This window comes from Bacillus sp. AMCV2 (assembly GCF_056033925.1).
This window is the reverse complement of the sequence record NZ_JBVYIB010000002.1, coordinates 453,358-568,700: the sequence shown is the minus strand read 5'-3', so window position 1 is coordinate 568,700 and position 115,343 is coordinate 453,358. Positions and strand designations below refer to the sequence as shown.

At 41.5% G+C, this 115,343-nt stretch carries 123 protein-coding genes, 7 tRNA genes, 7 pseudogenes and 1 riboswitch (2 of these 138 only partly in view); of the genes and pseudogenes, 26 read left to right on the top strand and 111 right to left on the bottom strand.

Annotation, left to right across the window (positions count from 1 at the left end; translation table 11 throughout):
• Positions 1–507 carry the 5' portion of an MFS transporter gene (locus AC0OMA_RS03030; protein WP_474222417.1) on the bottom strand. Its footprint begins 792 nt before the window's first position, so 507 of the gene's 1,299 nt are visible here — the first part of the coding sequence; it begins with the start codon at positions 505–507; the stop codon falls past the left edge of the window.
• Positions 508–616: 109 nt separating this feature from the next.
• Positions 617–2,005 (bottom strand): aminotransferase-like domain-containing protein, encoded by a 1,389-nt coding sequence (locus AC0OMA_RS03025; RefSeq protein WP_322840198.1) that lies wholly within the window; start codon positions 2,003–2,005, stop codon positions 617–619.
• Positions 2,006–2,232: 227 nt separating this feature from the next.
• On the opposite strand from AC0OMA_RS03025, the gene AC0OMA_RS03020 reads away from it, so the two are divergent.
• Entirely contained in the window at positions 2,233–3,105 is an 873-nt protein-coding gene (locus AC0OMA_RS03020) for an AraC family transcriptional regulator (RefSeq protein ID WP_100506825.1), read from the top strand.
• A 151-nt stretch (positions 3,106–3,256) separates the two neighbouring features.
• Here the strand turns inward: AC0OMA_RS03020 and AC0OMA_RS03015 are convergent, their stop codons facing one another.
• The gene (locus AC0OMA_RS03015) at positions 3,257–4,216 is read right to left on the bottom strand and encodes a DMT family transporter (protein ID WP_474221889.1); all 960 of its coding nucleotides are present in this window, start codon (positions 4,214–4,216) and stop codon (positions 3,257–3,259) included.
• 113 nt (positions 4,217–4,329) lie between these two features.
• Between AC0OMA_RS03015 and AC0OMA_RS03010 the strand changes: the two genes are divergently transcribed.
• Together AC0OMA_RS03010 and AC0OMA_RS03005 are read left to right on the top strand one after the other, a co-directional pair.
• Positions 4,330–5,217: an AraC family transcriptional regulator gene (locus tag AC0OMA_RS03010; RefSeq protein WP_474221888.1), complete on the top strand. Its 888-nt coding sequence runs from the start codon at positions 4,330–4,332 to the stop codon at positions 5,215–5,217.
• A 625-nt stretch (positions 5,218–5,842) separates the two neighbouring features.
• Complete coding sequence (locus AC0OMA_RS03005) at positions 5,843–6,304, top strand: CarD family transcriptional regulator (RefSeq protein WP_029317377.1); 462 nt, start codon at positions 5,843–5,845, stop codon at positions 6,302–6,304.
• A gap of 689 nt (positions 6,305–6,993) precedes the next feature.
• Here AC0OMA_RS03005 and cspC read toward each other — a convergent pair.
• Together cspC and AC0OMA_RS02995 are read right to left on the bottom strand one after the other, a co-directional pair.
• Complete coding sequence (cspC, locus tag AC0OMA_RS03000; protein ID WP_003234247.1) at positions 6,994–7,194, bottom strand: cold shock protein CspC; 201 nt, start codon at positions 7,192–7,194, stop codon at positions 6,994–6,996.
• Positions 7,195–7,631: 437 nt separating this feature from the next.
• A pseudogene (locus AC0OMA_RS02995) lies at positions 7,632–7,742 on the bottom strand (molecular chaperone TorD family protein); the annotation flags it as partial.
• A 170-nt stretch (positions 7,743–7,912) separates the two neighbouring features.
• Between AC0OMA_RS02995 and desA the strand changes: the two are divergent.
• Positions 7,913–8,941: a Delta(5) desaturase DesA gene (gene desA / locus AC0OMA_RS02990; protein WP_181218305.1), complete on the top strand. Its 1,029-nt coding sequence runs from the start codon at positions 7,913–7,915 to the stop codon at positions 8,939–8,941.
• Positions 8,942–9,368: 427 nt separating this feature from the next.
• Here desA and AC0OMA_RS02985 read toward each other — a convergent pair whose 3' ends face one another.
• The 10 genes and pseudogenes from AC0OMA_RS02985 to AC0OMA_RS02940 form a co-directional block, all read right to left on the bottom strand.
• Entirely contained in the window at positions 9,369–9,941 is a 573-nt protein-coding gene (locus tag AC0OMA_RS02985; protein WP_181218303.1) for a class D sortase, read from the bottom strand.
• Positions 9,942–9,947: 6 nt separating this feature from the next.
• Positions 9,948–14,513, bottom strand: a complete 4,566-nt coding sequence (locus AC0OMA_RS02980) for an isopeptide-forming domain-containing fimbrial protein (protein ID WP_474221886.1) — start codon at positions 14,511–14,513, stop codon at positions 9,948–9,950.
• A 744-nt stretch (positions 14,514–15,257) separates the two neighbouring features.
• Positions 15,258–15,782: an NAD(P)H-dependent oxidoreductase gene (locus AC0OMA_RS02975; protein WP_045206853.1), complete on the bottom strand. Its 525-nt coding sequence runs from the start codon at positions 15,780–15,782 to the stop codon at positions 15,258–15,260.
• 198 nt (positions 15,783–15,980) lie between these two features.
• Positions 15,981–16,093: pseudogene (locus tag AC0OMA_RS02970) on the bottom strand (phosphatase RapI inhibitor PhrI).
• Positions 16,056–16,461, bottom strand: a pseudogene (locus AC0OMA_RS02965) (tetratricopeptide repeat protein); the annotation flags it as partial. The pseudogenes AC0OMA_RS02965 and AC0OMA_RS02970, both read right to left, overlap by 38 nt.
• Positions 16,462–16,779: 318 nt before the next feature.
• On the bottom strand, positions 16,780–17,160 hold the full coding sequence (locus AC0OMA_RS02960) for a DUF4467 domain-containing protein (protein ID WP_121643697.1): 381 nt from the start codon (positions 17,158–17,160) through the stop codon (positions 16,780–16,782).
• A 63-nt stretch (positions 17,161–17,223) separates the two neighbouring features.
• Positions 17,224–17,727, bottom strand: coding sequence for a hypothetical protein (locus tag AC0OMA_RS02955; RefSeq protein WP_474221885.1), 504 nt, complete (start codon positions 17,725–17,727; stop codon positions 17,224–17,226).
• A 14-nt stretch (positions 17,728–17,741) separates the two neighbouring features.
• Positions 17,742–18,745: pseudogene (locus AC0OMA_RS02950) on the bottom strand (bifunctional lytic transglycosylase/C40 family peptidase).
• Between the two features lie 104 nt (positions 18,746–18,849).
• Positions 18,850–19,152 carry a tyrosine-type recombinase/integrase gene (locus AC0OMA_RS02945; RefSeq protein ID WP_322840240.1) on the bottom strand — a complete coding sequence of 101 codons (303 nt, stop codon included), beginning with the start codon at positions 19,150–19,152 and terminating at the stop codon, positions 18,850–18,852.
• A complete protein-coding gene (locus AC0OMA_RS02940) occupies positions 19,153–19,332 on the bottom strand; it encodes an Arm DNA-binding domain-containing protein (protein WP_252494307.1) in 180 nt (59 codons plus the stop codon).
• Between the two features lie 28 nt (positions 19,333–19,360).
• Between AC0OMA_RS02940 and AC0OMA_RS02935 the strand changes: the two are divergent.
• From AC0OMA_RS02935 to AC0OMA_RS02925, 3 genes and pseudogenes are all read left to right on the top strand, one after another.
• Positions 19,361–19,459: pseudogene (locus AC0OMA_RS02935) on the top strand (Replication initiation factor); the annotation flags it as partial.
• Between the two features lie 423 nt (positions 19,460–19,882).
• Positions 19,883–20,347, top strand: a complete 465-nt coding sequence (locus AC0OMA_RS02930) for a GNAT family N-acetyltransferase (RefSeq protein ID WP_181218300.1) — start codon at positions 19,883–19,885, stop codon at positions 20,345–20,347.
• Positions 20,348–20,621: 274 nt separating this feature from the next.
• Positions 20,622–21,179, top strand: a pseudogene (locus tag AC0OMA_RS02925) (site-specific integrase); the annotation flags it as partial.
• A 362-nt stretch (positions 21,180–21,541) separates the two neighbouring features.
• Here the strand turns inward: AC0OMA_RS02925 and speB are convergent.
• Together speB and AC0OMA_RS02915 are read right to left on the bottom strand one after the other, a co-directional pair.
• Complete coding sequence (gene speB, locus AC0OMA_RS02920) at positions 21,542–22,447, bottom strand: agmatinase (RefSeq protein WP_474221884.1); 906 nt, start codon at positions 22,445–22,447, stop codon at positions 21,542–21,544.
• A gap of 77 nt (positions 22,448–22,524) precedes the next feature.
• Positions 22,525–23,364 (bottom strand): MerR family transcriptional regulator, encoded by an 840-nt coding sequence (locus AC0OMA_RS02915; RefSeq protein WP_474221883.1) that lies wholly within the window; start codon positions 23,362–23,364, stop codon positions 22,525–22,527.
• 147 nt (positions 23,365–23,511) lie between these two features.
• Here AC0OMA_RS02915 and AC0OMA_RS02910 point away from each other — a divergent pair, with 147 nt between their 5' ends.
• Both AC0OMA_RS02910 and AC0OMA_RS02905 read left to right on the top strand, forming a co-directional pair.
• The gene (locus AC0OMA_RS02910) at positions 23,512–23,856 is read left to right on the top strand and encodes a DMT family transporter (protein WP_333513996.1); all 345 of its coding nucleotides are present in this window, start codon (positions 23,512–23,514) and stop codon (positions 23,854–23,856) included.
• Positions 23,856–24,170, top strand: a complete 315-nt coding sequence (locus tag AC0OMA_RS02905) for a DMT family transporter (RefSeq protein WP_333513997.1) — start codon at positions 23,856–23,858, stop codon at positions 24,168–24,170. The genes AC0OMA_RS02910 and AC0OMA_RS02905 overlap by 1 nt, the downstream gene beginning before the upstream one ends.
• Before the next feature lie 75 nt (positions 24,171–24,245).
• Here AC0OMA_RS02905 and speE read toward each other — a convergent pair whose 3' ends face one another.
• The 25 genes from speE to xis form a co-directional block, all read right to left on the bottom strand.
• Positions 24,246–25,076, bottom strand: a complete 831-nt coding sequence (gene speE, locus AC0OMA_RS02900) for a polyamine aminopropyltransferase (protein WP_326229860.1) — start codon at positions 25,074–25,076, stop codon at positions 24,246–24,248.
• Positions 25,077–25,354: 278 nt separating this feature from the next.
• Positions 25,355–26,041 (bottom strand): hypothetical protein, encoded by a 687-nt coding sequence (locus tag AC0OMA_RS02895; RefSeq protein ID WP_474221882.1) that lies wholly within the window; start codon positions 26,039–26,041, stop codon positions 25,355–25,357.
• 84 nt (positions 26,042–26,125) lie between these two features.
• The gene (gene phrI, locus AC0OMA_RS02890; protein ID WP_474221881.1) at positions 26,126–26,245 is read right to left on the bottom strand and encodes a phosphatase RapI inhibitor PhrI; all 120 of its coding nucleotides are present in this window, start codon (positions 26,243–26,245) and stop codon (positions 26,126–26,128) included.
• Entirely contained in the window at positions 26,202–27,377 is a 1,176-nt protein-coding gene (rapI, locus tag AC0OMA_RS02885) for a response regulator aspartate phosphatase RapI (protein ID WP_474221879.1), read from the bottom strand. The genes phrI and rapI overlap by 44 nt, the downstream gene beginning before the upstream one ends.
• A 214-nt stretch (positions 27,378–27,591) precedes the next feature.
• The gene (locus AC0OMA_RS02880) at positions 27,592–27,972 is read right to left on the bottom strand and encodes a DUF4467 domain-containing protein (protein ID WP_474222416.1); all 381 of its coding nucleotides are present in this window, start codon (positions 27,970–27,972) and stop codon (positions 27,592–27,594) included.
• A gap of 62 nt (positions 27,973–28,034) precedes the next feature.
• Positions 28,035–28,541, bottom strand: a complete 507-nt coding sequence (locus AC0OMA_RS02875) for a hypothetical protein (RefSeq protein WP_031600193.1) — start codon at positions 28,539–28,541, stop codon at positions 28,035–28,037.
• A 14-nt stretch (positions 28,542–28,555) separates the two neighbouring features.
• On the bottom strand, positions 28,556–29,545 hold the full coding sequence (locus AC0OMA_RS02870) for a bifunctional lytic transglycosylase/C40 family peptidase (protein ID WP_474221878.1): 990 nt from the start codon (positions 29,543–29,545) through the stop codon (positions 28,556–28,558).
• Entirely contained in the window at positions 29,542–31,989 is a 2,448-nt protein-coding gene (gene conG, locus AC0OMA_RS02865; RefSeq protein WP_474221877.1) for a transposon conjugation system subunit ConG, read from the bottom strand. Before conG ends, AC0OMA_RS02870 begins: the two co-directional genes overlap by 4 nt.
• 3 nt (positions 31,990–31,992) lie before the next feature.
• Positions 31,993–32,319 (bottom strand): YddF family protein, encoded by a 327-nt coding sequence (locus AC0OMA_RS02860; protein WP_041904620.1) that lies wholly within the window; start codon positions 32,317–32,319, stop codon positions 31,993–31,995.
• A gap of 17 nt (positions 32,320–32,336) precedes the next feature.
• The gene (gene conE, locus AC0OMA_RS02855; protein WP_474221876.1) at positions 32,337–34,832 is read right to left on the bottom strand and encodes a VirB4-like ATPase ConE; all 2,496 of its coding nucleotides are present in this window, start codon (positions 34,830–34,832) and stop codon (positions 32,337–32,339) included.
• On the bottom strand, positions 34,720–35,244 hold the full coding sequence (locus tag AC0OMA_RS02850) for a conjugal transfer protein (RefSeq protein ID WP_413599832.1): 525 nt from the start codon (positions 35,242–35,244) through the stop codon (positions 34,720–34,722). Before AC0OMA_RS02850 ends, conE begins: the two co-directional genes overlap by 113 nt.
• A gap of 12 nt (positions 35,245–35,256) precedes the next feature.
• Positions 35,257–35,505, bottom strand: coding sequence for a transposon conjugation system subunit ConC (conC, locus tag AC0OMA_RS02845; protein WP_003240418.1), 249 nt, complete (start codon positions 35,503–35,505; stop codon positions 35,257–35,259).
• Positions 35,506–35,516: 11 nt separating this feature from the next.
• Complete coding sequence (locus tag AC0OMA_RS02840; RefSeq protein WP_474221875.1) at positions 35,517–36,581, bottom strand: conjugal transfer protein; 1,065 nt, start codon at positions 36,579–36,581, stop codon at positions 35,517–35,519.
• A 27-nt stretch (positions 36,582–36,608) separates the two neighbouring features.
• The gene (locus AC0OMA_RS02835; RefSeq protein WP_003328171.1) at positions 36,609–36,758 is read right to left on the bottom strand and encodes a hypothetical protein; all 150 of its coding nucleotides are present in this window, start codon (positions 36,756–36,758) and stop codon (positions 36,609–36,611) included.
• 115 nt (positions 36,759–36,873) lie between these two features.
• Entirely contained in the window at positions 36,874–37,050 is a 177-nt protein-coding gene (locus AC0OMA_RS02830; protein WP_221776881.1) for a hypothetical protein, read from the bottom strand.
• A 72-nt stretch (positions 37,051–37,122) separates the two neighbouring features.
• Positions 37,123–37,404, bottom strand: a complete 282-nt coding sequence (locus AC0OMA_RS02825; RefSeq protein ID WP_474221873.1) for a hypothetical protein — start codon at positions 37,402–37,404, stop codon at positions 37,123–37,125.
• A gap of 12 nt (positions 37,405–37,416) precedes the next feature.
• On the bottom strand, positions 37,417–37,734 hold the full coding sequence (locus AC0OMA_RS02820) for a hypothetical protein (RefSeq protein ID WP_413599830.1): 318 nt from the start codon (positions 37,732–37,734) through the stop codon (positions 37,417–37,419).
• Between the two features lie 11 nt (positions 37,735–37,745).
• Complete coding sequence (locus AC0OMA_RS02815) at positions 37,746–38,012, bottom strand: hypothetical protein (RefSeq protein WP_080624164.1); 267 nt, start codon at positions 38,010–38,012, stop codon at positions 37,746–37,748.
• A 265-nt stretch (positions 38,013–38,277) separates the two neighbouring features.
• Positions 38,278–39,336: a DNA relaxase NicK gene (gene nicK, locus AC0OMA_RS02810; protein ID WP_474221872.1), complete on the bottom strand. Its 1,059-nt coding sequence runs from the start codon at positions 39,334–39,336 to the stop codon at positions 38,278–38,280.
• Positions 39,329–40,780, bottom strand: coding sequence for an ATP-binding protein (locus AC0OMA_RS02805; protein ID WP_474221871.1), 1,452 nt, complete (start codon positions 40,778–40,780; stop codon positions 39,329–39,331). The genes nicK and AC0OMA_RS02805 overlap by 8 nt, the downstream gene beginning before the upstream one ends.
• Before the next feature lie 35 nt (positions 40,781–40,815).
• The gene (helP, locus tag AC0OMA_RS02800; RefSeq protein WP_119900046.1) at positions 40,816–41,196 is read right to left on the bottom strand and encodes a helicase processivity factor HelP; all 381 of its coding nucleotides are present in this window, start codon (positions 41,194–41,196) and stop codon (positions 40,816–40,818) included.
• Between the two features lie 47 nt (positions 41,197–41,243).
• Positions 41,244–41,360 (bottom strand): hypothetical protein, encoded by a 117-nt coding sequence (locus tag AC0OMA_RS02795; RefSeq protein WP_142394250.1) that lies wholly within the window; start codon positions 41,358–41,360, stop codon positions 41,244–41,246.
• Between the two features lie 205 nt (positions 41,361–41,565).
• Positions 41,566–41,826, bottom strand: a complete 261-nt coding sequence (locus tag AC0OMA_RS02790; RefSeq protein WP_474221869.1) for a hypothetical protein — start codon at positions 41,824–41,826, stop codon at positions 41,566–41,568.
• Between the two features lie 53 nt (positions 41,827–41,879).
• On the bottom strand, positions 41,880–42,140 hold the full coding sequence (locus AC0OMA_RS02785; protein ID WP_268441060.1) for a hypothetical protein: 261 nt from the start codon (positions 42,138–42,140) through the stop codon (positions 41,880–41,882).
• A complete protein-coding gene (gene xis / locus AC0OMA_RS02780; protein WP_474221867.1) occupies positions 42,137–42,331 on the bottom strand; it encodes an ICEBs1 excisionase in 195 nt (64 codons plus the stop codon). The genes AC0OMA_RS02785 and xis overlap by 4 nt, the downstream gene beginning before the upstream one ends.
• A 273-nt stretch (positions 42,332–42,604) precedes the next feature.
• On the opposite strand from xis, the gene immR reads away from it, so the two are divergent.
• From immR to AC0OMA_RS02765, 3 genes are read left to right on the top strand one after another with little or no spacing between them, the layout of a single operon-like run.
• Complete coding sequence (immR, locus tag AC0OMA_RS02775; RefSeq protein ID WP_003240393.1) at positions 42,605–42,988, top strand: helix-turn-helix transcriptional regulator ImmR; 384 nt, start codon at positions 42,605–42,607, stop codon at positions 42,986–42,988.
• Positions 42,985–43,494 carry a metallopeptidase ImmA gene (gene immA / locus AC0OMA_RS02770; RefSeq protein WP_009966616.1) on the top strand — a complete coding sequence of 170 codons (510 nt, stop codon included), beginning with the start codon at positions 42,985–42,987 and terminating at the stop codon, positions 43,492–43,494. Before immR ends, immA begins: the two co-directional genes overlap by 4 nt.
• A 12-nt stretch (positions 43,495–43,506) precedes the next feature.
• Positions 43,507–44,613, top strand: a complete 1,107-nt coding sequence (locus tag AC0OMA_RS02765) for a tyrosine-type recombinase/integrase (protein WP_474221866.1) — start codon at positions 43,507–43,509, stop codon at positions 44,611–44,613.
• Positions 44,614–44,698: 85 nt separating this feature from the next.
• Here the strand turns inward: AC0OMA_RS02765 and AC0OMA_RS02760 are convergent.
• The 8 genes from AC0OMA_RS02760 to AC0OMA_RS02725 all read right to left on the bottom strand — a co-directional run bounded on the left by AC0OMA_RS02760 (position 44,699) and on the right by AC0OMA_RS02725 (position 45,991).
• Positions 44,699–44,782: transfer RNA gene (locus AC0OMA_RS02760), tRNA-Leu, on the bottom strand.
• An 81-nt stretch (positions 44,783–44,863) separates the two neighbouring features.
• Positions 44,864–44,945: transfer RNA gene (locus AC0OMA_RS02755), tRNA-Leu, on the bottom strand.
• A gap of 11 nt (positions 44,946–44,956) precedes the next feature.
• Positions 44,957–45,032 (bottom strand) — tRNA-Lys (locus tag AC0OMA_RS02750).
• A gap of 27 nt (positions 45,033–45,059) precedes the next feature.
• A tRNA-Gln gene (locus AC0OMA_RS02745) sits at positions 45,060–45,134 on the bottom strand.
• Between the two features lie 11 nt (positions 45,135–45,145).
• Positions 45,146–45,217, bottom strand: a tRNA-Glu gene (locus AC0OMA_RS02740).
• A gap of 29 nt (positions 45,218–45,246) precedes the next feature.
• Positions 45,247–45,337 (bottom strand) — tRNA-Ser (locus AC0OMA_RS02735).
• A 4-nt stretch (positions 45,338–45,341) separates the two neighbouring features.
• Positions 45,342–45,416 (bottom strand) — tRNA-Asn (locus AC0OMA_RS02730).
• Between the two features lie 122 nt (positions 45,417–45,538).
• On the bottom strand, positions 45,539–45,991 hold the full coding sequence (locus tag AC0OMA_RS02725; RefSeq protein ID WP_047182126.1) for a SprT family protein: 453 nt from the start codon (positions 45,989–45,991) through the stop codon (positions 45,539–45,541).
• 103 nt (positions 45,992–46,094) lie between these two features.
• Here AC0OMA_RS02725 and cmpA point away from each other — a divergent pair, with 103 nt between their 5' ends.
• Complete coding sequence (gene cmpA / locus AC0OMA_RS02720) at positions 46,095–46,208, top strand: cortex morphogenetic protein CmpA (RefSeq protein ID WP_003225207.1); 114 nt, start codon at positions 46,095–46,097, stop codon at positions 46,206–46,208.
• A 9-nt stretch (positions 46,209–46,217) separates the two neighbouring features.
• Here cmpA and AC0OMA_RS02715 read toward each other — a convergent pair whose 3' ends face one another.
• The 14 genes from AC0OMA_RS02715 to acpS all read right to left on the bottom strand — a co-directional run bounded on the left by AC0OMA_RS02715 (position 46,218) and on the right by acpS (position 57,026).
• Entirely contained in the window at positions 46,218–48,377 is a 2,160-nt protein-coding gene (locus AC0OMA_RS02715; RefSeq protein ID WP_015252761.1) for a Tex family protein, read from the bottom strand.
• Between the two features lie 108 nt (positions 48,378–48,485).
• The gene (gene rsbX / locus AC0OMA_RS02710; RefSeq protein WP_015382836.1) at positions 48,486–49,085 is read right to left on the bottom strand and encodes a phosphoserine phosphatase RsbX; all 600 of its coding nucleotides are present in this window, start codon (positions 49,083–49,085) and stop codon (positions 48,486–48,488) included.
• Positions 49,085–49,873 (bottom strand): RNA polymerase sigma factor SigB, encoded by a 789-nt coding sequence (sigB, locus tag AC0OMA_RS02705; protein ID WP_181218298.1) that lies wholly within the window; start codon positions 49,871–49,873, stop codon positions 49,085–49,087. The genes rsbX and sigB overlap by 1 nt, the downstream gene beginning before the upstream one ends.
• Complete coding sequence (rsbW, locus tag AC0OMA_RS02700; protein WP_003234299.1) at positions 49,839–50,321, bottom strand: anti-sigma B factor RsbW; 483 nt, start codon at positions 50,319–50,321, stop codon at positions 49,839–49,841. Before rsbW ends, sigB begins: the two co-directional genes overlap by 35 nt.
• Complete coding sequence (gene rsbV, locus AC0OMA_RS02695) at positions 50,318–50,647, bottom strand: anti-sigma factor antagonist RsbV (RefSeq protein ID WP_003234298.1); 330 nt, start codon at positions 50,645–50,647, stop codon at positions 50,318–50,320. The genes rsbW and rsbV overlap by 4 nt, the downstream gene beginning before the upstream one ends.
• A gap of 61 nt (positions 50,648–50,708) precedes the next feature.
• Complete coding sequence (gene rsbU / locus AC0OMA_RS02690) at positions 50,709–51,716, bottom strand: phosphoserine phosphatase RsbU (protein ID WP_003234295.1); 1,008 nt, start codon at positions 51,714–51,716, stop codon at positions 50,709–50,711.
• Between the two features lie 11 nt (positions 51,717–51,727).
• Positions 51,728–52,129 carry a serine/threonine-protein kinase RsbT gene (rsbT, locus tag AC0OMA_RS02685; RefSeq protein ID WP_003246640.1) on the bottom strand — a complete coding sequence of 134 codons (402 nt, stop codon included), beginning with the start codon at positions 52,127–52,129 and terminating at the stop codon, positions 51,728–51,730.
• Between the two features lie 3 nt (positions 52,130–52,132).
• Entirely contained in the window at positions 52,133–52,498 is a 366-nt protein-coding gene (gene rsbS / locus AC0OMA_RS02680; protein ID WP_003225190.1) for an RsbT antagonist protein RsbS, read from the bottom strand.
• A gap of 4 nt (positions 52,499–52,502) precedes the next feature.
• Positions 52,503–53,327, bottom strand: coding sequence for an RsbT co-antagonist protein RsbRA (gene rsbRA, locus AC0OMA_RS02675; protein WP_009966610.1), 825 nt, complete (start codon positions 53,325–53,327; stop codon positions 52,503–52,505).
• 115 nt (positions 53,328–53,442) lie between these two features.
• Positions 53,443–53,793, bottom strand: coding sequence for a type II toxin-antitoxin system endoribonuclease NdoA (gene ndoA, locus AC0OMA_RS02670; protein ID WP_003156187.1), 351 nt, complete (start codon positions 53,791–53,793; stop codon positions 53,443–53,445).
• A 4-nt stretch (positions 53,794–53,797) separates the two neighbouring features.
• Positions 53,798–54,079: a type II toxin-antitoxin system antitoxin EndoAI gene (gene endB / locus AC0OMA_RS02665; RefSeq protein ID WP_003225183.1), complete on the bottom strand. Its 282-nt coding sequence runs from the start codon at positions 54,077–54,079 to the stop codon at positions 53,798–53,800.
• A 115-nt stretch (positions 54,080–54,194) separates the two neighbouring features.
• The gene (alr, locus tag AC0OMA_RS02660; RefSeq protein ID WP_015252766.1) at positions 54,195–55,364 is read right to left on the bottom strand and encodes an alanine racemase; all 1,170 of its coding nucleotides are present in this window, start codon (positions 55,362–55,364) and stop codon (positions 54,195–54,197) included.
• Positions 55,365–55,478: 114 nt separating this feature from the next.
• A complete protein-coding gene (locus AC0OMA_RS02655) occupies positions 55,479–56,495 on the bottom strand; it encodes a LolA family protein (protein WP_080030712.1) in 1,017 nt (338 codons plus the stop codon).
• A gap of 165 nt (positions 56,496–56,660) precedes the next feature.
• The gene (gene acpS, locus AC0OMA_RS02650) at positions 56,661–57,026 is read right to left on the bottom strand and encodes a holo-ACP synthase (protein WP_015252768.1); all 366 of its coding nucleotides are present in this window, start codon (positions 57,024–57,026) and stop codon (positions 56,661–56,663) included.
• Positions 57,027–57,120: 94 nt separating this feature from the next.
• Between acpS and AC0OMA_RS02645 the strand changes: the two genes are divergently transcribed.
• Positions 57,121–57,720 (top strand): rhomboid family intramembrane serine protease, encoded by a 600-nt coding sequence (locus tag AC0OMA_RS02645; RefSeq protein WP_015482831.1) that lies wholly within the window; start codon positions 57,121–57,123, stop codon positions 57,718–57,720.
• 196 nt (positions 57,721–57,916) lie between these two features.
• Here AC0OMA_RS02645 and AC0OMA_RS02640 read toward each other — a convergent pair whose 3' ends face one another.
• The 5 genes from AC0OMA_RS02640 to AC0OMA_RS02620 all read right to left on the bottom strand — a co-directional run bounded on the left by AC0OMA_RS02640 (position 57,917) and on the right by AC0OMA_RS02620 (position 64,454).
• On the bottom strand, positions 57,917–59,398 hold the full coding sequence (locus AC0OMA_RS02640; protein WP_041517665.1) for a PH domain-containing protein: 1,482 nt from the start codon (positions 59,396–59,398) through the stop codon (positions 57,917–57,919).
• A complete protein-coding gene (locus tag AC0OMA_RS02635) occupies positions 59,388–59,867 on the bottom strand; it encodes a PH domain-containing protein (RefSeq protein ID WP_015382829.1) in 480 nt (159 codons plus the stop codon). The genes AC0OMA_RS02640 and AC0OMA_RS02635 overlap by 11 nt, the downstream gene beginning before the upstream one ends.
• 172 nt (positions 59,868–60,039) lie before the next feature.
• On the bottom strand, positions 60,040–61,524 hold the full coding sequence (gene cshA / locus AC0OMA_RS02630) for a degradosome RNA helicase CshA (protein WP_003246685.1): 1,485 nt from the start codon (positions 61,522–61,524) through the stop codon (positions 60,040–60,042).
• 399 nt (positions 61,525–61,923) lie between these two features.
• Positions 61,924–63,297: a UDP-N-acetylmuramoyl-tripeptide--D-alanyl-D-alanine ligase gene (locus tag AC0OMA_RS02625; RefSeq protein ID WP_181218289.1), complete on the bottom strand. Its 1,374-nt coding sequence runs from the start codon at positions 63,295–63,297 to the stop codon at positions 61,924–61,926.
• Positions 63,298–63,368: 71 nt separating this feature from the next.
• Positions 63,369–64,454, bottom strand: coding sequence for a D-alanine--D-alanine ligase (locus AC0OMA_RS02620; RefSeq protein ID WP_474221865.1), 1,086 nt, complete (start codon positions 64,452–64,454; stop codon positions 63,369–63,371).
• Positions 64,455–64,607: 153 nt separating this feature from the next.
• Between AC0OMA_RS02620 and AC0OMA_RS02615 the strand changes: the two genes are divergently transcribed.
• Positions 64,608–64,928 carry a thioredoxin family protein gene (locus tag AC0OMA_RS02615; RefSeq protein ID WP_003234326.1) on the top strand — a complete coding sequence of 107 codons (321 nt, stop codon included), beginning with the start codon at positions 64,608–64,610 and terminating at the stop codon, positions 64,926–64,928.
• A 14-nt stretch (positions 64,929–64,942) separates the two neighbouring features.
• On the opposite strand, the gene AC0OMA_RS02610 is transcribed toward AC0OMA_RS02615, so the two are convergent.
• Positions 64,943–65,815 carry a cation diffusion facilitator family transporter gene (locus tag AC0OMA_RS02610; protein ID WP_014475869.1) on the bottom strand — a complete coding sequence of 291 codons (873 nt, stop codon included), beginning with the start codon at positions 65,813–65,815 and terminating at the stop codon, positions 64,943–64,945.
• A 246-nt stretch (positions 65,816–66,061) separates the two neighbouring features.
• Here AC0OMA_RS02610 and AC0OMA_RS02605 point away from each other — a divergent pair, with 246 nt between their 5' ends.
• A complete protein-coding gene (locus AC0OMA_RS02605) occupies positions 66,062–66,226 on the top strand; it encodes a Fur-regulated basic protein FbpA (RefSeq protein WP_003225157.1) in 165 nt (54 codons plus the stop codon).
• Positions 66,180–66,359: a Fur-regulated basic protein FbpB gene (fbpB, locus tag AC0OMA_RS02600; RefSeq protein ID WP_080344154.1), complete on the top strand. Its 180-nt coding sequence runs from the start codon at positions 66,180–66,182 to the stop codon at positions 66,357–66,359. The genes AC0OMA_RS02605 and fbpB overlap by 47 nt, the downstream gene beginning before the upstream one ends.
• Before the next feature lie 23 nt (positions 66,360–66,382).
• Here the strand turns inward: fbpB and AC0OMA_RS02595 are convergent.
• The 9 genes and pseudogenes from AC0OMA_RS02595 to dctS form a co-directional block, all read right to left on the bottom strand.
• Positions 66,383–67,529, bottom strand: a pseudogene (locus AC0OMA_RS02595) (acyl-CoA dehydrogenase family protein).
• 127 nt (positions 67,530–67,656) lie between these two features.
• Positions 67,657–67,992, bottom strand: coding sequence for a hypothetical protein (locus tag AC0OMA_RS02590; protein ID WP_003225151.1), 336 nt, complete (start codon positions 67,990–67,992; stop codon positions 67,657–67,659).
• A gap of 94 nt (positions 67,993–68,086) precedes the next feature.
• The gene (locus AC0OMA_RS02585; protein WP_015482826.1) at positions 68,087–68,854 is read right to left on the bottom strand and encodes an ABC transporter permease; all 768 of its coding nucleotides are present in this window, start codon (positions 68,852–68,854) and stop codon (positions 68,087–68,089) included.
• On the bottom strand, positions 68,847–69,773 hold the full coding sequence (locus AC0OMA_RS02580; RefSeq protein ID WP_181218283.1) for an ABC transporter ATP-binding protein: 927 nt from the start codon (positions 69,771–69,773) through the stop codon (positions 68,847–68,849). Before AC0OMA_RS02580 ends, AC0OMA_RS02585 begins: the two co-directional genes overlap by 8 nt.
• Positions 69,766–69,930 carry a hypothetical protein gene (locus AC0OMA_RS02575; protein WP_014475863.1) on the bottom strand — a complete coding sequence of 55 codons (165 nt, stop codon included), beginning with the start codon at positions 69,928–69,930 and terminating at the stop codon, positions 69,766–69,768. The genes AC0OMA_RS02580 and AC0OMA_RS02575 overlap by 8 nt, the downstream gene beginning before the upstream one ends.
• 119 nt (positions 69,931–70,049) lie before the next feature.
• On the bottom strand, positions 70,050–71,102 hold the full coding sequence (locus tag AC0OMA_RS02570; protein WP_003246523.1) for an AI-2E family transporter: 1,053 nt from the start codon (positions 71,100–71,102) through the stop codon (positions 70,050–70,052).
• Positions 71,103–71,250: 148 nt separating this feature from the next.
• A complete protein-coding gene (gene dctP / locus AC0OMA_RS02565) occupies positions 71,251–72,516 on the bottom strand; it encodes a C4-dicarboxylate transporter DctP (protein WP_014475862.1) in 1,266 nt (421 codons plus the stop codon).
• 120 nt (positions 72,517–72,636) lie between these two features.
• Positions 72,637–73,317 (bottom strand): two-component system response regulator DctR, encoded by a 681-nt coding sequence (dctR, locus tag AC0OMA_RS02560; protein ID WP_015382819.1) that lies wholly within the window; start codon positions 73,315–73,317, stop codon positions 72,637–72,639.
• Positions 73,307–74,914 (bottom strand): two-component system sensor histidine kinase DctS, encoded by a 1,608-nt coding sequence (gene dctS / locus AC0OMA_RS02555; RefSeq protein WP_181218281.1) that lies wholly within the window; start codon positions 74,912–74,914, stop codon positions 73,307–73,309. Before dctS ends, dctR begins: the two co-directional genes overlap by 11 nt.
• Positions 74,915–74,983: 69 nt before the next feature.
• On the opposite strand from dctS, the gene dctB reads away from it, so the two are divergent.
• Positions 74,984–76,036, top strand: a complete 1,053-nt coding sequence (dctB, locus tag AC0OMA_RS02550) for a C4-dicarboxylate TRAP transporter substrate-binding protein DctB (RefSeq protein ID WP_063336089.1) — start codon at positions 74,984–74,986, stop codon at positions 76,034–76,036.
• A gap of 84 nt (positions 76,037–76,120) precedes the next feature.
• Positions 76,121–76,942 carry a manganese catalase gene (locus tag AC0OMA_RS02545; protein ID WP_015382816.1) on the top strand — a complete coding sequence of 274 codons (822 nt, stop codon included), beginning with the start codon at positions 76,121–76,123 and terminating at the stop codon, positions 76,940–76,942.
• Positions 76,943–76,978: 36 nt separating this feature from the next.
• Here AC0OMA_RS02545 and AC0OMA_RS02540 read toward each other — a convergent pair whose 3' ends face one another.
• The 4 genes from AC0OMA_RS02540 to AC0OMA_RS02525 all read right to left on the bottom strand — a co-directional run bounded on the left by AC0OMA_RS02540 (position 76,979) and on the right by AC0OMA_RS02525 (position 79,123).
• Positions 76,979–77,338 (bottom strand): YdbC family protein, encoded by a 360-nt coding sequence (locus tag AC0OMA_RS02540; RefSeq protein WP_015382815.1) that lies wholly within the window; start codon positions 77,336–77,338, stop codon positions 76,979–76,981.
• 2 nt (positions 77,339–77,340) lie between these two features.
• On the bottom strand, positions 77,341–77,673 hold the full coding sequence (locus AC0OMA_RS02535) for a cupin domain-containing protein (protein WP_015482823.1): 333 nt from the start codon (positions 77,671–77,673) through the stop codon (positions 77,341–77,343).
• A gap of 131 nt (positions 77,674–77,804) precedes the next feature.
• The gene (gene gsiB, locus AC0OMA_RS02530; RefSeq protein ID WP_015382813.1) at positions 77,805–78,176 is read right to left on the bottom strand and encodes a glucose starvation-inducible protein GsiB; all 372 of its coding nucleotides are present in this window, start codon (positions 78,174–78,176) and stop codon (positions 77,805–77,807) included.
• A gap of 128 nt (positions 78,177–78,304) precedes the next feature.
• Complete coding sequence (locus AC0OMA_RS02525) at positions 78,305–79,123, bottom strand: EcsC family protein (RefSeq protein ID WP_474221864.1); 819 nt, start codon at positions 79,121–79,123, stop codon at positions 78,305–78,307.
• 117 nt (positions 79,124–79,240) lie between these two features.
• Here AC0OMA_RS02525 and AC0OMA_RS02520 point away from each other — a divergent pair, with 117 nt between their 5' ends.
• The 4 genes from AC0OMA_RS02520 (at position 79,241) to AC0OMA_RS02505 (ending at position 81,905) form a co-directional block, all read left to right on the top strand.
• The gene (locus AC0OMA_RS02520; protein ID WP_474221863.1) at positions 79,241–79,693 is read left to right on the top strand and encodes a DUF2188 domain-containing protein; all 453 of its coding nucleotides are present in this window, start codon (positions 79,241–79,243) and stop codon (positions 79,691–79,693) included.
• 77 nt (positions 79,694–79,770) lie between these two features.
• Positions 79,771–80,028 carry a GlsB/YeaQ/YmgE family stress response membrane protein gene (locus AC0OMA_RS02515; RefSeq protein WP_003246519.1) on the top strand — a complete coding sequence of 86 codons (258 nt, stop codon included), beginning with the start codon at positions 79,771–79,773 and terminating at the stop codon, positions 80,026–80,028.
• A 229-nt stretch (positions 80,029–80,257) separates the two neighbouring features.
• Positions 80,258–81,535: an Nramp family divalent metal transporter gene (locus AC0OMA_RS02510; RefSeq protein WP_474221862.1), complete on the top strand. Its 1,278-nt coding sequence runs from the start codon at positions 80,258–80,260 to the stop codon at positions 81,533–81,535.
• Between the two features lie 103 nt (positions 81,536–81,638).
• On the top strand, positions 81,639–81,905 hold the full coding sequence (locus AC0OMA_RS02505; RefSeq protein ID WP_009966591.1) for a hypothetical protein: 267 nt from the start codon (positions 81,639–81,641) through the stop codon (positions 81,903–81,905).
• A 415-nt stretch (positions 81,906–82,320) separates the two neighbouring features.
• On the opposite strand, the gene AC0OMA_RS02500 is transcribed toward AC0OMA_RS02505, so the two are convergent.
• The 13 genes from AC0OMA_RS02500 to lrpC form a co-directional block, all read right to left on the bottom strand.
• A complete protein-coding gene (locus AC0OMA_RS02500) occupies positions 82,321–83,283 on the bottom strand; it encodes a hypothetical protein (protein WP_063336086.1) in 963 nt (320 codons plus the stop codon).
• Positions 83,284–83,291: 8 nt separating this feature from the next.
• Positions 83,292–83,885: a DUF5819 family protein gene (locus AC0OMA_RS02495; RefSeq protein ID WP_014478874.1), complete on the bottom strand. Its 594-nt coding sequence runs from the start codon at positions 83,883–83,885 to the stop codon at positions 83,292–83,294.
• 44 nt (positions 83,886–83,929) lie between these two features.
• Positions 83,930–84,295, bottom strand: coding sequence for a hypothetical protein (locus tag AC0OMA_RS02490; protein ID WP_014478873.1), 366 nt, complete (start codon positions 84,293–84,295; stop codon positions 83,930–83,932).
• A gap of 234 nt (positions 84,296–84,529) precedes the next feature.
• A complete protein-coding gene (locus AC0OMA_RS02485; protein WP_021481718.1) occupies positions 84,530–86,254 on the bottom strand; it encodes a pyruvate oxidase in 1,725 nt (574 codons plus the stop codon).
• Positions 86,255–86,317: 63 nt separating this feature from the next.
• Positions 86,318–86,770 carry an 8-oxo-dGTP diphosphatase MutT gene (gene mutT, locus AC0OMA_RS02480; protein ID WP_181218272.1) on the bottom strand — a complete coding sequence of 151 codons (453 nt, stop codon included), beginning with the start codon at positions 86,768–86,770 and terminating at the stop codon, positions 86,318–86,320.
• A gap of 58 nt (positions 86,771–86,828) precedes the next feature.
• A complete protein-coding gene (kimA, locus tag AC0OMA_RS02475) occupies positions 86,829–88,652 on the bottom strand; it encodes a potassium transporter KimA (RefSeq protein ID WP_181218265.1) in 1,824 nt (607 codons plus the stop codon).
• A gap of 192 nt (positions 88,653–88,844) precedes the next feature.
• Positions 88,845–88,988: riboswitch (cyclic di-AMP (ydaO/yuaA leader) on the bottom strand.
• A 135-nt stretch (positions 88,989–89,123) separates the two neighbouring features.
• A complete protein-coding gene (locus AC0OMA_RS02470) occupies positions 89,124–91,235 on the bottom strand; it encodes a cellulose biosynthesis cyclic di-GMP-binding regulatory protein BcsB (RefSeq protein WP_174616548.1) in 2,112 nt (703 codons plus the stop codon).
• A gap of 5 nt (positions 91,236–91,240) precedes the next feature.
• Entirely contained in the window at positions 91,241–92,503 is a 1,263-nt protein-coding gene (locus AC0OMA_RS02465) for a glycosyltransferase family 2 protein (RefSeq protein WP_014475851.1), read from the bottom strand.
• Positions 92,496–94,205, bottom strand: coding sequence for a DUF2334 domain-containing protein (locus tag AC0OMA_RS02460; protein ID WP_322840167.1), 1,710 nt, complete (start codon positions 94,203–94,205; stop codon positions 92,496–92,498). The genes AC0OMA_RS02465 and AC0OMA_RS02460 overlap by 8 nt, the downstream gene beginning before the upstream one ends.
• A gap of 10 nt (positions 94,206–94,215) precedes the next feature.
• Positions 94,216–95,067, bottom strand: a complete 852-nt coding sequence (gene epsK, locus AC0OMA_RS02455; RefSeq protein ID WP_015382803.1) for a cyclic-di-GMP receptor EpsK — start codon at positions 95,065–95,067, stop codon at positions 94,216–94,218.
• Entirely contained in the window at positions 95,048–96,136 is a 1,089-nt protein-coding gene (locus AC0OMA_RS02450) for a glycosyl hydrolase family 8 (RefSeq protein ID WP_015482816.1), read from the bottom strand. Before AC0OMA_RS02450 ends, epsK begins: the two co-directional genes overlap by 20 nt.
• 203 nt (positions 96,137–96,339) lie before the next feature.
• Complete coding sequence (locus AC0OMA_RS02445) at positions 96,340–98,523, bottom strand: DNA topoisomerase III (protein ID WP_047182112.1); 2,184 nt, start codon at positions 98,521–98,523, stop codon at positions 96,340–96,342.
• A gap of 64 nt (positions 98,524–98,587) precedes the next feature.
• Positions 98,588–99,022 (bottom strand): transcriptional regulator LrpC, encoded by a 435-nt coding sequence (gene lrpC / locus AC0OMA_RS02440; protein WP_003246585.1) that lies wholly within the window; start codon positions 99,020–99,022, stop codon positions 98,588–98,590.
• Between the two features lie 184 nt (positions 99,023–99,206).
• Here lrpC and AC0OMA_RS02435 point away from each other — a divergent pair, with 184 nt between their 5' ends.
• Complete coding sequence (locus AC0OMA_RS02435; protein ID WP_015252794.1) at positions 99,207–99,497, top strand: DUF3817 domain-containing protein; 291 nt, start codon at positions 99,207–99,209, stop codon at positions 99,495–99,497.
• Positions 99,498–99,541: 44 nt separating this feature from the next.
• On the opposite strand, the gene amj is transcribed toward AC0OMA_RS02435, so the two are convergent.
• The 5 genes from amj to AC0OMA_RS02410 all read right to left on the bottom strand — a co-directional run bounded on the left by amj (position 99,542) and on the right by AC0OMA_RS02410 (position 103,375).
• Positions 99,542–100,351, bottom strand: a complete 810-nt coding sequence (gene amj / locus AC0OMA_RS02430) for a lipid II flippase Amj (protein WP_003234394.1) — start codon at positions 100,349–100,351, stop codon at positions 99,542–99,544.
• 505 nt (positions 100,352–100,856) lie between these two features.
• Positions 100,857–101,279, bottom strand: coding sequence for a pyridoxamine 5'-phosphate oxidase family protein (locus tag AC0OMA_RS02425; protein WP_003234396.1), 423 nt, complete (start codon positions 101,277–101,279; stop codon positions 100,857–100,859).
• A 77-nt stretch (positions 101,280–101,356) separates the two neighbouring features.
• Positions 101,357–101,908, bottom strand: a complete 552-nt coding sequence (locus AC0OMA_RS02420) for a GNAT family N-acetyltransferase (RefSeq protein WP_063336078.1) — start codon at positions 101,906–101,908, stop codon at positions 101,357–101,359.
• A gap of 88 nt (positions 101,909–101,996) precedes the next feature.
• A complete protein-coding gene (gene lyxE, locus AC0OMA_RS02415) occupies positions 101,997–102,500 on the bottom strand; it encodes a D-lyxose ketol-isomerase (RefSeq protein WP_003234400.1) in 504 nt (167 codons plus the stop codon).
• Positions 102,501–102,514: 14 nt separating this feature from the next.
• Positions 102,515–103,375, bottom strand: coding sequence for an SDR family oxidoreductase (locus AC0OMA_RS02410; RefSeq protein WP_015382797.1), 861 nt, complete (start codon positions 103,373–103,375; stop codon positions 102,515–102,517).
• Between the two features lie 155 nt (positions 103,376–103,530).
• On the opposite strand from AC0OMA_RS02410, the gene AC0OMA_RS02405 reads away from it, so the two are divergent.
• Entirely contained in the window at positions 103,531–104,127 is a 597-nt protein-coding gene (locus AC0OMA_RS02405) for a class I SAM-dependent methyltransferase (protein ID WP_015482815.1), read from the top strand.
• Between the two features lie 19 nt (positions 104,128–104,146).
• Here AC0OMA_RS02405 and AC0OMA_RS02400 read toward each other — a convergent pair whose 3' ends face one another.
• The 4 genes from AC0OMA_RS02400 to pbpC all read right to left on the bottom strand — a co-directional run bounded on the left by AC0OMA_RS02400 (position 104,147) and on the right by pbpC (position 111,149).
• Complete coding sequence (locus AC0OMA_RS02400; RefSeq protein ID WP_015382796.1) at positions 104,147–105,658, bottom strand: class I adenylate-forming enzyme family protein; 1,512 nt, start codon at positions 105,656–105,658, stop codon at positions 104,147–104,149.
• Between the two features lie 211 nt (positions 105,659–105,869).
• A complete protein-coding gene (mtlR, locus tag AC0OMA_RS02395; protein WP_015382795.1) occupies positions 105,870–107,954 on the bottom strand; it encodes a mannitol operon transcriptional activator MtlR in 2,085 nt (694 codons plus the stop codon).
• 185 nt (positions 107,955–108,139) lie between these two features.
• On the bottom strand, positions 108,140–109,042 hold the full coding sequence (locus AC0OMA_RS02390; RefSeq protein ID WP_015382794.1) for an aldo/keto reductase: 903 nt from the start codon (positions 109,040–109,042) through the stop codon (positions 108,140–108,142).
• A gap of 100 nt (positions 109,043–109,142) precedes the next feature.
• Complete coding sequence (gene pbpC, locus AC0OMA_RS02385; RefSeq protein WP_474221861.1) at positions 109,143–111,149, bottom strand: penicillin-binding protein 3; 2,007 nt, start codon at positions 111,147–111,149, stop codon at positions 109,143–109,145.
• A gap of 150 nt (positions 111,150–111,299) precedes the next feature.
• On the opposite strand from pbpC, the gene AC0OMA_RS02380 reads away from it, so the two are divergent.
• Positions 111,300–111,587, top strand: coding sequence for an antibiotic biosynthesis monooxygenase family protein (locus AC0OMA_RS02380; RefSeq protein ID WP_063336072.1), 288 nt, complete (start codon positions 111,300–111,302; stop codon positions 111,585–111,587).
• Positions 111,588–111,592: 5 nt separating this feature from the next.
• Here the strand turns inward: AC0OMA_RS02380 and AC0OMA_RS02375 are convergent, their stop codons facing one another.
• From AC0OMA_RS02375 to AC0OMA_RS02350, 6 genes are all read right to left on the bottom strand, one after another.
• A complete protein-coding gene (locus tag AC0OMA_RS02375) occupies positions 111,593–111,838 on the bottom strand; it encodes a YczI family protein (RefSeq protein WP_003240256.1) in 246 nt (81 codons plus the stop codon).
• A gap of 184 nt (positions 111,839–112,022) precedes the next feature.
• On the bottom strand, positions 112,023–112,652 hold the full coding sequence (gene lipC / locus AC0OMA_RS02370; RefSeq protein WP_063336071.1) for a spore germination lipase LipC: 630 nt from the start codon (positions 112,650–112,652) through the stop codon (positions 112,023–112,025).
• Positions 112,653–112,715: 63 nt separating this feature from the next.
• Positions 112,716–113,468, bottom strand: a complete 753-nt coding sequence (locus AC0OMA_RS02365; RefSeq protein ID WP_015482811.1) for an IclR family transcriptional regulator — start codon at positions 113,466–113,468, stop codon at positions 112,716–112,718.
• A gap of 15 nt (positions 113,469–113,483) precedes the next feature.
• Positions 113,484–114,491 (bottom strand): 5-oxoprolinase subunit PxpC, encoded by a 1,008-nt coding sequence (gene pxpC / locus AC0OMA_RS02360; RefSeq protein WP_174616561.1) that lies wholly within the window; start codon positions 114,489–114,491, stop codon positions 113,484–113,486.
• A 2-nt stretch (positions 114,492–114,493) separates the two neighbouring features.
• Positions 114,494–115,216: a 5-oxoprolinase subunit PxpB gene (pxpB, locus tag AC0OMA_RS02355; protein ID WP_029317303.1), complete on the bottom strand. Its 723-nt coding sequence runs from the start codon at positions 115,214–115,216 to the stop codon at positions 114,494–114,496.
• Between the two features lie 44 nt (positions 115,217–115,260).
• On the bottom strand, positions 115,261–115,343 hold the 3' end of the coding sequence (locus AC0OMA_RS02350; protein WP_080262675.1) for a putative hydro-lyase. Its footprint extends 691 nt past the window's final position; the window shows 83 of its 774 coding nt (coding positions 692–774); the start codon falls outside the window, past its right edge — the gene reads right to left on this strand; its stop codon occupies positions 115,261–115,263.

The window sequence follows — 115,343 nt, the reverse complement described above, 5'->3', positions numbered from 1 at the left end:
AGTAAAAACCATGGTTATACTAACAGCAGTCGCTCGCTGCTTATGATTTGCTAAGTCTGTACCTGCATAACGGGCCTGTAAATTAGTGGCTGTACCTGCACCGTAAATAAGCAACGAAATAAATAACAAGAAAATACTATTTATGATTGCTGCCATAATAACGCCTATTGCTCCAAGTCCTCCAATCATAAAGCCAGCTGAAAGACCTGTTCGACGGCCATAACGTTGAGAAAGTCTTCCAACAATTAATGCAGATCCTGCTGATCCTAAAGTAAACAAAGCAGAAGGAAGACCAGCAAACGCATCAGTGCCAAGCATTTGTTGTGCAATAAGCGCACCGACAGTCACTCCTGCCGCCAGCCCCGCACCGCCAAAAATTTGTGAGATACTCACAACGAATAGTGTACGCTTGTATAACGATTTTTGTTTATCTGGTGAACTGATGTAGCTTTGTAATGAAGCAGTTTGAACATCTATTGCTTTTACGCTGTCCTTGTCTAACATCATCTGACCTTCCTTTCTAAAAGCCAATTTTGTATAAACCTCCCTCTAGATGTGGATCATCATAACACGCACAAAAAAGCCATACAATGTCATAATTGTATGGCGAACAATATTAGGTAAGATCGTCTAGCAAACGTCTCAGGATCATTAAACCTTGTTCAAGCTCTTCAAGTGTTTTTGGTGCACAGACAGAAACCCTTACAGCCCTTTCTGGACAACTATTTCCTACAACAAAGCGTTCAGCCGCATACACTTGCACGCCATGTCGAGCAGCCAACTCTTCAAATTGAGCGCCAGTCATTTTACCCGGTAACATCAACCAACGAAAAATGCCTGTTTCAACACCTAAACATGTATATCCCGCAAAATATCGGTTTACGATTTGATTTCTGCGAATGGTTTGTTCACGATGACTCTCAATTAAGACTTCAAATTGATTTGATACAATCGTGCGTGCAGTAAGTTCAGCTAATAGCGGGGAAACGGTTATATTTAAATTATAAAGCGCCTTTGATATTGGCTCCTTATATTGTCTCGGCACTGCTACATAAGCCAAACGCAGGCCTGGCGCTAACGATTTTGATAAACTTGCAATATGAATAACCTGTTGCGGTGCGAATGAGGCGAGTGCCGGAAGCGGATTTTTGTTGAGAAGATGGTACGATGCATCCTCAATAACAAATAGATTATATTTCTTTGCAATGTCTGCAACCATTCTTCGATTCTCAACAGACATAAAGGAAGTCGTCGGATTATGATAATCCGGGATTAAATACAAACCTTTAATATTTTCGTTTTTACACGCATATTCAAGTGACTCCGGACTCATTTCATCGTTCTCTGATTTTATCGGTACGATTTGCACACTAAGCAATGATGCAACAGTTTTTAATCCAGGGTACGTATGATGGTCAACACCGATGCGGTCTCCAGGCTTACAAAGGCTCGCCAAAGTCGCAGCAATCGCATTTTGTCCCCCATTTGCAAATAAAATGTGATCAACAGTTGTTTCAAACCCGCCTCTTTGGATGAGCTTTACAGCTGCATCTTTTTGCCAAAGGCTTTCACCTGCCCGGCCATAGCTAAACCATTTTTCATAATCCTCCTCCTGGACCATGTTTTTTAGTTGGTGTAACAAGGGCTCATATGAAGCATGATCTGGAAGTGTTGCTCCCATTTCAATTAAATGTTTCGGCTTTGTATCCTCAAGTAAATACGAATTCGATAACGCATCATACGATACAAATGTGCCGCTCCCTACAGTCGCACTTAACAATCCCTTTAGCTCACACACTTTAAATGCTTTTGAAATCGTACTCACATTTAAATCTAAATAATCGGCCAATTCTCGCTGTGGAGGAAGTTTTGTTCCAGGTAATAAAACTCCGTTTATAATATCCTGTTCCAATTGCCCTGCAAGTGCTTTATAAATAGGCTTTTCAGCTTTATCAATCGATGGCTTCCAGCTCATCGGATAGTTTTCAAAAGAATTGATAGGCATGATACGCATCCTTTTTCACTCAATTATATGAATGTGCTGCTTATAAGACAATTATAACTTTCTTTTATTGATGCCTTTTTATGAACAGCATGCTTCAATAAAACCTGTACAAATACAAGTGAATCACTTACTTTATTTCATATAAGTCATCCTGCAAAACTGTGCACAGAATGTCGGATAAATACATTTCACTCCTGTTATTCTTTTGGTTAAAGGAGGCCAAATAAATGGATTTGCTTAAAAGTATGAATAGGGCGTTAACGTATATTGAAGAAAACCTCACTAATGATATTGATTTTCAAGAGGCAGCAAAGCTTGCTTTCTGCTCTGAATATCATTTTAAAAGGATGTTTTCCTTCCTTGCAGGTATTTCATTATCGGAATATATTCGTCGCAGACGTCTTACTCTTGCAGCTTTTGAACTGAAAGACAGCAATGTAAAAGTGATTGATATTGCAATAAAGTACGGTTATAACTCACCAGATTCTTTTGCAAGGGCATTCCAAAATTTACATGGCATAAACCCATCAAAAGCCAGACTTAATGGCCATTCCCTTAAAGCTTATCCACGAATGACCTTCCAGCTAACAATTAAAGGAGGAAATGAAATGAACTACCGTATTGAAGAAAAAGAGGCATTTCGCATCGTTGGCATTAAAAAAAGAGTTCCTATTATTTTCAAAGGGATTAATCCGGAAATTGCATCTATGTGGGAAAGTTTAGATGAAAAAGCAATAAATAAACTAAAAGAGCTTTCTAATGTAGCACCATCAGGACTCATTAGTGCATCCACGAATTTTTCTGAAGGTCGGACAGAGGAAAACGGAGAGCTCGATCACTATATTGGCGCAGCCACAACGAAACAGTGTCCAGATAACTTCTCGCGGCTTGAAGTTCCTGCCTCAACATGGGCTGTATTCGAATCAATCGGACCATTTCCGGATACACTGCAAGAAGTATGGGGACGCATTTATTCCGAATGGTTTCCATCGTCAAATTATGAACAAATAGAAGGCCCAGAAATACTGTGGAACGAGCATAAGGATGTAACATCACCATCTTTTAAAAGTGAAATTTGGATACCAATTACAAAAAAGTAATACGTTTTTCGATCAGAGAAGAAGAATTGAAGGTTCTTGAAGAAAAAATACCAAGGGCGTCAAAACCCTTGGTATTTTTGATACTGCCGAGAGGGCTCAAACTCCACCAGTGTTTTTCATTGCCGGACCGTTCATGTAAGCAAAAAAGCCTTTATATATCCCTATTTGCATGATTCCTAATCTTTAATAAAGATTTTTCACTCTGCATAGAAGGCTCTTTATGTAAAGCCAATATTAAAGTTATCCCTATAATACAAATAGCACCAATCCATTGAAAAGAACCAAATGGCGCTTTTAACCAAACGACAGTTGTTACAACAGCGGATAGAGGTTCTAAACTGCCTAATAGGCTTGTTTCTTTGGGAGAAAGGCTTTCCAAGCTTTTTATGAAGAACCAGAACGCAATCATTGTTCCAAATGATATCACAAATAAAATATATGCATACGCCTCAGCAGTTAATCGTTGAAAATCCAGTTGCCATGGCGGATGGATAAAGCTCAATGCAAAACCGCCAATAATCATAGCCCAACCTACAACGACAAGAGAATCAAATTTATTTAATAAACCAACGGCATATAAAGTATAAAAAGCTGCCGCGAATCCTGATAAAACTCCCCATACTACTGCAGCTGCCGGCACTGAAAGTTGAGATATTGAACCATTTGTTAACAAAAAAAAGCAACCCACTAAAGCAAGTACAACAGTAATGATATCTTGTTTGGCAAGAACCGTTTGTTTTCGCAAAAGCGTGTAGATAATGACGATTACTGGGGATAAATATTGCAATAATGTAGCAACGGCAGCATTCCCATGTTGAATTGATGCCATATATGTGTACTGCACAGCTAGCATTCCCAATAGGCCAAAAATAAGAAGCTGGCCAGCCGACGCTTTGTTTTTCCAAACCTCAATAACCTGAGACCGATCCTTTCTGAACAATTGCAGCATTAAAAGCAACATTCCAGCCGTAAGCAAGCGTGTCGTTACAAGCCAATTGACATCAATTTGATATTCTTGAAAAAGTTTTTTGGCTACTGTGCCTCCAATTCCCCAACATGTCGCCCCTGTTATAACATAGAACAATCCCATTCTTCTATTGGAAGTATTCATACATGACTCCTCACTAATAAATATAATAATAGTGTTATGATAAATGCATAACCTCATAAAAAATACTCAAATCGAATGAAAAAATATAAATATATTGAGGTGAGAATGTCTGAATGAAGAATTTCGTGATCGATCAAAATTTAAAAGAATTAACAGAGCACCGAACGGTAGAATTACCGGTTGCCTGTTACGAGACAAGGATCAATCAAAATATAAATGGCTATATTCCGCTTCATTGGCATGATGAAATCCAATTTGTTTTGATACTAAAAGGGATAGCTCTCTTTCAAATAAATGAAGAAAAAATAGAGGTTCACGAAGGGGATGGATTATTTATCAATAGTGGCTGCCTGCACATGGCCGAAGAAAAGGAAGGCTCGGATTGTACGTATATTTGCTTGAATGTGTCACCCCATTTCGTTTTATCTCAGGAACTGTATTCAAGCTATGTTCAGCCCTATATGTTTTCAACCAATTTGCCCTATTTATTTTTGGATGGAAATCAACAGTGGGCAAAAAATATTCTAGATGCTGTTAAAAAAATAAATCAATTGATTCAACAAAAGACATCGCTCTATGAGATTGACATTACCATGCAATTAACGTTAATGTGGAAAAACCTGGTCGTTAATGGTTTTCAATTAGAGTACGATCAAACTGAAATGATAAAAAGTCATCGAATGAAACAAATGTTAAACTGGATTCATCTCCATTATGCTGAAAAAATCACATTAGAGAACATTGCAAAAGCTGGCCAACTGAGCCGTTCTGAGTGCTGCCGTTATTTTAAACGAATGCTGAATAAGACGCCATTACGTTATGTAATGGATTATAGAATTCAAAAAAGCTTATTATTACTGCAACACCCTGAATCCAATGTGACAGAAGTGTCTTATCAAGTTGGATTTAACAGTACCAGTTATTTCATAAGTAAATTTCAACAAGCGATGAATATGACGCCATTATCATACAAAAATATTCATATGAGACATAGTCATTAAAGAGAAAGAAAAAGAAGTGAATTCATAACAAAAAGAAAAGCAAACTATTTTTATATAGTTTGCTTTTCTTTTTGTTCTGGTCTTCATTTATTATCTCTCCTTTCTTTATTTTTCTTCTCACCTCAATACCCATTTGAAGGTTGTCAATTTCCTTGATAATAATGCCAATTTCGGTGGAAAAATGTTCAATATCAGCAAACCTTTTTCTGTCCGCAAGATAAGTGAAAATGCATCATTAAGTAAGTGGGCTGTTATCCATATCAATTTGAGAACGATCCTCAATCATGTGTTTTAAAATATTTTTAGCTGACATTTCACGAATATCGTTCCTTCTTATCTACTCAAATCATTTCTGTGATGTCATTGAGCTCAGTCATGAATTACAAAGGAAATTGAATAACTCATTTTCAATGAAAAACTGATCTATGTTAATTAGTCGAGGTTTCAGGATATACACGGATCAATTGACCTTTCCCCTATTGTTTTGATGTTGTTTTTGCTCGATCTGTTTTTTTAAAAAAAGTTATTGACATCAAAAATTCGATCATGTTATTATTAAAAGTTTGATATTCCACCTCCATATATGGTAATCTTAAGAAGGTTACCATATATGGAGGTGGATGATATGTTTCAAATTGGCGATAACATTGTTTATCCAATGCACGGAGCAGGTATAATTGAAGCCATAGAAGAAAAAGAATTCTTAGAGGAAAAACAACAGTATTATGTCATAAGAATGTCAATCAGTAATATGACAGTTATGATTCCAACGCGTAAAATATTGAGTTCGAATATACGACCAGTTACCGATATACTTGCATTAAAACACATTATGCACATTTTTCAGCATGGAGAATCAGATAGGTTACTGCCATGGAAGCAAAGGTATAAAATAAACACGGACAAAATAAAAACGGGTGAAATACAAGAAGGCGCTGAAGTTGTACGTGATTTAATGCGTATGAAGAAAGAAAAAGCACTTAATGCAAGCGAAAAAAAAATGCTGGATAATGCATATGAATTTTTGATTAGTGAACTGGAAGTAATTAAAGGAATCACTGAAAATCAAATAAAAAGTTTCGGTTAGATAGTGTATTACATCCCGAAAAATATTTCGGAATATTATGATAAAAAACAAATCTTCTCCAACTTATGTTTAGAATATTAACGACCTCTTTTGTTATTCCTACATTCTAATCCATTTTTATTATTTACATTTCTTCTGCGAAGATTGAAGTTTTACCAAAAAACTCAATAAAATAGTCACTTGTTTTTAGTATCCTGATTCACACTGGCACGGACAAGGAGCCGTAAGGATGGAAGAGAGGTAGGGCTTTCATTGTTTTAGGTATCTCTAAGTGATTATTTCCAGGAGAAAAAACAATCGATCTCCTCATTATTTTTAAGAATTTCTTATATCCACTGCCACATTGAATAATAATTGTTTATCTTCTTTTCATAAAAGAGATATGCGAGTTGGTAACATCCAAATGAAACCATTTTTATAATTTATCTAATCTTACTTAAATTAACGAACAGGTTAGTGAAAAAACAAAGAGTTATATTTGAACAAAACATTAAATAATTTATATACATTCCGCATATTGTCAATCCAGTATGTTATACTGTAAACAAACCTTTGAAGTTTTAAATCTTTTTCTATTACCTTGTAGCATCTCCCTACTCGAACGTTGAGTAGGGTTTTTTATTGAGTATGATATAGACATAAAAAAACAGGCCCTATATAAAGAGCCTGTTTGTATAAACGATTGAAGATTAAGCTTTTTGAACGTTAGCAGCTTGAGCTCCACGAGCACCTTGCTCAACGTCAAACGATACTTTTTGACCTTCGTCTAAAGATTTGAATCCGTCACTTTGGATTGCAGAAAAGTGTACGAATACATCGTCTCCATTTTCGCGTTCGATAAAGCCAAAACCTTTTTCTGCATTAAACCATTTAACTGTACCTTGTTCCATTTTTGTTGCCTCCTAGTGTGTAACCACACAGTATATACTATCCTTGCCCAAAGTATCATCAAGACGAAAAGTCAATATTCATACTATCCTTTACACCGAACAAAAATAATTCTTCTTTATTATATCAGGAATCGGAAATAACTGCAAATTATATTTCCGATTTATTCATGGCATTATTTGTTAAACATGTGTATACCAGCGCAGAGTAAGAGGCCTATTAAAAACTTTGGTTTGAAAACACCGTGAAAAGTGAATCACGAGTGTCTTTCTTTGCTTAATAGTACTTCATTAATGAAAAGCTCAGCTGTTTCTTGTTCAAGAGCAAGATAATCTTTTAAAAGCAGGGCTTTTCACTTGTAAAACTTTGTTTCTGCAGACGTTTCCAAACAGTCACTCATGGATATCCCCATTACTTCATTCCTTTTTTCTTCAAACAATCAATGTTCAAGGTCTAAATAAATCGATCCCCATGGGGGAGCATTGAGAGAGTTTGACCCGATAAAGTGCTGGGTATAATCTTCATACGCCTTTTGTATCCCGGCTGACTCTGCTAATAAATGATGTAATTGAACTGGAAATCAGTTTATTATTTCCAATAATTTTACAGATGAATGGGAAGAATACTTATCATATATGGTGTGTATAACGTTGGGCCTTCAAAGGCTATAAAACGTTTTCTACACTTAGAAGATCACCAGGGAAGGGGAAACTTTTGAATATGAAAGAACAAAACCTAAGGACTTTGAGAAAACTGGTTACACCTTATGAAAAATCCGATTTACACAAAAGTATTTGTCAAATCATTAACACATTGGTACCATTTTTCCTGTTATGGTGTTTGGCATATAAGAGCTTGTCGATTTCTTATTTCCTTACATTAGCGATTTCTGTAGTTGCGGCAGGTTTTTTAGTGAGAACCTTCATCATCTTTCATGATTGCTGCCACTATTCCTTTTTTAAGAACAGAAAGGCGAATCGAATCCTTGGAACATTAACAGGAATTCTGACTCTGCATCCTTTTGATCATTGGGCACACGATCATTCTGTCCATCATGCGACAAGCAGCAATCTGGACAAACGCGGTACAGGCGATATTTGGGTACTGACGGTTGAGGAATATAAGGAGGCCTCAACTAAGACAAAAATAATGTACCGATTGTACAGAAATCCGTTTGTTATGTTTATTATTGGGCCGATTTACGTTTTCGGGATTGCCAATCGTTTTAATCGAAAAGGAGCAAAACGCAAAGAACGGATGAATACGTATGTAACGAACCTGGGGATCGTCGCTTTGGCAGCACTTTTATGTTGGGCTATTGGCTGGCAAAACTTCCTGCTGGTTCAGGTGCCGATTTTTATGATATCGGGCACTCTCGGAATTTGGATGTTTTATATTCAGCATACGTTTGAGGATTCTTATTTTGAAGAAGATGAGCATTGGGAATATGTAAAAGCAGCAGTTGAAGGAAGCTCTTTTTATAAACTTCCAAAAGTCATGCAGTGGCTAACAGGCAATATCGGTTTTCATCATGTTCATCATTTAAGCCCGAGAGTCCCAAACTATAAGCTTGAAAAAGTGCATAACAACACTGAACCATTGCAAAACGTTCCGACCATTACACTGGCAACAAGCCTTAAATCGTTAAAGTTCCGCCTATGGGATGAAGAAGGCAAAAAATTTGTTAGTTTTAGCCACTTAAAAAAAGCTTCTAAAAGCCAAGTATCGGCGCGGCTAACAACGGATTAAAATAAACTCCCCATAATCGCAGAATAAAAGTGCAGACTTGCGCAACGATGTTGTGCAGAGGTCAGCACTTTTTTAGTGGACTCCACAATGCGGTACAGCCGTATTTTCCGCAAAAAAATAACACCAAAGATGGTTAAGCCCTTGGTATTATTGGGGTGCGGCCGAGAGAACTTGAACCTTTACGGTTTATTCACCCCACTGGGCCCTCAACATAGTAAATCCTTATCACTGGTTATGAAAGCTTGTTTTCATTACACTCCTTATATTCATTTCCCATCATTTCTATACGTTTACATCAATTATGGTTAAAAAATGGTGAGCCAAAACCAATGAATGTCCTTACTTTTTTCGCCTATTTTGATTAAGAATTTTATTCCTTTCTTATTATAAAAAGGCTGACGAATTATCGTCAGCCTAATCTTTGTTCTCATATCCGTTTTCCATAAATAATATATCGTTTCGGCGCATTACCAATATATGAAAAGGGATAACAAGTTGTAAGAATGAGCTCCTCTTTATTATGCTGCAATGTAATAATAGACTTATCTTTTTGGTCTACAATTTTTGTTTTGTCTATTTCATATGAAAAACTTCCATATGGCAGCTCAACCTTTAATTGATCACCTTTTTTCAGTTCACCCGTTCGGCGGAAGACGGTATCCCGATGACCTGATAGAACAATTTGCCCGTTTTCATCTGGATAATAACTGCCTTTGTAGTGGCCGACTCCTTTTTCCAAATCATCCGCATCGGTTCCCTCTACAATCGGAAGCTCTGCGTCGATCTTTGGAATCTCCAGAATGCCAACTGCCTCTCCGAACTTAGGCTTAAATCCTTCTTTTTCTGAGCCGCCGCTTTTTTTAGAAGGGCTCTTTAGTGCAAGTTTTGCCTCATCTAAAGTTTGTTCTGTCTTATGATTGATGTCCACCACTTTCCAGACTCCGTAACCTGTAAAAACGAGTCCAGCAATAATGATGCATATAGGAAGATATTTCTTCATGCAACATCAGACATTTCTTTTTCTTCTAAAGTACCAGAGTGCAGTTCCTGCTACTAACAATACCAAACCAACAAGGATCAGATTATACGTATTTGTTGCTGTATTTGGAAGCTCATTTCCTGTGTCACTTCCCTGATCTTTAGTTGTAGGCTCAGTTTGGTTTGGCTTTTCTGGATTGCTAGTGTTAGTTGGGTTATTAGGCTTGCTTGGTTTTCCAGGTACCTCTGGTTTGTCAGATACAGGGTCTTTCTGTTGGACTGTAATGTCTGCTTCAGGCTTATCCTGCTTATCAATACTGCTGCCTTCGACAGTTGCCACGTTTTTAATTGTCTTGCCTTCATATCCAGACTCAATTTTCGCTTGGAATGTCACAGTCCGCCACTCAGTGTCAGTGACATCGCCAAAGTTAGCAGTAACCTTGCCTTCCTTGATTGTTGCTTCTCCGCCGTTGCTCGTTTTCAAGCTGCCTTCGACATACTTCAATCCGGCTGGAAGTTCATCTGAAATAACCAGATTTTCCACTTTACCATCGGATACTGTATTACGGGTCTTAATCGTGTAAACAACAGTGTCGCCTACTTCGTATTTCTTTTTGTCTGTGTCAAGGTTTTTCGCTGTCTTTTCTGATTCTAAAACAGGAATTCGCGGATATACCTTCACTTCATGGCTTGGTTTATCAGGAGTTGTGATATTGTCGCCGCTGATGTTTGCAGTGTTGACGATATCTTTACCTGCTTGACCAGACTTCACTTTTGCTTCAAATGTCACAGAGTGCCATTTCGTATCTGTCACATTGCCAAATTCACCTGACACCTTACCGTCATCATCGTCTTGATCATCACTTACTGCAGTACCATCTACTTTCAATGTTCCCGAAACATATTCTAATCCTTCCGGAAGAGAATCCGAGATGACAAGATTTTTAACAAGGCTGTCTTTAACTGTGTTTCGGGTTTGGATTGTGTAAAGAAGCGTGTCGCCCACTTCCGGATGGTCCGCATCTTTATTTCCTTCAGCTTTTTCCTTAATGGAGGCTGTTTTCTTTGATTCTAATTTTGGATCTTTCGGATCGACTTTAATGTCTGTACCCGGTTTATCCGGTGTGTCGATATTGTCACCATCAACAGTTGCCACATTTTTAATCGTCTTTTCCGCATAGCCGGACTCAATTTTCGCTTGGAATGTCACAGTATGCCATTCCGTGTCTGTAACATCACCAAAGTTAGCTGTGATTTTGCCGTCCTTGATTGTTGCTTCTCCGCCGTTGCTCGTTTTCAAGCTGCCTTCGACATACTTCAATCCGGCTGGAAGTTCATCTGAAATAACCAGATTTTCCACTTTACCGTCGGATACTGTATTTCGGGTCTTAATCGTGTAAGCAACAGTGTCGCCTACTTCGTATTTCTTTTTGTCCGTATCAAGGTTCTTCGCTGTCTTTTCAGATTCTAAAACAGGAATTCGCGGATATACCTTCACCTCATGGCTAGGTTTATCAGGAGTCGTGATATTGTCGCTGCTGATGTTTGCAGTGTTGACGATATCTTTACCTGCTTGACCAGACCTCACTTTTACTTCAAATGTCACAGAGTGCCACTTCGTATCTGTTACATTCCCAAACTCACCTGACACCTTACCGTCGGCATAATATCCATGATCGTCGTCTTGATCATCACTTACTTCTGTGCCATCTACTTTCAATGTTCCTGACACATATTCTAATCCTTCCGGAAGAGAATCTGAGATGACAAGATTTTTGACAAGGCTGTCTTCAATCGTGTTTCGGGTTTCGATTGTGTAAAGAAGTGTGTCTCCCACTTCTGGATGGTCCGCATCTTTATTTCCATCAGCTTTTTCCTTAATGGAGGCTGTTTTCTTTGATTCTAGTTTCGGATCCTTAGGATCAATTTTGATACTTGTTTCGGGCTTATCCGGTAAATCGATATTGCCGCCGTCAACGGTTGCCACGTTTTTAATCGTTTTTTCCGCATATCCGGACTCAATTTCCGCTTGGAATGTCACAGTCCGCCACTCAGTGTCAGTGACGTCGCCAAAGTTAGCAGTAACCTTGCCGTCCTTGATTGTTGCTTCCCCGCCGTTGCTTGCTTTTAAACTGCCATCTACATATGATAAACCAGCTGGAAGCTCATCTGAAATCACAAGATTTTCTAAGGTACTTTCCGTTATTTTATTACGTGCCTTAATGGTGTAGACTACAGTGTCGCCTACTTCATATTTTTCTTTAGCCGAGTCAAAATTCTTCGCCGCTTTTTCTGACTCTAAAACAGGATCACGCGGATATACTTTGACCTCGTTACTAGGTTTGTTAGGAATGTCGACATTATCACCGCTGATATTCGCAGTGTTGACAATGTCTTTACCTGCTTGGCCCGTTTTCACTTTCACTTCAAACGTGATATTATGCCATTCCATGTCAGTGACTTCACCGAAATCTCCTATAATTTTGCCGTCTGCGTAGTGACCTTGGTCATCGCCTTCTGAGTCACTTACCGCAGTGCCGTCTACTTTTAATGTTTCTGGGACATACTCGAGCCCTTCTGGAATTGCATCTGAAATGACGAGATTTTTTACTAGACTGTCTTCAGAAATATTTCGAGTCTGAATTTTGTAGAGAAGTGTATCCCCCACCTCAGGATGATCTGCATCAGTATTACCTTCACCTTTTTCCTGAATAGAAGATGTTTTCTTTGACTCTAGTTCAGGATTTCGCGGATACACTTTGACTTCTTGTTTTGGTTTATCCGGAGTAACAATATTGTCCCCTGTCACGCTTGCTGTGTTAACAATATCCTTACCCGATTGCCCCGGCTGCACCTTGGCTTCAAATGTCACAGCATGCCATTTCGTATCGCTTACATTTCCAAATTCGCCTGTAGCTTTTCCGTCGACGTAATGCCCCTGATCATCATCCTTGGTATCACTTACTCCAGTACCATCTACTTTTAATGTTCCTGGAACATATTCCAATCCTTCCGGAAGAGAATCCGAGATCACAAGATTTTTCACAAGACTGTTTTCAACCGTATTTCGAGTCTGAATAGTGTAAAGCAGTGTGTCTCCCACTTCTGGATGATCAGCATCCTTATTTCCTGCTGCTTTTTCTTTCAGATCCGCAGTTTTTTTCGACTCTAGTGATGGAGGGTTATAATTAACGTGAATTGTGATTGTCGTTTCTGTCGTCCCACCATATCCATCATCAACAATAATCGTAAATGAATCGTCACCAGAATAGTCTTTATCAGGTGTATAGGTCCATGTTCCGTCATCATTTACTTTAATCGTCCCATGGCTTGGTTGCTTACCTTCTTTATAGGTTAAACTATCACCATCTGGGTCTGACCCGCTTACTTCTCCGGAGACCGGCGTATTTACCGTTGTAGTCTTTGAATCATCCGGGGCAGTTGGTGGCTTGTTGCCAGCTGGAATTGTACCAGAATCATTTGCACAGCCATTGGATGCCGATATTGTAATGTCTTTAGAATGATCAGCATTTTTCAATATCGCATGAATTTTCCCATCTGCATCAGAAACTAAACTTGTTACAGCTTCTCCGTTAGGTCCAGTTAACTCTCCGCTAGAAGCAGTAAAAGAATCAAGTGGTGCCCCCTGAACCGGATTACCTAGTGGATCAAGCAACGTTACAGTAACATTATATCCCCCTTGCTGATTTGACTGATCAGTCGTTACCTTTACAGTGCTAGGCGCTTGTTTATAATCATTTTGCTGGTTGAGCGTCTCAATAGGGTTGTAGTGATTTACAAAATACCAGTTATAGATATCATGAGTCTCATAATTTGGAGATCCTGTTGACCCAGTAAAACCAGCATAAAAAGGTTTTCCATTAAATACAGTACCAAGATCTATACCATTTACATCTAAAATTTGTTTAGAACTTGCCCTATCCGGTGATGTACCAAGACGAACCTGAACATTCTTAGTTAGGCCATCATAATCGATCCACGTATAATACTGGGTTCCGTTAGATAAAACGTAGTTTGTACCATTAGCTGTATTATATTGATCTAGGTCAGTATACCAGCCAGCTTTGTTAACCGGATCGCCATTTTCTGCTAGTCCGATATAGTTTGCAGAAGGATCGCCATAACCTGTGTTTAGGAATGTGTCATATTTAATAGTAAAACTCGGTTTAATTCCATAAAACGCTAGGCTTCCTCCATTAGTTAGTGAGCTGGTTGTATCACCCTGTATGGTAAAAGTTAACCCGTCACTTGGACCTTTAGGGCCAGGATTACTCATTTTAAACGAAAAGGCTGTGCTAAATGAATAATTGTCTTTTGGACAAATCTCATTTTTATTAATAGCTGCCCCAGCTTGTGTTTCAGATGCTGGTGTTAGCCGTATAAAATCAGTCCCATTAGGAACTTGTGCAGAACCATTTAAATAAAACAATTGATTTGCAGTATCAGTGGAAAACCCATCATATTTCATGGTTAGCCACTTACTATCCGCAGTAACAGCCTTTGCCTTTTTAACTGTGTTAGGCAAAACAGTAAACAGGTTACTTACGATTAATAATATGATTGCTAACAACATGAAGTATTTCCTGAATTGCTGCTTGTAAGACTTAGGTAAAAAAGCTTTCCTCATAACCCCACCCCAAATACCATTTTTAAAAGAAGTTTACATTTACAAAATTGGTTTCTGAATCTGGGCAAAAAGCCCTCTCTCTGAATTTCACTCTCGTTCTTTATATGGTCCCCCTCTCTTTTTTCTAAATATATTAAATAAGTACATCTTTTACAATGTGACAAAATATTCATATATTTGTCATAAAATAAGGTTGAATTACAAAAAACATGAAGTATTTGTCGTAATTTGTAAATGATAAATAGTCCTTTATTGTTTAAATCTGTTCGAAACCGGGCATCAACATCTCAATCTAGAAACATTTGATCACTCTGATGCAAAAACAAAAAAAGATACCAATATAGTTTGGTATCTTCTTTGAGAGTTCGAGTCCCTCAACCTAGTAAAAACATATCATGAGTTACAAAAGCTTTTATTCAAAGCGTCTGTTTATTTTATTTATACTTATTTTCATCATTTTTCATGAATTCTGGGCAGAAATTGGGCACCTATTAGAGACCAAGGAACTCTACATTTCATCAAGAAATATGTACTCATTGCCCTGCTGTAATTAGTTTTAAGCCCTCGCTCTATGCCCCCCCTGCATTCATTATTCGATGTAACTTTGGAAATAACGTTTGATTAAAATCTATCGCAAACCCTTATTTTCACAACACATAATTTGTTTCAGCTTCCTTCGCGAATATCGGTTCAATGCTCAGCTTTAAGATAGTCAACCAATTTCTCCGCACTGTTCTTAACATCTTCTTTTGAAAGGTGAAGTGTCCCATATTGTGTAAACGCAGGAAGAAAACGCATTCCTATATAGTTAGCAGTGACTTGAAACGGTCTGATAAGCTCGCTGATCGTGATATTATATTCTCCGCCTGCTTGATAATCAGATTCCTGTGCGCCTAAGGAGATAGCTAAGAGTAGTTCTTTTCCATGCAATTTAGTCCCTCCAGTTCCATAAGCCCAGCCATGTGTTAACACATCATCTTCCCATTGTTTGAGTAACGCGGGACTGCTATACCAATACATTGGGAACTGAAAAACGATACGCTCATGATCTAACAGGAGCTGCTGCTCTTTTTCTACATCAATGATAAAATTAGGGTATTCACCGTACAGGTCATGAACCGTAATGTCATTCTCTTGCTTTAAACGATTCATCCAGGTTTTGTTGACAACAGACGTTTCCAAATTAGGGTGTATAACGATAACTAATGTTTTCATTTGACTGATTATCCTTTCTTCGCCGAGTAGTTATTATTGCTTTTACGATAATGAATTGATTCTAATTTTAAAATAGTAACTTTATTTACACCTATTTTATCCCTTTTCATGAATTCAGGGCAACTAATTGGGCACCGATTACATTTATAGTCCAAAAAAGCTTAACCTTTTAATAAAGATTAAGCCTTTTTAGTACCCTCATGCGCCTACCCTATCTGCAGCCACTTTGACTTCTGTACTAAGATTACTTTGCAAATAAGTTATTGAAAAAAACTACTTAAAATGACTGCTGCCAATAGAACCAGGCTGATTTTCAAATCAATAATCTCCCCTTTTTTTAATTTTTCGTCTTGCTTCAATACTCATGCGATAATATTCATTAGAGAGCATTAAATTTCCTTGTTTATGATAATAATCAGCGACTTCAATCGAAAAATTTTCAACATCAGCAAACATCTTCCTCGAAGCCAAATATGAAAATGCATTCTCTATTAATTGAGTCTCTCCATGAGAAAAAAATAATCCCTCTAATATTTTGAATTTCGCTGAGTATTCCTTATCATCACTTTTATCGGCAATAAATCGGCCTTTCCTAAAGTTATGTCAAAGCAACATCATAATTTGGTTGTTTTGCTTCAACGTAAGTTAAAGTGAATAAAGTCTTTGTTAGGAAACTATAATCTCTGCTTGCTTCTTGAACATTATTTATTGATGTATACCATTCATTTACTTTTTCTTGACTATGCCGTACGGAATTTTATCTTTATCTAAGAAAACACCCCGCAAGAAAATTCCCATCCTTACATAAATTATTTGAATATTTACATTAATTGTATTATGTACGAACACCCTTTACTTTACAAAGATGAAGTTGCAAAAAGATACATTATATCTACTCCTTTGCGGTTTTTTTGAGGTTATACCAATACTTTTGCGACTTGACGCCACATCACGGCAACCCTTTCATAAACACAAAAAAGAGGAGTAAACACATAGCCTACTCCTCTAACTTAGTTTCTTTACCTTTTGCTTCTTCATAATCTGGTGTTTTCCTTGATAAGCCAAGTCGATCATTTTCTCCATTCCCCGGCATATCAGTCATCTTTTCATATTTATCTCCTAATTTTTCATAATACTTAAATGTTGTTAATTCACGTGAAGAGTTATCCGGCATATAAAATGCAAACTGAATATATTTGCCCCCTTCATAGACTCTAACAATCGCATTCTCTCTTTTAATATTTATCTCTGTGTCATTTCCTTTATGCTCTTTATATTGGCTAATTACATCATCAATCGCATCATCATACTTGCTTCCACCACATGCAGTTAAAACAAACATCATCATCAAACTAAGGAAAATAAAAAGGTTTTTCAAAATAAACATTACCTCTTTTTTTTAATATTTAGTATAAACAAACAAATTGATCTTTTCCACCTTTTATCCATTTCCCTTAACCTGCACATTATCGACTAACCAACCATCCTTTTCTTTCTTCATAGTCGTTTGTACAATTAACACTTGATTCGTAGTGACTGAATTTGCAGTTGTGGCGACTTCCACAATGTTTAAAAACAATTCATGAGACTCATCTAACGGATAATAACTCTCTAGTGATAGTAATTCACTTTGCACGCTGACTGTGTGCTTTTGATCAGAACGAGAAGAGAATGCATAGTCAAATCCTTTTCCAGTTGTATGCTTCTTAACTGTCTCATATCGCTTATCTATGTCCGAGTAATTAAAAAACGCTTCAAAAAATGCCTTGTTTTCCGAAGCGCTGCTTGTTGATTCTATATGGTTCAATTCCTTAATTTTTTCTGTCAAAACTTCATTCTTATCCTTTAACTTTTCAATCTTATACGTTTGCTGTCCATTCGTGAAAAATCCAGTTAACATGACTAATAATAAACAAGCCAAAACCCATGCAATATGTGTTTTCATGTTTTCACTCCTAATTATTTAATGCGTCCAAAAGATACAAGGTGCTCTCTCCAGTAACCTGATTTCAGATCAGAATATTCGATTCCACTGTCATTTGAATTAAACATTCTTCCATTTCCTACATAGATGCCGACGTGAGTAATGGCTTTTCCTTCATATGTGCCGCCAAAGAACACTAAGTCACCCGCAGTCGCTTCTTTTTCACTTATTTTTTTTGTTGCCCCATGTTGTTCTTGTGCTGTTCTAGGAAGAGTGATTCCAGCTTTCGCAAAAGACCACTGAACAAGGCCCGAACAATCAAATCCAGTTTTCGGGTTTGAACCTCCCCAGGCATACGGCTGCCCTTCATATTTCAAAGCTTCTTTCATAACCGTTTCATAGAAATCCATAGAACCATTCACAGGCTTAACATTTTTATCAGAGCCTTTCACATACCTCATGACATGGTCAACATGACATGGTCAACATAACTTGGGGCACCGTAGCTTTTCCAGCCCATTTTAAAAGCTTGTAATCGGCTGAAATCAAGTGCCAATTTCTTTGTGTATTTCCCGCCATTCTTTTTGACATAGTCTATAAATCCGGAACCAAAGTTGTATGCCTGTAAGGTTAAACGAACATCACCGCCAGCCTGTTTAAAAACCTTCTTAAAATGTTTAATGCCGACTTCAATCGAACGTTCTGGGTCAGTTATGGAGTTGGGAGGTAAGCCGATACTTTCGGAACTTTGCATGATATCTAAAGAACGCCCACCACTTTCTTGCATGGTGAGCGCCATAATAATATTCACTTGATCAAAAACACCTTCCTGACGGGCGTACTTCTCAAATACAGCCCTAAATCGTTCGACTTCCGGCGCAATGCCAACCGTCTCATATTCGCCATCCCCGCCGCCTATGAAATCGTCTCCGACTTGATTTTCTCTTGATATCGTCATAACCACTACGATACATAAAACAAAATAGAAGATAAAAGGAGCCGAGAACACCACAGGAAGAACTACCTTTTTACTTATCATTTTGTTCTTTCATCCCTTCTCAGTGTAGAATACTTTAAAAAGCTGCTCTTCACTTTTATCTATTAATTTTATAAATGTTTTAAATTGCTCAGGTGTCCAAAATTTCATTTGTTTTTTAGTATTGAAAGATTAGGTACTCCATCGCATGGATTTGCATTAATAATTTTTTCATTAATTGCGGTATCAAATAACTTTTTTAATATGATCATTATGTTGTTAACAGTTTTGTTAGATAATCCTGTATCAATCAATTGTTTCTGAAAAAGTCTTATTTCTGTATGAGTAAGCTTCTTGATATTACTATTTATAAAGTGAGGAGTAATATGTTTATCAATTGTGTATAACTGAATCTGATAATAGTTAGGTTTGTTGTGAAGTGTGCAATTCTCCAAGTATATATCTTTCACCTAGTTAAAACTTAAGTGTAAGCCAGAATTGTATTTATGTTTGAGTGCAATGTACAATTCTTCTGCCTCTTTTTTTGTTTTTGCCATTCTTATTTTTCTTCTGCGCCTTCCTGTAACTGGATCTACACCGACGCTTATATCTACTTTGTATGAACCGTTCTTCAGCTTTTTAATTGGCATGACTGTCAACTCCTATCCAAATGCCTCGACTTTGCTGTCAGATATGATCGCAGAAGCTGAACTGGCGGAAAAACATGAAAAAATGTTGAATGTGTTTATAGCTGATGTTGCTGATATGGTCGTTTAAAAACAAGCTGCTAAACCTTTATAAACATAAGTGATGCGATTAAACGTATGTGTCATACGGTACCGGAACGAAGTGAGGATAAGGAGTTGACATATTCAGCGCCACCAAAACCCTCTTGGCATTGAACAAACAACCGTTTGTTCCTGCCTACCGGCGAGAGAGTCCCCCGATGATTCGGGGGAATAGGGGGATAGAATATTAGCAATCCAACGGGCTTCCGTTGGTGGGTTTGGGTGAAACCCAAAAGTTTTAAGTAATTATTTCACATTTTGTATGTAATATTTTAACAATGATTTTATGTTTGGAGAGGAAATTTATAAGAATTACTTATGTAATACCATTGGAAAACAAATGTTAACGTATGGGATTTAATGAGGTAGTATTTAGTTAAAATGATTCAGCGTTCATTAAGGGGGGAATTTATTGGAACAAGAAACTAAGTTTAGAATAGCTACTGAACAAGATTTAGATAGAATTGTAGAAATGCTTGCTGATGATGAATTGGGAAGGCTTCGTGAGCGTTATGAACAACCACTTCCGGAAAGTTATACAAAAGCATTTCGAGCTATCACGTCTGACCCTAATAATGAGTTGGTAGTAGCTTTTCAAGACGATGAAGTGATCGGTGTACTTCAAATTACATTTACTCCGTATATTACACACCAAGGTGGATGGAGAGCTACTATTGAAGGAGTTAGAACAGCCTCATCCGTGCGTGGTAAGGGGGTTGGAACTGAACTTATAAAATGGGCAATTCAACGTGCAAAGAAACGTGGTTGTCACTTAATTCAACTTACAACAGATAAGCACAGAGTCGACGCATTACGTTTTTATAAACGATTAGGTTTTAAATCTACGCATGATGGTTTAAAAATGAAATTGGAGTAGTTACTAATCAGCTAACGGATGCTTATCTTCAATAAAGATTTAAAACATGAATAAAGTTAAGGATCCTTGTTTTATGGTCATTTGTCATAATATTACCAATCGAAAAAAACGTTTAAGAACAGTATGAGTGTTAATTCTGCTGTTCTTTTTTGCGTGTGCAAAATTAGATTAAACAGCAATCCAACGGGCTTCCGTTGGTGGGTTTGGGTGAAACCCAAGAACTTAAATCGGAGGGATAAGATGTTTAACATTAATCTGTTGAATCAGGCCCGACTCTGTTGCTTATTTCACGGGAATGAGATGTGGAGAACTGCTCGCTTTGACTTGGAATGATATTGATAGCGTAAGAAAAGAAATAAATGTGTATAAGTCACTATCATTTATTAAAGGTGAATATAAAATCACTCCACCAGAGACCAAAAATTCTAATAGAAGGATCAGTGTTAATACAAAATTACTTGAAATGTTACTGGAGTGGAAAGAGAAACAAAAAGACATATTAGAAAAACTTCAAGTATCATCATCAGATAACACTTTTATTTTTCAATACAAAGAGAGTCCAGCCAATAAAGACATTTTTAGCCGAAAAATCAAAACAATTTGTGCGCGAGGAGAGGTAGAACCGATCCGCCTTCATGATCTGAGACATTCACATGTCGCATTGTTAATTCATCAAAGGGAAGATTACATCACAATATAAGAACGACTAGGACATGCTTCCATCAAAACAACAATCGAGGTTTATGGTCATCTCTTTCCTAATAAACAAAAAGAAACTGCTGATAGCTGGATGAATTATCTAACAAGTGGAGTAAAAAGGAGTAAACCTTAAAATTAAAAGAGAGCATAAAAAAATACCAGGGGTCTACAACCCTTGGTATCATTGATGCGGCCGAGAGGACTTGAACCTCCACGGGTTATTCACCCACTAGGCCCTCAACCTAGTAAAAACCTATCATGGGTTACAAAAGCTTTTAACCAAAGCATCTGTTTATTTTGTTTACACCTATTTTCATCATTTTTTATGAATTCTGGGCACAAATTGGGCACTGTTTTTAGGATAATTAAACCGCTGAATAATTGGTTGTTATGCACTTCCCACGATGAGCTTTTAAGAGTAAACTTTTTAAACATCTTATTATACTTGCTCCTGACCAGAAATCGAAAAACAGCCTTAAGATGTTTTAATTCTATTTATCTTTTAATATTTTGCGCTAGTAAATATATCAAATCAGTGGCAATTGTCGCAGCTGCTAATGATGTGACCTCGCCAGCATCATACATTGGAGAGACTTCCACAAGATCAGCCGCAACGACATTTAACCCAGCTAATTCCTGCAGTAACCGTCTTATATTGTAAGTATCCGGTCCACCAACAACAGGTGTCCCTGTACCGGGTGCAACACTTGGGTCAAGTGAATCTATATCAAACGTTATATAGACAGGCATATTTCCAATAATGCTCTTAATTTTTTGTGCTAACTCTTCTGTAGACATTTCCAAGGCTTCATTTGCGTATATGATATTATAATTTTGATCATTCGGCATATTGGTCCTAATAAACACTTGTACTGATTTCAAAGCATCAACATAACCAATTTCCGCTATATCATTTGCAAATGTACCATGAAATATTTCACCATCATTTCCAGACAGAGAATCTTGATGACTATCAAAATGAAGAAGCGCAATCTTACCATGCTTCTCATAGGCAGCTCGAACCAAACCATAAGGGATAGTATGATCTCCGCCTAATGTTAGTAATTTCGCTCCTGACTTTAATATCTTAGAAGCATGAGAATAAGTTTCGTCAATCATTAATTTTGTAGAATTTTCACCGATATTTGCTCCAACATCGCCGTAATCAATAATGTTCAACTTTTCTTTGACATCATACTTATAAGGATAAAGAAAATTCCCCGCATGCAATGACATCTGACGAATAGATCTTGGTCCAAATCGAGCGCCTGGACGATTTGAAACACCTACATCAAAAGGGACCCCCATAACCGCTATATCTACGTTTGTTACATCTCTTGTTTGTGGAGTTCTCCAAAAAGTCGGAAGGCCTGAGTACGCTAAAAATTGTTTCTTTTCCATTATATAAATCCCTCCTTTGCTAATATGCTGATAGCATAAACTCTTGTGCGACCCAAATGTCAACCATACAACTTTAACTAACGTTTTTTATGTTTCACTACAGGAATTTGAATTTCAAACATAGCTTCATTCGGCTCATCTGTTATTGAAATATCCACTTGAACCATTTGAAGTGCATTCCCAGCAAGTTTGTAATCCTGTTCTTTGATGAAGGCTATCAATTGGGTTAAACTATCCGTTCTATCCCATATTTCTCCGTAGTGTCTTAAACACACAAATTCCCCCTTTGGTATACGAATCACATATTCCTCAGGGATATCTTTTATATGATTGGTTCTAGCAATTAAAGTTGTCGGCGCTGAATAATCATTTTGAAGAAGATCCTCCTCTTCAATTAAAACCCCTAAACGATTACTTGCGACAAGTGGTGCTTTCTCCAGCATCAGATTCTCAATTTCAATAACCCCATAACTTAGTTCTAAATCATTTGATATTTTCGTGTTTTTCGTAATGAAAAACCGTTCTTCTAAGGAATAGATTTTTATCCCCGGGAACACCCCTTCCTCAGATACCCTGTGAAAATTTTCTATCTTTTCATTTATACTTTTTTCTAGATCGATTAATTCTTTTATATTTCTTTGCAATGCTTTATGTTTTTCTTTTAGGATTCTGATTGATTTTTCCGTATTTCTTTCTGTTAAAAAAATTTTGATCTCTTCAAGAGTCATACCAATTTGACGCAATTCTTTTATTGTCCCAAGAACCTCATATTGATAAATCGAATAAAAACGATAACCCGTATTCGGGTCAATATATGCAGGTTTAAATAGCCCAACACGATCATAATGTCTTAACGTTTCAGCAGTTATTCTTCTTAATTTAGCCATCTCACTAATTGATAAAAGCTCTTTTAACAATGTCTTTTCACCTTCTTTTATTGTTCATCATGATATGTTCAGACTTTCTTGACTTTTTTGTTACACAAAGGGTTATGTTAATAACAGTTATCTTGATATAACTTGATCTTAAGTAAATCTTTAATTAAATATCTAAGGAGGATCGTTATGAATCGCAATTGGTTCTATGTATTAGTTGCCGGAATTTTGGAGATCGGCTGGGTGTCTGGGTTAAAACATTCAACAAATTTGATTGAATGGATATTAACGATTGTAGCAATCGTTTTAAGTTTCTGGCTATTAATTATTGCCTCAAATAAATTACCAGTAGGCACTGTATATGCAGTATTTACTGGAATAGGTACGGCTGGTACTGTTACAGCTGAAATGCTCTTATTTGGAGAACCTTTTCAACTCATAAAAATATTATTAATCTTATTGCTTCTGGCAGGAGTAATTGGATTGAAACTCATAACTAAAGACTCAACAGAGCCGGAAGGAGGACATGAATAATGGCTTGGTTGCTTTTAATATTAGCCGGCTTATGTGAAGTTATTGGAGTTTCCGGGATTAATCGCTTTGTCATCCGGAAAGATATTAAATCCATATGTGTCCTCATTGTAGCATTCACATTAAGCTTCTTCTTCCTTTCACAAGCTATGACTAGTATCCCTATGGGTACCGCTTACGCTATCTGGACTGGCATCGGGACAGTTGGAGCCGCATTAGTCGGGATGTTTATATACGGTGAACCTAAAGAATGGCGGAGAATCCTCTTCATCTCAATGATTTTATGTGCGGCTATTGGGTTAAAACTGCTTTCTTAGTCTAAAATTTTCATTTAAAAAAGGCATACTTGTTACAGTATGCCTTTTTTAATCACTGTTTAAGTGTTTTTAGATTTAATCATTACATAAATCACTTACAAACTTAGGCAAAACAAACGCTGCGTTATGAATTTCCTTTGTATAATATTTGCTTCCAGTGTCATAAAATCTATCTTTATCAATATTTAAAGGATCATGCTTTTTTGAGCCCATAGTAAAAGTCCATAAACCACTTGGATAAGTGGGTATATTACAAGTGTATAATTTAGTAATAGGGAAAATCTCTTTTACATCTTTGATAACCGTTTGAATGAGATCACCTTTAAACCATGGATTATCAGATTGAGCAACTAATATGCCATCATCTTTCAATGCTTTTGATATACCGGCATAAAAACCTTTCGTGAATAAATTAGCAGCTGGTCCAACCGGTTCAGTTGAATCGACTAGAATTACATCATATTCATTTTCACTTTCAAGAATATGCATATAACCATCTTCAATTCGCAAATCAAAACGCGTATCAGCTATATTCTCAGCAAACCCTGAAAGATATTTTTTAGAGTACTCAACTACTTTACTGTCTATTTCTACTTGAACTACACTAGTAACTGATGGGTGTTTCAATATTTCACGAATGACACCACCATCCCCTCCTCCGACTACAAGGATTTTTCTTGGATTTGGATGAGTAAATAACGGAACATGTACCATCATTTCGTGATATACAAATTCATCTTTTTCTGTAGTCATCACCATTCCATCAAGTGTGAGCATATTTCCGAATTCTTCTGTTTCAAATATATCAAGCTGTTGAAACTCCGTTTTTTCTGAATGCAGAGTTCTTTTCACTTTAGCTGTTATACCAAAAGAATCTGTTTGTTTTTCAGTAAACCATAAACTCATATGATTCCACCCTTTTCTGTTAAAAATCATTTTTCAGTATAATCTTTTGTGTTACACAAAAGTCAATATTATAAGACTAAAAACATAAAAAAACATACCAGTATTATTTGGTATGTTTTCTTCTTTAGATAGCCCCTCAATCCCTCAACCTAGTAAAAACATATCATGGGTTACAAAAGCCTTTATTCTAAGCATCTATATATTTTATTTACACCTATTTTCATCATTTATCATGAATTATGAGCACAAATTGGGCACCTTACTGAGACCAATTAACACTACATTTCATCAGCATCTAGCGATATACGACTCATTGCCCTCTCATAATGAAAATCTTCCAATTCTCTTTGATATTGTTCCCATTCTTGCTTTGTATACAGGTATCTCTCCGCATCCACTTCCTTCATTACGTTTCTTTCTGTGATATGTTCTTGGAAAAAATCAAGTATATGACTATATAAAAATTTTATCTTCTCAACTAACTCATTAACACTGGGTTCATCTAAAATGATTGAATGATGTGTTATATGATTTCGATAGTCATTAATAAGGGTTATTGCCGTCTCAACATCTTCTGATATATCTATATCAAGTAAAAACTTAATTCTTTTAATTGCTTCGTTCAAATTAATTGTAAACAATTGTTTCTTTTTATTGCCGTTACCTAAATCAACATCAAAAACGTTTCGCTTGTTATTAAATTCAAACGGGTTTTTCTTACCCTTACTTTCATTCTTTAGCTTTTCTTTTGCTTCCATATATAAATTTATATCAGTAAATATTAACGATTCATTTTGCTTTGACAATATGTATTTCAATAAAATTTCTATTCCATGATTAAGAAATATAATTGCATCTTTTAAAAAGTGATAACTGCTTCCCTTATGATACTTCTCAAATTCTACTATGTTAATTTTAGCTTTCTTTAATGAATCTATGCCATTTTCTAATAAAGAGTATTCCATTTCGTTTTCCTTCTTTTCTTATCTTTTTTTATAAAAAAGCTTAATCAAAAAGATTAAGCTTTTTTCTAATTAATTTAGCAACCTCTATGCCCCTACCCTATCTGCAGCCACTTTGATCTCAGTATTATGATCACTTTGCAAATAAGTCATTGAAAATACACTACCTAAAATCACTGCTGCCAATAGAATCCGGCTGATTTTCATCAATAATCTCCCCTTTTTTAATTTTTCGTCTTGCTTCAATACTCATACGATAATATTCATTAGAGAGCATTAAATTTCCTTGTTCATGAAAATAATCAGCGACTTCAATCGAAAAATTTTCAACATCAGCAAACATTTTTCTCGAAGCCAGATATGAAAATGCATTCTTTATTAATTGAGTCTCACCATCAGAAAAAAATAATCCCTCTAATATTTTGAATTTCGCTGAGTATTCCTTATCATCACTTTTATCGGCAATAAATCGCCCTTTCCTAAAGTATATCAAAGCAACATCATAATTTTGTTGTTTTGCTTCTACATAGGTTAGAGTGAATAAAGTCTTTGTTAGGAAACTATGTTTTGATTTTTCAAAAATTTCTAACGCTAAAATTAAATGTTGTGAAGCCTTTTTATATTCTTTCAATTCATCATAACAAATCCCAATATTCATGTGTGACATTGCAATTAAATGCTCTATGTTACTTTCCTTGGCAATTTCCAAAGAATTTAGAAATTGTTCCAAGGCTCTTTCGTATTCTAAAGAATCGATCAGGTTACCTGCAACAATAAATTGACAACGCACAGTTTGTACCGCATACTCTTCATACTCTCTAAATATTTTGAGTGCACGATTTGCATAATTCATGGAGAAATATGTTTGTTTCATATAATAATATACATAGGACACTTTGAAAAAAAACTCTGCTTTTTCTATTTCATCCTCAACTTCCGATAACTTTGATTCAGCTATTCGATAGGCACTTATCGCTGAAGTTAATTCTTTTCGCCTAAACTCATACATACCCTTAAAAAAGTAAAAATAATATTCCAACATGCCAGTTAATTGCCCTTGTTTCTCAATTTCTTTTATAGTCTCATAAGCATTATTGAGATCTTCTATTTCCTTAGATTTCATATAACTCAGCATTATCTCGTGCCTAAAATCTAATAACTGATAATATAACAAGGCATCTTGGTTTTCTTCCATGTTTAGCAATTCTTTCTCTACTTCTATTTTTATAATCTCTGCATGCTCAACTTGATCATCTTTTATTAATGTATACCAATCATTTAACTTTTTTGTGACTATGTCGTACGGAATTTTATCTTTATCTAAGAAAACACCCCGCAAGAAAATTCCCCCATCCTTACATAAATTGTTCGAATATTTACATTAATTGTATTATGTCAGAACACCCTTTATTTTACAAAGATGAATTGTAAAAAGGTACATTATATCTACTCCTTTGCGGTTTTTTTGCGGTTACACCAATACTTTTGCGACTTGACGCCAACATCACGGCAACCCTTTCATAAACACAAAAAAAGAGGAGTAAACACATGGTTTACTCCTCTAACTTAGTTTCTTTACCTTTTGCTTCTTCATAATCTGGTGTTTTCCTTGATAAGCCAAGTCGATCATTTTCTCCATTCCCCGGCATATCAGTCATCTTTTCATATTTATCTCCTAATTTTTCATAATACTTAAATGTTGTTAATTCACGTGAAGAGTTATCCGGCATATAAAATGCAAACTGAATATATTTGCCCCCTTCATAGACTCTAACAATCGCATTCTCTCTTTTAATATTTATCTCTGTGTCATTTCCTTTATGCTCTTTATATTGGCTAATTACATCATCAATCGCATCATCATACTTGCTTCCACCACATGCAGTTAAAACAAACATCATCATCAAACTAAGGAAAATAAAAATGTTTTTCAAAATAAACATTACCTCCTTTTTCAATATTTAGTATAAACAAACAAATTGATCTTTTCCACCTTTTATCCATTTCCCTTAACCTGCACATTATCGACTAACCAACCATCCTTTTCTTTCTTCATAGTCGTTTGTACAATTAACACTTGATTCGTAGTGACTGAATTTGCAGTTGTGGCGACTTCAACAATGTTTAAAAACAATTCATGAGACTCATCTAACGGCTTTGAATAACTCTCTAGTGAAAGTAATTCACTTTGCACGCTGACTGTGTGCTTTTGATCAGAGCGAGAAGGGAATGCATAATCAAACCCTTTTCCAGTTGTGTGCTTCTTAACTGTTTCATATCGTTTATCTATGTCGGAGTAATTAAAAAACGCTTCAAAAAATGCCTTATTTTCCGAAGCGCTACTTGTTGATTCTATATGGTTCAATTCCTTAATTTTTTCGCTCAAAACTTCATTTTTATCTTTTAACTTTTCAATCTTATACGTTTGCTGTCCATTCGTAAAAAATCCAGTCAGCAATATCAATAATAAACAAGCTGAAGCCCATGCAATATGTGTTTTCATGTTTTCACTCCTAGTTATTTAATGCGTCCAAAAGATACAAGGTGATCTCTCCAGTAACCTGATTTCAGATCAGAATATTCGATTCCACTGTCATTTGAATTAAACATTCTGCCATTGCCTACATAGATGCCGACGTGAGTAATGGCTTTTCCTTCGTATGTGCCGCCAAAGAACACTAAGTCACCCGCAGTCGCTTCTTTTTCACTTATTTTCTTTGTTGCCGCATGCTGTTCCTGAGCTGTTCTAGGAAGAGTAATTCCAGCTTTCGCAAAAGACCACTGAACAAGGCCAGAACAATCAAATCCAGTTTTCGGGTTTGAACCTCCCCAGGCATACGGTTGCCCTTCATATTTCAAAGCTTCTTTCATGACCGTTTCATAGAAATCCATAGAGCCATTCACAGGCTTCACATTTTTATCAGAGCCTTTCACATACCTCATGACATGGTCAACATAACTTGGGTCACCGTAGCTTTTCCAGCCCATTTTAAAAGCTTGCAATCGGCTGAAATCAAGTGCTAATTTCTTTGTGTATTTCCCGCCATTCTTTTTGACATAGTCTATAAATCCAGAACCAAAGTTGTATGCCTGTAGGGTTAAACGAACATCACCGCCAGCCTGTTTAAAAACCTTCTTAAAATGTTTAATGCCGACTTCAATCGAACGTTCTGGGTCAGTTATGGAGTTGGGAGGTAAGCCGATACTTTCGGAACTTTGCATGATATCTAAAGAACGCCCACCACTTTCTTGCATGGTGAGCGCCATAATAATATTCACTTGGTCAAAAACGCCTTCTTGACGGGCATATTTCTCAAATACTGCTCTAAATCGTTCCACTTCCGGCGCAATTCCACCTGTTTCATATTCGCCATCCCCGCCGCCTATAAAATCGTCCCCGACTTGATTTTCTCTTGAAATCGTCATAACCACTACGATACATAAAACAAAAAAGAAGATAAAAGGAGCCGAGAATACCAAAGGAAGAACTACCTTTTTACTTATCATCTTGTTCTTTCATCCCTTCTCAGTCGATCTTCTACTTTTGATGAAGAGCGTCTTGCAATTTCATTCAAAGACACTTGGTCAAATGAATTAACGCTTTGTTCAGTCCGTTTAATTGTTTGTGATGAAGGCTGTTTTTCTCTTGATACAGTCTTATTTTCAGCAGGAGCAACAGCCTGTTTTTCATCAACACGAATACCATCTGAATGAACTTTTGCGGGTTCAGATGGTCTGATTTTACGTTCGTTATTGGCAATAGGTTGATTTTCTACTTTTGTAGATTGAGGACTTTCAAAACCGAGCTGCGTTTCAGGTTGATTCATCATGACTTTTTGATCTGATCGTTTGATTTCTGCTGTTTTCTCTTGTGCTACAGGCTCACTATTGGAAACAGAATCATCTTTCTGGACTTCAAAATCTTGTTGCTGATCTGTTTCAAGATTCTGATTTTGTTCGTCATAAACATACGCTTTCTGATCAGTACGTTCTGTATCTTTTTCATTCTCTTGTAAGACAGGCGCACGATTAGAAGTAGATTCTTCTTCATGCTGTAATGATGCATCGTCAGTTTGTTGCTGGTTATTGGGCTGTTTAAGAAGCTGTTCCACATATTCTTTTTGATCTGTTCGTGCTGATTCATCTTTTTTATCCTGCAAGATAGGTGCTCGTTTGGATAAATCCTCATTTCCTTCATTCAAAGCATCTTTCAGCATAGGAGAGTTTATCCCGTCTTTTCTCAATCTGTCTAAATGGGATTGCTGTTTATTTTCTTTTGCATTTGCAAAGGCTTCTTTTTGTTTTTGCTTTTCTTGTTCTTTCGATAGAGTTTGAGGATTGCGTTTTAAGCTTCGACTGTTATGATTAGCTATTCCGTTAGCTGTTTCTTTTTGCGGGGTTCTTGAAATAGCATGAGTATTATCATATCCCATAGCAGCCCCACTCGGTGAATTACCGCCACCACTTGGAGGACCAGTTACGCCATCAGCATTCGAACCGTCTTTTCTTCCCCCAAAATTCTTTGTAAAGTCAGTAAATACGCCGCCTCCGTTACCCCATACTCCACCTATTTTCTTTGCTTGTTCCCAAGCAGGCTGAACAATGTTTTGTCTCATGTTTTCCATCATATTATTATCAACTGAAACAACTTTTCCAGCAGTCACAAACTTGATAATGGCATCCCTCTTGTGAAAACCAATCCACAAAATTGAGGCAAGGACAGCAACATTTAAAAGATACATTCCAAAACCATTTGGCGGTATTAATTTGTCAACGATAAAACAAGTCACGTACACAAACAGAACGATAACCCCTAACATTGCTTTCAGTAGGTAAACACTCCCCAAGCGTCCAAGCGTAACAAATCCCGAATAAGCTAATTGGGGAACATACGCTAAGATGAAAGCAAATGGCACAAAGAATACAATCACTAAAGCGATAATTTGAAGCAAGAAATTAAAGAACGCTAATGCTAAAAATGGTATCCCAATGACAATAGAAGCGACCACAGCGATAAAAGACTCTCCCAGCTGATTAAACACATTTCCAGAAGTCATAGATTCATTTTTATAATCATCAATTTCAGTCTCTTTTATATAATCTTTTTTATCTTTTTCTCCATCCTCTGAAAGCTTATAAGAAAGCAGTTTATCTATACGATTAAGTCCGCCTTTATCTGTATCTTTCTCATTGATTTTCTTTTCGCTTGTTTCATCAAAATTCACAATTAAAAAAGGCTTCATCAAAGCAATGTCAAAGTAAAGATTACGCATAACCGCAATTGTGCCTTCCATTTCTTTTCCTTTTTCAATCGCTGAACTGTCTGCAAAATTGCCTTCATCTTGAACAATGCCAACCAATCCATTTCCCGCAGTTAAAAGCTTTCCTTGCGCTTCTACGGACAAGGCATTCAACGCTTTCATGTAATAACCAGCGTTCGACATCCAAAGCCCACCGATCACCATGACACAAATAAATAGAATACTCCGCCGCATTGCTTCTTTTACGCTACCTCTCACACAGAATAGGTAGACAACATAGGCGCACGTGAAAATAAATAAAGCTTCACCGAAATTCTTTTTCAGTGTCTTATAAACTGTTTTAGAGACGTTTGTAATAGAATTTGCGAACTCGTCAATTGGTTGCAAGTTATACAAAATATCCATTCCCGCATCAACCACACGGACAATGTTTCCTGCAAAAGAAAAAGTGACGTTTGTCAGTCCAACAAACGCCCCCTTGATTAAATCGTCAGATGCTTCATTATTCGCTTGATAGCGTGAGATAGGAAACCTTTTTACCTTCAATTCCACGCCGCCAGCTTTTTCGACTTTTGGCTGTGTCGTTGTGTCTCCATCAGCCGAAATAACAGTGACAGCTGAAGCAACAGTTAGAAACAACAACACGATAGCCGACACAATCAGTATCCTTTTCTTTTTCATTACAGCCACCTCCTAATCTAATCGAGTTAATAAATAAAATTGGTATCTGGCTTTCTCTAAGTCTCTTTGTGTTAGCAGCACGTTTTCGGGATATCGTTCATACAGAGAGAAACAGATTGCTTTTTGATATTTCATATGCCTAAAAGTCTTTCGGTTTTGTTCAATCTTGATGCCTAATAATTTTTGCAGAAACTGTGCCGTTGATTTATGTCCGATAAAACTTTTGTATCGCCCGTCATAATGATTCAGCCATTGTTTCACTTCATCCAATGTGATTTTTTCAGCTTTATAAAAGCCAGGACTTGTGACAACAAGAGAGTTTAAGAAAGCTATTTCCATGTACGATTCAACCCCTTTTACAAATATTTTTCTTCTGCATATGCGACAGCTTTTTTCTCGACTGTTTTTAAAGCGCCTTGCCATTCTTCGAATAGACATTCAATTGAAATTTTGGAGGTACGGCCATAGTAATCTTTAAATAAGCATTGACCTTGAAACATGGATTCCATCATTTTTTTGTTTTCTTTTGTGACCTCCATGTTCATCCATTTCAACACTTCTTCACGCTCATTCGGCTCATCAAAGGCAAAGGCAACACCGAAGTTTCCAGAATCCTCTTCTTTTAAAGCATCTTTTGTGGATTGGGAAATGAAGTATTCCGCATTGTTATATGAGCGACCAATCCGGCGCATTTGTCTTTCTACTTTTTTTCCTTGTTGTGACGTGGTAAATATCCAAGCTTCATCTATAAATTCAACAGTCTGTTCATCTTGATTCATGCCGAATAGTTCGCAAAACTTACCTAGTGCAAACATGACGGCACTAGATTTTAATTGTGATATCGTGTAATTTTCGAGTCGCTCAGCATGATCCGGCAAATCCATATTTTCAACTTCTAAAATGGTGATTCGCTTTTCTAGTGACAATGCAGGATTTGAACCATCATGAATACAAAGTTTCAAAATGGAATCTGACACGACCTCATTTAAATAGTCACCAGCTTTTTGTACAGCTTCTTCGGGATGACTCTGCATCTTCCGAATAATATCAAGTGAGCCGACCTGTTCACCTTTTTGTTTCGCATCAATCACTTCTGACGTAGCACGAAGGAAAGCTGTGTTTATGTCGTCCTTCCCTTTAAAGTCATATACTTGTTCAAAAATGACTTGAACTAGCTCTTTTGCTTTCATAGGAGGGAGGAAGGAGATAGGGTCAAGCGCCCCCCAGTTGTGCGTGCTTTCATGATCTAGCGTGATATAGCTGTATTTCTCTAAATGTGCAATATATAAGGGAAAGTTCTCTCTAATGTACTCATCATTCAAGACTCTTTGAATCCACTTTCTCATTTCCTTTTTAGGGTCTATATACAGAGATTTGATGTTTAACATGCTGATATAGTTAAAGATCAATTTCGCTAGATATGACTTGCCGTTTCCTGTGTCTCCTGTGATTAAGCAGTGAGGAGAACGTGTCTTTGAACCTTTTAACTGCTGATTCGCTAAGAAAGGATGGAATAAGACAAAATCACGGCTGGACATAATGGCACTTTCTAAGTCGGTGTGCTCTTGGAAACGATCAACCCAACCGAGAAAGAATCCGATTTTCGAACCAATATCAGAGTTAACAGCAAACAGACTTTCTGCCACACCGTCTTGCGTTGTTTTTTGAATCCAGTTCTTATCAGTTATGTCTAACTTTTCACCAGGAAGCATTTTATAAAAAAGGTTCAGTTGATCAGCCACTGGAAGCCGACAAGTAATGCCAGCGCCTTTTAAATGCCTTTTGACAATCGTTGCTTTTCCCACACACTCTTTTTTTGTCTTTCCATGAACGACTATCACCGACAGCCAGTTCATCACATGCACATCTTCTTTCTTTATTTCATCTTGTAAATGCCTTATCATTGTGGCACTTGTGACAGTGGAAACATCACTTCGATCGCCTGTGCTTTGTTGTTCTTTTTGTTCTTCTTTCAATTGCTGTCTTTTGAGGTTGAGGGCAGGCTTGGTAATGGACTTTGATTCCGTTTGAATTTTCATCTGAACTTCAACAGGGAAGGGAAGAGACTGCGCTTCATAAAACAAATCACTTTCCGACATATTGTGAAGAAATTCGTCAATCACGACAAAAGCTGAATAGCCTTCATCTTGGTCACTATGCAGATGTAAAACTGATGGGTCAGTGGGGTCTATGATCGTGTTTGTAATAGAGCGAACATCCTTTATCTCACTTTCTTCATTCGTTTGGTGCTTTAACCCACGTACAAAGTGATAACGGTTAATGTATGTCATTTCTGTTTCTGAAAGCCGTTCTCCGCGAACAGAAGCCATGATATTCGCTAGTGTTTCTTCGACTTCCTCATATTTTTCAAAAAAAGAGGTGGAAACATTTTGTTCCCACCCGAGCATTTTCACGACTGTATCAGTCGCTGTATTGAAAAAAGATAGTATATTGTCTTTAAGTTCGACACTAATATTTACAAGACTGCTTTTCAGTTTTACACCTAATATGAAGTCATACTTTGTCAGCCTTCCTAATCGCTGTTCTAACAGTCTTACCGTTTCTTCATTGTAGTAACGTGCCACATCCATTGCATCTGCCGAAATATCTGTTTCTAAATCCTTAAATCGTTTTTCTAATTCATACTCACTTGGATACATCATCAAGTGAAAATCCTCATAAGATGTAATTTCTTCGAAAAGATGCTGCCACTTCTTTTTATACGATTCAACTTTTTCTTTATTTTGCATAGGGATCGAATTGCTTTTTATTCGGTAGTACGCCCACACGTCGCCCGTTCTTGTTAACAGCAAATTCTTGTGTATTGCCTTCATAGGCGTTTTTAGTCTCATTCGAATAATCCACCACCTTCAAAAGTTTTCGAAACTCAATTTGTTTTTCATTACTTAAATCAACCTTTCGGTCATTGCAAAACTTCTTTTGTGGAAGCTTGATAAAGAAGTAATACTTTGCAAAATCAATGAAGTATAAATAGATGTTTTTGCCTTCCGGCTTTATTTTCGTAACAAGCATTGTTAAAAAAATCGGTATTCCAAAAATCACGATGACGAAACTGTTATCAAAAGCGTGAGGAAAAATCATCCTCACGCCGTACCAAAATCCAAAGCAGAGACCAACAAAAATGAAATAGTTAATAGCCGGTATTAACTCAACTGCAAAGGGTAACGAATAATTTTCGGTTAATTGCTGAATCTTTTTCGGCTCTCTCATTGCCTTCCGGTAGTTGAACACCAGACGCCCCATTCAGATGCCCCCTTACAGTTTTTCCATTAGCGCATTGATCCAGCCGGAGAATTCTGGCCAGTGCTTAATAATCCATGTAACCGCACTACCAATACAGCAAACAAAGATAATGCCGCCCATTTTTAATTTCATAAGATTCTTTGCGGCTATGAACATGACCACGATCGTAATGAATTGGATAACAACATCTGATGCCCAACCTTTTACCCCTCCAAGTGTTGGAAGGTCTGCGCCAAGAATAAAGAAATTCATAAAATCCATATTTAAACCTCCTATTGATGATTAAGTTTTTTCACGTAATATTGACCGCTGTTTTCCGTAATCTCTAAACTGAATTTTTCATTTACCGGAATATCATTTTCTTTTTCCTTAAATCGAACAGCACAAAAAACCTCGAAACCTTTTTTCGTCTCGAAGATTTTCATTGACTGAACTTCCCCAAATAACAAGTTTCCTTCCAATGCTTCCGGCTTTTTCATCATATAAACCATTTCTTCTTTCTTTTCAGAAGCGTATTTCTCAAAGAAAGTATGAAGGAAAGATTCGATAGATTCTTTTTTCTCGCCTGCATATTCGTCTCTAGTCTCTTCTTTACTCTCAGAAGCAATATTGCCTTTCAGATCATAAATTTGTGTAAAGTAAGGGACAGCAGACACCGCAAAGGAATCACCTTTATTTGTGACTGGAATATTCAGCAACATTTGTTTTTCAGATTTCTCGTTTGTTTTAACCTTTTCTTTCACCTTCTTTTTCTTCTTTCCGTCTTTAACTTCTTTTTCAACTTCCTTTTCTACAGGGTATAGATTTTCATATGTGACCTTATATTGAAAAAGGCTGTTTTTATCACCTTCTTTCACGTTATATAAGCTGTAACCCTTTAACTCTCGATCACCTTTTAAACCATCCACATTGAAGCGTTCTTCATCTTCAAAATGGTTATCTTCCTGTTTCACCATGTAGCTTTCAAGGCTCTCCATACGTTTTTCAATAGACTCTTGATCGTTTTTCACATTCACATATTCATTGATGAACCCTGACAGAAAGTTTTCAGCAGCAGTCACCGAGATTTTTTGTTTATCGTCATTTGTTGGCTTATTCGCTTCGTCTTTCATGTTATTAAGTTGGGAGCGAGTATTAATTGACAGAAGCACAGCAAGCATAAAGATAAACAGCAAGCCCCCTACACAAGACCACAATGTGACGGCTATCAGCTTTGACCTGTCACGAGGTACTTTTTGTTTGTCTTTTTCCGGTCTTTCAATGCGTTTCAGTTTTTGAAAGGCAGACCGAAAAAAAGACTCTTCTTTTTTATCCGAGCCAATTTCTTTATGGAGCAATTCGATTCACTCTCCTTTCATATATTTCTAAGCACTTTCCTCCTGGTTAACTTTCATGTTTCTTGTCATTTTCAAAATGGCTCTCGCCATTTTTTCATAGTTCGGTTCGTTTAACTCCGTCACAATCACTTCCACTGGCTTACCTTTAATTTCAACGACCTCAACACTCTGTTTCATGAAAGACCTCGCTTTCTTCAAACCTGTTTTGTTTTTTCAAGGAATAATAAAAAGGATGCTACATGTTGTAACATCCTTACTTGTTCATCACATTTGAACTGATGATTATAGATTTTTAATTTGCTTCAAAAGAAGGCTTTTTCCCAATAAGTCTTAATATACTGCTTAGAACAACAATAGATGAAAATACTAATAGAGGTGTACTTATCTGTTGTTCGGTTAATAACTTAATACCAATAATTAAGACTAGCGTTACTATACAAGCTATGTTTATCCATTTCCACCAAGACATTAGTAAAACTCCCTCTAACTTGATTTACATTTCCATCATAAGTATAACATACCCCTTTTTACCACTCCCTTCTTATATAATTTGCTTTGTTTTTTCTAGGAATAATAAAAAGGATGCTACACGATGTAACACCCTTTTTATGCTTTGATTCTCCATATAAACTTTTAAGCTAGTCATTCGACCGTCCGGCAAATATCTTGTCTTGTAAAATGTGTAACGATATTCAGCAAATCCTTTTACTCTTCCTCCTTCTACAACTAACATGCAATCTCTACTTAAACTTCTTACAAAAACTAAAGAGGGAATACCAACATTAAAGCCCAGTCTTTTGAAGTGATTATCAACCGCAGACACTTGATCACCTCGTTATATTCGTCCTCCGTTTTTAAGATGATTTTCTTCGTAATCTTTTCTTATAACATGAGGATCATACATTACAAATTCGACAAGAACTATCCCGTCATCTGATTCCGTTTCATTTTCTTCAAGGACTCTAAAGTGAAAATACAAGTTCGCAACCATGTCCCCGCCGTTATCCTTTCTAACATGAATAATGATCATTTGATCATATCCCGATGAAATTTCATCCCTTAATCTTTCGAGTACGTCATCCAACAAGTGTATATTAAGATGCCTTTCTAATGTGTTTATAAGGGAGGACTCATTTAAAATCCTGTAATCCATGTTTTCACCCCTCAGTGATAGTAGGTTATTCCTTCAAATTCGACGCTCCGTTCATCTGTCTCAAAATCTTCATCCTCCAGTATGTTGAATGTGGCTTGAAGTTTAGCATTCACGTTATCTATAACCGCAAGAGTTTGGACTATGACTCTTTGAGCAACATCACTGTAAAAGACATCTTCCATCATTTTTTCAATTAATTCCTCCGCAATATCCAAACAGCCAAGAGACTCCAAATCACTCTCTAGTCGGGCCTGATTCAACAGATTAATGTTAAACATCTTATCCCTCCGATTTAAGTTCTTGGGTTTCACCCAAACCCACCAACGGAAGCCCGTTGGATTGCTGTTAATCTATCCCCCTATTCCCCCGAATCATCGGGGGACTCCCTCGCCGGTAGGCAGGAACAAACGGTTGTTTGTTCAATGCCAAGAGGGTTTTGGTAGCGCTGAATATGTCAACTCCTTATCCTCACTTCGTTCCGGTACCGTTGACACATACATTTAATCGCATCACCTGTGTTTATAAAGGTTTAGCAGCTTGTTTTTAAACGACCATGTCAGCAACATCAGCTATAAACACATTCAACATTTTTTCATGTTTTTCCGCCAGTTCAGCTTCTGCGATCATATCTGACAGATCAGTTTTCCCTAAGTGCTGATCAGCTTCCAGCACCATTTTCATAGTGGGAGCGCAAGAGTTACGAAGCCAGTTTCTTGATTTTTGATAGAAGTCTTTTTGTGGTTTGACGTACAAAGGAAGTTTTCCAACATCACCTATAAATTCAGACCAAAAAAGGCTCGTTTTCCAATGCTCTCTAGTGATGTTTTCATCAGCATCAACGAACCTTACATAATTATTAATGATTTGCATAGCGATTAAGGTTAAATCCTTTGTTTTCAATAAAGCATCTATAGCCACTTGTGCACGTTCATTTTTAAGCCGCAATTCATAACGATTCCAATCTCCCAGTTCTTCTAACGGAATGTTATACCTTTCTGCTTGTTCATAGTTTTTTTCGTAAAAGCAAAGGTACGCTTCTGACTTTTTAGAACCAAAATATATTGTCGTTCCGCCTGTAATGCCATCAGATAGATCAAAGGAGCCGTTGAAATCGGATTTTCTAAAACGTGAAATACATTCGCCCTTTTGGGCTTTCTTTAATAATTCCGGTATAGAAAAGTACGTCTTTTTATCATCAATCGCCAAATCAAAGCGAGTAAATGAACCGCCTTGTGCCATGCAATCTTGAAAGAAGTCGTACCATGTTTTCTTCCGGCATTCCAAGAAGGATTCAAATTGACGGCAACCTTGACCGGACATTTCTATCAAAACACCTCTGTTATCATCCGGCGCAGAATAAAAGACTTTGATATAGTCCAGTTCGTACGTGCCAACGTAGCCATAGAAACCAGATTGTTTCTCAGTCATAAAGTCTTTGCTAAGGTGAAGAACCTCTTCAATAATTCGGTCAACATCATGAGTTTTAAAAGAGACTCGAATATAGTCAACCATTGATAACAAAGGGCTTTCAACGGTTTCATTTTTTTCTCTTACGATTACTACCCCCCTGTTAGCGTGGGGGGGTTGGTTTAGTTCAGTCATTCGCTACGCTCATTCCTTCCTCGGGCGTCAGTTCGGTCGCTTGCTCGCTTACGCTGCCGCTGGCGACTGCCGTCGCCTGCGCTCCCCGCGCTCCCTCCTTCGCCCTTCGTATTTCTTCTAAAAAGTCATACCCACGTGGCACAAGAGGACTGTAAAATTCAAATACAGTACCGGTTCCCATGTCTGCATATCCTCGGCCAGTCACTTTTTTATTTCCAAAGGCTTTATCACTGTCTCCAAACATCATTCCGTAACCTGTCTCGGACATTCTGCCTACAGTAACACGAAAATTGAACTGATCACGAATACCATCAACCAAATATTTTGCATCTGGACGTTGTGCCGCCATAACAAGAAAATAGCCAGCTTGCCTTCCAAGCATGACTAATTGTTTCATATGGGACAGCGCTTGATTTCTCTCTTTCATGTCGAGTAAATCCATAAAAGCCACATATTCATCAAAGAAAATGAAAACAGGTTTTAATCCGTAATAAGCATAGTTTTCACCTGTCTTATAATTCGGCATGTTTTTCATCTCATCCATTCTCTTCATCATGCCTTCAACTGATTCTCTTAAACACTTAAGGATGCCAATTTTCTTCGAATAAACGTTACCTGGGAACACTTCTTCCAAGTCTGCTAAATCTGCATGTTTCGGATCTAATATTTTAATTTCTGCACCATAGCCAGTACATGCTTTGATAACAGTTAATATATAATAAGTTTTACCGCCACCAGTACCACCAGCTATAAGCATGTGCGGCAACTTATCAAATTGCCATGAAACATGCTTCATTAATTGCATAACACCATCTTTTGCAACAGCTTCATCAATTGAAATACTGTTCTTTTTGACATCGTAAAGAAGCTTGAAGCAGATAAAACCTTCTTCCATTTCTTTATCAACCATGTCACAAAATAAACCGTTCTCCAAATCCTTTCCTAACTCTAGGAAGCGATTCTGAAAACGGCTCATATCCATAGCAATACGGATATAAATGTGATTGTTTTTAACTTGGTAATACATCCTAGGAAAATACGTGATTTTTTCCTTTGTCCCTGTATCATTTGAGAATAGCTTTTTAACCTTCACATTATCTTTTTCATAAAACTTGTTAGACAAAATCATTCTTGCAAGCATTTGCCTGTGCTTTAACCTTTTAAATAGTCCATTAAAAGCTATATAGGCAACATAAACACTTCCAATACCAATAGACAACGAACAAATCAAGCTTTTAACGATCAAAGAAACATTCCATTTAAAGTGATGAATCAATTGAAATACATCAAAGTGAAGAAGGTGATCTCTCCAAAAGATAAACATTGATAACAAAAAAACAGGCACAAATATCATTGCGCCTGCTAAAATTAAGTTATTCCTCATATATGGACGAATTCGTTTTCCTCTATACTTCCAGATCCTTTTCTGTAAGAAATCATTCATACACATCACCCGAAATATGGCTTAAAGAGAGCATTTTACTTTTTATCATTGCCACTAGTAGCCGCCGCAGGTTTCACAGAAGAACCGCCTTTTACAACAATATCATCAGCTTCAAGTTTCCACATCACATTGGCAAAGGTTGAATCCCTTTGACTAGTTGCTATAGCGCTAATTTTCGGGTTTTTCAACTCAATATCTGCAAAAGGAGGAATTTCTTTTGCCCCAGCATACTCAGGAATAGTTACCTCAATTTGACCACCTTGGACCGCACTAGCAATGTTATAAACCCTAGATTCCAGTACGTCAGTACGCTTATTGTTTTCCCGATCATAAACATATCTTTCTTTGTTAAGTCCCATGAATTTCATGTCCCCAAAAGTCATATTGATATCCGGTACAATAAAGTTTAAGTTCATTTTTCATATCCCCATTTCATTTTTTATTATTTATTTTCAAAAGATCGTTAAATTTCGATTTTATATTTTGGATTCGCTCCGGTTCTGTATCCATCTTGGCGCTTATCAGTTGCTAACGGCGTAATGCCCTCATGGCAACCTAGTAGGCTAATTATAGCCATCAAGCTGACTACAGCTATTCCGCACGCTTATTCTAGCCTGCTACAGCATTTAAAGTGATTGCTGTTCATCACTCAAATACTCACGCATGACATTTCAACAAGAATACCGTATAATAAAAGTGTCTAGTTTTTATTTTCCGGCGTTCTTGATGATTATTCGTCAAGGCGCTTTTTTTGTTTATATATAGTTTTCAAAGAACAAACACTCCTAGCGACATAAGTTATACAGATCATCGTTATATAAAGTAAACACCTGATTTTCCTTTCTACTCATTGGTCGAGTAGACCAGATACACCACCAATCCCAGCCTTTTAACAGCTCAGATATTTCATTATTAGCCTTCAAATAATTATCAGCTTCAACAACGAATGTTTCACAAGTGGCATACTCTTTAAAATGATTTAAATCCTTATCAGCCTTTAAAGCTTCAACATCAGTAATGATTGTTGCATTCACTCTTATTTTCATCGCATCCCCCCTTTCAAAGGATTCTTAACGGCTCCCTATAGTGGTATATAACGTCACACTATGGATGATTGCCGAAGCTTTTCAATGTCTTTTCTTCCAATGCCGTAATGCTTACATATCCTGCGATATGAAACGCCTTTTCGCAGTAATTCATTAACATTTTCAATTGTTAAGGGAAGGTTTAAATAATGATTTATGATGACTGAATTCAGAGCAATTTTCATTCGTGCTATCCAATCACCTTCCATTTGTTTGGCTAAAGGAACAGCTTCTTTCATAAACGAGTTTGTTATATCAATGTTTATAAAAATCACCCCGTTTGAGATTTTGGACCTTTGTAACAATAACACTCTTCAAACTTAGCTCTACTCACCTTACCTTGAATGACCATATATCCATCTTTTTTCATTTGAGCATTCAAAGTTCTAATGATGTCATAAGATTTAGACTGTTTAACTCCAAGAATTTTTTGAATATCTCTCGCAGTTAAAAACTCTCCTTTCAAAATATCACCTCCTCGTTAACTCAACTCTTTGTGAATTAACTTTATTATAAAACTCCTTTTCGTGTAAGTCAACACAAAATTCACCTTAAAGTGTATTTTTTTGAACATATATGGAAATAATGATAATTAAACTCTCCAGAAAGAAGAAACAAACACTCCTAAAAGGAGAATTTTTAATTATTTATTTAACTTATAGGTGAAATTAATGAATTCTCCAAAAAATGTTGTTATGATTTTTATAAAAATCAACTCTTTGTGAAATGGATGATAAAAATGAGCCTAGGCAAACGATTAAAAGAAGCTCGACAAAAAGCTGGATACACTCAGAAAGAAGCCGCAGAGAAACTTAATATCGGTAACAATAACTTGTCTAATTACGAAAGAGATTACAGAGATCCTGATACAGACACACTCTTAAAATTGAGCAATTTATATAACGTATCTACAGACTATTTATTAGGAAAGGATGAAGTAAGTAAGAAAAACGAAACTGATTTACTCAATAAAACAATTAATGAAGCCATACAGGAATTAAAGGATGAAGATACACTCCTTTTTATGAATGATGGTGAATTTGATGAGGAAACTGCACGCCTTGTTAAAAAAGCATTAAAAAACGGAATTAAATTCATTGATGAATTAAAGAAGAAAGAGTGATAACAATTTATACAAGCAAAGGAATTAAACATAAAGTCCAATCAGTAATTAAGACACATGGTACAAATAATGTATATGAAATTTGTGACATCCAAAAAATTTATATACTCAAAAATGATCTTGGACAAGCAAACGGTTTACTACAACATGACAAAGCCACAGATCAATATTTAATTCATATCAACGAGAACCTCCAACATCAACAATTTGTAATTGCCCATGAATTAGGGCATTACTTTCTCCATAAAAGATTGAACACTTTTAAAGTTGTGAATTGCTCTAAAGTTCTAAAAGATAAACTTGAGCATCAAGCAAGCCTATTTGCATCAGAATTAATACTGACAGATAAAATGCTTAATGAAGCCCTTCCATATATACAGGGTTTTAGCAAAGAACAAATAGCAGCATACTTCAACGTACCATCATTTGTTACTGATTATAAACTTTCTCAAATTGGCTCATTTAGTAACAGAATCTATTCACACGAAATAAGCGCTTTTGGTTAAAGGAGAAATAAAATGTCTGTAAAAAAACTTGAAAATGGTCAATATCAAGTTGACGTTAGCTTTGGATTTGACCCGATTACTGGAGAAAGAATTAGGACGAGACCAGTAGCATCAACCAGAAAAGAGGCTTTAGAATTAGAAGCAAAATTAAGAAGAGAATTTCAAGAAGAAAGAGCAAGAAAGTCCAGATCAGTAAGCTTTCCGACTCTAATTTCAATTTATTTAGCAAATTGTGAAATAGATAGTAAACCAAACTATTATCAGAATCAGAAGTACATTATAAACAAACATATATCTGATTACTTTTTGAAATCTGATATACAAAAAATCACACATAGAGAAGTAACTGATTTCAGAAAACATTTAATGGAAACAGGTCTAAGCAATAAATCGGTTAATAATATAATGACTAGTCTAAGCAAAATTTTTGATACAGCTGTACATGAAGAAATCTTAAAAAGAAATCCGTGTGACAACGTTAAACGATTACCTTTAACAAGAAAGAAAATGAAGTTTTGGAGACCAGAAGAATTCAAAAAATTTATTAGTTTAATTCCTCAAGATCAATTATTGTTTAAAACCTTTTACACTGTTGCTTTTTTAACTGGACTAAGATGTGGTGAAATGCTCGCCCTGCAATGGAAAGATATTGACAAAATCTTATTAGAAATAGATGTGCATAAATCGTGCACCTGGCTTGATGGTCAATTTGTTGTTACTACTCCAAAAACCAAAAATTCGATTCGGCGAGTTAGCATCAATAAAAAATTGCTTAAGCTACTAGAACGTTGGAAAGAAGCACAAGAAGAGTTGTTTAATGAATTAGGTATTAGACATTCACATGATACCTATATCTTTCAATATAAAGATACACCTTCAAGAAAAGATATTTTCAGTCGGAAAATTAAATACTTTTGCAAGGATAGCGATCTTACTCCTATACGTTTACATGATTTTAGACATTCACACGTTGCACTATTAATACACCAAGGAGAAGATTACATAACAATTAAAGAGCGTTTAGGACATGGTTCTGTAAAAACAACAATTGATGTTTATGGACACCTATATCCAAACAAGCAAAAGGAAATGGCTGATAAATTAGATGACTTACTTTAGGTAAGTGGGCAGTTTGTGGGCAGTAAATCATTTGAAAATAAACACAAAAAAATACCAAGGGCGTCAAAACCCTTGGTATCATTGATGCGGCCGAGAGGACTTGAACCTCCACGGGTTATTCACCCACTAGGCCCTCAACCTAGCGCGTCTGCCATTCCGCCACGACCGCGTGATCATGAAATTTTGTTTGTGCTGGTTTAGTAGGCTCTTAACCTAGTAAAAACTATTTGCGTGCACTTTGTAAATAAAGTGCGGGTGAAGGGACTCGAACCCCCACGTCGTAAGACACTAGATCCTAAGTCTAGCGCGTCTGCCAATTCCGCCACACCCGCAAAAAGACAAATGGTGAGCCATGAAGGACTCGAACCTTCGACCCTCTGATTAAAAGTCAGATGCTCTACCAACTGAGCTAATGGCTCTTACTATTAGATTTTAAAAAATAAAAATGGCTGGGCTAGCTGGATTCGAACCAACGCATGACGGAGTCAAAGTCCGTTGCCTTACCGCTTGGCTATAGCCCAACGAAATGGAATGACCCGTACGGGATTCGAACCCGTGTTACCGCCGTGAAAGGGCGGTGTCTTAACCGCTTGACCAACGGGCCGATGGTTGAGAACTTATATCGAAATCTTATGGCGGAGAAGGAGGGATTTGAACCCTCGCGCCGCTTACGCGACCTACACCCTTAGCAGGGGCGCCTCTTCAGCCACTTGAGTACTTCTCCAATATGGCTCCACAGGCAGGATTCGAACCTGCGACCGATCGGTTAACAGCCGATAGCTCTACCACTGAGCTACTGTGGAATAATGAGACAAGGCTTATTATATCAGCCTTGATTTACAGTGTCAAGAGGTAAATGTTTTTATTTATCTCTCGTAACGACTTTTATAATGTAACACAGGCTTGCCATATTCGTCAACCTTTTTCACGAAAAAATTCTTTTTATTTTTCCGCGGCATTTTCCGCACCTGTATCTGTCAGGGTTCATGGCGCGCTTCTTTATATACTGTTGGCCGCAGGCCGTACAGATATACATATAAGTTTTTTTGTTTTCCGCTTTTTTCTTAAGGGGTGTACAGAACCTCGGCGCGTTGACTTGCTGCAAAAGCATTCTAAAATCTCTGTCTCTGTGCTTGTACCCTTTTCCTTCAAGATGAAGATGATAATGGCAGAGCTCATGCTTGATGATGCCGACCAGTTCCTCCCTGCCGTGTTCAATCAAATATTTTCTGTTCAATTCAATGTTATGGGAAGTTAACAGGTACCTTCCGCCCGTGGTTTTAAGCCTGTCATTAAAAAGCGCCTGATGGCGGAACGGCTTTTTAAAATATGTTTTAGAAATATCCTCTGTCAGCTTTTGAAGCTCTATATTATCCATAGTGCACCTCACTTAAAAAACATTGAACGGGACAATTCACCGTTCGCATACAATATGGTAATCACCGTCCCTCTTATGATAAAAGCTGAGGAGGAATGAGCCTATGCCAAATTGGCTTAAAAAGCAGATGCAAAAAGCGTTCCTTGAAAAAGATAATTACCAAATTAAACTGCTGAATCAATGCTGGTATTTCTATAGGAAAAAACACTGCTCGTAAGCAGTGCTTTTATTTTACCATAGACAGCGATACTCTGCCTTTTTGTACATCTACGCCGTCAACCCAGACTGTCACGATATCGCCGACAGATACGACATCAAGAGGATGCTTAACGAATTGATTGCTCAGTTTTGAGATATGCACAAGCCCGTCTTGTTTAACTCCGATATCAACAAACGCTCCGAAGTCCACTACATTGCGCACGGTGCCCTGCAGTTCCATTCCCTCTTTCAAATCTTCCAGCTGAAGGACGTCTGTTTTCAGCAAAGGCTTAGGCACCTCATCGCGTGGATCGCGTTCCGGCCTTGTCAGCTGTTCACAAATGTCTTTCAGAGTGATTTCGCCGATTCCCAGCTCTTTTGCCGTTTCAGAGAGCGCCAGCTGATTGATTTTGTCCTTCAATTCCGCCGTGCCGATATGTTCTGTTGAAAGTCCGAGTTTTTTCAAAAGTGCTTTTGTTTCTTTATAGCTTTCCGGGTGGATGCCTGTTCTATCCAAAGGCTCTGTCCCTTCCTGCACTCTTAAGAAACCGATACATTGCTCGTAGGTTTTCGCACCGAGCCTTGGGATGTCCTTCAGTTCTTTTCGATTTGAAAACTTTCCGATTTCCTCACGTTTTTTGACAACGTTGCCTGCTACAGACTTCGATAATCCAGCTACATATTGAAGCAGCGCGGCGGAGGCTGTGTTAACGTTTACTCCCACCTGGTTTACGACCGTTTCGACGACGAACCGCAGAGATTCATTTAAGCGTTTTTGGCTGACGTCATGCTGATACTGCCCGACACCAACAGACTTCGGATCGATCTTAACGAGCTCCGCGAGCGGGTCTTGAAGTCTTCGCGCAATAGATACGGCACTGCGCTCTTCAACCTTAAGGTCAGGGAATTCTTCTCGGGCAAGCTCTGAAGCCGAATAGACGCTTGCTCCCGCTTCATTGACAATCACATAATAAATTTTGCGCGGCATGTCTTTCAGTACATTTACGATGAATTGCTCTGTTTCTCTGGATGCTGTGCCGTTTCCGATCGCCACCATCTCGACTTGATACTGCTCAAGAATCTTTTTTACTTTTTCATGGGCTTCTTTTGTTTTGTTGACTGGCGCATGCGGATAGATCACATCAATTTTCAAGACTTTTCCGGTCTCATCTGACACAGCGAGCTTACAGCCAGTTCGAAAGGCTGGGTCAACACCGAGAACGGTTTTGCCTTTCATCGGCGGCTGCAAAAGAAGCTTTCTCAAATTCTCTGAGAAAATATGAATCGCCTGTTCATCAGCTTTTTCTGAGAGCTCTTTCCTGATTTCACGCTCGATTGCCGGCTGGATCAGCCTTTTATAGCTGTCTTCAATTGTCTCCTGCAAAATCTCTTTTACGGATGTTGAGCGATTTTTGATGATTTGTTTTTCTAAATACGCCTTAATGTGATCCGCAGGCGGTTCGATTGACACCTTTAAAATGTCTTCTTTTTCGCCGCGGTTCATTGCCAGCACCCTATGCGGAACGACTTTTGCAATTGGCTCTTCATACTCGTAATACATTTCATACACATTTTTCTCATCGGTGTCTGCCGACTTTCCGGCTGCAGACTTAATGGTTCCTCTTTTGAAGGTTTCCTGACGAATCCACTTTCTGAAGGTCGGCTCGTCTGAGATTTGTTCCGCAATAATGTGCTTGGCGCCTTCAATCGCTTCTTCTCGTGTGAACACTTCTTTTTCTTCGCTGATGTATTGGTCTGCTGTTGCTGCCAGACGATCATCTTGGGGAAGTGTCAGGATATAGTCGGCAAGCGGCTCAAGGCCTTTGCTTTTGGCGACTGTCGCCTTTGTTTTACGCTTTTGTTTATAAGGGCGGTAAAGGTCTTCCACTTCCTGAAGCTTCACCGATTGCTCGATTTTACGTTTTAGATCATCTGTCAGTTTATCCTGCTCTGCAATCAGCCTGATGACTTCTTCTTTTCGCTGATTCAGGTTTTGTATGTATTGCCAGCGTTCAGAAATCGTCTGAATCTGAACCTCATCCATTGAACCCGTCTGCTCTTTTCGATACCGGGCAATAAACGGGACTGTATTGCCGTCCTCAAGCAGGCGGATGACACTTTCAACGTGTTTTTGTGATAAACCTATTTCTTTCGCAATTTGCTGTTTTAAAAGGGCTGACGTTTCCATGTAACCAAAGCCTCCAATTTTGTCGTTCTTTCTCTAGTGTATCAAAAACCGAAAAAAACACATAAAAAAAAGAAGCCGGTATTCCAGCTTCTTCTTGTTCTTATTCTCTTAGGACAGCTGTCCGAGAATATAGGTCAGGTCATCTTTTCTCGATGTCGTATACATTTTCAGCGAATTCGATATGTCTTCTACCGATTGGCCTTTTTTCAAATGGGAGCGGATATCAGGTACGTTGAGTCCATCTGTATGTATAATGAACTTTGAACCCTTTTCATAGGTGGCGGTGTGCGTTTTGTATTTTTGCGGCTTGCCTGATAAATAGCCCGAAATCGGCAGAGGATAAAAGCTTTCACCAGACGGGGAATGCAGAATAAACCGTACATTTCCGACAGAGCAGTACGTAAACTGCCTTTGCTCAAAATTGATTTTCAGGATAGATGCTGTAGCGCCTCTTTTGTTTTTCATCGCCTGATTACAGCGTTCGATAATGCTTTCTACGTCTTCATTCGCATAGTTTTCCACTAAGTCTTTGATGGCTGCAGAGGATTCGTTAGCAAGTGATCCACTTCCCAGTCCGTCAGCAACCGCACAAATTAACTCCTTATCATCAGCTTTCATAAAAAAGCTGTCACCGCAAATCGATTTCCCTTCTTTATTCAGTTGATATACTAGAGTTTGAATATGCTCGTTTTCTTCAACCTGGATCATTACATTAACTCCATCGAGGGATCTTCAATCAAGGCCTCTCTGAGCTTCTTCACAGCTTTGCGCTGCAAGCGCGAGACGTGCATTTGAGATATACCGAGAATGTCCCCAGTTTCTTTTTGGCTTTTGTTTTGAATATACGTAAGGTCTATGATTTGTTTTTCACGATCTGAAAGGACATGAAGCACGCTTTGCAGCATCAATTGCTGATTGACCCGCTCATATCCGTCCTCCTGTGATCCGACGATATCAAGAATCGTGACGGTGCTTCCGTCCGAATCCGCTTCAATGCTGTGGTCAACGGATAAGGCTTGATAGCTTTTGCCCATTTCCATCGTTTCAAGAACCTCTTCTTCAGAAACATCGAGGAATTCGGCAATCTCTTCGACTTTCGGCGATCTTTGTGTTTCAGTGGTCAGCTGATCAACCGCCATTTTGATTCTTGGACCCAGTTCCTTAATTCGTCTCGGCACATGAACGCTCCATGTTTTATCTCTGAGGAAACGTTTAATTTCACCGATGATTGTCGGGATTGCAAAAGCTTCAAACGATTTGCCGACAACAGGATCGTATCGCTTAATCGCGCCTAGCAGCCCGATCATGCCGACCTGGCGGAGATCCTCGTGGAAGCTTTTGCCTTTTGAGTATTTTTTTGCAAGTATGTCAACCAGATTTGTATACACCCGCACAAGCGTTTCCTGCGCCTGTTCATCTTGCTTTGTTTGGTAATCGCTTATGAGCCGATCGACTTCATCTTTAGTTAGTTTCGTAGTTTTTGATGGTTGTGTCATGATCAACTCGCTCCCCATTTAAATACTTTGTCATCGCTACGGTGACGCCGGAGTGGTTTTGCACTCTGACTTCATCCATGAGCGTTTCCATTAAATATAGACCGAGCCCTCCTTCTGATAATTGATCAACTGTGTGCGAAGGTGTGTACGGCCCTAGATCCTGCTGCTTTTGATCAAAGTCAAAGCTGTCTCCTTCATCCGCCACAATAACCTCTAAACGGTCTTCAAACACACCGAATCGGATTGACACTTCCCCATTTTTATCTTCTTTGTAAGCGTGCTGAACCGCATTTGTGCACGCCTCGCTGACTGCGATTTTCAAATCTTCAATTTCATCGTACGTATAGCCCATTCTGCTTGCGACCCCTGACAGCGTCAGTCTTATAATTCCCACATATTCAGGTTGGGCCGGCACTTTCATTTCGATGTAATCAGCATTATTCTTCATTGCACTCCACCTTCTGACTTTGCAGAAATATCAATGATGTCCTTCAAGCCTGTAATGTCAAACAGTCGGATCAGCCGTTCAGAAAGATTTTCAAGTTTCAGCGAACCACCTTGTTTTTTCACCATTTTAAAGGTCCCTACAAAAACGCCCAATCCGGTACTGTCCATGTAGCTGACATCTTTCAGGCAAATTCTTAAGTCAGCTCCTTGTTCTGCCAGAGGAACGAGCTTCTCTCTAAGCACCGGTGCTGAGTATACATCAATTTCTCCTGCAATGTTTACTTGTATATCATTCTCGTTTTGCTTCACATCAACATTTATATTCATTCGTATCACCTCAAATTTTCCTTCAAATCACTAGTTGCTTTATACCCTCGTCTGACAGACGTTAAACCTTTCTCCGCAAAACAATTAACGTAAAATCATCGTGAAGCTGAAAATCCTGCAATTTGAGGAGGCTGTCATAAATGTTTTTGACCATTTCCTGCGCGGAGGAACACATATGTTCCTCAATGAGCTTCTGCAGATCAGGACGCTCCAAGAAACCGTTTTCCGTTCTGCATTCTGTGACGCCGTCAGAAAATAAAACAATCATATCGCCCTTTTCCAGATGCTGATCGAATTGTTTGTAGTCATAGTCCTGCGAGATGCCGAGAACGAGTCCTTTGGCCTCTAAATCGTAAAACGTGTTGTCTTTTTGAGAATAATAGAATCCCGGTTCATGTCCCGCTGAAGCATATGTAAATTGATGCTTGTCCATATTGTAATTCGCATAAAACATCGTAATAAACATACTGGCATCAACGTTTTGTTCAACAACACGATTCAAATTTTTCAGCACTTGAGAAGGGTGTATGCCCGTTTCCGGCAAAGAGTCCATCGCGTATTTAATCATGGACATGCATAAAGCCGCTGGAATGCCTTTTCCGATCACGTCCGCGATTGCGATATTGATGGATTCCTTGTCTTTGACAAAGTGGTAGTAATCACCGCTCATCTGTTTAGCGGGAACACTGATGGCGCCGATATCCAGCGCTTCCTCCTGAGGAACTTTAGTTCCGAGCAGCGTCTGCTGGACATTTGCCGCGATTTCAATTTCTGATTTGATTTCCTGCTGTATCCCTCTAAGGGTTTGATGCTCCTGATAAGCCATTCCATAACCAATCATGACTTCTATTAAAAAATCCAGCGAATGAAACACATCTTCCGGGAGACTTGGATACAGCTCCTTCAGCACTTTTCTGTGAATGCTGATGATTTCTTCCGGAGGAATTTGGTGCTCGATTGTTTTTCGGCTGAATTTTTGGGCTTGATATAAAGATGTTTCTGTTAATTCGGCTATATATCGACTAAGCAGCTGATGATACCGCTGCTCAATAACCTCCCTAAAATCCACGTTCTTACCTCCTACCGAAGCCATTTGATGGCTTGTATCTCTGTTCCTTCCCCCGCTACGGAATTTAAGCTGAATTCATCCATCAGCCTTTTGACCCCGGGAAGTCCCGCACCAAGTCCTCCAGACGTTGAAAACCCGTCTTCCATGACTTTTCGGATATCAGGAATTCCCGGCCCTTGGTCTTCCGCTATGATTTTCAGGCCTTTTTTTCCTCTGTCTGCGACCTGTTCAATTCCAATCTGCCCTTTGCCGGCATATAAATAAATATTCCTGGCTAATTCTGAAATAGCCGTTGTAATTCTAGCCTGGTCTACCGTGCCGAAACCCAGTTCTTTCGCAACGTTTCGTCCCAGCTGTCTGGCGGCCACAATATCCCATTCTGTCATGATTCTTACACAGGATTGGTCGTTCATTCGCTATTCCCCCAATTCCCGCTTCAATGTCTCAAGCCCCTGCTCTAAGTCGAGCGCAGTTTCGATTTCCTCAAGTGCGATTCCAAGTTCAATCAGCGTCACTGCCACAGCAGGCTGAATGCCGGTCAAGACGACTTTAGCCCCCATTAACTTAGACATTGTAATGACGTCGCCCAGCACTTTCGCGATAAATGAATCAATCATATCCACAGATGTCAGGTCAATGACGACTCCGTTAGCACCTGTTTCGTATATTTTATTTAATAAGTCTTCTTGAAAAGTTAATGCTGTCTGGTCATCAAGTTCCCATTGAATGGATACTAATAAGCAATTATACAGTTTCAAGATCGGGATTTTCGGATGTCTCAAAATGTTATTCCCCCAATGAAACGATTTTTCGATCCGTCATTTCCAATGCTGTTTGAATTCCTTTTTGCAGGGTATTCTTAGTTATAACTTGGGATAAATCAATCCCCAGGTTGACGATTGTTTGAGCAATTTCCGGACGGATTCCGGCCAGCAGGCATTTTGCTCCGACAAGCCTTACAGCTTCTGATGCCTGAATAATATGATGGGCAACCATCGTATCGACGACAGGGACACCTGTAATGTCAATCAGCACGACTTGGGAACGGTGTTTGACGACGCCATTAAGAAGGTTTTCCATAATTCGTTTCGCGCGTTCGGTATCAATTGTTCCGACAAGAGGCATCACAGTGATATTTTCAAACACCGGGATAAGCGGCGCAGACAGCTCTTGCAGCGCGATTTTTTGCAGGGATACTGTTTTTTCCCATGAGATAGAGTATTGATTAAAAATTTCTGTGTTAATCGGGCTGAAAAAGCGGTCAATCTGCCAGATTAATTCCGTGCTCTCTTGATCTGGCAATCTCTTATCATTCATTTTCGTGTAGAGACGCTTCCAGAATTCAGCAAGCGCAGTAGCCAAAAACTTCATAGACAGTCCGATTTGGACCGCTCGAAGCGCCAGTTCGCTGATTTGGCTTTCAGCAGCGTTTTCGTCCTTAACAGACAGCAGCAGAATGTCGATATATTCTTTAGATATATTTTCATACACTTGGTCAGTCAGCTGATAGGATTCTTGCTCGCTTAATTCTTTTAGTGTGTCAGTCCACAGTTGGAGCAGTTCATTTTGATTTTCGGCAATGAACTGGTATACAGTCTGATTCGACATCAAATTCGCTTACCTCCCAATAAAAAACAACATATTTTTTTCGTTATTTCACTATTATATCGCTTATGTTTTTTGAAAACAAAAAAAGTTGCTCTATGTGAGCAACCTGCAAATATGTCTAAAAATCAATGAGTGCCAAACTGATTTGTAAGGCTTCATCAACCTTATCCATCATTTCATCATCCAGATGAGTAATCTTATCCGTTAACCTTTGCTTGTCAATCGTCCGAATTTGCTCCAGCAAAATAACGGAATCTCTTTCAAAACCGTAGCGTTTTGCATCGATTTCGACGTGGGTTGGTAATTTCGCTTTCTGTATTTGTGCTGTTATGGCTGCAACAATAGCAGTTGGGCTGAAGCGATTTCCGATGTCATTTTGGATCACTAAAACCGGGCGCACCCCGCCTTGCTCTGAGCCAACAACAGGAGATAAATCAGCAAAATAAACATCGCCGCGTTTCACAATCAAATGATTATCCTCCGCTGACTAAGCGCTCAACTGTCGTTTCAGCCTCGCACTCCGCAAAGTGAGCCTCAGAAGAAATATTCAGGTTGATTTTCGCCATTTCCATATAGCCGCGTCTCATCAAATCACGGTTGTGACGAGTTGTTCGTTCGCTGACATACGCTCTCACTGCTTGTGATATCAGTTCGTTTCTGCTTCGTTTCTCCCGCATCGCTACACCATCCAATTCAGCTACTAGGTTTTCGGGCAAGCTGATTTTCATTTCGGTTCTTGCGCTGGATTCAGACAAAAAACATACACCTCCACCAAACTTACGGATACGACTCTTTTATCCATCCAGTGATAATGATACCATTATTCACTCTTCAAGCAAAGCTGTTTTATGAATTCTCCATTTAGGTAAGTTAATTGCTTGTATTTACCTGCAATAAAGGATTTCTTACTTCCATTATACTCCCATTTTCCAAAAACATACGGGGAACACGGGAACTTATTGTACAGGCCACCTCATAGTTAATGGTTTCGAGCCTTCCTGCAATCTCATCCATGGAAATATATTCATCCCCCTGCCGGCCTATTAATGTGACTTTTGTGCCCGGCGGATATTCCTGATCCAGCTCCACCATAAATTGGTCCATGCAAATTCGGCCGGCAATTTTCAGGCGTTTTCCCTTCACAAGGATGTCGGTCCCTTTCAATTTTCGGAGCCACCCGTCCGCATAGCCTACAGGCACCGTCCCGATCCATGTATCTTTTTCTGCTGTGTACTCGGCTCCGTAGCTGACGCTCTCGCCTTTTCTAATCAGTTTGACATGTGACAACGTCGAATGCAGGGTAAATGCCGGACGCAGCTGAAACGGTATCTCGTCCGAAATGTCAGCAGACGGGCGAAGGCCATACATGCCGATGCCGAATCTGACTGCATTAAAAAAGCCTTTTTTCAGCCGGAGTCCGGCGGCGCTGTTCGCGCAGTGGACCATCAGATTCTTTAACGGCAGCGGAGCAATCAGCTCTTTAAAACGCTCAAATTGCATTAAGAAATAGCCTCTTTCTTTTTCATCCGCTGTCGCAAAATGGGTAAATACCCCTTTGCACTTTAAACGAGGGTTGCGGTCAAGAATTGCCATCACGTTCTGAACTTCTTCCTCTGTTTTTACACCAAGCCTGTTCATCCCCGTATCGACCTTCAGATGAAAATGAAGAGAACCTTTTTTCGTGTGGCGGGCTGCTTCCTGAAGCCATTCAACAGAATAACCTGTTAAGGTCACGTCATACTCAGCAGCGATTGCCACATACTCTGGGGGAACCGCGCCAAGCACCAATATAGGCGCCTTCAAGCCCTTTTTGCGCAGTGAAATCGCTTCATCCAAAATGGCCACAGCCAAGCATGAAGCACCTGCGTCAAGAGCAGCCTTTGCTGTTTCTGCATCACCATGCCCGTAGGCGTTTGCTTTCACAACTGCCATCAAGTGGACATGTTCACCGATATGTTTTTTCATATTGCTGACATTTTCCTTTATCGCGGACAAGTCAATTTCCGCCCACGTATCTCTGTAAAAAGGTTTTGTGCTCATTACGACACTTCCTAGCTTTTATTCAATATCATTTACATATCATACTAAAATTAAAGGCTAAAGGGAAACGATGTCTAACGAAAAAAAGGCCAAATCATGTTTGGCCTTTGGCGGTTATTTCGATGATTGTCCCTGCATGCTTTTCGCTACTGTCACCATTTCCTCTTTAGAAAGATCTTTAGAAGAGAGAAGGTAATCTACGCCGTCATATGTCCATGATAATGATGCATCCGACAGGGCGCCGATGGTGTAGCCGAGATTTACCGGTTCGCCGTTCAGCGTAACGGAGGAGGAAGCCTTGGCAATCTGGGCTTTTTCCTGAATTAACGTAAATGATTTTTCTCCTCCGTACGTCATGATGATGCGCTTCCCGTCTTCAGTAGATAGATCTTTTTCTTCAAGCAGCTTGACGCCAAGCGGCAGTTCCAGCGGCGTTTTGACCGCAAATGTATCGGAAGGCTTTGCGCTTGTGGCAACATCCATTTGAGAAAGAGTCATATTTTTCTTTTCATCAAATGATTCTTTATCAAATTGTTTATTAAATTCAAAGCTGCTGAATTCTACTTTGACCATTACTTTCCGGTCAGTATCCATCACTTTGACAGATGACGGGCTCATATCTTTTTTGTTAAATGTGATTTCTTGCGTGGGCAGCATTTTGTTATGCTGATAGTTTGTTTTTGTTTCAAATACGTATTTCTTTTCTTTCGCTGTGAAAACTGCATCCGAATCGTTTTGAACATCCTTTACGAGCGATTCAAACAGATAAACCTGGCTGCTGTTGTTCGGCCAATCGCTTTGAAATCTGAAGCTCTTATTTAAAGACGGCGTGAGAACAAATACTCCGTTTTCATTTCGTAAAATGACTTGATTTTGGTCCTTTTTCGGATTTTCTAAATAAACCCTGTACAGAGACGGCTTTTTGTGCCAGATTTCCACATTGTATACTTGAGGCTCACTCCCTGTCTCGATGGTCATTTTCGCTTTTGCTTTGTACGAGGTGTATTCTTTCGCCTTTTCATCTAACCCGGCCACAATATCTTGCTGTGTTTTTTGCCCGCAGGCAGAAAGAATAAGAACAGCAAGCAGTCCCGTTAAAAGCAAAACAAAGCTTTTTCTCACCTTTTTCAACCCCTTTTTCTCAATTGATGTAAAAGGAAGAAATCGCTTGTTTGACTTTAACGGTACGCTCGGTACACGTTTAGGCAGAACAGATGCGTACCATAAAAGCCTCAAACAACTTGTCTCCCTTAATGCACTATCAAATATATGAGTGGGGTTTCCCTAATATGCAGACTAGCTTGACAACCTTTCAATCACAACCTGCGCGGCAGCGTATTCTTTTGTATGAGTGATCGATACGTGAACGGCAGCCTGGCTCAGTTTCGTGCAAATGATATAGGGCTTGCCATTTTGGTCTTTCCTAATTTCAATGTCCTGAAAGCTGAGCTGTCTCCCAATGCCGGTGCCAAACGCTTTCGAGAAAGCTTCTTTTGCCGCGAATCTGCCCGCGAGAAATTCGATTTTTCTTTTCTCTGAAAGCTCATAGTATTGGTCAAGCTCGCTTCGCGTCAAAATCCGCTCGGCAAACCTTTTCTGGCGTCCAGCCATAGAGGCGATCCGTTTAAGCTCGGTAATGTCCAGCCCAATGCCGTAAATCATGTATGATAACCTCCTTTGCGTACGTACTATTTAAATGGTTTGTCTCATAAACGTGTTACTATAGATATACCAAAATGAAGAAAAGGGGCTCGGAATGTTTATACGGACTGAAAATTTTCAAACGTTTATCAGGTTTTACCCCGTTGTCACCTTTATATTGGCTTTGCAAGCTGTTCTCTGGCTGTTTTTTTCACTTCCTGCCCATTCAGTCGTGTTATGGAGGGATACCGTCACAGGCTATAATCTAGGTGTCGCAAACGGTGAATGGTGGCGGCTGATCACACCGATTTTGCTGCACGCCGGTTTCACACATCTGCTGTTTAATTCCATGTCCATCTTTTTATTTGCCCCGGCTTTGGAACGCATGCTGGGAAAAGCGCGTTTCCTTCTTGTATACGCCGGCTCCGGCATCATCGGCAATATCGGCACTTATGTTACAGAGCCGCTTGATTACGTGCATGTCGGTGCTTCAGGCGCAATTTTCGGGCTATTCGGCGTGTACCTGTTTATGGTTCTTTTTCGCAATGAGCTAATAGGGCAGGAGCATTCCAAAATGATCATCACACTGCTCGCATTTGCCGTTCTCATGTCGTTTATCAACTCCAATATTAACATGATGGCCCATCTGTTTGGACTATGCGGCGGGTTTCTTCTTTCGTTTTTATGCGTGCAAAAAAAAGAGCGGCGGTATTAACCGCCGCTTCAGATTGTTGACAAAATCCTAAAATGGTTTTCATTTTAGGATTTTGTCATCTTTTCAGCGTGATTGAAAACCCTTGAAGTCTAGGAAGGACGAGCATAGGAGCGGAGCGAATGTTCTAATTCGTGAGCACCGAAGCGCAGTCCTGACAACGAATGCGAGGGTTTGCCGACACGCTGGAGCGGCGGTATTAACCGTCCGCTTTTTCATATGAGTACCACTTTAAAATGAAGGCTGCATCCTCTTCACCTACATCCCTCACCGTTAATTCTTCCATGTGGCTCGATGATTTCACCGAAGTAGAAATGGTATACAAGCGGCCTTTCTTTTGGAAATAGGATTGGCTGAACTTGCAGACCTGCATTCGTTTTTTCAATACAATGGCGGTTGTTCTGCCTATAAATCTAGACGTCAGCTGAAGACGGTCCCCGTTGATCGTCCATGCAGCCTCTTTATACGCGAGATAGCCGAAGAACAATTCTATCGGCAGCAGGATGACTGACAGATAGCCCCATGGCTGAAAGAAGATACATAACGGAATGATTAAAAAGAGTGAAAAAATGACAGAACGGAACAAATAGCGTTTCAACGCGCGCCGCGGCAGGCGGCGGCAGTTTTCTTCCAGCGTGTATTCCGGCGTAAATGTTCGGAGCATGTGCGGAAGCTTTTTTTTATGAATCATTGGAAAGAGAATGGTCAAAGCGCCTTCTTCTTTTTCCCGGTCGCCGCCTCCTGCGCTGACGATGGACACCGTTACAAATCCGAAAAGCTGGCGAATAATATTTTCTTTGATTTTAATGGCTTGTATTTTTCGCAGCGGAATCGTGACTTGATGTTTTTCAATAATTCCCCTTGAAATCACCAGTTCCTGCTCTTTTTTTATAATTTGAAAGTTCGCGTATCTAAACATCATGCCCGCGATACTGAAAATCCAGGCGATAAATAAACCGATAAAAATGAGTACCGCGTAAATACCAATACTGGCGTGCTTAAGGAAGGAAAATTTATCGAATAACCAATCCATTGGCAGCACTTCATCAAGCTGGGAAATAAGTGCAAATACAGCGGAGATAATGACTCCGATTCCGCCGGAGGTAGAAGCGGCCATGAGCAATTCTTTCGCGTTCATGCGATAGTGCTCTTGCACCTCAACGGCCGGAACCAACTCCTCTTCAGCTTCAAGCCGTTCTTCATCAAGTTCATTTTCTCGTCTTTGCGCTTTTTTCTTAAAGACAGCTTCTTTGATGCGCTCGGCTTCTTCAACAGAAATAGCAGAAAGGACGGCTTCTGCCTCCTTGCCTCCGCCTGCTGTTTCAATTTGCAGCTTCACAAGCTTAAAGATTTGCTGTACAAGGCCTGCGCTTGTATTCATCGTTTGAATGCGATCAATCGATATGTATCGCTTTTTCGTCACAAATAAGCCTTCTTCGATTCTAAATTCATCATCTTCAATTCGATAGGTAAACCTTCTCCATTTGATAATGCTTGCCGCTACAAGCCAGATGAACAGCACACCGAGCGCAATGGCCCCGTAAAAACGGACAGTATGGTTTGAATTGACAATATACACAAAAAAGAATGGCAGAATGATATTTTTTATCGTTTGAATAATGGTATGGCATAAATTCAAAATAACTGCTGCCGGGTGCAGGCGTTTCGGTTCAGACATCATCGTCAGTCACCCTTGCCAGACGGGAAATGGAGTCTCTCAGCCGATCCGCTTCCTCCATCTCTAAAGCGGGGATCGAATGAACGGTCGCGGCCGTGGAAATTTTCACCGTTGCCAGGTTGTATTTTTTCAATAATGGACCTTGTGACGTATCGACGTGCTGAACTCTGACCATCGGAACAATCACACGTGTCACCACAAAAATACCTGACTGAATATCTATTTCATGTTCATGGACTTCATATCGCCACACCTTATGACGGACTTTCGGAATGATAAAGACCGTCACAATCGATCCCAGCAGCCAAACCGCGCCGAGCACGCTGCTGATCCAGTACGGCCAATGAAAATAATAGCTTAACACTGCAACTGCAATGACAATAAGCAAGCAAACAGCGGATATGATGATCTCTTGAAGTCGCCAAACCTTTAATCCGTCTGGACTGATTTGGTTTTTTGGCTGCTCTCTCAAAAATACCTACCTCCCTTTTTTTCGTCGTTATTTATACGTCTCTTTTACAGAAAGGTTTCATTCTTAAGCATACAGAGAAAAATGGCTTCCGTCAGCTGAAAGTTTGCTGAATAACAAATCGCGAACATAAAAAAGCCCAAAACATCATGTTTTGGGCTCTGAATCGATCAAATTAGTAAGATTTTTTCTGGCGTCTGTCACCTGAAGAACGGCGATCGTTTGAACGCTTTTTGTCATAGGAAGAACGGTTGTTGCTTTTCCCTTTTCCGCCGCGGTAGCCGCCGCCTTGACCGTCTCTGCGTTTAGAAGAGCGCTGGTTCTTGTAGCGTTTGCTGACCATCGGCGCTTCGTCTGTTAAGCGAACCGGTGTGTCGTCTGGCTCTTTTGTAGCCATTTTGATAGCCGCCGCAACCACTGTTACTGCATCATGATCTTCAAGCAGCTCAGCTGCCGCTGTCATGTAGAAGTTCAGGTTGTTTTCACTGATTGTTGTGCGAAGACGTTCAACAGTAACCTGCTGCTGGCCTTCTAACGCTTCATCAAGTGTAGGCTCCTTCATGCGGTCCATTTTGCGTTTTGTTGTTTGTTCAATTGCGCGAAGCATGCTTTTCTCACGCGGTGTAATGAACGTCATCGCCATACCTGTTTTTCCTGCACGGCCCGTTCTTCCGATACGGTGAACGTAGCTTTCAGGATCTTGAGGCACGTCGAAGTTGTATACGTGTGTAACACCTGAGATATCAAGTCCGCGAGCGGCAACATCAGTTGCGACTAGAACTTCGATTGCGCCTTCTTTAAATTTACGAAGCGCAACCATACGTTTCGCCTGCGTTAAGTCACCGTGAATTCCTTCAGCTGCATATCCGCGAAGGTTCAGGGCTTCAGCAAGCTCATCGACACGGCGTTTTGTACGTCCGAATACGATCGCAAGCTCAGGAGACTGAATGTCAAGAAGGCGAGTCAATGTATCGAATTTTTTGCGTTCTTGCACTTCCAAATAGAACTGCTGAATGTTAGAAACCGTCATTTCTTTCGCTTTTACTTTTACGTGTTCCGGCTCAGTCATAAATCGCTCTGCAATGCGTTTGATCGGCGCAGGCATTGTGGCAGAGAACAGAAGTGTCTGATGCTCGCTTGGCACGTTTGAAAGAATAGATTCAATATCATCAATGAATCCCATGTTCAGCATTTCATCCGCTTCATCCATTACAACAGTATTTACATTGTTTAAACGAATTGTGCGGCGGTTGATGTGGTCAAGAAGACGTCCAGGTGTTCCGACAATAATATTCGGATTCTTCTTTAACGCCCGGATTTGCCGTCCAATATCCTGTCCGCCGTAAATAGGAAGAACCTTCGCACGTTTATCTTGTCCGATTTTATACAATTCTTCAGATACTTGAATGGCTAATTCACGGGTTGGCGCGATTACGATTGCTTGAATATTAGGAGACTCGGGGTTAATTTTTTCAACAAGGGGTATACCAAACGCAGCTGTTTTACCTGTACCTGTTTGCGCTTGTCCAATGACGTCTTTATTTGAAAGTCCGAGCGGTATCGTTTGTGCCTGAATCGGTGTTGCTTCTTCAAATCCCATACGATTAATTGCTTTCATGAGATCAGAACTTAAATTAAAATCTTGAAACGTTATAGTCAAATTATTCAAACTCCTTCTAATTGCTGTTTCAGTAATGTCGTGATTTACCACTTATAAAACTGCCCTTTAGACAAGAAGGACAGGATCCATCCGTATACAAAGCCCGAATTACTTTAAGTTTTATCTTACCATTACACTATTTGTTTTTCAATAAGATGAGAAGCAGATCGGCATCTCGAATATGCCGGCTGCTGCTCCATCCGCTCCCAAGAATCCGGCGGAGAACTTCGGGTCACGATGAAAAGTCCGGACGAATATGTTCGTATCGCGAAATAACCTATATATATTGTATCATAGCCGCAGCCGGCCAGATATACATAATTTTCGGCCGGCATACATTAGTGTTTGCATATCATGTTATTTTATGATGCAATATGCGTTTTTTCGCAAAATATTTTCTTATGAAAGCGGGCTCTCTATTAAATCTTTAACGATTTCTTCAAGCTTCATACCTCTGGACGCTTTGAATAAAATCAAATCGCCTTTTGATGCGTTTTCCTTCACAGCTTGGAGGAGATCTTTTTTCTCAGTGTAATGGCTGACGCGGTCTTTCTCAAAGTGTTTCAGGGCGCCTTCCGCGATAAAAGCTCCCAGTTTTCCGTACGTAAAGACGCGGTCGATCTTCTCAGGGCTGATCACAGCGCCGCACTCTTTATGGAACGTTTCTTCAAGATCGCCGAGTTCAAGCATATCACCGAGCACGAGCATTTTTTTGCCGTAGCCTTCGAGGCTTTCTGTCAATTGAATTGCAGCTTTCATGGAAGTCGGGCTCGCATTATAAGCGTCATTGATTATCGAAAGGCCGCTGTCTGTTTTGATGAGTTCAAGTCTCATCCCGGTTACCTTTAGGCTGCTCAGTCCTTTTGCCGCACCCTCAGGCGTGATGCCAAAATAAGCCCCTGCAGCAATCGCAGCCATGGCGTTCATCACATTGTGCTTGCCGAGTATCGGAATAAAAAACGTGTGTTCTATCCCTTTGATTGTAAAATGGGTTCCTTCCTCACTCTGGCTGACATCCTGAAGCTGATAATCATTATGCGCTCCCGTCCCGTACGTTTTCGTCTGGCAGCTGTATGCATTTTGAAGAAGCGGTTCGTCCCCGATATAAATCAGCACTCCGTCTTCTTTAAGCCCGTTAATGATTTCAAGCTTCGCCTCCGCGATGCCCTCTCTAGAGCCAAGGTCTTGCATATGCGATTCGCCGATATTCGTAATCACTGCCGCATCCGGGTTTGCCAGTCGGCTCAAGAGGTCAATTTCTCCTTTGGCGCTCATTCCCATCTCCAATACGGCGATCTCCGTATTTTCAGGCATCGCTAAAACCGTCAGCGGCAGACCGATGTGATTATTGAAGTTTCCTCCTGTTTTGTGAACACGGTACTGGGTCCCCAGTACGGCGTGAATCATATCTTTTGTTGTCGTTTTGCCATTGCTTCCAGTTACTCCGATGACACGCGTGCCAAGCTCCTGCAAATAGGCTTTTGCAAGCTGCTGAAGTGCGGTAAGGGTATCGTCCACTAAAATGACGGCGTGATTCTCGGGCGGATTTGGTTCTGACCGATCCCAAAGAACAGCCGCTACACCAGCTTCAAAAGCCTGCTCCACAAAAGTGTGGCCGTCAAAACGTTCCCCTTTCAGCGGAATGAAGAGCTGATGTTGTTCCAGTTTTCTTGTATCGGTTGCCACTCCATGAATGACTGTTTGTTCATATTGCGGATTTGTTAGTGTGCCTTTAACCATTTCGGCAATGTTTTTTACTGTTCGCTTAATCAAGTAAGGTCCCTCTCTTTCTTTTGTATATACGGGAAAAAACACTGCCCTTTTACCGGCAGTGTCCTTCTTCATTAGAATGTATGCTTAATCAATTGTTTTTCAGCGTGGCGTTCTTTTGCAAGCTCCACAAGCTGTTCAATCAGGTCAGCATACTCCACTCCGGCTTCTTTCCAGAGCAGCGGGAACATGCTGAAAGGTGTAAAGCCAGGCATTGTGTTGACTTCATTGATCAGAACTTCGCCGTCAGCTGTCAGGAAAAAGTCCGCTCTGACGAGTCCTGAACCATCGATCGCTTTAAACGCTTTGATCGCCATATCACTGATTGTTGCGTATTCCTCATCAGTCACAATCGCCGGAATCATCAGATCAGTATCTCCATCCTCATATTTCGCTTTGTAATCGTAGAAATCTGTCTTCGGTGCGATTTCTCCCACAACAGAGCATTTAGGATCGTCATTTCCAAGAACGCCAATCTCAATCTCGCGGCCGTTAATTCCTTCTTCAACGACGACTTTGCGATCATATTGGAAAGCAAGCTCAAACGCTTTTTGCAGTTCTTCACGGTTTCGGCATTTGCTGATTCCGACACTTGAGCCGAGGTTCGCCGGTTTTACGAAGCAAGGGTAGTCTAATTCCTGTTCAACCTGCTCACAGCTTTCTTTCGGAGAACGAGTCCAGTCTTTCTTAAGGAAAGCTGCGTATTTAGCCTGAGCAAGGCCGGCCTGAGCAAATAAATGTTTCATGACAACTTTATCCATGCCAGCTGAGGAAGCAAGCACTCCGTTGCCGACATAAGGAATGTTCAACAGCTCGAGCATTCCCTGGATCGTACCGTCTTCTCCGTTCGGTCCGTGGAGGAGCGGGAATACGACGTCGATGGCTTCATTTTGCTGTGACGCTTCCTGCGGAAACATCTCCTGGTTCAGGGCAGCTGGAGAAAAAGCACTGCCTCCTTGCTCAAATTGAAGCATTTTCACGTTTGAAACAGGCTCAGTTAAACGGGCGCCTCTAACCCATTCGCCTTTTTCTGTTATATAAATCGGATGTATATCAAACTTCTCAGTATTTAGCGCTTTGATTACAGCCAGAGCTGTCTGCAGGGAAACATTATGTTCTGCCGACTTTCCTCCGTACACTAATCCTAGACTTGTTTTCAATGGATACTCCCCCCACTACAATTCATCTTTACTATCTTATCATTTTCACCGGAAAATGATCTAATTATTTTTGGGCATGCTGATGTTGAATGCATTTGTATGTAATTCCTTTTTATTTTATATTAAAATGGCATTGAAAAGGAGATGTGACATATGAAAAAAATCACGACAAACGAACAATTTAATGAACTGATTCAATCTGATAAAGAAATCATTGTAAAGTTTTATGCTGATTGGTGCCCAGACTGCACACGCATGAATATGTTCATCGGCGATATTTTGGAAGAGTACAACCAAAACGATTGGTATGAGCTGAATAAGGACGAGCTTCCTGACCTGGCTGAAAAATACCAAGTAATGGGCATTCCCAGCCTGCTTATCTTCAAAAACGGTGAAAAAACAGCTCACCTTCACAGCGCCAATGCCAAAACGCCTGAAGAAGTGACTGAATTTTTATCTGAACATATAAGCTAATTCGTTAAACAGCCTTATTTTATGTCGTCAGGCTCTACATGAACATGAACATGAGTGACATCGTGTTCATGTTTTATTTTGTCTTCTACTTCATCCGCCACTCCATGGCCTTCTTCTACTGTAAGCTTCGGATCAACCGTAATGACCATCTCGATATGAACTGTACTGCCTAAATACCTCGCTTTCACATCCTTTAGGCGATGCACATTTTCGATCCTGCCGACTGTCTGTTTGTAAGGCTCAAGATCTTTTAAATGGAAGCCGTCTGTTAAGGAATGTGAAGCGTCTTTAAAGATATCCCAAGCAGTTTTGCAAATGATGATGCCGATGATAAAAGCCGTTACCGGATCAATCCACGGCAGCTTCAGCTGGGACGAAAAAACACCGATAAACGCGCCGGCACTTACAAAAGCGTCTGACCTGCTGTCCTTTGCCGCTGCCATCAGGGCAGAGCTTTTAATGGACGCTGCCAGCCTTTTGTTATATAAATAGATGCCATACATAAACACAGCACTGCCTAACGCCGTCCATGCCGCGATAAGATTTGGCGTTTCCGTTGTGCCGCCCGCAATCGCTTTTCCTCCGCCGATTAACACTTCAATGCCGACTGCCATCATAATAAAAGACGCAACAAGAGACGAAATTGTTTCAGCCCGATAATGGCCGTATGGATGATCGCTGTCAGCCGGTCTTTGAGAAATCCGCAATCCTATCAGCACTGCTACTGACGCAACAATATCTGTTCCATTATTTAACCCGTCTGCTCTCAGCGCTTCAGAATGATATAGAATCCCGATGACTAGCTTTACAACAGCAAGAATGACATATGCAAAAATATTGAGGAGCGCCCCTTTTTCTCCCTTTTTCAGATTTTCTGTCCGCTCCATTGAATACCAGCCTCCATTCTATTACATAGTATGGTTCAAAACATGAAAAATAGTAGGACGCGTTCAATGAAGCGGAATATTTCGACAGCACATTATTGCCCGGGAAACTTTTTGTCGATTTGTTGAATGTTTGTAAATTGGCCAAGAATAGGACTCTTTTCATCTTTACAGGCGATTGCGGACATTGTATACTGAAGTTAATTGATAATGATTATCAATATCGTTTGATTGGAGGTTGGTGACACAATGACACCTCAGTCTGCAGAAATCAGAAAAAAACAGCTCATTCATCTGTTAATACAGAATGGTATATACAAAAAGTCAAAGCGTCATCTGTATGAATTGTCGCTGACGGAGTTAGAAAGTGAATACAAACATGTCAGGAGGGCGCCGGAGCATGCCGAAGCGTAAAGTGAAAACTTACCAACAGCTGATCCAGGAAAACAAAGAGGCGATTATGGGCAATCCAAAGCTGATGAACGTTATTTATGACAGGATCGACAGCAAGCATCAAAAAAATCTGCAGGAGCAAAACAATACATAAAAAGAGCCGGTAAGGCTCTTTTTTTATGACTCAAATGCTTCAGCTGCCAGCTTGTGTATCACGGCGTCATCCATTGGCGGGTTGTGGAGACCGGCGCGCACATCACGGTAATAGCGTTGAAGCGGGTTGGTTCGTTCCAGGCTTTTGGCCCCGACAATTCTCATCGCTTTATCAACAACAGACAGCGCAGCGTTTGTGACGATATGTTTCGCCGCACCGAGCTCGCTGGTCAAGTGTGGCCGCCGCTCCGGATCGTCATACAATTGAGCGATATGGAAAAGAAAGTGTCTGGCATTGAGCAGTTCAAGCTCCATTTCGCCTGTTCTTTGCTGTACGGCCGGGACATTCTTGATCGGTCCATTCAAACTGTTTGGAGTATACTCAGATGCAAATTGCACTGCATAGTCACGAGCAGCTTGAGCAACACCAAGATAAATCGCCGGAATATGAAGCAGCCAGCCATTCGGCTTAGCTCCGCGAGGCCCTTGAAGCAGTTCCACCAGCTTATTCTCATCAAGCATGACTTCGTTCAGTACGAGGTCATGGCTTCCAGTCGCCCGCATCGCCATCATATTCCACGTTTCTTCAATCGACAAACCGGGATCATCTTTATGAATGAGAAACACGCCTGTTGTTTGTTTTTCCTCAATCCATGCGGTTACTAAAAAATAATCCAGTGCTTGTGACATCGTCGTAAAGGTTTTTCTTCCGTTCACTGCCCATTTGCCATCCTTTTTGACGGCGTGTGTACCGGGGCGCCCCTCCTCTTGTCGGGCTTCCGGTTTTCGCTTCAGTCGCCGCCCTGTTAATGACAGCACCATTCTGGACTTCCTTGGCAACAAACGCAAACACGTCTTTATCCCAGCTGTTGCCTTCTCCAAGCTCCCCGATTACACTCAAATGCCAGCCGATGCTAAGAGCCGCAGGAGCATCTCCCCGTGCAAGCCGTTCTTGAAACAAGAGCATATCGTAAACAGAAATGCCCCCTCCGCCATGAGATGCCGGCAATGTTAATGCTGTATACCCAGCATCACGCAGTTTTTGTATTTTCTCTGCAGGAAAACGTCCCTGTTCGTCATCTTCAGCAGCTGTTTGCTGAAATTCATCCGCAATCCGTCCGATTTTCTCCATCCATTGCCGCTGTTGATCGTTTTGTATAAATAATGACATCCGGCAGCCCCCCAGTTTTAATTCCGATAAATTTAATATGTATTATAGATTTCCTGCCATTTTTCCGCAACTGTTAATCTTTTGCCCAGTATAGAAAAACACGCCGTTCCCCAAGGGAACAGCGCGATTACACAGGATTTGCATCCCGGTCTTGTTTCATGCCGAGATAAATCAGCATATATGTCAGGTAACCCATCGTCATCACCAGGCCGCCAAAGAAAAAGCTTGAGAAAATCGGCTCTTCAAAAGCGGTCACTGCGGCCAACACAATCCAGCTGGCATACAGATAGATGATAAAATAGCGGATGCCCGTCTTCATTTTATATATCATGTACAGTCCCACGAGAGAAAACAACCCAAGCGCGAGCCTGAAATAAACAAGATGTTCAAACTGAAACATGAATGACACAAATGAGAATCCAAGCAGCAATACAATCGGTAAAGCGGTAATAAAGTTCCTCAATCGAGACACCTCCGTCAGTACCTTTAGTATAAACCAAAATATCACTTGATATTGATTTACGTGAGCTTTTTCACAAAAATGTCATTCCTTGCCTTTAGACCCGAACATCCCGTTTACAGAAGCACCACCAGCCAACAACGATGAAGAATATGGCATGTATGATGAGAATTCCAATTGAAAACAATGGCGTCATGCCTGAAAACAACGCTGTCTCTCCGCTTCTGTATTGCGTAAAGTCAGTGTTCGCAAAAAGCAAAAAGCTGCCCCACTTGTTTTCAAACAACTTCATGAGCTGAACAAGTGTACTCGCTCCGTATAAAACGACAAAAGAAACAACAACAGCTACCGCGCTATTGCGGAACAGCGCAGAACAAAGCAGCCCGAATAATCCCATCATTACGGCTTCAAGCCAGTTTGACCCGATCAGCGCCAAGGTGTTGACCAGCAATGTCTTTGATTCCGCAGTCACCGATGTGCCAAAAAACACGAGACCGAATAATAATGCCAGAATGTAGTATGCCAGATACAAATAGAAGCTGACCATCACGACTGTGATTAATTTTGACCAAAAGACCTTTTGGCGTTTAACCGGACGAATGAGCAAAAATTTGATCGTCTTTTTATCAAATTCCATCGAAACAATTGTTGCTGCAATTACGATCGTTAAAGCCTGCAGCAAAATGTTCAGGCTCGGTGTATACGATAAATAGCCGATGAAGTTTTCATCTGTTCCGGCACTGATGACAATCCGTTTAATGATCAATGCCATGAAGAATTGAAAGACAGCCATCAGGATAAGGGAAACCAAAGTGACCTTCCGATTAAAAAGTTTCATATGTTCATTCCAAATTAATTTAGACAAGCTCTTCTCCCTCCTCTTGATGAGCTGTTGTCGCTTTTATAAATTCGTCTTCCAGTGACTGCGTGTAAGGCGTAATGGAAAATACATTCAGATCTTGTCCGACAAGTGATCGGTTCAGCTCCGGTATGTTTTCTTTTGCCACCTCAACTACAATCGTCCCGTTTTGGCTCTCAGATTGATATTGATTGCCTGTCAGCCAATTGAACGCTTTTTCTTGCGGCTGCACTTCTATAATCGCTTTTTCTGTGGTTTGACCAGTTCCTTGTAAGCTGACTTCCGCTTTGATCTCACCTTTTTGAATGATGATGACACGGTCGCACAAGTCTTCAACCTCGCGCAATAAATGAGTGGCGAACAGGACAGCTGTTCCTTCCATTTCTGCGAGTTCCTTAATATGATCCCGAAAATCCTTCATCCCCGCAGGATCGAGGCCGTTTGTCGGTTCATCTAGAATGAGAAGCTTCGGCCGGTGAAGAATTGCCTGGGCGATTCCCAGACGCTGGCGCATCCCAAGGGAATAGGTTTTCACCTTATCATGAATTGCTGACGTCAGCCCGACACGTTCCACCACTTCATCAAGCCGTTCATCCGCTATTTTTTTGTGCATATTCGCAAAGTGCTTGAGGTTTTCCCAGCCTGTCAGGTACGGATAGAACTCAGGGTTCTCAACAATCGCTCCAACCGCCTCCATCGCTTTTTCAAACTCTGTATCATGCTGGAATCCGCTGATTGTCACGCTTCCGCTATTTTGTTTCAGCAACCCGACGATGATACGGATGAGTGTTGTTTTTCCGGAACCATTCGGACCGAGCAGTCCGATGATTTCACCCTCCATGACGTCCATGCTGATCTGTTTTAAAATCTGTTTAGACCCAATCTTTTTATCGAGGCCTTCAATATGTAAAATCGGCTCAGCCATAAAGCCTTCCTCCTTTTTCGACAAAAAATAAACAGTGCCCAACATTAGGCACTGTTTGTATTATAGCATTTGTTGCTTCCAAATGTTTGGTTAAACCGATGATGAGCGTTTGCTCCGACTGTTTGTTCTTTTCAGTTTCTGTAATGATGACAGGCATTGTCACCTGTTGTGTTCACCACTGTGCGAAGCAATGCCAAGCTCCGATTCCGAGTCTTAATTCCATGCCCTGAACAGGCAGGCCGGGAGATCGAGGCACACTCATTATTCGATTTTAAACTACTTTTTATCGCTATTCTCTCGGGGTCCTTTAGACCTATCTTCCTTGTTGGTGACATCCAGAATATCAAGGAGAAACACAAAGATCGGAATCCCGATAATTAAACCCCATATGCCAAAAAAGTGTTCAGAGAAAATGAGTACAGTGAAGGTGAAAAAGATTGGCAGCTCTGTTTTCGCCGACATCAGCTTCGGATTTAAGAAATATGTTTCGATCGCATGAATGGCGAATATGACAAGGACAATGTAGAGCACATACATTCCACCGCCAGTGCTGTAGGCGATAATGCTGAGCGGAATCAGGGAAATGACGACGCCTGCTACAGGGATCAATCCAAGGAAGAACACCATAATCGAAAGCCCAAACAGCTGCGGAAAATGCATAATCCAAAGCGCGATAAACGTCAGAATACAGTTGACGAGCGCAATGATAAATTGAGCCTCGAGCACCTTGCCGAACGTTCTTGCAAATTTGCTTCCGAAAAAAGCAATTTCCTCATAAAAGACCCTCAGTTTGCTCGTTTTAAATTTCGCCATGAATTCAGAAAGCCGTTTTTTCTCAAATAAGAAAAACATGCTGAGAATGAGCGCCATCACGACCTGCAAACCGAATGTGCTGATATCGGCCAGATACGTATACACTACATTGAAGCCCTCTTTGACATATGAACTGATGTTAATATCTCCGAAGACACTGGTGATCTCATCAAAGAAAGGGATGCTGTCAGGATGATACGCAATATGTTTAATCTGCTTTACCAGCTGCTGGATCTGCGCCGCGACGACCGGATAAAACACAAAGCCCCCGACTGTAAGCAGCACAGCCAGCAACATGTAAAGAAACGTAATGACAACCCGCTGGCTCACGCGGAAGAACTGGCTTACAAACTGCCGCACGACAAGCTCCAAACGATCCATTAGAAATGTGAAAATGAAGGTAAGCAATATTAAGTTGATCATGCTCTTAAATAGATATAACACACCAGTTAACACGACAAAGATGGAGAAACGCCTTACTCCCGGGTGCTGAAAAAATTTAACTAAAGCGGCCATTTATACACTCCTGTTAGGACAAACGTCCTTCATTCAATATAGTATCCATTTGTAAATTATATAACAAAAAAATGCTGAGGTCTCTGTCCTTACCTTAATAATTCTTAAACAATTAAAAAAACGGCCCCATGGATGGGCCGTTCTTTTTTCAGACTGCTGTTTTCATTTTTTTCATGCCTTCAACAGCCTCTACGCTTTTTGCTTCATCAAATTCATTCTCGCTTTTTGCAACAATGATCGTGGCGATTCCGTTTCCAATCAGGTTCACAATGGCTCTTCCTTCACTCATGAAACGGTCGACCCCGAGCAGGAGTGCAAGACCCTCCAGCGGAATGACCTGCAGCGCTGACAGCGTTGAGGCAAGGACGATAAATCCGCTTCCCGTCACACCTGCCGCTCCCTTCGATGTCAGCATCAGAACGAGGATAATCGTAATTTGCTGGCCGATGCTGAGGTCTACTCCAAACACCTGTGCCAAAAAGACAGTCGCCATTGATAAATAAATGGATGTGCCGTCGAGGTTAAACGAATAGCCCGTCGGAATAACTAGCCCGACAACTGATTTGGAACAGCCGTAGCGCTCCATTTTATCCATCATACGCGGAAGCACCGATTCGGAAGAGCTTGTGCCAAGCACGATCAAAAGCTCATCCTTAATGAAGCGAAGGTAATTCCACAGGCTGAATCCGTAAAGCTTGCAGATGATATTTAAAGCAACAAATACGAACAGGAACATCGTAATATAAACAGACATCATTAAGCTTGCCAGCGGTTTGATGGAATCGAGCCCGAAGTGTCCGATTGTATACGCCATCGCCCCGAATGCCCCGATTGGCGCGGCACGCATAATGTAGCCGATAATTTTGAAAAAAACATGAGAAACCTTGTCGAAGAAATCAATGACGCTTTTCCCTTTTTCACCTAATGCCGCAAGACCCACTCCGAAAAGAATAGAAAAGAATAAGACCTGCAAAATGTCCCCTTTTGCGAAGGCATCAACCATGTTGGATGGAACAATGTGTGTAACAAATTCAATCCAGTCGATTCCCTGACCGCCATTTTGCGTGTATTGTGATACATCTCCCTTTTCAAGCTTGCTGTAATCAAGACCCGCACCCGGCTTCATAATATTGACGACAAATAAACCGATAATGAGTGCGAGGGTGGTGACAACCTCGAAATAGATAAACGCTTTTCCCCCTACTTTTCCAACCTTCTTCATATCGCCCATTTTTGCAATCCCGAGAACGATTGTGAAGAAAATAATTGGTGCGATCACCATTTTAACAGCGTTGATAAATGTATCGCCAAGCGGTTTCATTTCTTTGCCGACATCCGGCCAGACCAGCCCGACAATGACCCCGATGATGACCGCGGTTATGACTTGAACTGTTAAATTTTTAAACAGTTTCATATCCTTCATCCCCCTGTCCTATTCGCCTTTTGTGTCTTTCTTACTAGAATGATAGCGTTTTCATAACGTCTGGGGAAGTTTATGATCATAACGGACATTTTGGTCTTTTTGGTCTCAGTTTTATCCTTTTAACACGTAGCGGTTGACCGGCCGGCCGACTCCTCCGTATTGAACGTCCAATTTGATGGCCCCGGTTTTTTCTAAGTAATCAAGATATCGTCTGGCTGTCACTCTGGCGATGCCGAGCGCCTTGGCAACCTCTTCAGCAGAAAGGGATGCGGTTTGCTGTTTCAAAAAAGCAGTGACTTCATTCATCGTGAAGTGATTCAACCCTTTCGGCAGATCCTGTACGGCCTGCTGCGGAATATTCAGGATCGCATCGAGCTGTTCCTGGGAGAGCGTATCATTCGCTTCGATTTTTTGTTTATATTGCTTGTACTTTTCGAGCGCCTGTCTCATTCGCTCAAGCTTAAACGGCTTTAAGATATAGTCAACCGCCCCGTTTTGCAGCATGAGTGAGATCGTTTCCTTGTCTTTTGCAGCGGAGACGACAATGACATCCACTTCAAGCTTTTGCTTTCTGATCTCCTGCAAGGTCTTGATGCCGTCTTTTTTCGGCATGTACACATCGAGAATGACGAGATCCGGCTGTTCTTCTTTAATCAGCTTCATGCCTTCCTCTCCGTTTCCTGCCGTTGCACAGACAGTAACGCCTTTAACGGTTGTAATAAAATCCTTATTGACCTCTTGAACCATCGGATCGTCTTCAATGAGCAGAACCTTCCATTCTTTACGAGCCATACTGTGCTTCCTCCCCCTTCATTGGAAAAACGATAGAAAAAGATGTCCCCTGCCCCGCATGTGAATCAACTTCTATCGTGCCCGATCCTTTGTCTATGATTTGTTTCACTAGATACAAGCCATAGCCTGTGCCGCCAGTTTTATTGACCGTAAAACCTTTGTCGTAAAGGCGAGGCATATGTGCCGGATCAATTCCGCAGCCGTTATCTTCTATTAAAATAGCAAGGATATCATCCGTTTGTTCGATACTAATGTCAATTCGTTTGTCTTCAGTTTGAACGGTTTCAAATGAGCCGAAGGCATTTTCAATCAGATTCCCCAAAAGCACGACGATATCATGCTGATCAACATGCTCGGGAAATTGCTGAAGACTGCTGTTTTCATCTATATGAACAGCAATGCCGAGCTCTCTTCCCCTTCTGATTTTACTTAATAGAAGGCCTGCCGCAGCGTCATTTTGAATCGAGCGGTGCAGAAATTCAGTCACATTTTCCTGCTCAGTTGACGCCTGGAATGCAAGCTGCAAGGCTTTTTCAGATTTCCCCAGCTGGATGAGACCGGCGATCGTGTGCAGCTTATTCATATGCTCATGGTTTTGGACACGGAGCGCCTCCACAAAGTTTCTGACACCAGTCAATTCCTCTGCCATCTTGGCCGCTTCCGTTCTGTCCTGAAAAATCGCAACGGCGCCGATCACTTTTTTCTTCATGACGATCGGAATTCTGCTGCTCATGATGACTTTTCCGCTGACACGAATTTCTTCATTATAAACCGCTTTGTTCCGCTCCACGATTTCGGGCAGGCGCGAATCCTTAAGAACCTCCCAAATCACCTTGCCGATCAGATCCCCCTGCACTTCAAAGATCTGTTTCGCTTTTTCATTGAAGATCGTAATGATGAGACGATTGTCAATGGCGATCACCCCTTCATTCATCGAGTGAAACGTCGCTGTCCGTTCTTCATACATTCGGACAATCTCATGAGGTTCAAGCTGAAACATTTGTTTTTTGATATGGCGGGCCAGCAAAAAGGAACCCGCAAGGCCGAAGCCGAGTGTCAGCACAACGATGAATGCAATATCACGCTTTAAATGAAGCAGGATGTCAGCGATCCCCGGCAGCGTTTTTCCGACAAGCACCACACCTATTTGGTTCAGGTCTTGATCCTTAACCGGATAAAAAGCGCGAACCGCCGTACCGATCTCGCCCTTTGCTTCAGAGAAATAAATGTGCTCCGCAAACGCTGCCTCCTCGTCTGCACCTTCTGATTTCTTGCCGATGCTTGTGCTGACAGGATGCGTATATCGGATGTGATTCATATCCATGACGACAATATAGTCTGCTTCATTAATCATCCTGATTTCTTCAACCGCATGGCGAACAGCTTCTGTTTGTTTTTTTCGCGCCAAGGCTTCTTTCACTTCTGTCATCTCTGACACTGTCCGAGCCGTATTCATCAGCCGCTTTTTCAGCTCCCGCTCCTCTGTATGCTGAATGTTGCCGATGAGCACAATTCCGCCGATCAAAAAGGAGAAAATGACGAGTATATAGGATAAGATCGTGATTTTCCAACGGATTGAGAGCTTCTTTTTGTTCATCAGCTTCTCCTTTCAGGTCTTTACGAATGTGATTGCCCCCATTATCCTTAACATAGGGGAGGGCTTTTGATGAAGAGTTTGCTTGCATGTCTCACACTGATGATCGCTGGAATTGCAACCGCTTTATTTATCGGATTCCATGATCATACCGGCAATAAAGAGATTGTTTATGATGACGACCAGGAAGGCCTGCAAGATCAAATCGTCTTTAAATTCAGCCACGTGGTTGCTGAAAATACGCCAAAAGGGCTGGCCGCCAATAAATTCGCTGATCTGGTGAACGAAAAATCAGGCGGGAAAATAAAAATAGAAGTATTTCCGAATGGAAGCCTGTACTCGGACATTGAAGAAATTGAAGCATTGCAAAACGGCGATGTTCAATTTATCGCCCCCTCCACATCGAAGCTCGGCATGCTCTCGCCTGAATGGGGAGTGCTGGATCTGCCGTATGCATTTACAGATTACAACGCCGTCAAAAAAGGGCTGAACGGAAGCATCGGCACACAGCTGTTTGATTCTCTAAAGAAAAACCAATTAAAAGGACTGGCCTATTGGACGAACGGCTTTAAGCAAATCACAACAAATCAAGGGCCGGTCAAAACACCTGATGATTTAAAAGGGCAAGATCTGCGCATTATGCAAAGCGATGTGATTGAGGATCAGTTCAAGCTGCTTGGCGCAACACCTCATCAGGAATCCTTCAATTCTACCTTTCAGCTGTTAGAAAACAATGTAGTCGATGGCGAAGAAAATACAATTTCAAACATCTACTCTAAAAAATTTTATAATGTTCAGGACTATTTGACAATAAGCAGCCACGGTTACCTCGGCTACGCTGTCATGACTGATGAACACTTCTGGAAGGCGCAAACACCAGAAACAAGACGCATTTTGACTGAAGCGATGAAGGAGACGACGGAGTGGAATGAAACGTATGCCGAACAAATGAACAAGGAGCAGCTGGAAGAAATCAAAAAGAATTCTGCTATACATATTTATGAGCTGTCAGATAAAGAGAAACAAGAATGGATGAAGCGTCTTGACCCTGTTTACCGGCAGTATGAGCCCATCTTTGGCCGGGATCTGATCCGGGAACTGTTGGAGCTGCGAAAAGATTCATAGTTCCCATCTCGATACGCTGTTTTTCGTTTATCTTTCTATCGAGAGGAAATATAAAAAGAGATAATCGAAAAAGGAGATGGGTACATGTTTAAGCACACAAAAATGCTGCAGCATCCTGCTAAACCAGATCGTCCAGATCCATTATTCGCTAAAAAAATGCAAGAAATTTTAGGCGGACAATTCGGAGAAATTTCAGTTGCCATGCAGTACTTATTTCAAGGCTGGAACACAAGAGGAAATGAAAAATACAAGGACTTGCTGATGGATACGGCAACGGAGGAGCTCGGGCATGTTGAAATGATCGCAACGATGATTGCCAGACTTCTTGAGGATGCCCCTCTTGATCAGCAGGAAAAAGCTGCTGAAGATCCGGTCATCGGCTCCATCCTAGGCGGCATGAACCCTCACCATGCGATTGTATCAGGACTTGGCGCCATGCCGGAAAGCAGTACAGGCGTACCTTGGAGCGGCGGTTATATCGTAGCAAGCGGAAACCTGCTGGCAGACTTCCGCGCCAACCTGAATGCGGAATCTCAGGGCCGTCTGCAGGTCGCACGCCTGTTTGAAATGACGGATGACAAAGGCGTCAAAGATATGCTCAGCTTCCTGCTGGCGCGTGACACGATGCACCAAAATCAATGGCTCGCCGCCATTAAAGAATTAGAAGCACAGGAAGGTCCGGTTGTGCCGGGTACATTCCCGAAAGCGCTCGAAAAACAAGAGTTCTCACATCAGCTTATCAATTTCTCTGAAGGCGAAGAAAGCGCCAAACAAAACTGGCTGAATGAAAAAGCGCCGGACGGAGAAGCCTTTGAATATGTGAAAGAAGCAAAAACGTTTGGAGAAAAACCGGAATTAAAACCAGCACCGCCTTTTGTTCATAATACACTTCCGGGACGCGAGTAAAGAGACAAGCCCAAAACATGATGTTTTGGGCTTTGATTATGCCTTCAGAACCGTCCAGTCTGGTTCGTACCGGATATCAGGGTTATGTAACAGATCGTGAACGAACGGTTTATCCTCTTCGTACACCGTCACCTCTATCGAAAGAATTACAGCCTTCTGATCGTTTTCCTCGTATATGCTGTCATGTTCGTTCTCCATAAAATGATCGTAGGCTTCTCTGTTTTCCCATACACTGATGATTTCTGCAGTGAGCGGCTCGTCTATCGTTTTTCGCCAGCCGCCGGCCTGTTTGATGAAGCCGCTTATATGCGATAACGCCCCCCATTGTGACTGCGCTTTTGCAAATGCTTCAGCGTTTGCAGCGTCTACTTCACATACAATCCTTTTGATCAGCATGGCTACTCCTCTATGATGACGGTTTCGGCTTGTTTATGCTCTACACAGAGATTTACCGTCCTGACGTAAGAGCGTGTGCGGTGAACCGTGCCTTTCGGGATCAGCAGGCTGTCATTTGCTTTGAGCACCGCGGTTTCTTTGTCTTTAAAATCGATCAGCAGCTCACCTTCAAGAACAATAAACAATTCGTCTGAGTCAGGGTGATGGTGCCAGTCATATTCTCCCGTAAACACCGCAAGGCGCACACAATGGTCGTTGACCTCTGAGATTGAAAAATTGGCGTGCTTTTCTTTGACTTCATTTGCGATGGCGAGCAAGTTTTGCATCTTGGACATTAGCGAAAACCCCTTTTTCACTTATTGTATCGCAATAGTGGCATAAATTGAGAAGATTCCAAAAAAAAGCGATCCAGCTGATGTGCCGGATCGCTTTTTTATTTACAGGTTGTCTGCCTTTATGCTTTTGATTAGTCGTTGTTGCGGGCGTTTCCGCCTTTTGAGCCAATTTCTTGGTAGAATTCTTTATCATGATTTTTGCTTGTAGCCTCTCCGCCTTTACGGCCGATATCTTGATAGAATTCTTTGTCATGGTTTTCGCTAGTGGCTTCTCCGCCTTTTTCGCCGATTTCTTGATAGAACTCTTTGTCATGATTTTCGCTAGTGGCTTCTCCGCCTTTTTCACCGATTTCTTGATAGAATTCTTTGTCATGGTTTTTGCTTGTGGCTTCTCCGCCTTTTTTCCCAATCTCTTGATAGAATTCTTTGTCATGGTTCTTGCTTGTTGTTTCTCCGCCTTTTCTACCTGCTTCTTCTCTGCTCATTTTGTTATCGTCTGCCATTTTGAATTCCTCCTTTAATTGGTGTTGGTTGTTGTATTCCCGCTCACAATTCTTTTAAACAAACAAAACACATTGGGTATGTTTCCACTAAAAAAAGCAGGCGGATCGCGGTGTCCGTCTGCTTTCTGCTATTCCATCTCTCGTTCTGTTTCTTTCAGTCGTTCAAGAATGCGCCTCTTTTTGTACAGCATCATGCCTGTCTCGGTAATGTCGTTTAATGTTGAGCGATTGGCAGCGGCGCCAAAAACCATTCCGGCAACCGGCACCATCTGGAAAAGTTTTTTCCAGCCAAACGTGTCTCGATAGCCCAAAACGACTTCTCGCCAGCCTTGGATTTGAGAAGCGACATTCTTATATGTACGGTCTTGATCGTAGTCTTTTAATTCCTGCAAAATCGATCTTTTGCCGACAACATCAGCCGACGTCAGCTGCAGACATTTCACAATGAAGACGCGTTCTTTTTTCTCCTTTGGATCATAGCCGTATGCGACTGCGATATCCTGTAATGTTTTTAGTGATAAGCCAAGCACTGCCGGAATGTCTGCCGCCAGCGTAAACACGCCGCCCACACCGGTTGTCGCGCCTTGAACGGTTGCTGCGTTGGTTCTGTTTTTGCCCATTCCTTCCGCAATTTCATCCATGACAGGAAGAGGCGCTTTCCGGATGTCCTCCAGTGATTCAAAGATCTCCTCCGGCAGTTTCTTTTGAAACATCCTGATAATCTGTTTTTCAGATGTCAGGTACTGTCCGCCTGTTTGAACAAAGCTGCCGACCTCATCCAAGAGCTTGCCGATCTTTTTCTGGATGAATTCCGGTGTCAGCTTGTCCAGCAGCTGAAACGGGAGACGGCTGAGCTTTTCCCAAAACCAGATTTTTTGCTGATCTTTTTCCCATTTCTCTATCTCTTTTAATTGCTGATGTAAGTCTTCTTTTCGTTCCGTTGTCACCCAACCCGCACTTCCCTTCCGTTTTTTCTACTATATAGTATACCTTCATTTTTTCGGATGCGTTTTTATTTTTCACCTGCGGGTACCATTTTTATAAAAGGAAAAGGAGTGATGGACATGCCTTGGTCGATGAAGGATTATCCTGCTTCATTAAAAAATCTTGAGAAGCCGGTGAGAAAAAAGGCGATAGACATTGCGAATGCGATGATTGATGAAGGCTATGGGGAAGGGCGCGCGATTCCAATTGCGACAAGCAAAGCGAAGGAATGGGCGGAAAACGCCTCTACAGATGAAATTGATGATTTCCTGACGCATGATGATGAGACAAAACGCGATGGTGATCCAAGCAGCGGCAGCGGCCCCGAGCTCATGAATAAACCAGAGCATGTTATTAAGCATAAAAAAGGCTGGGCAGTCAAAGCCGAGGGCGCCAAACGTGTGTCTGAAATCAAGGATACAAAGAAAGAAGCGATTGAACGGGCAAAGGAAATCGCGACGCATAAAGGCACTGAGGTCATTGTTCATTTAGCTGACGGCAGTGTGCAGAGAAAGATTAAAACAGGATCATAAAGGAATATGCTTTTAAGTGTTTCGAAATGATCAGGAGCGGTTATTGATTGGTAAATCATTTATGAGAGGTGATCATGATGCTTAGCTTTTTGGTTTCATTAGTTGTTGCTATTGTTATCGGATTAATTGGGAGCGCCATTGTAGGAAACCGGCTGCCGGGAGGAATTTTCGGCTCTATGATTGCCGGGCTGATCGGCGCTTGGATTGGGCACGGACTTCTTGGCACATGGGGACCGAGCCTCGCCGGCTTTGCTATTTTCCCGGCCATCATCGGGGCAGCCATCTTCGTATTCTTGCTGGGCCTTATATTCCGCGGGCTGCGGAAGGAAGCCTAGACTCATTAGATACAGAAGGCATCGTTTCGAACTGAAACGATGTCTTTTTATATGGGACCTTATCCCGAATCCCTACATATCATGTTACATAACAGGGAAAAATTCAGAAGTGTATTTTGAACATTTTCGGTTGACAAGAAACCGGGATGGTCATATGATGTAGATAAAATAATTTGCCTTAAGGAAACTCTTTGTTGTACGGCAAAAACAAACAGAATTCAGGTGAGACATGATGAACAAGGACATCACAGCACAATCTCCCCGTTCCAAAGCCGTCCAAGATGCGCTTGACGGGAAAATCAGAGGATTCAGAGGGCTGCTCCCTTTTCTCGGCCCTGCATTTATAGCAGCCATTGCCTATATTGATCCCGGCAACTTCGCAACGAATATTTCGGCGGGTTCTAAATACGGATATATGCTCTTATGGGTGATATTATTTTCCAATATCATGGCGCTTTTAATTCAATCCCTATCCGCCAAACTCGGTATTGCGACAGGCAAAAATCTGCCTGAGGTTGCCCGTGAAGAATTCCCGAAGCCTGTTTCGATCGGATTATGGATTCAGGGCGAGCTGGTCATTATCGCAACTGATCTGGCGGAATTTATCGGAGCGGCTCTGGGACTGTATTTGCTGTTCGGCATTCCGATGCTTGAAGCGTCTATTATAGCTGCGATCGGTTCTTTCGCGATATTGGAGCTTCAGCGCCGCGGTTATCGCTCACTTGAAGCCGGTATTGCCGGTATGCTGTTTGTGGTCGTGATCGCCTTTGCGCTGCAGACCTTTTTCGCAAAGCCTGATGCCGTGTCAGTGATGAAGGGCCTTTTTGTCCCGGCGTTTCATGGCACTGACAGTGTGCTTCTTGCAGCGGGTATTCTTGGCGCAACTGTTATGCCGCACGCCATTTATTTACACTCTGCCCTTACACAGCGGCGGGTGGTTGGCAAAACTGATGCAGAACGGAAAAAAATCTTTAGGTTTGAATTTATTGATATTTTAATAGCGATGCTGATTGCAGGGGCTATTAATGCAAGTATGCTGATTGTGGCTGCCGCATTATTCTTCAAAAACGGCCTGTTTGTTGAGGATCTCGACGTCGCATTTCAGCAATTCGGACATCTTGTCAGCCCTATGTCTGCGGCTTTATTCGGGATCGGGCTGCTCGTTGCCGGTCTATCCAGTTCGTCTGTCGGCACACTTTCAGGCGACGTGATTATGCAAGGATTTATCAACTACCGCATTCCGCTGTATGTACGGCGTTTTATCACGATCATTCCGCCGATCTTGATCATCGCGTCAGGTGTTAATCCGACGACCGCTCTCGTACTGAGCCAAGTCGTGCTGTCCTTCGGGATCGCCTTTGCCCTCATTCCGCTTATTATGTTTACAAGCAATAAACGGATCATGGGATCTCTAATCAACGCCAAATGGGTCACAGTGGTGTCTTGGATGATTGCTGTATTGATCGTCGCTTTGAATGTGTTTTTAATTGTAGATACGTTTCGATAAAAAAACCGGCTTCTAAAGCCGGTTTTTATTTTTTCGCAAAAGCTCATTGATACCCTTTTTGACAGAAATTTGTTATGATAAAAGAAAAATCGGAGTTTTGATGATGTCAGTATTTATTCTGTTTTATTTGTGGATTGTTCCTATTGTTATCGGCATTTTATGTTCTGTTGCTGCCCATAAATCCAAGGGAAAAATGAGAGTCGCGCCCGGCATTGCCATGATCGTGCTCAGTATCATTTCCCTAATCACGGCGTTTACGGCCGGACACACAAATTTCCACGTGTTTATCGGCGGCATGTTTTTATTCGGCACCTTCTTGGTCGGTTCTGCTTTTCCTTTCTTCTTCGGGCTGAAGAAAAAAGAGAAATAACCCTATTATGAGAAGAGTTCTGTAAGATTTGATAAGAATAAACATACAAGGACAAAAATAATTGACTAGGTAAAATTAAGACTGCCGACTCACATCGACAGTCTTTTAACTATACAATTGTATTTATTTCGTGTTAATTAACAAAAACAAGAAGTCCTTAAGATTAGCTAAAAATAAAAACAAATAACAGAATAGCACTACTCCACTTAATCGTTTATTTTTGAAAAATATGCACTTGTCATTTTGTCCTTTTTTTGCATAGTTATAATCGTGATAACAAGCGTAGATCATTCCAATTGATCCGATTAAATAAATAATAATCTTAATGTAATCAAACATAAAACCCCTTCCCCCTAAATTGGATTGAAAAGACATAATAATTATAACAGTCTGACATTAACATTTAAACGATATTTTAAATGGTGGGATTTCTTAACTTTTGGTTGAAAATATTCCTAAACTTCAGTTTAAACTTATCATAAATTCGTGATAAAAACTTGTACAATTTCCTATACTCCGTATCCGTTATAAACAATAAATCAAGGGCTATCATTATAACACCAAATTGAAGAAGACCCATAAATATAATTATAGATAAATGAAAAAGAATTGAACCTATAAGCAGGGGAATTTTAAAATACCTATTCCAAACTAATATTGGAAACATTAGCTGGAGAAACAATGCTGAGTATGTTCCTAATACTAGAAGATAAGGATTATCAATAACGAGATTTGTAAACCCTTTGTTTATACTATATTCATCAACCTGTAGTATATAGTAAAGTGCGGTCCCATGGGTCCACATTTTTCCTTGCGCTTTGTTAAAGCCCGCAAAAAAATAAAGTAAAGACACTTGAATCATTGAAATCATCACTGAGAAATTGTGAATAATAATAGTAACTTTAGACTTTTCTTTCGAACGGGATTCAGTATGAATAGTAAAAAACTCACCTAAGGATGCAAAAATAAGATACAACATAATAAGAATAAGAATATTATTACCACCGTCATGTATATAAGGATTCCTTTGATATAAAGACCAAACCCAAATAAAATTTATGATGCTGACTATTCTCATTTTATACCCTAATATATACAGAGTATTAATGACTATTCCACTTATAAAAATAAACTCAAAATATAACTGTGAGTCACTAAAAAGATATAGAGAAGTAAAACCATAAGCTTCAAAGCATTTTTCAAATGAATAAAAAGCATTAGGTCCCCATATTTCATTCCTTTGAGCAAAGTGAATTAAATAAGTAAACATAATATGTAATCCAATAAATATCCTTAAGATGCTTGAACCTATTAAATAATGCATTTTATTTGACATTAAATGATTAAAATTTCTGAACTTATTTAAAATAATTTTCAAATTAAATCTCATTCCTTTGTTAGTAAATTGATATGGGGGAACTGCTGTACATTAAATTTTGACTTCCCCTTCTTTCCATACTCAGGAAACGATTCTATAGACAACTTAACATCTAATGATTCTAATTTTACTTTCTTACTTCTCTCTATTTTTTTCACAGCTATACTAGATATAATTTGGATGTACTCGTTCTCAATTAATTGTTTATTCTTCTTTTTATCATTCAGCTTTAGATACGGTTGAACCTCAAAGACAGCACCAGAAAGCGCAGTTTTCATTAATCTGTTTGGTGAAAATAAATTGTTTTTAATATCTGCATTATAACTTTCTGTAATATCTATCCACTCAGTATATTCTTTTTGTCCTTTATTATTTGTAAAGACCCCCCTGCAGATAATATTGTTATTTGTGCTTACCGGATCTGGGGCAAATAATTGCCAGTTTTGAGTAAATAATGGATTCATATAAGTTGAAATTAATTTCTCATGCTTAAAGTTAACAGGATTTAACGGCAAGTTATACATTATCATTATTATTGTATGGAATACTACTAATAAAGAAAGGAACAAAACAAGTAAATTATATTTCCTCTTTGTCTTCAAATTATACAACCTCCATTTGAAAAGGAAGGGAGGCCCCTTCCTTTTTACCTACCAAATTCCGCAACTTCTGAAATATCAATATCCTTGTGATCTTGAGGATTCACTATATAACATGCATATTTTCTAGCAGGAGCTGCACTATATATAGATTGTGCATTAGCTTTGTTTGCTTGTTTTCCCAACCAATTTCCAGCGGCTTTAATGCCATCATAAACTGCTGCACTAACAATACCGGCAGCAACTCCAGCAGCAAATGCATTTTTTGTTGTGTATTCATCTTCACCAGTATTTAATTCAATATGTTTTACCTGTTTAATATGCTCTGGTGCAGCTTGCGTTGTATAAGAATTCGCAAAAAATGTTACTCCTAATACCCCTATTGAAATTGTACTAAATAACTTTTTTTTCATAATCTAATTCCCCTTATACTTATTTTTATCGACCGAAACACTTATCCTTATAGTTCCTCCTTTTTAAAAAAATGGAAATACAAGGACATAATAACATATCATTTTTTTATATGTAAACACTTTCTTACAATACATCTATGATCCTATGAGTCGACATTTAAATCTAAAAATAGGTTTTTCAATTTAATTAAAAGGGTTATTGGGAGTTATCCCAATAACCCTTAGTTATATTCACTAAAATAACCGTTTCAAACTTTTCTTCAGTGACGGCATTTCAAATTTTTGGTTTTCGAAGAAGTTTTTCAGCATGTACTTGCTAAAGCCTTTCGCCTGCCCGTAGGTGATTTTGCCAGGCAGCGGCGGTTCGTTTCCAATCATGACATCCACAACGACAGGTTGGTCAGAGTGCAGCGCCTCATGGAAAGCCGGCGCAAGCTCTTCCGCTTTGGTCACTTTGATGCCCTTTGCTCCGCAGCTTTCTGCAAATGCGGCATAGTCGACATTTTGAAGTTTTGTGACATAGTCGATATTGCCTTTGACCTGCTGCTCGTACTCAATCATGCCGAGATTTTCGTTGTTTAAAATAACGACTGTGATCGGGAGCTTATATTTGACGGCGGTCGGGAGGTCCTGCATGACCATGGAAAATCCCCCGTCACCGCAGACGGCGATCGCCTGGCGTTCCGGTTCGGACAAGCTTGCTGCGATTGCTCCCGGCAGGCCGCAACCCATTGTCGCAAGCCAGCTGGAAACGATGAAATCCTGGTTCGCGTTCATTTTGAAATGACGCGCCATCCAGACTGTCACAGTGCCGACATCTACAGAGAGCACCGCATCATCGGCTGCCGCTTCCTGAAGACGTGCCACGACCTGCTGAGGTTTAAGCGGTGTTGTTGCCTCTGTCTCATCTTTTTCAATTTCGTTCCACCAATGCTGCATATGTTCTGTGCAGGCATTCAGGAATCTTCTATCTTCCTTGCGTTCAATATACTCTGTCAATTCGCGCAGGCCGAGAGCCGAATCGCAGACAAGGCCCGCTGTCACCGGATACCGTTTTCCGATTTTTGCCGGGTCTGAATCGAGCTGTATCGCCGGCGTGTCATCAGGCAAATAATCACGGTACGGGAAGGACGTTCCAAGCATGATTAATAAATCACATTCCTCCATTGCCTCGTAAGCCGGCTTTGTTCCGATCTGCCCGAGGTTGCCGAGAAAATGCGGGTGCTTATCGGGAACAACACCCTTTGCCGGGAGTGTAACAACGATCGGAGCGGCGGCTTTGTCCGCAAATTCTAAGAGCTCCCGTTTCGCCTTTTTCATTCCCTGCCCTGCCAGGATAATCGGCTTCTTAGCGTTATTAATATATTGGGCGCAGGTGACGAGCTGTTCTTTTTTCGGTTCAAGGTTCCCTTCAATATACACTGGTGAAGTATACACGGGCTCCCGTTTGATTTTCTCCGCAAACAAATCATCTGACACGCTCAATACCGCAACGCCTTTTTTGCTGTAGGCGGTCCTGATCGCCTGATTTAAGAGATCCGGAAGTGATTCTGCGCTATGTACCTCTCTGTTGAACACAGCCACGTCCTCAAACATTTGCTCCAGCTTAATCTCCTGGAAATAGTCCCGTCCGACTTCACCAGAAGAAACCTGTCCTGCAATCGCCAGCACAGGGGCGCCGTCGGCTTTTGCATCATATAAACCATTTAATAAGTGCACCGCTCCCGGCCCTGCGATTGACAGACAGACTCCGATCTTGCCGGTGAGTTTTGCTTCAGCCGCGGCTGCCAGTGCCGCTACCTCTTCATGGCGGGTTTGAATGAACTTCAGTTGATTTCTTTCGTGTCTTAATTCTTCAATAAACTCATTTATACTGTCTCCGGGGATGCCGTATACATGATCAACTCCCCATTGCTCAAGCAGCTCTGTCATTACTTGTCCTGCAGTTTTGTGTGCCATAACGTATCCTCCTTTTTCCTTTTTTCAATACCACAGGAGAAAGGCTTTAAAACCCGGAGACCTTTATCGCTTGCCCAGTCTTCTTTTCAACAGGTCGATCGCCGCGAGCAACCCGCTATCCTTGACGGTGTCATTTACATCTTGAGCGCCGTTTTTGAAATCATTGATCTGCCTTTTTCGGTTCGGCACCATAAAAAGCGGCAAACGCCCCGGAGAAACCCACTTTAATCCCGCTGTCTCTGTGCCGTTAGCCATTGCTTGTCCGCCTGTTATGCTTCCGAATAACACATGCTGTTCATCTTGAAACTTTGGCCTTAGGTAAACACCTATTATCGCAGAAAGCGCTGCATTGTATCCCGTTTCTTCCAATACCTCCCGCACTGCCGCTTCCTCAGCCGATTCCCCGGGATCAACCCTGCCGCCCGGCAAATCCCATAGAGGGACATCTTTTCGTTTCACCAGCAGAATTTGCTGACTTTCGTTCAGTACGATCACAAAAGCACCTTGTGTATACACCGCCATACCTCCCATTCCAACAAAAAAGGACCAAGGTGATTCCCTTGGTCCTAGTGCTTTACTTTTTAAAATGATACGGCAGTGTGGCAACCATTATGTCCTTTTTCCAGAACAGCCGGACTCTGAGGAGGAAGGCCGATTGGTTGTGAAGGATGGTGTGCCAGCGTTTTTTCGTTATAAATTGCGGAAACAGCACCATAACGGAAAACTGCTCCTTCTTCGCTTTTGCCTCAACTGTTTCCAAAAACTTATCAAACGGATGGACAAGGCTTCTGTAAGAGGAGTGAAGCGTCACGAGACGCACGCCGTTATTAAGCTCTTCCCAGCGTTTTTCGAATTTCTTTTCATGTTCTCTGTCAAATGACACGTGAACGGCGATCACCTGATCGGACAGTGATTTCGCATAGTGAATCGATTTTTGCACGACGGTGGTGACACCAGCCACAGGCACAATCACAACGGTGCCTTTGATTTCTTCCGGCTCTTTGTCTACGATGCGAAGCTGTTCGCCAACCGCTGTATAGTGATTTTTAATCGCAAAAAACAGCAAAACGACGATAGGCATAAAGATTAACACAGGCCATACGACATTAAACTTCGTCACAAACAGAATGGATAGAACCATAAATGAGATCAGAGCGCCACAGGAGTTGATCAGCATTTTTCCGATCCAGCCTTTTGGTTTTTGCTTGATCCATTTCATGCACATGCCGGTTTGTGAAAGCGTAAATGGAATAAATACGCCCACAGCATATAAAGGGATTAAGTGCTCCGTCTGTCCTCCGAATAAGATAATGAGAACAATGGACGCAAAGCCTAAAAAGATAATCCCATTTGAGAAGCCTAAGCGGTCGCCCCTGACTGTAAACATTCGCGGCATATACTGGTCTCTCGCCAGATTGAAGGCAAGCTGCGGGAAGGCTGAAAATCCCGTATTTGCAGCAAGAACCAAAATAAGCGATGTGACACCTTGGATGACATAGTAGAACACATTCCGCCCGAAGGTTTCGGACGCAATTTGTGAAACCACTGTTTCATCAGGCTTCGGCGCCGTACCATACCCGTACGCGAGCACCGTGATGCCGGAAAACAGAATCGCCAGCAAAATCCCCATCATCGCAAGCGTTCTTGCCGCGTTTCGCGCAGGCGGGTTTTTGAATGCAGGAATCGCGTTAGAAATGGCCTCAACCCCGGTCAATGCTGAGCAGCCGGAGGAAAAAGCCTTAAGCAGCAAAAACAGCGTAATGCCGGCTACAGGTGTGCCGAGCGGTGTATGATGGGCTGGCTGGTCTATTTGTCCTGTCATGAGTTTAAACAACCCGACTGCAATGAGAACCAAAAGCGCCACCACAAACAGATAAACCGGGTAGGCAAGTATGGATGCCGATTCCGAAAGCCCGCGCAGGTTCAAAATCATAATCACTAACACGAGAAAAATAGCGATCGGCACATGATAATCATGCAATGCAGGAAAGGCTGACGTGATGGCGTCCGTGCCTGCGGAAATACTTACCGCTACTGTTAAAATATAATCAACAAGCAATGAACCGCCCGCAATCAATCCCGGTTTTTCACCGAGATTTTCTTTAGAAACGACATACGCCCCGCCGCCCTGCGGATAAGCGTAAATAATTTGCCTGTATGAAAGAATCAGTGCGAGCAGCAAGATGAGAACGCCAACCGCAATCGGAATGGAGTACCAAAATGCGGCAGCACTGATTGTTGCCAAAATGATTAGAATTTGTTCTGTCCCATATGCGACAGATGACAGCGCATCTGAGGAAAGCATAGCCAAGGCTTTTAATTTCGTCAGTTTTTGCTCTCCAGCTGCTTGGGATTTTAGTGGTTTCCCAATCAAAAAACGTTTGATTGAATGATACATCGATGTCTTCCCCTTTTAATTTCTCATTTTTCAATTAAAACAATAAAACATCAGTGTCTTGCTCTCACATGTTGATGATAGTCCTTTCTGCTATGATGTCTCTGTATGCGATTTGCATTCAAAAATGAACAACAAAAAACACAGAGGCAAACGGATGCCCCTGTGCCATAACATCGAACACAGGTTTCATTCATCTCCTCTCACGAACGCTTACGAGGTTAGCTGACGGATTCGGGCATATGAGAGTTAGCCCTACCTAAAAAGGATTCACCCCAACGGCAAAAAGCCGTTCTATTGGGTCCCCCGCTCTGATTTCAGATTAAGCGATTTGTTTTCTAAAAGAGATCATACTCCCGTTCCCGCACGTTGTAAAGAGGCTTATTGGCTGAGAGAAAAAAATAAAATGACAGGTTCCACAAATGGAATTTACTTACCAAAAATAAAAAAACAGAGGCTAAAATCGCCTCTGTTTTATTCTGTATCTGTCTTTCTTTTTCTGCGTCTTACAGCAATCCAAATGAATACTGCCGCAATCACCATAATGAGTGCCAGCACACCAATATACATCCATTTCTGGCTATGATCCTGTGTTGATTGTTCTGCGTCGGAACTGTTTGTTTCCGATTTGAGCTGCTGGTGGTTTGTAAACACCTGCTGGCTATTTGTTTCATTAAGGACGGTTGCCGACTCATCGTTGCTGTTCAGATAACTGATGATCTCTTTTGTGACAGCCGTGCCATCTCCTTTTGACGGTGCAAAGACAGCCATTGTATAGCGTGAATCCCAAACCGATGCTTGGGTAAATACCACTTGTTTTGTCGTCTCATTCAGCATCTCGAAACCAGATACATCAAACGAGCCGTTCTTTTCCTGCGGCACAAGCAGATCTGATGATTTCTCCTTCAGAAGAGAAAATTGATTGATCCCCCCTATGAAAATGAGGTTTCGTCCTTTCGCATCCTTTGCTGTAACGTCAGATGATTTCTTTACCGTATATGAATGCTGTGCTTCGCTGCCAAAGGATTCCGTTACGAGAGAAAGCTCCTCTAGCTTCGATTGGCTTACGGTGTCAGGAAGCACGATTAACGTTGTTTGATCCTGGTTTCCGGCGTAAGGCAGCGGCCACTCTTGAAAATCCGCTGACGGAGACATGCCTTTGATGGCGTATGATAATGTACTGTTTTTATCGATAAAAACCCACTTTTCTTCATCAGTGGTGTTGCAAGGGTTGTTTTCCTTTAAACCGGTCGTGACGAACTGAATATCAATGTAGCGGTTTTTTTGCAGCAGCTTAGGGTCCACTTTCACTGTGACATGATAGAATCCGTTTTTATCTTCTTTTCCTAATTCATCAAGTCGGACCGAGTGCGGCTGGCCGTTGATCATCACTTTCAGTTCTGCGGCCTGAGAGGCTGACTCGTTTTCAGCCGTTGAGGCTTGAATCGTTTCAGACTTTTTCAGTTTAAGCGACAGCTTCGCCGATTGGTTTTCATCTAAAACAGCCGAAGCCGGATAAAAATAATGTGCTGAAGATGTTTTGTCGGCTCCAATTGTGATATCGCCCGCTCCAAAATTCTCAAGGGTCAGCTTATCGCTTTCTTTTTTTTCAGTCTGCTGAAGCTTGCTGATTGAAAGTGTATCGCCGCTGAGCTGGCCTGTATATGTCTGATCTGTCATCACGCTGATTTTTTTAGTGAGCGCGTCCTCGGACGCCGCTTGCGCAAACAGAACCGGCTGCTGTTTGCCCTCTGCTTTCAGCACTCGCTCCGCAAGCAGAAGGTTTTCTCCTTTTGCCTGTAGCCCGGCTTGTTTCAACAGTTTTTTCACTTTGCCGTTCCAATGCTTGTCCACACCGATAACAATCGTCGGCTTATCGATTTTTTTCAGTTCAGATTCCGTGACATACGCAATACTGACACTGCTGTCCACCGTTTTCAAATAGCCTTCTGTTTTAACAGCAGCTTCTATTTCTGCTGAACTTGGGTCATCCGGAATGACGATGGCTGTTTCTTCCGCTGTATTTCCAGATTGGGCGAAAGGATACGGATAATGGTCCAGCGACGTTCCCTTCGCTTCACTGCTGTCAGCAAGTGTCAGCCGGCTGTCCGGATAAATTTTGATCCAGTTGCCTGATGTATCCTGTCTGACGCACACGCCCTCTTTCATTACGCCGTAGAATTTCAGCGAAACGTTGTGATAGCCTTGCGCAGACTGGCTTTTATTCAGATTCAGCTTCACTGTTTTCCGTTTGGAATCACCATCAAGCTTTAACGTCTTGACCGGTTCATCATCAATGACAGCCGTTAACGATGATGGAGAAATTAAAAGATTTGATGCCTCGTATTCGATTACCAATTGCTGATTGCCCGAAGAGGCGCCTGCCGGGATCTGATACGTCAGCTCTGCGCTGTCTTTTGATCCATACAGTGTAATCAGCTCGCTTGTCAGCACCTGCTGTTTGGCTTGTTCTTGGCTGCTTTTCCCGAGGAGCGAACCGCTGACCTGTACGTCTTTGGCAAGAGCCGTTTGTCCAGTCATCACCAGCAGCATGAAGCTTGTGAGAAAAATCATTATTTGTTTCAAAAAGGTCACCCGCTTTTATGTTGATTGTATCGTTCTGTCTTGTACCATTTGACCTCTTGCTTGAATAAACGGTGCTTGATTTCTACGAATAAAGAGTAGATAACAAGCACAATCCATGCCTGCGAGTATGTGAAGTACATGAGAAATACGATAAAAAAGTTTTGCTTGTTCATTTCTGTTTTTTCAATGCTCAACGTAATCATGACCTCTGTCATAAATAAGAAAAATGCCAAAATCCAGAGAATCATTGCCAAAAATCCAACCGATAAATGCAAATCATAAAACAAATTCACAACAAAAATCGTATTCGACATGATCACGCCAAAGAAAAACAGGAAGTACGTAAAGAAAAAATAAAACAAATCAAAGATAATCCGTTTTCGTTTCAGCTTAAAAAACTGCGCCAAAAATTTGAGCACGACATATTGATTGCCGCGCGCCCATCGGGTGCGCTGGCGCCACCATACCTTCCATGTTTCCGGTTCCTGCTCCCACGTGATGGCGGCAGGGAAAAAGCGGATGTGATAGCCGAGATTATACACCCGGATGGTCAGTTCAGTGTCCTCAGCGAGCGCTTTGTCATCCCAGCCTCCGAGCTTTTCGATAATGCTTCTGCGGATCGCGAAGTTGGTGCCTGGGATCGTGGCGATTTTGAACCACTTCCATCTGCCTCCCTGGGCCATCCACTGAAAACAGATCGTTTCGATATTAATAAACCTCGTCAGCAGCGTCTTCGCTGCATTGATGACGCGGAATTTCCCTACCACGGCGCCTGCCTTTTCGTCATTCATCAGGCCGAGCACGAGGTAATACACGGCCATTTTCTCAGGCGTGTTGTCGGCGTCATACACACAGATCACATCGCCGTTTGATTCGGCAAAACCTGAGTTAAGTGCAGAGGATTTTCCTTTTCCTGCATTTGGCGGCTTCGTAATCACCATTTTGATGAAATCGTATTTCTCGGAAAATTCATTGACGATATCACCCGTCCGGTCTGATGAATTATCGTTAACGACGATAATCTCCAGCCGGTCCTTCGGATAATAAAGGTTGACCATGGCCTTCAGCGTCTGCCGAATCACAACCTCTTCGTTATGCGCCGGGATGAGGACGCTGACCTTCGGCAATTCCTTCATGTTTTCTCTCCACTTCGGGATATTCCGTTCGAAGGTCATATAGTGGCGGAACCCGCCCTGCATGAGGAACATGTGGTAGAGAAGCATCACCCATATTAAACTTAGCGAGATAAAGAACAGCGTATTACCCAAGGCTTCTTCTCTCCTTAAAAATTCGTTTTTTCAATGTGGCTCTCAAGTAAAACGTATAACTGACAAACATGATGACAAATAAGAGCACAACAGCGGAGAGAATCCATAACGCCTTTTCAAGAGGGGTTTGCCGGTGATGATCGAAAAACTCGTCAATGGCGCTTACGCCGTTTTTCACCTGAATCGTTCCGTCACCGCTTGTATGAATTTCCACTTTGTCTGTTTTGACGGTTTGTTTCGTTTTCTTTAAATCAAGCCATTCACTGTCTGGAATGCGTTCCATCTGATCAACCAGCTCCGGCAGATATTTCATCCCAAGGTACGGGTGATAAAATCCACCGGCTACTCCGCCTTCAAAATCAATCATCTGGGAGATGTGCTCCTCCATCTCACCGAGCGGGTTTTGCTTTGATGTGTCGACAAAGCCGATCGTTTCCGGATAAAGCGTCATTCCGTGCAATATCGAAGGAGCAGTCACAAACGGAGGTGCACCGGATGTTTTCCATGTTGTGCTGCTGAGCTGGACCTGGCCGAAAATGCTTGTAAAATACTGCGAGGCGATTTGATAGCCATAATCGGACATCGTGTAATGCGGCGCTTCAAACGCCAGCGGGTAAAGACCCGACGATGTCAAATCCTCAATGGCACGCGTCAGTTTTTGTTTTGTATACGTTTCTTCCTTTTCCCGAAATGGTTCGAGATAGCTGTGATAGGCTTGTTCGTTCGGGAAGTCCTGTTCTTTCTCCAAAACGGACGGGGGGTCTTCGGCATTTCCGGATGTAATCGGCTGATCCGCCTTTGCATCCCAAAATTCAAAGCCCTCTCCTGTTTCACTGTAGCGATAAGCGTGAGTATAGCCGTGAACAATGATACTGCCGCCCATGCTTTGCAGCTTTTTCAGCACCTTGACCATCTTCGGTTGATCAGACAAATACACTTTGTCGCCTGTTTCCGGATTCAAGTAAACCGGAATGACCGCCAGGATAAAAGGAATATGCCGCTTATGCAGGTATGTACCGGCTTGAAGCAGCAATTTTTCATCAGACATCGGGCTGATATCCTCGAGACGCAAATACAATAACGTCGTCCCCGCCTTCTCTCCGAAAGCTTCTCTGAGCTGTTTCGCCACGATTAAATTGTCATTTAACAAATTTGTTAATCCAATGTACACATTCCCTTTTTTTGTTTTCCATATAAAAGAATGCGTTGTGCCGTCATCGGCTTTGAAGGTGTAAAGCGCCGTTCCTTTCAGGCCTGATACACTCAGCACGTTAAGCCCGCTTTCCAGAGACACATCGGCCTTTTCCGACCTGCTGTGAACCTGAAACACATTTTCTTTGCGGGCTAATGAAAGCCCGGAAAATTGGCTGATTTGGCCTGCGTTATAGCCAATGGCGACAACCGGTTTTTTTACGCCGCTGATAAGAGACAGCAGTTTTTTGCTGAGCTTTCTTTTCGTTTGGCCGTAATAAATCACATGGTCTTTCCCTTTGAAATCCGACGCTTCAACGTCTGAATCTTTTTTGACTGTCACATGGGATGTAAAGTGGCCCGCAAGCAAATCGAGCATTTTGACTTGTGACGACTCTTTGCCATCCAAGGTTGAATAGATGATGAGAATGCCGGCATCCTGATCTTTCGCTTGCGCAGAAACGGGAAAAGACGCAATAGCTAAAAATAGAAGCATCATGACGCATAGCAGTGTGATCCCTTTATAGTTCATTCATCATCATCTCGTTTTCCAGTTCTTCTAAAAATTGTTCAGCTGTTTTGATATCGTTGCGGTAAGGCAAAAAGCAAACGTGGAACGTAAGCGACACATACTTTCCATTTTCCAGCTGATATGTATCCAATTGTTTCTTCAGCTTAGTCAGAACGGCCGGCATATGTTCAGCAGGCGTGTGCGTCAGCACGATCCCGATACGCTCGTCAGAGGGACGGAATTTCTTATCCGTTTCCCGAACGCTTGTCCTGATTTGCTGACTGACATATTGGAAGAGGCGGTCCGTTTCTTTTTCACCGTACAAAGACTTAAACTCTTTGAAATAATGCATATGCAGCAGCAAAAAAACGAAAGAATTGCCGTAGCGCTCCGCCCGCTTGATTTCTTCTGAAAGCTCCAGCTTCATCCTTTGCTTGTTATCAAAACCAGTCACTCTGTCAACAGCAACATAGCTTTTAATTTCGGATTGAAGCCGTGTCATTGAGCGCCGAAGCTCTGCTGTAATATCGTGGATTCTTCCAGAAATAAAAGAAAACAGCAAAAGCGCGATTCCCCACACGACAAGCATTCGCAGCCCTTCCTCAGCCGGAAAGAGCGATGTCTGTCCAGTCTGGAAAAACATCATTAAGGTGCCGAGAACAAAGAGTACGATTAAGGTCACTGCCAGCGCGTAAATCGGGCCGAACCAGATGCCTGCGGCGATGACGACAAATGTGATGCAAAGGATCAGAGCACCTTCTGATTGCTGGGCTGGCACATAATAAATAAACAAAGACAGGGCCGCGATGAGCCCTGAAAAATAAGCAAATAATTTTTGTGATTCACTGAATGATATTTTCATTAAAAAGCTTCCTTTCGGCTAACAGCGGCAGCAGATTGTCAAATGAATGCGTCTGAGTGCCGCTCATATAGCCTCCATAATACGATTTCACCGGATCATGAATTTCAAAGTCATTCATTCTGTCATATATGGCTTTGATGACATAACTGTTTTCATGCTGTTTTGTCAAAAACAATGCGGCTAAGGCATATACGGATGGAGACTCATATTGGACGGCAGGCTCCTTGGTATCTGCCGAATACCGCCCGTACAGCTTTCCGTTTTTCTGAAATTCCTGCTTGATCCAGTCCGCTAAAACAGATGCTTTTTCATCCCCTTCCGGCAAATGCCAAGCAGCATAAAGCTGATCAATCAGGTTGATTTCACTATCATATGTGTATTCCTTCGTCTCCGAGCTGTATGTCTTCGGCAGAAAGCCATTTTTTAAAGGAGCTGAATAGAGAACATTGGCATTCCGCTGTTCTGTTTCTTCGTCTATGATTCCATTCTTCTTTAAGACAGCTAAGGCATCAGGCATGACGTATGAAATTGTCACATCCTTTGAAGCGGCCTGTGAGTCGTAAAAGTCTGTAAAAAACCCGTTGTTCATATTGTATGTCTTCAAAGACGTGCCGATATCCCTAGCCGTTTGCGCGTAGTCGCTGCGGCCCCACTTTTCGGCGGCTTGGTCAAGAGACAGCATAATTCTCATATCATCTATCAGCGCATTCGTCCCGCTCGCTTGGCCATTTTGAATCTTCCACGTCACCAAGTGATTGCTCATCAGAAATGAATCAGTCAGATGCTGATATTGATCCTGGAAATGCGGTGCGTCATTTTTGCTGAGCAGAAACTCCATCCACAGTCCGAGAGATTCCGACAAGTAAGAAGGCTGGTCTGAAAAATCGGTTTTGATCAGCCCTTTGTCATTCATTAAATTGTAATAGATGAAATATTCCGCCGGCTGGAGCGGGCTGGCATTCACTTCTGTCGCCGACTGATTTTGAATCTTGTTTCCAGCTTCAGCACACCCTGCGGAAAGTCCGATAGATAAGAAGAATAAGATGACAGCAATTAGTACATGCCTCACAGGCAAATCCCCCTTTGTCGCCTGAAGCAAATCAGACGCTCACAAATAGTTATAGACGAAAATATGACTGCCATGTTACAAAGTACATTTACTATAAAAGAAAAAAATGCAGATTGCTAGCTTTTTTTCCCCCTTTTTGAACATTAAGAAAACAGGACCTAAGTCCAATAGAAAAACCTGTGCGATAAGCACAGGTTTTTCTATTATTTATCCAAACCGAGTTTTTTCAGCTGTTCTGCCAGCGCATTGTTAATCGGCTCATCTTTATTTTGTTTTTTCATATAAGAGGATACGTCCCGTTTGGTAGCACGCGCTTTGTCTTTGTTTTTTCGTTTTTCAAATACAGAGAGCTTTTCACGGTGACCGCACACACACGCAAAGGTTTGGCCCTCGCCTTGGCCGCGAAGCTCCATTCGTTTATGGCAGTTCGGGCAGCGTGCGTTTGTTTTTCGGGCAATCGTTTTTCTGCTTCCGCATTCACGATCTTGGCACACGAGCATCGTCCCGCGTTTGCCGTTTACTTTCAGCATCATTTTGCCGCATTCCGGACATGCCGTTCCCGTGATGTTGTCATGTCGGAAGGTTTGGCTGCTGTTTTTGATTTCTTTTACCGTTTGGTGAGCGTAAGCCTTCATATCTTTAATAAAAACAGCCGATTTCAATTTGCCGGCCGCAATCGCAGACAGCTTCTGCTCCCATTCTGCTGTTAAGGCCGGTGATTTCAGATCCTCCGGAACAAGCTGCAGGAGCTGTTTTCCTTTAGAAGTGATAAAAATATCTTGGTTTTTTTTCTCGATTAAAAAGCTGTTGAACAGTTTTTCAATAATGTCGGCACGCGTTGCCACCGTGCCGAGGCCGCCTGTTTCTCCAAGCGTTTTGACGAGGCCTTTTTCTTCTCCCTGCATAAATGCGCTTGGGTTTTCCATCGCTGACAGCAAGGTCCCTTCATTAAAGCGGGAAGGCGGCTTCGTTTGGCCGCTTGTTTCCGTTAACGTGCGGACGGCAAGTGTGTCGCCTTTTTGAAGCGCAGGAAGTGTCTGATCTCTGTCATCCTCCTGCTCATCATCCTCATCCGCCATATCATAAACGGCTTTCCACCCTTGCGACTGCACGGTTTTGCCTTTCGCCGTAAAGGTTTCTCCGCCGATTTCTGCGATGACCTTTGTTTCCTCATATTCGAATGCAGGCATTAATACAGCCAGGAAACGTTTCGCAATCAGGTCATACAGCTTTCGTTCTTTATCACTCAGACTGCTGAGAACGAGCGGCTCTTCGGTCGGGATAATCGCGTGGTGGTCTGACACCTTCGCGTCATTGACATATCCTTTATGAGATTTAATGCCGCGTTTTTTAATTTGGCTGACATATTGGGCATACGGTTTTACTTCCATGCCTTCCAGACGGTCTTTTAACGTCGGGACGATGTCACTGGATAAAAATCTAGAGTCCGTCCGCGGATATGTGACAAGCTTATGCTGCTCATATAGCTTCTGCAGTACAGAAAGCGTTTCTTTAGCAGAAAAACCGAAGCGCTTGTGGGCGTCACGCTGCAGCTCCGTTAAATCATAAAGCGCAGGCGCAAAGCTTTTTTTCGCTGTTTTTTTCAGCTCAGCTACGACCGCTTGCTTTCCTTGGAGATTTTTTAGCAAACGGCTTGTTACATCTTGATTGAACGTTCTCGTCTGCTTTGATTTCTTATCCTGCCACGTCAGCGTCATGCCGTCGACTGCAGCACGGATGCCGTAATATGGAACGGGAGTAAACGCTTGAATGTCTGCCTCGCGCTTTGCAATCATGGCAAGCGTCGGAGTCTGCACACGCCCGCATGAGAGCTGGGCATTGAATTTTGTGGTAAGTGCACGGGTGGCATTGATCCCCACAATCCAATCCGCTTCCGCTCTGGCGACGGCAGAATGGTACAGGTTTTCATATTCTTTGCCGCTGCGCAGCTTTTGAAAACCTTCCTTGATCGCTTTATCCGTCACTGATGAAATCCACAGCCGCTTGATTGGTTTTCGGACATTCGCTTTCTCAATGATCCAGCGCGCAACAAGCTCACCTTCCCGGCCTGCGTCAGTCGCGATGACAATCTGATTGACGTCTTTACGGGTAAGCTGGGATTTGACTGCATTGAACTGCTTTCCGGTTTTTTTTATCACCACAAGCTTCAAGGGTTCTGGGATAATCGGCAGATCCTCTAAGCGCCAAGATTGAAATTCTTTTCCGTAGCCTTCCGGATCAGCAAGCGTCACCAAATGGCCTAAAGCCCAGGTCACAATATATTGATCGCCTTCGAGATAACCGTTTCCTTTTTTATGGCACTTCAGCACCCGGGCTAAATCCCGGCCGACTGAAGGTTTTTCAGCTAATACAACTGTTTTTGACATGCTTGATCACTTCTCTTTCTTTCACACTCATCCTGTTATTATAACAGACTTCACGCGGCACTCTCTAACCGCGCCCGTTTTTCGTGTCAATTTCTGAGAAAATGACGTGAGTGACGGTTTGCGCGTAGGGTGATGTTTTGTTAATGAAATCTTCTACCGCTTCGAGGCTTTCGGCATTGATTTTCAGCATATAGCAGGCTGCACCCGCAATCCGGTAGCAAAATTCAATATTCGGCAATGTTTGAATATAGCTTTTGAACCGCTCATAATCCGCGTTTTTAACGGTTGCTTCCACAATGCAGGAAACAGGAAGCCCAAGTTTTTTCTGGTCGACCTCCAGCGTGTATTGCTTGATGATGCCAAACGATTCAAGCTGTCTTACCCGTTCTGTTACAGATGGAGGCGACAGTTTAATTTTTCTGCCTAATTCCCTCATCGACAAACGGCTGTCCTTCTTCAGCTCCTCAATGATATTCAGATCAATCTGGTCAAGTTTCATTTCAACATCCTTCTTTTTTGATTTTGTACACATTATCTCGGGTATTTTTGTAAATGACAAGTACAGTTCCCTAGAAAAGGCATGTAAAAATGAATGTTTTCCGAACATTTTTTGAAAGCTGTCATATGCCCCTCCGGATTGTTTATAGTATAAAATGAAAACGTGTCCACAAGGAGGGCGATTTATGCTGCACACGCCGATCGGAAGACTTCGCACGATGGGTTTTATTGAAGGAATGTCACTCTTAATCCTGTTGTTCATCGCTATGCCGCTTAAATATTGGGCAGGCCTTCCGCTTGCGGTGACAATTGTCGGTTCGGTTCATGGCGGGTTGTTCATTTTGTATTTGCTTGTCTTGGCTTATGCAACCTTCTCTGTCAAATGGCCGCTGAAATGGTCAGCTGCCGGCTTCGTCGCCGCTTTCGTCCCATTCGGGAATTTTTTGTACGACCGCGGATTAAGGAAATATAAATAAGGGAACGCAAAAAAGGCTGGATTTTTATGATCCAGCCTTTTTTATTAAAACCACTTTGTCAGCCAAGCGATATAGTAGGCCCCTGGAATAAACATGAGCTGGGCGAGGAGTGTGCCCGCCACCCTTGATGTGACCATTGTGACAGAGGTCCATTTTAAATAGATATAGCTTCGTTTTCCTTTTGCCACATCATCAGCTAGAACAGATACTTTAGGATCAACAAAAATGGCCAGCAGCATCGTCGCAATTCCGTTGATCAAACCCGAAGCCATGACGGCTGTCGTACTGCGCTCCGGCGCCAGAAGGCCTGCGTATAAAGCCGAAAGCACGCCAATTGTATAAATCGATGTAATCAGCATGTTGATGACAAACAAACGCTTCGGAATCAAGCGCATATGAAATCCTTTTACATATGAAATAGACGGCAGACGCAAATAGGAAAGGGCATTTTTGAATCCTTGTTTCGAGAATCCCTTTCGGAAAACTTGAAAAACGGAGCCGCCGCCGCCCGCCAAGTGAATAATCGCCCGTGAAAAAAGAGCGACAAAAGACGGGAGCAGGATAATGCCCAAAATGGTGCCGACTGTCGATCCGAAAATTAAAAAGCGGAACTGCTCCCCTACAATCGCCAGTGCGTTTTTTCCAGCATCATCAATTAAATGCCCGGTAAAGGGCTGCTGCACCATGTTCGACATTCTGGATACGATGACCATGACATTAAACAGAGAAAGCGCGGACGCAATAAATCCAACGCGGGCCCCGGAAAGCCTTGTAGCATAGGCTAAGGTTTCTATCGAGTGAATCAGCAATAAAAAACAAAAAATAAAAAGTACTTGTGTTGTAATGACATGCACGTTATTCTTCCTCCAATTTCATCCTAGAGATAAGACTAGAAAGAAGACAAGGAGGTTTCAGTACGATGTGTTTTTTGCAATAAAAAAACCGTCCGGCGTACGCCGGGCGGTTTGTCTTATTCTTTTCTATACGCAAATAAAGATTATATCATCCGCCAAGTCAGGCGGGTTAGATTCATAAAGCATTGTTCCGAAGAATCATTCTGGAAAGTAAACACCATGGAAATTTCTTGAACACAAGACAACGAAAGCCCTACCTCTCAATCGTCACTGCGGCTCCGAAGCCGCGCCGGTGTGAATTGTAAAACAAAAAAGTCTTTTTTCCATCTCATCGTTAGGGGCGATTTGTTATGAAGGAAAAGAATAAGGGCAGCTGGTTATGCTGCTTGGGAAGCGGTAAGCTTCTCTCTCAAAACAGAAAAAAGAAGTTTACTTTCTTTTTTATTTGCTTATTTTTCTTACTAGCTATTCATAATAACATATTGCCCCTGAAAACACAAATTTTTTATAGTTCGAGTGAGACCGGTGTTTTCTCCCCGGCATTCATTAATCTGATATCCTCCGGTTCAATTTCAAGAATCACCAGATTCGGATCATCCTTGCCGTCAAACCAGCGCTCTAATTTGGAACTCCATATTTTGTCCTTGAGTTCTGCCGAATTGTTGATTTTGGCTTTTCCGGCAACTTCGACATATGCGTCGCCAAAACCTTCACAATCATAGCCTAATAAAATGTGGACATTGGGGTTGTTCTCAATTTCTTCTGCTTTATGAGTTTCCTTGCTTGTCGGTGTGTAAATCGTCAGCCCGTCATGGAAAAAAGTCATGTAGCGGGAATGCGGTTTGCCCTTTTGAACTGTTGCGAGCGAACCTACTTTATGGTGATCTAGAACATCAAGCACTTTTTGTTTAATGTCTTGCTGATTCATCTCGAATCACTCCTTTTTAACGTCTCCGCTGTTACTTTTCCACATCCGGGGAAGATTTAAACAAGAAAGTGTGCTCTTTATTTTTCGCCTTCCCATTCACGCTTTAACAGACTGTAGTAGACGAGGTCGTGATGCCTGCCGTTTACGTATAAGCCATCCCGTGCCCTTCCTTCCTCTAGAAACCCGAGCCGCTCCGGAATCGCTCTGCTTTTTTTGTTTCCGACTGCCGCACAGATTGCCACACGATTCAGCCCAAGCTCTTCAAAAGCATACGTAACGAGTTTTCGGCAGGCAGCTGTAATAATGCCTTTACCTTCAAATTCTTTGGCAATCCAATATCCGATTTCCGCCTTTTGATTCACTTGATCAAGGTTATGCAGCCCGATCATGCCGCATAGGCTGCCGTCATAAAGGAGCCCCGCTTCGATGCCATTCAGGTCGGCATATTGCCGCCGCCAATCTGGAATGAGTGTTTCTCTATACGTTTCAGCGCTGCTTGGATTTTCCGCAAAAAACAGCCACTGGCTGAGCCGCTGCTGATTTTGGATAATGAGTTCGGCAAGCCGCTCCGCATCATTCGGCTCCAATAATCGGATGGTGATGTGCTCATTTACCTTGCAAGTGAACATTGCCTCGCCCTCTTTCCTTTTTTACCCATTATAGCGATGATTCTGTTTTTTTCAATACAAAAAAAGGATGGGCTGTTTAAGCCCATCCTTATATTCTTGGATCGGTAAAGATATCATGTTTATCCGTGCTCGTCGATGACATTTCCGTCACGACAGCACCTTCTTCCCCGGCCTGGAACCAATGCTTTGTGTTTGGTGGAATCGTGTATTGCCCGCCCGGTTCTAGCTCAATTTCGTGCCAGACCGTATAGTGTTCTCTGTCTTCCTGAGGAGGGAGAACTTTTGGAAGCGGCGTTTTTTCTCCTTCTACGTAAAGATACACTTTTCCGTAGCGGCAGCGGAAGGTCTCCTGCTTGCCTTCCTGGCCGTCGACCGGTGGATGTCGGTGTTCCGGGCAAGTCTGTCCCGGAAACAGCACCAATTCCTTTGAGCAATAACGGTCTGTATTGACGTAGACGAAGAGCTGGAGCCCGACTTTTCTTTCTTTTCCTAAGCCGTAATCCATCAGCTGGATTTGGTCTACTTCCTCGTCCGTTAATACAATCCCTGCTTTTTGATAGTAGCTGTTCACTTCTTCTTTCGTGATGCCCATATGTTCACTCCCTCTTATGTCGTCACAAAGTTTCCGCCGTTGACATGCAGGGTCTGTCCTGTCATGTAAGAGGACTCATCTGATGCCAGAAGCACATAACAGCCGACGTGCTCAACAGGCTGTCCAGGACGGCCCATCGGCGTATCTTGCCCAAATTGAGCAACTGTTTCTTCAGGGAACGTAGCTGGGATCAGTGGCGTCCAGATTGGACCCGGCGCGACTGCATTTACACGGATGCCGTCTTTGACAAGCGCCTGCGCCATTGTTCTTGTAAAGGCGTTGATCGCCCCTTTTGTCGCTGTATAATCAATCAGTGTCGGGTTCCCTACGTACGGGTTGATGGATGTCGTATTGATGATGGCGCTGCCTGGTTTCAGGTAATCAATTGCTTTTTTAGTCAAATAAAATTGAGAATAAAAGTTTGTTTTGAATGTGCGGTGAAGCTGTTCGCTCGTAATCTCTTTGATGCTTTCTTTCGGATGCTGTTCACCTGCATTGTTGACAAGGATATCAAGGCCGCCTAGTTCCTTGACTGTTTTTTCAACCGCTTCATTGCAGAATTCCTCTTCACCTACGTCACCAGCAATCAGCAGGCATTTTACGCCCTCTTGTTCAACACGTTTCTTCGTCTCCTCAGCGTCTTCATGCTCATCCTTATACACAATGGCGATGTCTGCGCCTTCCTTTGCGTAAGCGACGGAAACCGCGCGTCCGATCCCGCTGTCGCCGCCTGTAATAAGAGCTACTTTTCCTTTTAATTTGTCTGCCCCTTTATAATCCTCGTACTCATACACCGGACTTGGATTCATTTCGTTTTCAATTCCCGGCTGGCGACTTTGAGTTTGTGCCGGCAGTTCTTTTGGATAATTTGCCATGATGATTCTCCTCCTTTGTTTTCATGTCTATTTGTTGTGTACCTCACACACTCTTTGGATAAACATGGCTTGGCACCTTCGCATTGCTTTATCAGAAAAATGTTTCACATGGAACGCTGGGAGGAAATTAACTCAAAAAGGGGGTTGGTTGCTGAATGATTAACATGCTTTCTAGAAGATTCAGCAGGCCAAAGGGCGTCATCGGCATGATTGCCGGGTACATCATGGCTGCTGAAAATCAAACACTGAATCAGTGGACAATCAATCAGTTGGGTATCACGCGCGGGGACAGCATTTTAGAAGTCGGGTTTGGCCCGGGATACTGCATGCAGCAGATGCTGAAACGCGAGAAGGATGTTCATCTTCATGGGATTGATGTGTCAGAGGCCATGCTGAAACTGGCCGCCCGCAGAGTGAAACCAAAGGGCGTACGCCTGATACAAGGAAGCATCGAGACATTTCCTCTCCCCGCCTCGTTTTATGATAAAGTGATTTCCGTTAACAACTACACCATTTGGAATGACCAAACAAAAGGCATGAAACAGATTTATCGGGCATTAAAGCCAGGCGGCAAAGCAGCCATTACGATGCAGCCGCGGGAAGCGGATGCCAGTCCTGAGAAAACCAAATCATTTGGAAGACAGATCATTGCTGACTTTAAAGCAGCCGGCTTCGAAGACATTGATATACAATTTAAGAACATTAAGCCTGAGCTTTCCGTCTGTGCAACTGCAAAGAAGCCCGCCACATAAAGTGGGCGGGCTTCTTCTTTTATGAATGTACAGCCTGATTGCGCAGGACGTCTTTTTTCACCTTGCCAAGGTTGTTTTTCGGCAGTTCGTTAACAAATTCAACTTCAGGTATTTTGTAAGCGGACAGGCGTTCTTTACAAAATGCGATGACATCCTCTTCCGTGATGCGCTGGCCGCCATTTTTCACGATAAAAGCTTTCGGTTTTTCACCGTAAAGCGGGTCTGGAATACCGACCACAGCCGTTTCAAGGATTCCCGGGATCTGCTGGATAACTTCTTCAACCTGATCAGGATAGACGTTATCGCCTCCGTAAATAATGACATCCTTGTAGCGTCCCGTGATGAAAATAAAGCCATCTTCATCTACATATCCTGAATCTCCGGTTTTGAACCAGCCGTTTTTCAGCACTTTCGCTGTTGCTTCAGGATTGTCTTCATAGCCTTTAAATAAGAATGGCGTGTGAACAACGATTTCGCCGATTTCTCCTTGAGGGAGTTCTTCTCCCGTCTCAGGATCTTCGACTTTGACTTTAACGCCTTCCACAGGTTTCCCCGCAGATGCCGCTTTATCCATTCCCATCTCAGGCAGCCATGTGCTGATGCCCCAAGCCTCAGTGCTTCCATAGCCGTGCGCGAGCGGAATGCCGATATCAAGATAGCGGCGGATCAGGCTGCTCGGCACTTTTGTTCCGCCTGTCATTAAAATCACAAGCGAAGATAAGTCGGTTTGATGCGTTTCCCACGCTTCAAGCAAATACGTGTAAAACACAGGAAGAGCCATCACAGTTTGAATTTTTTCTTCTTCAATGACCTTCAGCATGTGAACAGGATCTTGATCCTTTGTAAACACAAAGGTTGTTTCTGCAAACGTTCCAAGCATGATGCAAATGAGCGCACTCGTATGATAAATCGGATGGCACGCGAGAAAACGAAGGCCCTTCATGCGTGCTATTGAGCTGTTGGATTTTTTAACGTATCTGTATATGCCGCCATGTGTAATCATGCATCTTTTCGGGTTTCCCGTTGTTCCAGATGTAAACATCAGAAGTGCTGTATCATCAGGGGAAACCATTTCCGTCTCTGGCAAATGATCAGGACCTGCAAACAGCGCTTCAAATTCAGCCGATGTTTCGTAAGCTGTTCCTGTTTCCATTGTTACACACAGTGAGGACAATTCAGGAAGAACTTCATCCAGTGTCTCTTTAAACTCCGCTCCGTAAAACATCGCTTTCGGTTCACTTGCTTTTAAAATGCCTGTCATTTCATATGGTTTCAACTGCCAGCTGACAGGTACGACAACAGCACCTATTTCAAGTGCGGCGAACATAACAGTTGATGCGGGATGGCCGTTTTTGCAAAGCAATGCAACACGGTCGCCCTTTTGAATTCCTTTTTGAAGCATGGCATTCGCCAGCTGATTAATCCGTTTGCGGTAACCTTTATATGTCAGTGTATGGTCTCCGCTTTTTACAGCCTCTATTTCTTCGCTATTCGGCATGTCATGCAGAATCAGATGCTGTAATGTTTCCATATCGTCATCTCCTATATTCTCTTGAATCTTCAATAATTTGTTAGATTTTCTTCCTTACCTCACCCATTTTAACCCAAAAAAGATAACTTGTAAAACTATTTCATTTTGGAATTATTCCAATACTGAATGATAAAATAGTCCCACATTTTCTTATTTTGTTCCCCATCCACAGAAAAACACACGCCAAATTTTTGACGTGTGCCATGAAGGTTTACAGTATGTTTTTTTCTTTCATCCATGTGAAAAATATGCGGTTTAACCGCTGATACAATTCTTGTTCTCCTTCTTCCTGAAACCCCGCCATGCTTTCTCCGCTCTCGATAATTGCCGAGCTGATCGCGCTTAAAATCTCCGAGCCTTCAGCAGATAATGAGCTAGGCGCCATCATGACGAGAATGCGTGTCATTCTGAGGGTATTTCCGTCCATGCCATCCACTTCATAGGAGGTGCTGAGATCAAACATTTTGAAAAAAGGCAGGACGATTTCATCATTTTTGAGATGATAAAGCGCCATGTTTGTTCCGGGGATTCCCAATCCCCCTTGTTTCTCCCGCTCAGCCAGGCAAACCGCGGCTTTTTCCGGATCACGGATCAGGCCATCCTTCTTCAGCTGTTGAAAAAGCTCTAACAGAAGCATGCTATGATCCGGGTTTGTTTTGAGTGGAGCTAGCGTAAAATGGCGCAGAACATCTTGGATAACCTCCATATACCGCCCTATGCTTTCCGCCGCCTCTAGCATGTCAGGTACATCAGCTTGCTGCGCCTCTTCCTTCGGGCTTCTTTTTTTGTTAAGAATAAGGGGAATCTTCCGCTTGATATACTGCTTGACCTGGTTTGTGTCTTCCTCATTTAATAGCGGGCTGACCATGATGTAATCAATGTTTTCATAAGGAATCGGTACAGTGGACACAATCATATCATAGGCTTGAACATCCTTCCCCTTTAGCTCGATCAGGGATGACATATCAAACGATTCAATTTCCGGCAGCTCTTTTTTCAGTCTGGAGGCAAGCATTTTCGAGGAGCCGATCCCGCTTGAGCAGACGACAAGCGCTTTCACTTTTGCTTCTTCTTTTTTGATTTCAAGAGCCGAGCCAAAGTGAAGAACGATAAAAGCGATTTCATCATCAGAAAAGGACATGCCCGGAAAATACTTTTCGACGCCTTCTTCGATCGCCATATAAAGCAGAAAATAATCGCGCTTGATTTGTTCCTTCATCGGATTGTATATCTCAATATTTTCTTTTATGCGGCTGACGGCCGGCTCCAAATGGGCAATCAAGCCTTCATATAAAGAGTAGTTTTTCGTCAGATCCATTCTGATTTTGTCTGAAATAAAAGCAATGAGCCGCTTTGTTTGCAGGGCTGTTTCCAGCTCAATTTCCTGCGCTTTATATTCTGTTTTGTATTTTCGATTGGCGCTTCGAAGGTGGATTGTAATATAGCCGACCTCCGCCTCTGGAATCGTCACGCCGAAGGCACGTTTAAGCTCGCCCGCGATTTCAAGAGCCGAACTGTATTCTTTCGCATTCTTCAGTTCCTCAAGCTCATTTTCCTCCATGGTGATGGTTTCCCCAAGCTTAATTCGTTCGATCGCATACGTCAGATGGACGACAAGCGCTATATAGGAGCTGTCGGACAATGAAAAAGCGATTTTTTCTTTGAGCTGAAATAAGATGCGCTCCATTTTTAGCAGCTCACCTTTGCTGACAACACCGAACATTTTCTCTGAAGAATCGGTTTTTCCTTTGATGTTTAATTCAACCGCTTCCAAAAACATTTGGATGTCGAGACGGTTCACAATCAAGTTGCCGACAATTTTCCGTTTCGCATTCTCCGGTCCTATGAGCTGGATGCCAAAACCTCTTTTGCGGATCAGTGTCAGTCCGAAGGGAGAAATCCACTTCTCGAGCTCATCTAAGTCATAGCTGACCGTGGCATTCGTCACCTGGAGATCATGAGCAAGCGTGTACAGTTTGACGGGCTCCTGAGACTCTAATAACGAACAAAGAATGAGCAGTTTCCGTTCGTCGGCGCTGTATTCATGCTGTTCATATGATAAATCAGTAAGCAGCTTTTGTTTATCCTCGGGACTTCCCACTGCTTTCAACCCTTTACCGGGCTGTTTATCTAATGTAAGCCCCACGGTTTCCATCAGCGGTTTAATTGATTTGAGTTCCCTGTGAATGGTTCTCGTGCTGACTTGCATCAGCTCAGCAAGCTCAGTTACGGTTGTATATCTGTTTTGTAATAATAAGTGCTTTAACAGCTTTTGTTCTCTGGCAGTCATATACATAAAAAAGACCTCCTAGACAATCTTGATGTGCGGATGAAGTCGCAAGGAGATGCAGTAGAGGATATAGAGAGGTTTCCTTTTAATATAAAACGCTTTCAAGAAAGAATCAATCACTTATAAATGGTAATTTGGCACTAAGCGGTGTGACAATATTGAAAAAGCATCAGCTGGTAAACTGATGCTTTTTATGGAATATCGTAACCCTGTACGGCTGTAAAAATGCGGAACCATTGATCCTGGTCAAGCTTGTCTGACAACGCATTTATCGCGGCGGAAATCCGCTCGCGCTTTCCGCTTCCGACAATCGACATGATGCCGGCCGGATGCGTGAACAGCCATGCGTACATGACCTCGCCCAATGAAGCGGCGCCGATTTCCCCTTGGACAGATTCTAGCGCCGTGCGGACACGCCGGTCTTTATCCGTGTTTCCAGTGAATACTTTGCCGCCTGCCAGAGGCGACCAAGCCATCGGCGGAATCCGTTTTTCCTGGCACAGGTTCAAAGTGCCGTCGAGCATATTTTCTAATTCGTATGCGGAAAGCTCAATCTGGTTGGTTACGAGCTTCTCAGGCAAATACGATTCCAGCATCCGATACTGGTGATCTTTAAAATTTGAAACGCCAAAGTACCTGACCTTGCCAGAGCATTTCAAGGCCTGAAACGCCTCTGCTACCCCCTCCGGATCCATGAGCGGGTCCGGTCTGTGAATCAACAGCACATCAATATAATCCGTCCTTAAGTTCATAAGCGATTGCTCAACGGATGCCAAAATATGCGATTTGCTTGTGTTATAATGATGCGATCTGTGAGCGGGCCGTTCAGGCGATTCAAGAACGATACCGCATTTTGTGACCAGCTCTATGTTTTCTCTTAATCCAGGCGAAAGGGCAAGGGCGTTTCCAAACAGCTTTTCGCACGTATAGCCTCCGTAAATATCCGCATGATCAAAGGTCGTGATGCCGTGATCGATACACCATTCAATGAGGCTAAGCAGTTCAGCATCTGAATAGTTCCATTCATTCAGCCGCCAAAGCCCGTGTATGACTCTTGAAAATTGAAGATCCTCCGCCAATTGAATACGCTGCATGCAAAATCCCTCTTTTCTTTGTATAAACCGGGTTTTGCCCCTTACTAGTTCATTCGGCCTCAGATCCCCTTTTTCCTTTCGCTCCTTTTAAAAAGACATTTTAATTCGATTGAAATTGCTTTTTCGCTTTCTCAACGACATAGTGGCTGCCGCCGCGGTCCTGCACATTTTGGATCATCATGGCGACAAGCAGGTCTTTGTTTTTGTAATCGTAGCCGACAAACCAGCCATTTTCCGTGCCGTCTTTATCATCTTTTGATGTTTTCAGCTCGGCTGTTCCTGTTTTCCCAGCCACTGTGATTCCTTTCACGACAGGCTGATACGCTGATCCGCGCTCATCTTCCACAACGCCTTTCAGACCTTTTGTAATGTCTGCCGCTCCTTCCTTGGTGACCACTTGCTTGTGCCAAACATCAGCTGTTTGTGAATCTTTTTTGATCAGCGTCGGTTTGACAAGGTCTCCATTGTCAACAAATGGCGTGTAAGCAGTTGCCAAGTGAAGCGGAGACATTTGCATTTGCCCTTGTCCGTAGCCTGTATCCGCAAGCAAAATGTCTGAATCAAGCTTGTCATTTGCAATAGACGATTTCTGGATCGGGAATTCGTACGGAACGTCCTCTGAAAAACCGAATGTCTTCAAGCCTTTTGTGAAGGTGTCCGCTCCCATATCAAGCGCATTCTGGGCAAAATAAATATTGTCTGACGTAATAAGGGCGTTTTCCAAATCGACTTGTTGAAGTCTCTCAGACACACGTGTCACTGAATAGCCGCCCCAGCTCGAATCTTTTTGCCACTCCTTGCCTTTGATTGTTTTCTTCTCATCGGCTTTAAGGGTGCCGTTTTTGATTCCAATAGCAGCCGCAATCGGTTTAATGGTAGAACCTGGCGCGTATGTCTTATTGAATTTCGCTGAAAACGGATTGTTTTTATCTTTGTTTAGCTTTTTCCATTCCTTATCGCTCCAGCCGAAAATAAATCCGTTTGGATCGTAGGAAGGCGCGCTGACAAGGGCGAGTGTTTCGCCTGTCTTCGGCTGCAGCGCGACTGCCGCCCCGCTGTCATCCTTCAGTTCATCATACAGCTTCGTTTGCGTTTTGATATCAATTGTGAGGTGAAGATCCTCGCCGTCCTTTGCTTTCTTTTCAGCGATGACTTCCCCGGTTTGCGGCACGTAGATTTTCCAGCCAGTTGTGCCTCTTAGCTTGTCTTCATACACATTTTCAAGTCCGGCGATACCGATGTTAGACGTATCGCTGTACGTTCCTTCTTTCTTTTTCTTCAGTTCTTCCGCTGTAATGGCGCGGACATAGCCTGTCAAATGGGCTGTCTTTTCGCCATACGGATAATAGCGGGAGCTGACATTCGTTCTTGTTGCGCCTTGTAATGACGTCGCTTCAGAAACTAATTTCTCCTGGTCAGGCTTGACCTTTTTGAGCGGCACAAACGAATCGTCTTTTACCCAGCCTTGATCCAGCTTTTTCTTGATGTCGTCTTCAGTCAAATCAAGTTTTTTGGCGAGTTCTTTTATAACTTTCTCTTTTTTATCGCCAAGTTCTCCGGGAACAATTCCAATTTCCGGAACATCTGTATTGACAGCTAAACCTTTTCCATTTTTATCGTAAATTTGGCCTCGTTTCGGTTCAATGCTCATAATTTGCACGGTTTTGTCGTCAGCCAGCTGCTTGAAAATAAACGATGGGTCCCAATCTATATTCCATGACTCCTCGTCATCTGTTTTTTCTAATTTCAGCACAGCAGTATTCTTGAAGCTGACTTTGCCGGCATTTGTGTTCATGCTGACTTTATACGGGATATGTTTCATCGTCTTGTTGTCTTGATCGTCCTTATCTACTTCTCCCGCAGTGACTTTCAAATCTTTTACGCCGGCCTGCTCATAGATGGCTTTATACCTGTTGACGAAATCTTTTTTGGAGATTTCTTTTTTGACATCTTTAGTCAGGCTTTGATACATGTCATCGAATTGCTGATCGTTCCACTGTTTCACGAATGCTTCCATGCGATCCTCTGGTGAATCTGTTTTGGAGCATCCGATTAACCCAATCAATCCGACGCATAGAAATACTAGTAGAATACACTTTTTTAACATGACTTTCCCCTGCCTTCCACTTGTTATTTTCTCTTAATTGAATTGGTGCGTGCAAGATTTTTTTGAAAATGAAGGAAAAGTTCACCGATTTTGCAGAAATCTCCTATCGTTTGCTGTAGACTATTTGAAAAGACAGAAAGAAGGGATAGCATGGTCAGAGAGGCAGCAATGCTTCACATTAAAGAAGGCCTTGAACAAGAGTTTGAGGATGCATTCCGGCAAGCGGCGCCGATTATTTCCGGCATGAAGGGCTATATCACTCACTCGTTATCAAAATGCATGGAGGAAACGCATAAATATCTGCTTCTTGTGGAGTGGGAAACACTTGAGGACCATACGGAAGGCTTTCGCGGTTCTTCAGAGTATCAAGAGTGGAAAGCCTTGCTTCATCAGTTCTATACCCCGTTCCCGACGGTCGAGCATTTTCAGGATGTGTAATAGATTTATATAATATGAAGTGTAAAACCGATAAGGGAGACAGACCATACAAAAACGGCGGTATAAATATTAAAAGCGCCTGAGCCGTCATTTTCTTTTTTGCGTTCTTCAAGCCCCTGCATAAACATGACCGCACCAAGAAAGACGAGCATGACCGATTGGATAACAGAGGTGTGTTCCGTATAGTTAAAAGCAATAAGCGCCAGTATAATAATGATAACCGCAAAAGACATTTTAAAAATCCGAAACAAAAGGACCATCCTTCCTTATATACGAAATATTGAACGTTATGGCTATATTTGCCTACGCCCTCCATTATTCTAGCGCACTTTGTTTGTCTGTAGAACAGAAGACAGTGAATTTTAAGTTTCTTTTAATATTTCGATCACACATAAAAAACGCGCCTGTCATGAGGCGCGTTTTCTATGAAACTGATCATTCTTTATAGCCTAACTTGTGAACGGCTTCAGCCATCGCTTGATAGCCTTTGCAGTTCGGATGGACACCGTCAAAGGACAGATATTCCCGCTCCTTGCCTTTGAAGATGCTATAGGCATCCGCGATTTTGACATGGGGTGCTGTTGCAAGTGTTTCTAAATGTGAATTAAAGGATGTGATCCATTTGCCGGCGATTTCAATGCCGGGAAATGGATTGTATAAGTTGAACACTCGGATGGCGTACGGGGAAGGATTTTCTCCTTTAATCTCGGCGATTTTGGCAATCATCTTTTCAAAATTCTCATGGCAATGGGCGGATACACGGCTGAAAATCGTTTCATCCTTAGAGGTTTGGTAGGCTAAGACCGAATCAATGAGATCGTTTCCGCACCCTGTGATCGTTATCATATCAGCATCTCGAATGCATTTTTGCACATAGGGATATGACAGGAGTCCCAAAATCTCTTCTGTATTCAGGCCTGATCTGGCAAATATGTTTATTGCCGTTCTTGTTTTCAAGTCAGCTTCCATCATGTCCCCAAAACGCTGGACGAAGCCGGGTGAAAACAGCCCGGAGCCTCTCCCTGTCGTTAAGGAATCGCCCAGAGCTGTATATTGAAGCACCATGTTCTTTCCTCCACTCTTGAACGTCGATACGTTAATGTACGCAGCAGAGAAAAGATTGGCTACTTATGTATATCCTATTTTTCTTGAAATCTGTAAAGCGGCGTCCTTCACCTTTTCTGTTAAATAGGGCAGCCTGTCTTCTGTAAATCTTGCTTCAAAGCCTGCAATGCTAATGCCGGCTGCCACCTGATGCTTATGGTTAAAGATCGGGGCGCCGATCGCCGCCGTATAGTTTTCGAGCTCTGAATAGCTGACAGTATAGCCATTTTGCACAGAGGCATCAATCTCCTGAAGCAGTTTCTCGGGATCGGTAATCGTTCCGGAGCCAATCGAAATGAGCTCGGTTTGTTTGATGTATGCTTCGATTTCTTCACGGGGAAGAAAGGACAGAATGCTTCTGGCGCACGCTCCCGCGTATAGGGGGGAACGCCTGCCGATCGCCGTATACAGCCGCACAGTCTGTGTCCCTTCTATTTTCTCAACGTATATCGCTTCATTGCCGTCCCTCATGATCAACTGCACGGCTTCATCCACTTCCCGGCACAGTTCTTCCATCACCGGTTTCGCTATTTTTCTGATATCCAGCCTGTCAGCGACAAGCTGTCCGAATTCCAAAAACACCAATCCCAGCGAATAAGCGCCGGACACATCCCGACTGAGGAACCCCATTTCCTCCAAAGAGCTGACCATCCGGTGAACAGAGGTCTTCGGCATTCCCGTCAGCGACACCAGTTCACTTAAGGTTAGGCTTGGTTTATGCAAAAACAAATTAAGCAGCGCCATAGATTTGACTACGGTTTTATTTTTATTCTGCATCATTCATCCCCTTTGCTATGTCAGCCATTCCATCTTCATTCTCGTTTTCAGTTCTTTTATATGCTGTTCCCGTTCTACCGCAAGCGCTTCTGCCTCCTGAAGGGACACAGGCTCAAACTGGACGTGCTCGCCTGGCATGATTTGGGAAACAATCGGAAGATCAGCGGATATGATGTGCGCGATCCTCGGATAGCCGCCAGTCGTCTGCCGGTCTGCAAGCAGGATAATCGGGTTGCCGTCAGGCGGCACCTGAACTGTTCCGAATGAAACCGCTTCCGACACCATCTCAAGCGGTGCTTTCAGTTCGAGCGGTTCTCCTTTGAGCCTGTAGCCCATACGGTCAGACTGCGGCGTGACACGAAATGCTTCTTCATAAAAACGCGTTTTTGATTCTTCTGTGAAAAAGGCAAATTGCTTTCCTTCCAGCACCCGAATGACGGGATTCTTCTTCAATGGCAGAAATCTGCCGCGGCTGACTGACCACTTCGGTGCTGCAAATCCCTGTTTTCCAATCTGCGAACTTAAGCGGGAAAGGATGGTTTGTGAAAGAGCTGACATCTCTCCAATGTTCAGTTCATCTTCTTTTTGAAGCGCTCTGCCATGAAGTCCGCCGATGCTTCCTCTGACGTATGTGCTTTTACTTTCCATGACGGCAGGCACCTCGATGCCGCCGGCTGCCGCCAAATAAGCACGGCTGCCGAGTTTGCAGGGTCCGAAGCTGACCGTGCTGTTTTCCTTGATGAGCACAGGCTTCCATAAAGGCGCTTCCTCGTCATTAATACGCAGCGTGAAGTCCGCCCCTGTCACAGCAATCAGTGTCTGTTTTGAAAAATGAAACGACGGACCGGGCCCCATCATCGTTATTTCGAGACCTGCTTCATTTTCGCCGTTTCCTATCAACAGATTGGCAATGCGCAGTGAAACCGTGTCCATAGCGCCGCTGGCCAGAACGCCGTATTTTTGGTAACCCGTTCTGCCTATATCCTGAACCGTTGTGAGCAGTCCGGGCTTTAATACTTTCATGCTCAATTGGACTCCTCCTTATAGGCGTGATAGTCTTTTTCTGAGATGCGAACGAATTTCACAGTATCTCCCGCCCGCAGCAATGTCGGCGGATTTTCCTGCGGCCGGAAAAGAGCCAGCGGCGTTTTGCCGATCAGCTGCCAGCCGCCCGGCGTTGAAATCGGATAAACGCCTGTCTGCAATCCCGCAATACCGACCGAACCTGCGGGAATCGACGGTCTTGGCGATGATTTTCTCGGAGCTGCAATGCGTTTTGACATCCCGCCTAGAAAAGGAAAACCGGGCGCGAAGCCAAGCATATACACCACATATTCACCGTTTGTATGAATGTCGATTACTTCCTCCGGTGACAGCTGATTGATCTTCGCCACCTCTTCTAAATCCGGACCGAATTCACCGCCATAGCAGACAGGAATTTCTACAATGCGGCGGTTGACCTCATAGTCTTCGGCTATTTCTACCAGCCGCTCTTCGACATCGCGCTTGACCTTCTCAAAAGGTGAGCTTATGCCTTGAGGCAAATGCTTGTACACTTCATACATATCATAAAATACGGTTAGACTTGTAAAAGCCGGGATACATTCAATGAATCCCGGAAATGGCTGTTCTTCTATATAAGCGGCCGCGGCATGGACAATGCCGTTGACCTGTTCATTGATTTCTTCTCCGAATCGGATCATCATTGCAGAATCACCGAGCTGTTCGATTTGATATCGTACAGTCATCTTTCTCACCTCTTTTATTTCTCGTTCATCAGGATGACGAGAGGTTACAGCACCGCAAGCGACTCGTCTCGAATATCTGTGATGAGCATATGCCCCGGCGCATGTGTGATGACCATTTCAGGCTTTA

Coding starts and splice junctions, on each gene's coding strand:
- AC0OMA_RS02575 (WP_014475863.1), bottom strand. CDS start 69,930: ATGCCTGTCATCATTACAGAAACTGAAAAGAACAAACAGTCGGAGCAA.
- rsbT (WP_003246640.1), bottom strand. CDS start 52,129: ATGAACGACCAATCCTGTGTAAGAATCATGACAGAATGGGATATTGTG.
- AC0OMA_RS02725 (WP_047182126.1), bottom strand. CDS start 45,991: ATGGATAATATAGAGCTTCAAAAGCTGACAGAGGATATTTCTAAAACA.
- gsiB (WP_015382813.1), bottom strand. CDS start 78,176: ATGGCAGACGATAACAAAATGAGCAGAGAAGAAGCAGGTAGAAAAGGC.
- pbpC (WP_474221861.1), bottom strand. CDS start 111,149: ATGTTAAAAAAGTGTATTCTACTAGTATTTCTATGCGTCGGATTGATT.
- lipC (WP_063336071.1), bottom strand. CDS start 112,652: ATGGTGCTTCAATATACAGCTCTGGGCGATTCCTTAACGACAGGGAGA.
- AC0OMA_RS02605 (WP_003225157.1), top strand. CDS start 66,062: ATGACACCTCAGTCTGCAGAAATCAGAAAAAAACAGCTCATTCATCTG.
- AC0OMA_RS02860 (WP_041904620.1), bottom strand. CDS start 32,319: ATGGAAATAGCTTTCTTAAACTCTCTTGTTGTCACAAGTCCTGGCTTT.
- AC0OMA_RS02940 (WP_252494307.1), bottom strand. CDS start 19,332: ATGCCAATTAAAAAGCTGAAGAACGGTTCATACAAAGTAGATATAAGC.
- AC0OMA_RS02420 (WP_063336078.1), bottom strand. CDS start 101,908: ATGTTCACTTGCAAGGTAAATGAGCACATCACCATCCGATTATTGGAG.
- AC0OMA_RS02365 (WP_015482811.1), bottom strand. CDS start 113,468: ATGCAGAATAAAAATAAAACCGTAGTCAAATCTATGGCGCTGCTTAAT.
- cmpA (WP_003225207.1), top strand. CDS start 46,095: ATGCCAAATTGGCTTAAAAAGCAGATGCAAAAAGCGTTCCTTGAAAAA.
- rsbX (WP_015382836.1), bottom strand. CDS start 49,085: ATGATCCAGGTTGAAGAAAACGAGCATATTCAAACTCTAGTATATCAA.
- dctR (WP_015382819.1), bottom strand. CDS start 73,317: ATGGCTCGTAAAGAATGGAAGGTTCTGCTCATTGAAGACGATCCGATG.
- AC0OMA_RS02380 (WP_063336072.1), top strand. CDS start 111,300: ATGGTCAGAGAGGCAGCAATGCTTCACATTAAAGAAGGCCTTGAACAA.
- AC0OMA_RS02580 (WP_181218283.1), bottom strand. CDS start 69,773: ATGGCTGAGCCGATTTTACATATTGAAGGCCTCGATAAAAAGATTGGG.
- AC0OMA_RS02790 (WP_474221869.1), bottom strand. CDS start 41,826: ATGAAAATAAGAGTGAATGCAACAATCATTACTGATGTTGAAGCTTTA.
- AC0OMA_RS02815 (WP_080624164.1), bottom strand. CDS start 38,012: ATGTTTAACATTAATCTGTTGAATCAGGCCCGACTAGAGAGTGATTTG.
- alr (WP_015252766.1), bottom strand. CDS start 55,364: ATGAGCACAAAACCTTTTTACAGAGATACGTGGGCGGAAATTGACTTG.
- AC0OMA_RS02485 (WP_021481718.1), bottom strand. CDS start 86,254: ATGGCACACAAAACTGCAGGACAAGTAATGACAGAGCTGCTTGAGCAA.
- AC0OMA_RS02765 (WP_474221866.1), top strand. CDS start 43,507: ATGTCTGTAAAAAAACTTGAAAATGGTCAATATCAAGTTGACGTTAGC.
- AC0OMA_RS02510 (WP_474221862.1), top strand. CDS start 80,258: ATGATGAACAAGGACATCACAGCACAATCTCCCCGTTCCAAAGCCGTC.
- AC0OMA_RS02980 (WP_474221886.1), bottom strand. CDS start 14,513: ATGTTGTTAGCAATCATATTATTAATCGTAAGTAACCTGTTTACTGTT.
- desA (WP_181218305.1), top strand. CDS start 7,913: ATGAAAGAACAAAACCTAAGGACTTTGAGAAAACTGGTTACACCTTAT.
- pxpB (WP_029317303.1), bottom strand. CDS start 115,216: ATGACTGTACGATATCAAATCGAACAGCTCGGTGATTCTGCAATGATG.
- conE (WP_474221876.1), bottom strand. CDS start 34,832: ATGAGACTAAAAACGCCTATGAAGGCAATACACAAGAATTTGCTGTTA.
- mtlR (WP_015382795.1), bottom strand. CDS start 107,954: ATGTATATGACTGCCAGAGAACAAAAGCTGTTAAAGCACTTATTATTA.
- AC0OMA_RS02390 (WP_015382794.1), bottom strand. CDS start 109,042: ATGCAGCGTATTCAATTGGCGGAGGATCTTCAATTTTCAAGAGTCATA.
- AC0OMA_RS02820 (WP_413599830.1), bottom strand. CDS start 37,734: ATGGATTACAGGATTTTAAATGAGTCCTCCCTTATAAACACATTAGAA.
- lyxE (WP_003234400.1), bottom strand. CDS start 102,500: ATGGGCATCACGAAAGAAGAAGTGAACAGCTACTATCAAAAAGCAGGG.
- lrpC (WP_003246585.1), bottom strand. CDS start 99,022: ATGAAACTTGACCAGATTGATCTGAATATCATTGAGGAGCTGAAGAAG.
- AC0OMA_RS02405 (WP_015482815.1), top strand. CDS start 103,531: ATGATTAACATGCTTTCTAGAAGATTCAGCAGGCCAAAGGGCGTCATC.
- AC0OMA_RS02850 (WP_413599832.1), bottom strand. CDS start 35,244: ATGGGGCGTCTGGTGTTCAACTACCGGAAGGCAATGAGAGAGCCGAAA.
- pxpC (WP_174616561.1), bottom strand. CDS start 114,491: ATGAAAGTATTAAAGCCCGGACTGCTCACAACGGTTCAGGATATAGGC.
- AC0OMA_RS02835 (WP_003328171.1), bottom strand. CDS start 36,758: ATGAAACAGAGTGTTGAGGTCGTTGAAATTAAAGGTAAGCCAGTGGAA.
- AC0OMA_RS03005 (WP_029317377.1), top strand. CDS start 5,843: ATGTTTCAAATTGGCGATAACATTGTTTATCCAATGCACGGAGCAGGT.
- AC0OMA_RS02545 (WP_015382816.1), top strand. CDS start 76,121: ATGTTTAAGCACACAAAAATGCTGCAGCATCCTGCTAAACCAGATCGT.
- epsK (WP_015382803.1), bottom strand. CDS start 95,067: ATGAAAATATCATTCAGTGAATCACAAAAATTATTTGCTTATTTTTCA.
- helP (WP_119900046.1), bottom strand. CDS start 41,196: ATGAACTTAAACTTTATTGTACCGGATATCAATATGACTTTTGGGGAC.
- AC0OMA_RS02610 (WP_014475869.1), bottom strand. CDS start 65,815: ATGGAGCGGACAGAAAATCTGAAAAAGGGAGAAAAAGGGGCGCTCCTC.
- AC0OMA_RS02445 (WP_047182112.1), bottom strand. CDS start 98,523: ATGTCAAAAACAGTTGTATTAGCTGAAAAACCTTCAGTCGGCCGGGAT.
- speB (WP_474221884.1), bottom strand. CDS start 22,447: ATGGAAAAGAAACAATTTTTAGCGTACTCAGGCCTTCCGACTTTTTGG.
- AC0OMA_RS02870 (WP_474221878.1), bottom strand. CDS start 29,545: ATGATAAGTAAAAAGGTAGTTCTTCCTTTGGTATTCTCGGCTCCTTTT.
- dctP (WP_014475862.1), bottom strand. CDS start 72,516: ATGAAACTGTTTAAAAATTTAACAGTTCAAGTCATAACCGCGGTCATC.
- sigB (WP_181218298.1), bottom strand. CDS start 49,873: ATGACACAACCATCAAAAACTACGAAACTAACTAAAGATGAAGTCGAT.
- AC0OMA_RS02435 (WP_015252794.1), top strand. CDS start 99,207: ATGCTGCACACGCCGATCGGAAGACTTCGCACGATGGGTTTTATTGAA.
- AC0OMA_RS02975 (WP_045206853.1), bottom strand. CDS start 15,782: ATGAAAACATTAGTTATCGTTATACACCCTAATTTGGAAACGTCTGTT.
- AC0OMA_RS02715 (WP_015252761.1), bottom strand. CDS start 48,377: ATGGAAACGTCAGCCCTTTTAAAACAGCAAATTGCGAAAGAAATAGGT.
- AC0OMA_RS03020 (WP_100506825.1), top strand. CDS start 2,233: ATGGATTTGCTTAAAAGTATGAATAGGGCGTTAACGTATATTGAAGAA.
- immR (WP_003240393.1), top strand. CDS start 42,605: ATGAGCCTAGGCAAACGATTAAAAGAAGCTCGACAAAAAGCTGGATAC.
- acpS (WP_015252768.1), bottom strand. CDS start 57,026: ATGATTTACGGCATTGGGCTGGACATTACCGAGCTTAAACGGATCGCC.
- AC0OMA_RS03010 (WP_474221888.1), top strand. CDS start 4,330: ATGAAGAATTTCGTGATCGATCAAAATTTAAAAGAATTAACAGAGCAC.
- kimA (WP_181218265.1), bottom strand. CDS start 88,652: ATGTATCATTCAATCAAACGTTTTTTGATTGGGAAACCACTAAAATCC.
- AC0OMA_RS02540 (WP_015382815.1), bottom strand. CDS start 77,338: ATGCTGATCAAAAGGATTGTATGTGAAGTAGACGCTGCAAACGCTGAA.
- speE (WP_326229860.1), bottom strand. CDS start 25,076: ATGAGTTTATGGTTTACTGAAAAACAAACAGATTCTTTTGGTATAACA.
- cspC (WP_003234247.1), bottom strand. CDS start 7,194: ATGGAACAAGGTACAGTTAAATGGTTTAATGCAGAAAAAGGTTTTGGC.
- AC0OMA_RS02615 (WP_003234326.1), top strand. CDS start 64,608: ATGAAAAAAATCACGACAAACGAACAATTTAATGAACTGATTCAATCT.
- rsbV (WP_003234298.1), bottom strand. CDS start 50,647: ATGAATATAAATGTTGATGTGAAGCAAAACGAGAATGATATACAAGTA.
- dctS (WP_181218281.1), bottom strand. CDS start 74,914: ATGAACAAAAAGAAGCTCTCAATCCGTTGGAAAATCACGATCTTATCC.
- AC0OMA_RS02490 (WP_014478873.1), bottom strand. CDS start 84,295: ATGAAAAAAAAGTTATTTAGTACAATTTCAATAGGGGTATTAGGAGTA.
- AC0OMA_RS02520 (WP_474221863.1), top strand. CDS start 79,241: ATGCCTTGGTCGATGAAGGATTATCCTGCTTCATTAAAAAATCTTGAG.
- AC0OMA_RS02535 (WP_015482823.1), bottom strand. CDS start 77,673: ATGTCCAAGATGCAAAACTTGCTCGCCATCGCAAATGAAGTCAAAGAA.
- AC0OMA_RS02640 (WP_041517665.1), bottom strand. CDS start 59,398: ATGATGTCTGAACCGAAACGCCTGCACCCGGCAGCAGTTATTTTGAAT.
- AC0OMA_RS02425 (WP_003234396.1), bottom strand. CDS start 101,279: ATGAATCAGCAAGACATTAAACAAAAAGTGCTTGATGTTCTAGATCAC.
- AC0OMA_RS02410 (WP_015382797.1), bottom strand. CDS start 103,375: ATGGCAAATTATCCAAAAGAACTGCCGGCACAAACTCAAAGTCGCCAG.
- AC0OMA_RS03015 (WP_474221889.1), bottom strand. CDS start 4,216: ATGAATACTTCCAATAGAAGAATGGGATTGTTCTATGTTATAACAGGG.
- AC0OMA_RS02645 (WP_015482831.1), top strand. CDS start 57,121: ATGTTTATACGGACTGAAAATTTTCAAACGTTTATCAGGTTTTACCCC.
- AC0OMA_RS02895 (WP_474221882.1), bottom strand. CDS start 26,041: ATGGAATACTCTTTATTAGAAAATGGCATAGATTCATTAAAGAAAGCT.
- AC0OMA_RS02905 (WP_333513997.1), top strand. CDS start 23,856: ATGGCTTGGTTGCTTTTAATATTAGCCGGCTTATGTGAAGTTATTGGA.
- AC0OMA_RS02830 (WP_221776881.1), bottom strand. CDS start 37,050: ATGTCTTGGTGGAAATGGATAAACATAGCTTGTATAGTAACGCTAGTC.
- AC0OMA_RS02875 (WP_031600193.1), bottom strand. CDS start 28,541: ATGAAAACACATATTGCATGGGCTTCAGCTTGTTTATTATTGATATTG.
- AC0OMA_RS02400 (WP_015382796.1), bottom strand. CDS start 105,658: ATGGAAACATTACAGCATCTGATTCTGCATGACATGCCGAATAGCGAA.
- conC (WP_003240418.1), bottom strand. CDS start 35,505: ATGGATTTTATGAATTTCTTTATTCTTGGCGCAGACCTTCCAACACTT.
- AC0OMA_RS03025 (WP_322840198.1), bottom strand. CDS start 2,005: ATGCCTATCAATTCTTTTGAAAACTATCCGATGAGCTGGAAGCCATCG.
- nicK (WP_474221872.1), bottom strand. CDS start 39,336: ATGACTGAACTAAACCAACCCCCCCACGCTAACAGGGGGGTAGTAATC.
- AC0OMA_RS02570 (WP_003246523.1), bottom strand. CDS start 71,102: ATGGCCGCTTTAGTTAAATTTTTTCAGCACCCGGGAGTAAGGCGTTTC.
- dctB (WP_063336089.1), top strand. CDS start 74,984: ATGAAGAGTTTGCTTGCATGTCTCACACTGATGATCGCTGGAATTGCA.
- phrI (WP_474221881.1), bottom strand. CDS start 26,245: ATGAAAATCAGCCGGATTCTATTGGCAGCAGTGATTTTAGGTAGTGTA.
- AC0OMA_RS02985 (WP_181218303.1), bottom strand. CDS start 9,941: ATGAAGAAATATCTTCCTATATGCATCATTATTGCTGGACTCGTTTTT.
- AC0OMA_RS02515 (WP_003246519.1), top strand. CDS start 79,771: ATGCTTAGCTTTTTGGTTTCATTAGTTGTTGCTATTGTTATCGGATTA.
- AC0OMA_RS02505 (WP_009966591.1), top strand. CDS start 81,639: ATGTCAGTATTTATTCTGTTTTATTTGTGGATTGTTCCTATTGTTATC.
- AC0OMA_RS02955 (WP_474221885.1), bottom strand. CDS start 17,727: ATGAAAACACATATTGCATGGGTTTTGGCTTGTTTATTATTAGTCATG.
- AC0OMA_RS02910 (WP_333513996.1), top strand. CDS start 23,512: ATGAATCGCAATTGGTTCTATGTATTAGTTGCCGGAATTTTGGAGATC.
- rsbW (WP_003234299.1), bottom strand. CDS start 50,321: ATGAAGAATAATGCTGATTACATCGAAATGAAAGTGCCGGCCCAACCT.
- AC0OMA_RS02805 (WP_474221871.1), bottom strand. CDS start 40,780: ATGAATGATTTCTTACAGAAAAGGATCTGGAAGTATAGAGGAAAACGA.